This window comes from Methanosphaerula palustris E1-9c, assembly GCF_000021965.1.
Classification (GTDB): Archaea; Halobacteriota; Methanomicrobia; order Methanomicrobiales; family Methanospirillaceae; genus Methanosphaerula; species Methanosphaerula palustris.
Window position 1 is genome coordinate 2,350,344 of record NC_011832.1, and the last position, 115,343, is coordinate 2,465,686.

General features: G+C 55.3%; 107 protein-coding genes, 2 tRNA genes and 5 pseudogenes (2 of these 114 cut by a window edge). 63 read left to right on the forward strand and 51 right to left on the reverse strand.

Annotated elements, in window-relative coordinates:
* Nucleotides 1-619 carry the 5' portion of a DHH family phosphoesterase gene (locus MPAL_RS11030; RefSeq protein ID WP_012618822.1) on the reverse strand. The gene continues 347 nt to the left of window position 1, outside the view, so 619 of the gene's 966 nt are visible here — the first part of the coding sequence; the start codon lies at nt 617-619; the stop codon falls past the left edge of the window.
* Between the two features lie 104 nt (nt 620-723).
* On the opposite strand from MPAL_RS11030, the gene MPAL_RS11035 reads away from it, so the two are divergent.
* Nucleotides 724-797: transfer RNA gene (locus MPAL_RS11035), tRNA-Phe, on the forward strand.
* Nucleotides 798-1,536: 739 nt separating this feature from the next.
* On the opposite strand, the gene clpB is transcribed toward MPAL_RS11035, so the two are convergent.
* From clpB to MPAL_RS16335, 14 genes are all read right to left on the reverse strand, one after another.
* Nucleotides 1,537-4,128 (reverse strand): ATP-dependent chaperone ClpB, encoded by a 2,592-nt coding sequence (gene clpB, locus MPAL_RS11040; RefSeq protein ID WP_012618823.1) that lies wholly within the window; start codon nt 4,126-4,128, stop codon nt 1,537-1,539.
* A gap of 820 nt (nt 4,129-4,948) precedes the next feature.
* On the reverse strand, nt 4,949-7,087 hold the full coding sequence (locus MPAL_RS11045; protein ID WP_148208228.1) for a carbohydrate-binding protein: 2,139 nt from the start codon (nt 7,085-7,087) through the stop codon (nt 4,949-4,951).
* Between the two features lie 116 nt (nt 7,088-7,203).
* The gene (locus MPAL_RS11050; protein WP_012618825.1) at nt 7,204-8,880 is read right to left on the reverse strand and encodes a S41 family peptidase; all 1,677 of its coding nucleotides are present in this window, start codon (nt 8,878-8,880) and stop codon (nt 7,204-7,206) included.
* Nucleotides 8,881-8,904: 24 nt separating this feature from the next.
* Nucleotides 8,905-9,606 carry an epoxyqueuosine reductase gene (locus MPAL_RS11055; protein ID WP_236610377.1) on the reverse strand — a complete coding sequence of 234 codons (702 nt, stop codon included), beginning with the start codon at nt 9,604-9,606 and terminating at the stop codon, nt 8,905-8,907.
* Nucleotides 9,557-9,739, reverse strand: coding sequence for a hypothetical protein (locus MPAL_RS17040; protein WP_236610378.1), 183 nt, complete (start codon nt 9,737-9,739; stop codon nt 9,557-9,559). The genes MPAL_RS11055 and MPAL_RS17040 overlap by 50 nt, the downstream gene beginning before the upstream one ends.
* Nucleotides 9,740-9,946: 207 nt before the next feature.
* Nucleotides 9,947-10,315, reverse strand: a complete 369-nt coding sequence (locus tag MPAL_RS11060) for a response regulator (RefSeq protein WP_012618826.1) — start codon at nt 10,313-10,315, stop codon at nt 9,947-9,949.
* A 58-nt stretch (nt 10,316-10,373) separates the two neighbouring features.
* Nucleotides 10,374-13,583: a PAS domain S-box protein gene (locus tag MPAL_RS14715; RefSeq protein ID WP_012618827.1), complete on the reverse strand. Its 3,210-nt coding sequence runs from the start codon at nt 13,581-13,583 to the stop codon at nt 10,374-10,376.
* A 339-nt stretch (nt 13,584-13,922) separates the two neighbouring features.
* On the reverse strand, nt 13,923-14,189 hold the full coding sequence (locus MPAL_RS11070) for a PAS domain-containing protein (RefSeq protein ID WP_048145352.1): 267 nt from the start codon (nt 14,187-14,189) through the stop codon (nt 13,923-13,925).
* 4 nt (nt 14,190-14,193) lie between these two features.
* Nucleotides 14,194-14,688, reverse strand: coding sequence for a PAS domain-containing protein (locus MPAL_RS11075; RefSeq protein WP_048145353.1), 495 nt, complete (start codon nt 14,686-14,688; stop codon nt 14,194-14,196).
* 10 nt (nt 14,689-14,698) lie between these two features.
* Entirely contained in the window at nt 14,699-16,612 is a 1,914-nt protein-coding gene (locus tag MPAL_RS11080; protein ID WP_012618828.1) for a PAS domain S-box protein, read from the reverse strand.
* 190 nt (nt 16,613-16,802) lie between these two features.
* A complete protein-coding gene (locus MPAL_RS11085; protein WP_012618829.1) occupies nt 16,803-18,179 on the reverse strand; it encodes a sensor histidine kinase in 1,377 nt (458 codons plus the stop codon).
* Entirely contained in the window at nt 18,106-18,357 is a 252-nt protein-coding gene (locus tag MPAL_RS17250; RefSeq protein WP_083767045.1) for a PocR ligand-binding domain-containing protein, read from the reverse strand. The genes MPAL_RS11085 and MPAL_RS17250 overlap by 74 nt, the downstream gene beginning before the upstream one ends.
* Nucleotides 18,329-18,601: a PocR ligand-binding domain-containing protein gene (locus tag MPAL_RS17630; RefSeq protein ID WP_158303675.1), complete on the reverse strand. Its 273-nt coding sequence runs from the start codon at nt 18,599-18,601 to the stop codon at nt 18,329-18,331. The genes MPAL_RS17250 and MPAL_RS17630 overlap by 29 nt, the downstream gene beginning before the upstream one ends.
* Nucleotides 18,586-19,248 (reverse strand): nitrogen regulation protein NR(II), encoded by a 663-nt coding sequence (locus MPAL_RS16335; RefSeq protein ID WP_012618830.1) that lies wholly within the window; start codon nt 19,246-19,248, stop codon nt 18,586-18,588. Before MPAL_RS16335 ends, MPAL_RS17630 begins: the two co-directional genes overlap by 16 nt.
* 290 nt (nt 19,249-19,538) lie before the next feature.
* Between MPAL_RS16335 and MPAL_RS11095 the strand changes: the two genes are divergently transcribed.
* The 3 genes from MPAL_RS11095 to MPAL_RS11105 all read left to right on the forward strand — a co-directional run bounded on the left by MPAL_RS11095 (nt 19,539) and on the right by MPAL_RS11105 (nt 22,173).
* Nucleotides 19,539-20,216, forward strand: a complete 678-nt coding sequence (locus tag MPAL_RS11095; protein WP_012618831.1) for a methyltransferase family protein — start codon at nt 19,539-19,541, stop codon at nt 20,214-20,216.
* A 246-nt stretch (nt 20,217-20,462) separates the two neighbouring features.
* The gene (locus MPAL_RS11100) at nt 20,463-21,419 is read left to right on the forward strand and encodes a daunorubicin resistance protein DrrA family ABC transporter ATP-binding protein (RefSeq protein WP_012618832.1); all 957 of its coding nucleotides are present in this window, start codon (nt 20,463-20,465) and stop codon (nt 21,417-21,419) included.
* Nucleotides 21,412-22,173 (forward strand): ABC transporter permease, encoded by a 762-nt coding sequence (locus MPAL_RS11105; RefSeq protein ID WP_236610379.1) that lies wholly within the window; start codon nt 21,412-21,414, stop codon nt 22,171-22,173. The genes MPAL_RS11100 and MPAL_RS11105 overlap by 8 nt, the downstream gene beginning before the upstream one ends.
* 421 nt (nt 22,174-22,594) lie before the next feature.
* Here the strand turns inward: MPAL_RS11105 and MPAL_RS14720 are convergent, their stop codons facing one another.
* Entirely contained in the window at nt 22,595-24,451 is a 1,857-nt protein-coding gene (locus tag MPAL_RS14720) for a sensor histidine kinase (protein ID WP_052292264.1), read from the reverse strand.
* 179 nt (nt 24,452-24,630) lie between these two features.
* Here MPAL_RS14720 and MPAL_RS11115 point away from each other — a divergent pair, with 179 nt between their 5' ends.
* Nucleotides 24,631-24,951, forward strand: a complete 321-nt coding sequence (locus MPAL_RS11115; RefSeq protein ID WP_012618835.1) for a hypothetical protein — start codon at nt 24,631-24,633, stop codon at nt 24,949-24,951.
* A 57-nt stretch (nt 24,952-25,008) separates the two neighbouring features.
* Nucleotides 25,009-25,491: a ribonuclease III domain-containing protein gene (locus MPAL_RS11120; protein ID WP_012618836.1), complete on the forward strand. Its 483-nt coding sequence runs from the start codon at nt 25,009-25,011 to the stop codon at nt 25,489-25,491.
* Nucleotides 25,492-25,517: 26 nt separating this feature from the next.
* Here the strand turns inward: MPAL_RS11120 and MPAL_RS14725 are convergent, their stop codons facing one another.
* Nucleotides 25,518-26,654, reverse strand: coding sequence for an SGNH/GDSL hydrolase family protein (locus tag MPAL_RS14725; RefSeq protein WP_012618837.1), 1,137 nt, complete (start codon nt 26,652-26,654; stop codon nt 25,518-25,520).
* A 155-nt stretch (nt 26,655-26,809) separates the two neighbouring features.
* On the opposite strand from MPAL_RS14725, the gene MPAL_RS11130 reads away from it, so the two are divergent.
* A complete protein-coding gene (locus tag MPAL_RS11130; RefSeq protein WP_012618838.1) occupies nt 26,810-27,763 on the forward strand; it encodes an EF-Tu/IF-2/RF-3 family GTPase in 954 nt (317 codons plus the stop codon).
* A 30-nt stretch (nt 27,764-27,793) separates the two neighbouring features.
* Here MPAL_RS11130 and pdxT read toward each other — a convergent pair whose 3' ends face one another.
* The 17 genes from pdxT to MPAL_RS11215 form a co-directional block, all read right to left on the reverse strand.
* Nucleotides 27,794-28,381 (reverse strand): pyridoxal 5'-phosphate synthase glutaminase subunit PdxT, encoded by a 588-nt coding sequence (pdxT, locus tag MPAL_RS11135; RefSeq protein ID WP_012618839.1) that lies wholly within the window; start codon nt 28,379-28,381, stop codon nt 27,794-27,796.
* Entirely contained in the window at nt 28,371-29,267 is an 897-nt protein-coding gene (gene pdxS / locus MPAL_RS11140; protein ID WP_012618840.1) for a pyridoxal 5'-phosphate synthase lyase subunit PdxS, read from the reverse strand. The genes pdxT and pdxS overlap by 11 nt, the downstream gene beginning before the upstream one ends.
* 4 nt (nt 29,268-29,271) lie before the next feature.
* Entirely contained in the window at nt 29,272-30,204 is a 933-nt protein-coding gene (gene cbiB, locus MPAL_RS11145; RefSeq protein ID WP_012618841.1) for an adenosylcobinamide-phosphate synthase CbiB, read from the reverse strand.
* Nucleotides 30,180-30,713, reverse strand: coding sequence for a DUF7524 family protein (locus tag MPAL_RS14730; RefSeq protein WP_012618842.1), 534 nt, complete (start codon nt 30,711-30,713; stop codon nt 30,180-30,182). The genes cbiB and MPAL_RS14730 overlap by 25 nt, the downstream gene beginning before the upstream one ends.
* Before the next feature lie 12 nt (nt 30,714-30,725).
* Nucleotides 30,726-30,905, reverse strand: a complete 180-nt coding sequence (locus tag MPAL_RS11155; RefSeq protein ID WP_048146020.1) for a methytransferase partner Trm112 — start codon at nt 30,903-30,905, stop codon at nt 30,726-30,728.
* 39 nt (nt 30,906-30,944) lie between these two features.
* Complete coding sequence (locus MPAL_RS11160; RefSeq protein WP_095206375.1) at nt 30,945-31,955, reverse strand: adenylosuccinate synthetase; 1,011 nt, start codon at nt 31,953-31,955, stop codon at nt 30,945-30,947.
* A 191-nt stretch (nt 31,956-32,146) separates the two neighbouring features.
* Nucleotides 32,147-33,061, reverse strand: a complete 915-nt coding sequence (locus MPAL_RS11165; RefSeq protein ID WP_012618845.1) for a formylmethanofuran dehydrogenase subunit C — start codon at nt 33,059-33,061, stop codon at nt 32,147-32,149.
* Nucleotides 33,062-33,071: 10 nt separating this feature from the next.
* The gene (locus tag MPAL_RS11170) at nt 33,072-34,784 is read right to left on the reverse strand and encodes a formylmethanofuran dehydrogenase subunit A (protein ID WP_012618846.1); all 1,713 of its coding nucleotides are present in this window, start codon (nt 34,782-34,784) and stop codon (nt 33,072-33,074) included.
* 4 nt (nt 34,785-34,788) lie between these two features.
* Nucleotides 34,789-36,102, reverse strand: coding sequence for a formylmethanofuran dehydrogenase subunit B (locus MPAL_RS11175; RefSeq protein ID WP_012618847.1), 1,314 nt, complete (start codon nt 36,100-36,102; stop codon nt 34,789-34,791).
* A complete protein-coding gene (locus MPAL_RS11180) occupies nt 36,099-36,503 on the reverse strand; it encodes a molybdopterin dinucleotide binding domain-containing protein (protein WP_012618848.1) in 405 nt (134 codons plus the stop codon). Before MPAL_RS11180 ends, MPAL_RS11175 begins: the two co-directional genes overlap by 4 nt.
* Before the next feature lie 244 nt (nt 36,504-36,747).
* Nucleotides 36,748-37,152, reverse strand: coding sequence for a molybdopterin dinucleotide binding domain-containing protein (locus tag MPAL_RS11185; RefSeq protein ID WP_012618849.1), 405 nt, complete (start codon nt 37,150-37,152; stop codon nt 36,748-36,750).
* A gap of 30 nt (nt 37,153-37,182) precedes the next feature.
* Nucleotides 37,183-37,611 carry a hydrogenase iron-sulfur subunit gene (locus MPAL_RS11190; RefSeq protein WP_012618850.1) on the reverse strand — a complete coding sequence of 143 codons (429 nt, stop codon included), beginning with the start codon at nt 37,609-37,611 and terminating at the stop codon, nt 37,183-37,185.
* Nucleotides 37,612-39,633: a CoB--CoM heterodisulfide reductase iron-sulfur subunit A family protein gene (locus MPAL_RS11195; RefSeq protein WP_012618851.1), complete on the reverse strand. Its 2,022-nt coding sequence runs from the start codon at nt 39,631-39,633 to the stop codon at nt 37,612-37,614.
* A gap of 14 nt (nt 39,634-39,647) precedes the next feature.
* A complete protein-coding gene (gene hdrB / locus MPAL_RS11200) occupies nt 39,648-40,538 on the reverse strand; it encodes a CoB--CoM heterodisulfide reductase subunit B (RefSeq protein ID WP_012618852.1) in 891 nt (296 codons plus the stop codon).
* A 6-nt stretch (nt 40,539-40,544) separates the two neighbouring features.
* On the reverse strand, nt 40,545-41,129 hold the full coding sequence (gene hdrC, locus MPAL_RS11205) for a CoB--CoM heterodisulfide reductase subunit C (RefSeq protein ID WP_012618853.1): 585 nt from the start codon (nt 41,127-41,129) through the stop codon (nt 40,545-40,547).
* A gap of 10 nt (nt 41,130-41,139) precedes the next feature.
* The gene (locus MPAL_RS11210; RefSeq protein WP_012618854.1) at nt 41,140-42,303 is read right to left on the reverse strand and encodes a 4Fe-4S binding protein; all 1,164 of its coding nucleotides are present in this window, start codon (nt 42,301-42,303) and stop codon (nt 41,140-41,142) included.
* 22 nt (nt 42,304-42,325) lie between these two features.
* Complete coding sequence (locus MPAL_RS11215; RefSeq protein ID WP_012618855.1) at nt 42,326-42,592, reverse strand: 4Fe-4S binding protein; 267 nt, start codon at nt 42,590-42,592, stop codon at nt 42,326-42,328.
* A 252-nt stretch (nt 42,593-42,844) separates the two neighbouring features.
* Between MPAL_RS11215 and fhcD the strand changes: the two genes are divergently transcribed.
* Together fhcD and MPAL_RS11225 are read left to right on the forward strand one after the other, a co-directional pair.
* Entirely contained in the window at nt 42,845-43,732 is an 888-nt protein-coding gene (gene fhcD, locus MPAL_RS11220; RefSeq protein WP_012618856.1) for a formylmethanofuran--tetrahydromethanopterin N-formyltransferase, read from the forward strand.
* Between the two features lie 150 nt (nt 43,733-43,882).
* Nucleotides 43,883-44,056 carry a rubredoxin gene (locus MPAL_RS11225; RefSeq protein ID WP_012618857.1) on the forward strand — a complete coding sequence of 58 codons (174 nt, stop codon included), beginning with the start codon at nt 43,883-43,885 and terminating at the stop codon, nt 44,054-44,056.
* A 237-nt stretch (nt 44,057-44,293) separates the two neighbouring features.
* Here the strand turns inward: MPAL_RS11225 and MPAL_RS11230 are convergent, their stop codons facing one another.
* Nucleotides 44,294-44,578: a DUF1922 domain-containing protein gene (locus MPAL_RS11230; protein WP_012618858.1), complete on the reverse strand. Its 285-nt coding sequence runs from the start codon at nt 44,576-44,578 to the stop codon at nt 44,294-44,296.
* 155 nt (nt 44,579-44,733) lie between these two features.
* Between MPAL_RS11230 and MPAL_RS11235 the strand changes: the two genes are divergently transcribed.
* From MPAL_RS11235 to MPAL_RS14755, 14 genes and pseudogenes are all read left to right on the forward strand, one after another.
* On the forward strand, nt 44,734-45,093 hold the full coding sequence (locus MPAL_RS11235) for a response regulator (RefSeq protein ID WP_012618859.1): 360 nt from the start codon (nt 44,734-44,736) through the stop codon (nt 45,091-45,093).
* Nucleotides 45,090-45,716 carry a chemotaxis protein CheX gene (locus MPAL_RS11240; protein ID WP_012618860.1) on the forward strand — a complete coding sequence of 209 codons (627 nt, stop codon included), beginning with the start codon at nt 45,090-45,092 and terminating at the stop codon, nt 45,714-45,716. Before MPAL_RS11235 ends, MPAL_RS11240 begins: the two co-directional genes overlap by 4 nt.
* Nucleotides 45,716-47,347: an ATP-binding protein gene (locus MPAL_RS14735; protein WP_012618861.1), complete on the forward strand. Its 1,632-nt coding sequence runs from the start codon at nt 45,716-45,718 to the stop codon at nt 47,345-47,347. The genes MPAL_RS11240 and MPAL_RS14735 overlap by 1 nt, the downstream gene beginning before the upstream one ends.
* A 54-nt stretch (nt 47,348-47,401) precedes the next feature.
* Nucleotides 47,402-48,565: an alcohol dehydrogenase-like regulatory protein ErcA gene (ercA, locus tag MPAL_RS11250; RefSeq protein ID WP_012618862.1), complete on the forward strand. Its 1,164-nt coding sequence runs from the start codon at nt 47,402-47,404 to the stop codon at nt 48,563-48,565.
* Nucleotides 48,549-49,604 carry a PAS domain S-box protein gene (locus MPAL_RS14740; protein WP_012618863.1) on the forward strand — a complete coding sequence of 352 codons (1,056 nt, stop codon included), beginning with the start codon at nt 48,549-48,551 and terminating at the stop codon, nt 49,602-49,604. The genes ercA and MPAL_RS14740 overlap by 17 nt, the downstream gene beginning before the upstream one ends.
* A 57-nt stretch (nt 49,605-49,661) precedes the next feature.
* Entirely contained in the window at nt 49,662-50,750 is a 1,089-nt protein-coding gene (locus MPAL_RS11260) for a ribonuclease H-like domain-containing protein (protein WP_012618864.1), read from the forward strand.
* Nucleotides 50,740-53,001 carry a DEAD/DEAH box helicase gene (locus tag MPAL_RS11265; RefSeq protein WP_012618865.1) on the forward strand — a complete coding sequence of 754 codons (2,262 nt, stop codon included), beginning with the start codon at nt 50,740-50,742 and terminating at the stop codon, nt 52,999-53,001. The genes MPAL_RS11260 and MPAL_RS11265 overlap by 11 nt, the downstream gene beginning before the upstream one ends.
* 68 nt (nt 53,002-53,069) lie before the next feature.
* Nucleotides 53,070-56,939 carry a DNA-directed DNA polymerase II large subunit gene (locus tag MPAL_RS11270; protein WP_048146029.1) on the forward strand — a complete coding sequence of 1,290 codons (3,870 nt, stop codon included), beginning with the start codon at nt 53,070-53,072 and terminating at the stop codon, nt 56,937-56,939.
* Nucleotides 56,940-57,024: 85 nt separating this feature from the next.
* A pseudogene (locus MPAL_RS17050) lies at nt 57,025-58,064 on the forward strand (histidine kinase N-terminal 7TM domain-containing protein).
* 19 nt (nt 58,065-58,083) lie between these two features.
* Entirely contained in the window at nt 58,084-58,425 is a 342-nt protein-coding gene (locus tag MPAL_RS17055; protein WP_236610380.1) for a hypothetical protein, read from the forward strand.
* Between the two features lie 676 nt (nt 58,426-59,101).
* Nucleotides 59,102-60,802: a histidine kinase N-terminal 7TM domain-containing protein gene (locus MPAL_RS14745; RefSeq protein WP_012618868.1), complete on the forward strand. Its 1,701-nt coding sequence runs from the start codon at nt 59,102-59,104 to the stop codon at nt 60,800-60,802.
* 102 nt (nt 60,803-60,904) lie between these two features.
* On the forward strand, nt 60,905-62,686 hold the full coding sequence (locus MPAL_RS14750; RefSeq protein ID WP_012618869.1) for a histidine kinase N-terminal 7TM domain-containing protein: 1,782 nt from the start codon (nt 60,905-60,907) through the stop codon (nt 62,684-62,686).
* A gap of 35 nt (nt 62,687-62,721) precedes the next feature.
* Nucleotides 62,722-62,804 (forward strand) — tRNA-Leu (locus MPAL_RS11310).
* Between the two features lie 583 nt (nt 62,805-63,387).
* The gene (locus MPAL_RS14755; RefSeq protein WP_330217447.1) at nt 63,388-64,206 is read left to right on the forward strand and encodes a transposase; all 819 of its coding nucleotides are present in this window, start codon (nt 63,388-63,390) and stop codon (nt 64,204-64,206) included.
* 367 nt (nt 64,207-64,573) lie between these two features.
* On the opposite strand, the gene MPAL_RS11320 is transcribed toward MPAL_RS14755, so the two are convergent.
* Nucleotides 64,574-65,119, reverse strand: coding sequence for a diacylglycerol/polyprenol kinase family protein (locus MPAL_RS11320; protein ID WP_012618870.1), 546 nt, complete (start codon nt 65,117-65,119; stop codon nt 64,574-64,576).
* A gap of 99 nt (nt 65,120-65,218) precedes the next feature.
* Here MPAL_RS11320 and MPAL_RS11325 point away from each other — a divergent pair, with 99 nt between their 5' ends.
* Complete coding sequence (locus MPAL_RS11325) at nt 65,219-66,109, forward strand: phosphatase PAP2 family protein (protein ID WP_012618871.1); 891 nt, start codon at nt 65,219-65,221, stop codon at nt 66,107-66,109.
* Between the two features lie 16 nt (nt 66,110-66,125).
* On the opposite strand, the gene MPAL_RS11330 is transcribed toward MPAL_RS11325, so the two are convergent.
* A complete protein-coding gene (locus MPAL_RS11330; protein ID WP_012618872.1) occupies nt 66,126-66,905 on the reverse strand; it encodes a V4R domain-containing protein in 780 nt (259 codons plus the stop codon).
* Nucleotides 66,906-66,984: 79 nt separating this feature from the next.
* On the opposite strand from MPAL_RS11330, the gene MPAL_RS11335 reads away from it, so the two are divergent.
* The 3 genes from MPAL_RS11335 to MPAL_RS16340 all read left to right on the forward strand — a co-directional run bounded on the left by MPAL_RS11335 (nt 66,985) and on the right by MPAL_RS16340 (nt 71,816).
* On the forward strand, nt 66,985-68,208 hold the full coding sequence (locus MPAL_RS11335; RefSeq protein WP_012618873.1) for an FprA family A-type flavoprotein: 1,224 nt from the start codon (nt 66,985-66,987) through the stop codon (nt 68,206-68,208).
* Between the two features lie 166 nt (nt 68,209-68,374).
* On the forward strand, nt 68,375-71,095 hold the full coding sequence (locus MPAL_RS11340) for a PAS domain S-box protein (RefSeq protein WP_012618874.1): 2,721 nt from the start codon (nt 68,375-68,377) through the stop codon (nt 71,093-71,095).
* A gap of 391 nt (nt 71,096-71,486) precedes the next feature.
* Nucleotides 71,487-71,816, forward strand: a complete 330-nt coding sequence (locus MPAL_RS16340; RefSeq protein WP_012618875.1) for a hypothetical protein — start codon at nt 71,487-71,489, stop codon at nt 71,814-71,816.
* Nucleotides 71,817-71,842: 26 nt separating this feature from the next.
* Here MPAL_RS16340 and MPAL_RS11345 read toward each other — a convergent pair whose 3' ends face one another.
* The 3 genes and pseudogenes from MPAL_RS11345 to MPAL_RS14760 all read right to left on the reverse strand — a co-directional run bounded on the left by MPAL_RS11345 (nt 71,843) and on the right by MPAL_RS14760 (nt 76,485).
* A complete protein-coding gene (locus MPAL_RS11345; RefSeq protein WP_201763845.1) occupies nt 71,843-72,313 on the reverse strand; it encodes a response regulator in 471 nt (156 codons plus the stop codon).
* A gap of 329 nt (nt 72,314-72,642) precedes the next feature.
* Nucleotides 72,643-73,160: pseudogene (locus MPAL_RS17635) on the reverse strand (chemotaxis protein CheW).
* 10 nt (nt 73,161-73,170) lie between these two features.
* Complete coding sequence (locus MPAL_RS14760; RefSeq protein WP_012618879.1) at nt 73,171-76,485, reverse strand: methyl-accepting chemotaxis protein; 3,315 nt, start codon at nt 76,483-76,485, stop codon at nt 73,171-73,173.
* Between the two features lie 148 nt (nt 76,486-76,633).
* Here MPAL_RS14760 and MPAL_RS11360 point away from each other — a divergent pair, with 148 nt between their 5' ends.
* Nucleotides 76,634-79,411: a PAS domain S-box protein gene (locus MPAL_RS11360; protein WP_012618880.1), complete on the forward strand. Its 2,778-nt coding sequence runs from the start codon at nt 76,634-76,636 to the stop codon at nt 79,409-79,411.
* A 272-nt stretch (nt 79,412-79,683) separates the two neighbouring features.
* Here MPAL_RS11360 and MPAL_RS11365 read toward each other — a convergent pair whose 3' ends face one another.
* The gene (locus tag MPAL_RS11365; protein ID WP_012618882.1) at nt 79,684-80,415 is read right to left on the reverse strand and encodes a M48 family metallopeptidase; all 732 of its coding nucleotides are present in this window, start codon (nt 80,413-80,415) and stop codon (nt 79,684-79,686) included.
* 115 nt (nt 80,416-80,530) lie between these two features.
* Here MPAL_RS11365 and MPAL_RS11370 point away from each other — a divergent pair, with 115 nt between their 5' ends.
* From MPAL_RS11370 to MPAL_RS11405, 8 genes and pseudogenes are all read left to right on the forward strand, one after another.
* A complete protein-coding gene (locus tag MPAL_RS11370; RefSeq protein WP_012618883.1) occupies nt 80,531-80,761 on the forward strand; it encodes a hypothetical protein in 231 nt (76 codons plus the stop codon).
* Nucleotides 80,762-80,804: 43 nt separating this feature from the next.
* Entirely contained in the window at nt 80,805-81,302 is a 498-nt protein-coding gene (gene msrA / locus MPAL_RS11375; RefSeq protein WP_012618884.1) for a peptide-methionine (S)-S-oxide reductase MsrA, read from the forward strand.
* Between the two features lie 9 nt (nt 81,303-81,311).
* A complete protein-coding gene (locus MPAL_RS11380; protein WP_148208231.1) occupies nt 81,312-82,484 on the forward strand; it encodes a hypothetical protein in 1,173 nt (390 codons plus the stop codon).
* A 106-nt stretch (nt 82,485-82,590) separates the two neighbouring features.
* On the forward strand, nt 82,591-82,845 hold the full coding sequence (locus MPAL_RS11385) for a hypothetical protein (RefSeq protein WP_048145361.1): 255 nt from the start codon (nt 82,591-82,593) through the stop codon (nt 82,843-82,845).
* Nucleotides 82,846-82,854: 9 nt separating this feature from the next.
* On the forward strand, nt 82,855-83,373 hold the full coding sequence (locus MPAL_RS11390; protein ID WP_048145362.1) for a PAS domain-containing protein: 519 nt from the start codon (nt 82,855-82,857) through the stop codon (nt 83,371-83,373).
* Nucleotides 83,370-83,834, forward strand: coding sequence for a hypothetical protein (locus tag MPAL_RS11395; protein WP_012618886.1), 465 nt, complete (start codon nt 83,370-83,372; stop codon nt 83,832-83,834). The genes MPAL_RS11390 and MPAL_RS11395 overlap by 4 nt, the downstream gene beginning before the upstream one ends.
* 67 nt (nt 83,835-83,901) lie before the next feature.
* Nucleotides 83,902-84,189: pseudogene (locus MPAL_RS11400) on the forward strand (PAS domain-containing protein); the annotation flags it as partial.
* Nucleotides 84,146-85,111, forward strand: a complete 966-nt coding sequence (locus tag MPAL_RS11405) for a sensor histidine kinase (RefSeq protein ID WP_083767050.1) — start codon at nt 84,146-84,148, stop codon at nt 85,109-85,111. The pseudogene MPAL_RS11400 and the gene MPAL_RS11405, both read left to right, overlap by 44 nt.
* A 731-nt stretch (nt 85,112-85,842) precedes the next feature.
* Here the strand turns inward: MPAL_RS11405 and MPAL_RS11415 are convergent.
* Nucleotides 85,843-86,067 (reverse strand): ferredoxin, encoded by a 225-nt coding sequence (locus MPAL_RS11415; protein ID WP_012618888.1) that lies wholly within the window; start codon nt 86,065-86,067, stop codon nt 85,843-85,845.
* An 83-nt stretch (nt 86,068-86,150) separates the two neighbouring features.
* Between MPAL_RS11415 and MPAL_RS11420 the strand changes: the two genes are divergently transcribed.
* Together MPAL_RS11420 and MPAL_RS17255 are read left to right on the forward strand one after the other, a co-directional pair.
* Complete coding sequence (locus MPAL_RS11420; RefSeq protein ID WP_012618889.1) at nt 86,151-87,179, forward strand: ComEC/Rec2 family competence protein; 1,029 nt, start codon at nt 86,151-86,153, stop codon at nt 87,177-87,179.
* 347 nt (nt 87,180-87,526) lie between these two features.
* Nucleotides 87,527-87,733 carry a serine hydrolase gene (locus MPAL_RS17255; RefSeq protein ID WP_269078491.1) on the forward strand — a complete coding sequence of 69 codons (207 nt, stop codon included), beginning with the start codon at nt 87,527-87,529 and terminating at the stop codon, nt 87,731-87,733.
* Between the two features lie 116 nt (nt 87,734-87,849).
* On the opposite strand, the gene MPAL_RS15935 is transcribed toward MPAL_RS17255, so the two are convergent.
* Nucleotides 87,850-88,089, reverse strand: a complete 240-nt coding sequence (locus MPAL_RS15935) for a hypothetical protein (protein WP_148208232.1) — start codon at nt 88,087-88,089, stop codon at nt 87,850-87,852.
* Nucleotides 88,090-88,213: 124 nt separating this feature from the next.
* Between MPAL_RS15935 and MPAL_RS11430 the strand changes: the two genes are divergently transcribed.
* Both MPAL_RS11430 and MPAL_RS11435 read left to right on the forward strand, forming a co-directional pair.
* A complete protein-coding gene (locus tag MPAL_RS11430; RefSeq protein ID WP_012618891.1) occupies nt 88,214-88,864 on the forward strand; it encodes a CRISPR-associated endonuclease Cas6 in 651 nt (216 codons plus the stop codon).
* 390 nt (nt 88,865-89,254) lie between these two features.
* Entirely contained in the window at nt 89,255-89,626 is a 372-nt protein-coding gene (locus MPAL_RS11435) for a carbohydrate-binding protein (RefSeq protein ID WP_048145366.1), read from the forward strand.
* A gap of 95 nt (nt 89,627-89,721) precedes the next feature.
* Here MPAL_RS11435 and MPAL_RS11440 read toward each other — a convergent pair whose 3' ends face one another.
* Nucleotides 89,722-90,099: a MarR family winged helix-turn-helix transcriptional regulator gene (locus MPAL_RS11440; protein WP_201763846.1), complete on the reverse strand. Its 378-nt coding sequence runs from the start codon at nt 90,097-90,099 to the stop codon at nt 89,722-89,724.
* Between the two features lie 360 nt (nt 90,100-90,459).
* Complete coding sequence (locus MPAL_RS11445) at nt 90,460-91,119, reverse strand: YczE/YyaS/YitT family protein (RefSeq protein ID WP_012618895.1); 660 nt, start codon at nt 91,117-91,119, stop codon at nt 90,460-90,462.
* Between the two features lie 228 nt (nt 91,120-91,347).
* Between MPAL_RS11445 and MPAL_RS11450 the strand changes: the two genes are divergently transcribed.
* The 4 genes from MPAL_RS11450 to MPAL_RS17260 all read left to right on the forward strand — a co-directional run bounded on the left by MPAL_RS11450 (nt 91,348) and on the right by MPAL_RS17260 (nt 94,025).
* A complete protein-coding gene (locus MPAL_RS11450) occupies nt 91,348-91,536 on the forward strand; it encodes a hypothetical protein (RefSeq protein WP_012618896.1) in 189 nt (62 codons plus the stop codon).
* Nucleotides 91,537-91,618: 82 nt separating this feature from the next.
* On the forward strand, nt 91,619-91,951 hold the full coding sequence (locus MPAL_RS16610) for a hypothetical protein (RefSeq protein ID WP_012618897.1): 333 nt from the start codon (nt 91,619-91,621) through the stop codon (nt 91,949-91,951).
* A gap of 952 nt (nt 91,952-92,903) precedes the next feature.
* Nucleotides 92,904-93,413: a hypothetical protein gene (locus tag MPAL_RS11460; protein ID WP_012618898.1), complete on the forward strand. Its 510-nt coding sequence runs from the start codon at nt 92,904-92,906 to the stop codon at nt 93,411-93,413.
* 486 nt (nt 93,414-93,899) lie between these two features.
* Nucleotides 93,900-94,025 (forward strand): hypothetical protein, encoded by a 126-nt coding sequence (locus MPAL_RS17260; RefSeq protein ID WP_269078466.1) that lies wholly within the window; start codon nt 93,900-93,902, stop codon nt 94,023-94,025.
* Here the strand turns inward: MPAL_RS17260 and MPAL_RS11465 are convergent.
* Complete coding sequence (locus MPAL_RS11465) at nt 94,022-94,249, reverse strand: hypothetical protein (protein WP_148208233.1); 228 nt, start codon at nt 94,247-94,249, stop codon at nt 94,022-94,024. The two genes, MPAL_RS17260 and MPAL_RS11465, sit on opposite strands and share 4 nt — an antisense overlap.
* 489 nt (nt 94,250-94,738) lie before the next feature.
* Complete coding sequence (locus tag MPAL_RS11470; RefSeq protein ID WP_012618901.1) at nt 94,739-94,954, reverse strand: hypothetical protein; 216 nt, start codon at nt 94,952-94,954, stop codon at nt 94,739-94,741.
* 493 nt (nt 94,955-95,447) lie between these two features.
* On the opposite strand from MPAL_RS11470, the gene MPAL_RS11475 reads away from it, so the two are divergent.
* Nucleotides 95,448-96,029 carry a 3'-5' exonuclease gene (locus MPAL_RS11475; protein ID WP_012618903.1) on the forward strand — a complete coding sequence of 194 codons (582 nt, stop codon included), beginning with the start codon at nt 95,448-95,450 and terminating at the stop codon, nt 96,027-96,029.
* Between the two features lie 35 nt (nt 96,030-96,064).
* Here MPAL_RS11475 and MPAL_RS15945 read toward each other — a convergent pair whose 3' ends face one another.
* Nucleotides 96,065-96,376, reverse strand: coding sequence for a hypothetical protein (locus tag MPAL_RS15945; RefSeq protein WP_148208234.1), 312 nt, complete (start codon nt 96,374-96,376; stop codon nt 96,065-96,067).
* Between the two features lie 550 nt (nt 96,377-96,926).
* On the opposite strand from MPAL_RS15945, the gene MPAL_RS11480 reads away from it, so the two are divergent.
* Complete coding sequence (locus tag MPAL_RS11480; RefSeq protein WP_012618904.1) at nt 96,927-97,883, forward strand: IS5-like element ISMepa1 family transposase; 957 nt, start codon at nt 96,927-96,929, stop codon at nt 97,881-97,883.
* Here the strand turns inward: MPAL_RS11480 and MPAL_RS17640 are convergent.
* The 3 genes and pseudogenes from MPAL_RS17640 to wtpA form a co-directional block, all read right to left on the reverse strand.
* A pseudogene (locus tag MPAL_RS17640) lies at nt 97,852-98,007 on the reverse strand (divalent metal cation transporter); the annotation flags it as partial. The gene MPAL_RS11480 and the pseudogene MPAL_RS17640 overlap by 32 nt on opposite strands.
* 371 nt (nt 98,008-98,378) lie before the next feature.
* Nucleotides 98,379-98,591: pseudogene (locus MPAL_RS15375) on the reverse strand (divalent metal cation transporter); the annotation flags it as partial.
* Between the two features lie 394 nt (nt 98,592-98,985).
* Nucleotides 98,986-100,884, reverse strand: a complete 1,899-nt coding sequence (wtpA, locus tag MPAL_RS14770) for a tungstate ABC transporter substrate-binding protein WtpA (RefSeq protein ID WP_052292271.1) — start codon at nt 100,882-100,884, stop codon at nt 98,986-98,988.
* A gap of 149 nt (nt 100,885-101,033) precedes the next feature.
* On the opposite strand from wtpA, the gene MPAL_RS11495 reads away from it, so the two are divergent.
* The 17 genes from MPAL_RS11495 to carB form a co-directional block, all read left to right on the forward strand.
* Nucleotides 101,034-101,729, forward strand: coding sequence for an ABC transporter permease (locus MPAL_RS11495; RefSeq protein ID WP_012618907.1), 696 nt, complete (start codon nt 101,034-101,036; stop codon nt 101,727-101,729).
* Nucleotides 101,726-102,808 (forward strand): ABC transporter ATP-binding protein, encoded by a 1,083-nt coding sequence (locus tag MPAL_RS11500; protein ID WP_012618908.1) that lies wholly within the window; start codon nt 101,726-101,728, stop codon nt 102,806-102,808. The genes MPAL_RS11495 and MPAL_RS11500 overlap by 4 nt, the downstream gene beginning before the upstream one ends.
* A 378-nt stretch (nt 102,809-103,186) precedes the next feature.
* Nucleotides 103,187-104,500 (forward strand): coenzyme-B sulfoethylthiotransferase subunit beta, encoded by a 1,314-nt coding sequence (mcrB, locus tag MPAL_RS11505; protein ID WP_012618909.1) that lies wholly within the window; start codon nt 103,187-103,189, stop codon nt 104,498-104,500.
* 20 nt (nt 104,501-104,520) lie between these two features.
* Nucleotides 104,521-104,988 (forward strand): methyl-coenzyme M reductase operon protein D, encoded by a 468-nt coding sequence (gene mcrD / locus MPAL_RS11510; protein ID WP_012618910.1) that lies wholly within the window; start codon nt 104,521-104,523, stop codon nt 104,986-104,988.
* Between the two features lie 3 nt (nt 104,989-104,991).
* Nucleotides 104,992-105,627 carry a methyl-coenzyme M reductase I operon protein C gene (gene mcrC, locus MPAL_RS11515; protein ID WP_012618911.1) on the forward strand — a complete coding sequence of 212 codons (636 nt, stop codon included), beginning with the start codon at nt 104,992-104,994 and terminating at the stop codon, nt 105,625-105,627.
* 5 nt (nt 105,628-105,632) lie between these two features.
* Nucleotides 105,633-106,397: a coenzyme-B sulfoethylthiotransferase subunit gamma gene (mcrG, locus tag MPAL_RS11520; protein ID WP_012618912.1), complete on the forward strand. Its 765-nt coding sequence runs from the start codon at nt 105,633-105,635 to the stop codon at nt 106,395-106,397.
* 5 nt (nt 106,398-106,402) lie between these two features.
* Nucleotides 106,403-108,085 (forward strand): coenzyme-B sulfoethylthiotransferase subunit alpha, encoded by a 1,683-nt coding sequence (mcrA, locus tag MPAL_RS11525; RefSeq protein WP_012618913.1) that lies wholly within the window; start codon nt 106,403-106,405, stop codon nt 108,083-108,085.
* Nucleotides 108,086-108,312: 227 nt separating this feature from the next.
* Nucleotides 108,313-109,212 (forward strand): tetrahydromethanopterin S-methyltransferase subunit E, encoded by a 900-nt coding sequence (gene mtrE / locus MPAL_RS11530; RefSeq protein WP_012618914.1) that lies wholly within the window; start codon nt 108,313-108,315, stop codon nt 109,210-109,212.
* Entirely contained in the window at nt 109,209-110,048 is an 840-nt protein-coding gene (gene mtrD, locus MPAL_RS11535; RefSeq protein WP_012618915.1) for a tetrahydromethanopterin S-methyltransferase subunit D, read from the forward strand. Before mtrE ends, mtrD begins: the two co-directional genes overlap by 4 nt.
* Before the next feature lie 9 nt (nt 110,049-110,057).
* Complete coding sequence (gene mtrC / locus MPAL_RS11540; RefSeq protein WP_012618916.1) at nt 110,058-110,909, forward strand: tetrahydromethanopterin S-methyltransferase subunit MtrC; 852 nt, start codon at nt 110,058-110,060, stop codon at nt 110,907-110,909.
* Nucleotides 110,909-111,199, forward strand: a complete 291-nt coding sequence (gene mtrB / locus MPAL_RS11545) for a tetrahydromethanopterin S-methyltransferase subunit MtrB (RefSeq protein WP_012618917.1) — start codon at nt 110,909-110,911, stop codon at nt 111,197-111,199. The genes mtrC and mtrB overlap by 1 nt, the downstream gene beginning before the upstream one ends.
* A 10-nt stretch (nt 111,200-111,209) precedes the next feature.
* Nucleotides 111,210-111,932 carry a tetrahydromethanopterin S-methyltransferase subunit A gene (gene mtrA, locus MPAL_RS11550; protein ID WP_012618918.1) on the forward strand — a complete coding sequence of 241 codons (723 nt, stop codon included), beginning with the start codon at nt 111,210-111,212 and terminating at the stop codon, nt 111,930-111,932.
* A 6-nt stretch (nt 111,933-111,938) separates the two neighbouring features.
* The gene (locus tag MPAL_RS11555; protein ID WP_012618919.1) at nt 111,939-112,145 is read left to right on the forward strand and encodes a tetrahydromethanopterin S-methyltransferase subunit F; all 207 of its coding nucleotides are present in this window, start codon (nt 111,939-111,941) and stop codon (nt 112,143-112,145) included.
* Nucleotides 112,146-112,155: 10 nt separating this feature from the next.
* Nucleotides 112,156-112,893 (forward strand): tetrahydromethanopterin S-methyltransferase subunit A, encoded by a 738-nt coding sequence (gene mtrA, locus MPAL_RS11560; RefSeq protein ID WP_012618920.1) that lies wholly within the window; start codon nt 112,156-112,158, stop codon nt 112,891-112,893.
* Nucleotides 112,894-112,908: 15 nt separating this feature from the next.
* On the forward strand, nt 112,909-113,928 hold the full coding sequence (gene mtrH / locus MPAL_RS11565) for a tetrahydromethanopterin S-methyltransferase subunit H (protein ID WP_012618921.1): 1,020 nt from the start codon (nt 112,909-112,911) through the stop codon (nt 113,926-113,928).
* Between the two features lie 131 nt (nt 113,929-114,059).
* Entirely contained in the window at nt 114,060-115,115 is a 1,056-nt protein-coding gene (gene carA, locus MPAL_RS11570; protein WP_012618922.1) for a glutamine-hydrolyzing carbamoyl-phosphate synthase small subunit, read from the forward strand.
* Nucleotides 115,115-115,343 carry the start of a carbamoyl-phosphate synthase large subunit gene (gene carB / locus MPAL_RS11575; protein ID WP_012618923.1) on the forward strand. The gene runs 2,942 nt beyond the window's last position, so 229 of the gene's 3,171 nt are visible here — the first part of the coding sequence; the start codon lies at nt 115,115-115,117; its stop codon lies beyond the right edge, outside the window. The genes carA and carB overlap by 1 nt, the downstream gene beginning before the upstream one ends.

Sequence of the window (115,343 nt, forward strand, 5' to 3'; positions counted from 1 at the left end):
GTTTGATCGCCTCATAAGCCTCCTCAACCTTCTGGTCGGTCAGAATCCCCCGGGCGAGCAGGTCGCGGACGTACTCCCGGTATTCTGACTTCTGCAGAACCTGACCCAGCACAGCTGACCGCGGGTCCTGGTGCTTCCAGAGGTCATAGTCGCAGACCACCCGGGCCACCTCGAGCGCCGCCGGACTGTCAGGGCAGAGGTCGACCGCAACGATCCCACAGGCGCACCGGTCCGTATCCAGATGGAGCAGGTCCACCCGCTTCTCCACTGCATTCACCTCGTCCTCCTTCCAGCGGTGGTGATCGCGCCATTCGATCTTCCAGCCGCCGGCCTGCGCCTTCGTCAGTGCCTGGACCACGGCCTGATTGAACCCGAGATCACTGATCGAGAGAAGGTCTCCATTGCCAGGCACCCCTGCGATCACCGCGAGCATGAACGGGTACTTGCCAACCGATGAGAAGACGGAGACCACCTCGCCGTAGCGCATCCGGTGGATTGCATCCGCGCCGACCGCGTCGAGGTCGTTGTGGGTCAGGTGGACCACATGGCAGGTCCGCTGCGCCACCCGTTCCTCGAGCTCACGATCCTGCTGCTGATATGTGCGTTGAGCAGGGGCCATTACTAAGGATGGACCTGCTGGTGATAAAAACCAGTGGATCCGGGAGGGGCATCTGACCAGATCCTTTATTAAGAACTATATCCAACATTGTAATCCAGTTAGTTGCCTTAGTAGCTCAGTTTGGGAGAGCGCCAGACTGAAGATCTGGTTGTCCCCGGTTCAAATCCGGGCTGAGGCATCAGCACTATAAATTTAATCCATAAAAATATTTTATATTACTTTTCTGGCCAGTTTACACGACATTTTTCACAGATATTAGTATAAACCTTTTTTTTTATGCATAAAAACTGTCAATTCGCAGCATTCTATCGAAAAATTAGTCAGTGAAATGTCGAATTTCGACCTGATATATTGCATTCATAAAAGAGTATGTAAACGAACGAAAAGTCGTCACTGGAATCAGTCTGCCACGCTCGAATGAGATCACCTTTACACTCGTAACATGGAGAGGCTCCTCCAACATTTTCATGAGATGACGATTATCGACTTCTACGATGGCATAGAGACGATGAATCGCGGTTTACACCATTCAGGCAAAACACACGCTACAACCGGATATAGATTCTCAAACAGTTCTCTCTGTGGTTGATCGGGAATGAATATTCAATCAACCCCACCTGATAAGAAGAACCAACGCATCAAGGTCCTGTCAGCGAACTCTATGACAAAGATCACAAGCCCAACTCCTCACACAGGAAAAGGTCCGCGGGATGCTATCAGTAGGTCAAAGGAGTTATGATCGTACTCTCATCGGCTATTCTATCAAGGTGATCTTTGTATTAGAGAGACCTGGATCATGAGATGGGGCGTATCATCAACAACAAGATAGGGATGGTGATCCACGTCAAATTCGATACTATTCATAGCACTATTTCCCTTAATAAGGGAAGGGATTCATTAGATCCTTCTAGTTCGGATCAGGCATTCATGAACATTAACTTCCCTTCTTTCTCGTCAACCACGATTTCCTTGTCTTTGTTTACGTTTCCTGCCAGGATCATTTTTGATAATTCATTCAGGAGGTTTTTCTGGATCACACGTTTTATAGGTCTAGCACCAAATTGCGGGTCAAAGCCCTGGATAGCGATTAACGTGATGGCGTTCTTTGATACCTTCAACCGGATATCGCTCTTCTCAAGCATCTTCTGGACCAGACCCAGTTGAAGCTCGACAACCGTTTGGATCTCATCTTGCGTGAGCGGTTTGAACATGACGATCTCATCGATCCGGTTAAGGAACTCCGGACGGATGGTCTTCTTGAGCAGATCAAACACCTCTTCTCGGGTCCGGTCGAATACTTCATCCCTGTTTTTATTGGTGGCTTCTTCCAGGTTCTCCTGGATGATGTGCGACCCGATGTTTGATGTCATAATGATAATAGTATTCTTGAAATCCACCGTGCGACCCTTGTTATCCGTCAGACGGCCGTCATCAAGGACCTGCAACAGGATGTTGAAGACATCCGGATGGGCTTTTTCGATTTCATCCAGCAATACCACGGAATAGGGCTTTCTCCGGACAGCTTCTGTCAGTTGCCCGCTTTCTTCATATCCCACATAGCCTGGGGGCGCTCCGATCAGCCTCGAAACGGTATGCCGTTCCTGGTATTCCGACATATCGATCCGCACCATGCTGTTTTCGTTGTTGAAAAGGATTTCAGCCAGGGCTTTTGCCAGTTCGGTCTTTCCCACACCGGTTGTCCCCAGGAAGATGAAAGACCCAATTGGACGTTTCGTATCCTGTAAACCGGCGCGACTCCGGCGGATGGCATCAGAAACTGCCCCAATGGCTTCCTCCTGACCTACAACACGCTTATGTAGTTCTACCTCGAGACTCAGCAGTTTTTGTTTTTCACTCTGCAGCATCCGACTGACGGGAATGCCAGTCCAGCGGGAGACCACTTCGGCGATCTCCTCAGCGTCCACCTCCTCGTTCACCATCGCAGAATCCTTTTGCAACAGGGCCTGTTTTTCTTGAAGCCCTTCCATGGCCTTCTCGATATCAGGGATACGACCATATCGGATCTCCGCCACCTTGCCGAGTTCGCCGGTACGGAGGCAACTTTCGGCTTCAAATTTCAGATCTTCAATCTCGTTTTTTCGGGACTGAATCTGTTCTACAATCTCTTTTTCAGCCTGCCACTTTGCCTTCAACCTGTTTCGTTCCTCGGTAAGGTTTGCGATCTCTTCATTCAGAACCTTCAACTTGCCCTGGTCTTTTTCACGTTTAATGGCTTCCCGTTCAATTTCCAACTGGCGGATCCTGCGTTCTATCGTTTCCAGTTCTTCCGGTACCGAGTTGATCTCAAGACGGAGTTTTGATGCTGCCTCATCAATCAGGTCAATTGCCTTGTCAGGAAGAAATCGGTCGGAGATATAGCGTTGCGAAAGTTCAACGGCTGCGATGATGGCCTCATCCTTGATTCTAACGTGGTGGTGGGTTTCGTATTTCTCCTTGATTCCGCGAAGAATTGAAATGGCATCCAGCGTATCCGGTTCATTTACCATCACCGGCTGAAAACGCCGCTCAAGCGCTTTATCCTTTTCAAAATATTTCTGGAACTCTTTCAAGGTCGTTGCACCGATAACATGTAATTCCCCTCGTGATAGAGCGGGTTTGAGAATATTGGCAGCGTCCATTGCGCCCTCACCACCGCCGGCCCCAACCAGGGTATGGATCTCGTCAATGAAAAGAATTATTTCCCCTTCAGCAGAGATCACCTCCTTGATCACACTTTTCAGCCGTTCTTCAAACTCTCCCTTGAATTTTGCCCCGGCGATCAGGGCACCCATATCGAGGGAATAGATCTGCTTGGATTTCAGGTTTTCCGGTACATCCCCGTCGATGATCCGGTGAGCGAGGCCTTCGGCAATGGCCGTTTTTCCCACGCCGGGCTCCCCGATAAGGATCGGGTTGTTTTTTGTTCTCCGTGAAAGGATCTGCAACACCCTGCGGATCTCTTCGTTACGCCCGATGACCGGATCGAGTTTCCCGGTACGGGCAAGATCATTCAGGTTCCGGGCGAATCTATTCAGGGCATTATAGGTCTCTTCCGCGTCCTGGTTGTTCACCGTTGCACCTTTCCGCAACTGGTTTATGGCCGTCTTGAGATCTTTCTCCGCAACCCCGTTCTCCTTTAGCAGCCGCGAAGTACGGTCGTTCACCGAGAGAATTCCCAGGAGGAGGTGCTCAAGGGAGACAAATTCATCCTTTGATTCCAGGGAAAGTGCGATTGCTTTCTGCAGTGCTTTTGTGGCATCGTTTGAGAGATACTGCTCCCCTCCGCTCACCTGGGGATATGAACTGATGATCTTGTCGAGTTCTGCGGTGAAAGCATCAAGGTTCACATTCAGTTTTTTAAGCAGGTATGGGATGACATTCTCATCAACCAACAGCATCCCCCTCATGAGATGCGAAGTCTCGATGACCTGGTTCTGTTTAGTCGTTGCAAGTTCCGTTGCTTTCGCTACAGTTTCCTGTGATTTTATGGTGAAATTGTTGAAATTCATGATATGGTCTAACCCCCTGTTAGTTGTTCGTAACGTCCTTTTCGCTATCGTAATAGCATATCTTCTTATTCAAATAATTTGCCTGTCCGAACGCTGGAAATAATATTTAAGCCTGAGCCAAATGCCAAGTGTTATCGACAGCAACACTGCGAGATGGACGGCCGGCAGGTGCTGTGGTGACCCTACAGTATGATCTCCCAAAACAGGTACCAGAGCGCGGATCATCCGCGAAGAGTGGGGTTATAATTTTCACACAGAGTTCACCTTCTTTTCTGGGACCCGCCACAGTCCCCTCAACCCGAGTAGAGAGACGGGGGCAATCGATGCGGGCGAGCGACGCTTGGTCCACGCCGAGGAGGCAGACCGTAATGGACCAACCGCAGGGTGAGAGATGCCAGGAGTGGAGGGTATAGGGCAGACAGATCCTCGATAGGGAATAATATAAGAATATAAGGGGATGAGGCCGCGATGTGAATGCGAACATGTCAAAAAACTGATAGAGTTATGGCCCAGCCCTGTGTAGAGGTCACACAGACTGAGGTTCATTCATTGTGACCGTATCGTTCGTGTTGTTTCAAACCAAGCACCGAGAGTTCCGATAAAGATCTGTCCCGATGTTCATGCCGGCGCTGATCTGGACGTCATTGTCCCGCCAGGCGCGAAGACAAAAGCGGGAAAGGTGAATTTATTGCCCTATTCATCGCAGATAATTCATTCCATCATCTACAAAACCAGCCCACCACCCGTTTTCCTGACCGTCATCCACTCGTTCTGGAGGTCAAGGCTGGCCAATCACCTGTGTGCAGGCCGGCGCTCTCGTCTACGTCAGGATAGGTGTCGGAGTCGTATCCGTCGGAGACTGTGTTGGAGTCAGAGTCGTATCTGTCGGAGTAGGGGTAGTGGTCGTGGGCGATGCAATATAGTCCACAACAAACTCCATATAATCGAAGTTGAATGAAGCGGCGTTGTCCATATCAACCTTGATCAGGTTCCGACCGGCGTTCATGCTGACACCCGTCAGGGTGGCTGTCTGCCAGGTGATCCACGAGCCCGTCGCTGGAATTGTCAGAGTCCTGGGGGCGCCATTGACATAGACAATCACGGTCTTGGTCGAGCCGGGGTTCGCGACACAGAAGCCGATATCAAACGTACCCGCTTCGGTCGTGTCGACCGAGTAGGTCAGGAACTCACCTGCGCGGATCCAGCCGACGTCATAGCCACTGGCCCCAGGGAGAGATTCGATATCGACCGAGTCTGTACGATATACCCCACCCTCGTTTGGTGTCGTTGTGTCAGAGTAGCCTATGCCTTCGCCGCCCTGATCGTAGTCCTCAGCCTCAACTCTGCCAGGGACATTGTGTTGAGTGGGGTACGGCTGCTCCGTGGTTATCGTGGACGTACCGGTGACCGTCACGGTATTCTCTGCCGAGGAGATCACCCCGGTTGTTGAGTTCGATGCCTTAAGCTGGACTGTGTAGGTGCCAGCTGTGGAGAACACATAGGTCAGGTTCATACCTGATCTTGTCTCAATTGGCGTTTTACCGAGTTGAATGGTCCAGTTGAGCAGGTCACATTGATCGCTCGAGGTGAACTGGACTGCGAGCGGTGCCGCGCCCATCGTCTTGTTCAAGGTAAACGCGGCGACAGTTGAGGTGGGCGTCGGGGAAACAATCGGGGCGTCGAGATAATTGAAGAGCCAGATGACATCCCCGAAGTCAACTCGCCCGTTGCCGTTGTAGTCGAACGCGGCGACCGGCTCGTTATCTGAGATCCATTCCATCTGGTTGAAGTAGAGAGCGACATCCGCGAAGTTAAAAACCCCGTCGCCGTTTACGTCGTCGTACAGTCCGTCGCCGTCCGTGTCTGCCGGCAGAGCGGTCCCGCCAGGAACTATACACACGCCTGACAGCGGTGTTCCAACCCAGGCATACTTCAGGTCGCCATGTGTAAAATCTAAGTAACTGATGCGGGGGTTGCCGGCGCCGTCAAGAGCAAGAGAGGTGTACAACCCGACTTCCCCGGCCGAGTCCACCGTCTCAGTATGCCAGCCAGCGCTGTCATAGTACGCGTACTTCAGGTCGTCATTCGTATCATCGAAATAACTGATCCGGGGGTTACCGTTACTGTCCAGCGCCAGGGAGGTATACCACCCAACCCACTCCGCTGAATCCACCGTTTCGGTGTGCCAGCCCGAGTCATTATGCCACGCATACTTCAGGTCGTTATTGGTATTATCAAAGTAACTGATCCGGGGGTTGCCGGCGCCGTCCAGCGCAAGGGATGTGCACTTCCCGACATACCCCTCTGAATCCACTGTTTCATTGTGCCAGCCCGAACCATCGTGCCACGCATACTTCAGGTCATCAGTCCCTTCGTATAAGTAACTGATCCGGGGGTTGCCGGCGCTGTCCAGCGCCAGAGAGGTGTACCACCCTACAGTTCCCTTTGAATCCACCGTTTCATTGTGCCAGCCAGAGTCATCGTGCCACGCATACTTCAGGTCGTTATTCGACAGATCGCTATAACTGATCCGGGGGTTGCCGGCGCTATCCAACGCCAGGGACGTATATGCCCCGACATACCCCTCTGAATCCACCGTTTCGGTGTGCCAGCCAGAGTCATCGTGCCATGCATACTTCAGATCGTTATTCGACCAATCGCTGTAACTGATCCGGGGGTTGCCGGCGCTGTCAAGAGCAAGGGATGTGTACCACCCGACCCGCCCCTCAGAATCCACCGTTTCATTGTGCCAGCCCAAACCGTCGTGCCACGCATATTTCAGGTTGCCATCCGTATCATCGAAGTAACTGATCCGGGGGTTGCCGGCGCTATCCAACGCCAGGGATGTAAAAAACCCGACCTGCCCCGCCGAATCCACCGTTTCGTTCTGCCAGGTCTGGGCGGAAACGGGTCCGATGCCAAGCGATACCAACAGCAGTGCCGCTGAAAGAATTGACAAGAAAATATGCCTGTTCACTGTCACAATAACCTTGGGTGAAAATATGGGAGGCCAACATGATAAGAAGGATGGTCGTCGCATCGGCTACTCATGCCGGGGCTTCGACCAAAAAGAGTTCACTTCCGTCCGGCAACCATGACGAGAATGCCCAGCGCACCAAGCGCGGCGGTGAAATCGAGCGACGTCTTTCGCGCCGGGATTGACGATAAAGACGGTTTTGAGGCAGAGGTCTGGTTCCCCTGCCCCTTCAGCCACTGAAGGGCGTATGTGAGCTGGACATCCTCCCCCGCCATCGACCGGGCCACAGTATCCTCGTTGATTGGCACCCTGATTCCTGGCGAGACTCCCCCCGTCAGCCCGGCGTTGCTGTCGTCCTGGATCGTACCATTCAGGTCGAGAGAAGCACCGTCAGGGAAGTAGAGTGACAGGCCCAGCGGTAAAGACGCCTGTACATTGTTCATCCCAAACGCCCCGTTCGTCCCATAGAACGAGATGACCTCACCCCGTCCGGTCCGATTCAGGATCATGGGAACCCCCTCTCCCGAACTGATGGTATCCGGACTCACAAGGACCGCGACCGGCCCGCTGTAGCCGTCTGCTCTCGGTATCGACCACGCCTCCGAGAGGGTGGTAAACCTACCATTGCCGGGGTCGTACTTCGTCGCATACTCGTAGAATGCTGGCTTTTTGACGAACCAACTGGCAAAACAGGCAGCGAGACTATCATCGCCACCACTGTTGAACCTGAGGTCGAACACGATACCCGGAGTGTTGTTCGCGATCGCATTCTGCATGGCCGCCTTGAACGGCTGGTAGACATCGTACTCCTCATTGTAGACCGCGATGTAGGTATAATTACCGGGCAGCGTGCGGACCGTTACGGTCTCGTTGCTGATCTGGGGGAGGATATCCTCCCAGGATCGATCCACACCATAATCGTTGACCGGAATCCCGAGGAACCAGGACGTCTGCTTCAGGTTTGCATACCCGTCGTCATACGCGGTCAGCGTGACAGTACGGGGGAGAGACGCCGTGCTGTTACTGATCGTGATCGTAGCTGTCGACCCGATCGGTCCCCGGGTCAGAAGCCGTTGTTGGTGGAGCCGAATCCCCTCGGCCGTCGAGGGTTTCTTGACCGCCCAGATGTACGACGTCGTGTTGATAGCATCCAAAATCTCCCTTCCGTTCCATGCGGTGACAACATCGCCGAACCGGATCCCTGCCTGCTCGGCCTGGCTCCTATTCGCAACGAAACTCACGATCACGGTCCCGGAATCGAGCCGGGTGACTGCGACCCCGTAATCACCGCCAATGTCTGCGTACTTCGCCCCGAAATCGCCTTCAGCCGGGAGGAGCGACACATGCCCGTCCGGGATGGCATAGATGTACCCCCGCAGGGCCCGGAAGTACGCGGCTTTGTCCTGATCCTTCTCTGCCGCAGCGACAGCTGGCGCATAGGTCTGGTAGAGGGCATCCCAGTCCACCGCCTTCAAGCCGGAGAAGGCGTACCGCTCCTCCATGAGGGAATTGGCGGCGCTAAAGGCCTCACTCCATGACATATTGGTCAGGTTCGCCGGATAGGTCAGGTTCGCCATGATGGGTGCAAATATCTGGAACTGATCTTCGTTGTACGCAGTCTCATTGTTCCATTCGAACGGGGCGGAGGAGATGTTCCAGATCGTCCCATTGTCCGCGTATACGATCGATCCTGTGGGCTGGGGAGCAGGTATCACCTCTGCCAAAGCAGGGACGGCAAGGAGAAGCAGGGCGATAAGCAGTGGGCCATATTTCATTATACACCATCTCTACGACGACATTTAAACTTTTTTTCCGATTCTCCGGGCCGACACCCCACCACAGGGCTCAATCCCCGCCGTAGGATCGGACATGCCCCCAGCCACGGGGAGATCATTATAATTTTCATCTTTATAATCACGGTAGCCGACCGCCTTCCTGGTGAAGAGACGGCGGTCCTCACCGACAGGGCAGACGGCGATGCATTGACCACAGGGGGAGATATGCCGGGCTGCGAGGGCGACGGACTGCTCAGCGCAGACCCGCTTATCGGTCAGCGAACCGGGATAGTCACCAGCTTTGAGTACCCCGGCCGGGCAGAATTTGACACATCGCACGCAATGGGTACAGAGATCCGTCTCGATCACCGGGTCTGACGGGAGCTCAGCGGAAGTGAAGATCGATGCGAAACGGACCCGGGGGCCGTACGCCGGAGTCAGAAGGGCATTGTTCACGCCGAACGTTCCGAGTCCAGCGAGGTACGCTGCATGTCGGTGGGAGAAGAATGCGACCGGCCGCTCGAGCAGGACCCGGACCGAGCCGTAGCCGTCCCGGAGCACCGACACCGGTGCGTGGCCCATCACATTCAGGCAGGATGCGAGGTGATATGCATTCGCATCGAGCAGTTCATTGACCGTCCGGTAGAGTTCGTGGTACCAGATCGACGGTGTGGTTTCAACCGCCGGCAGGAAGACCGGCATCCCGATCACGATCACGGTTCTCATCCCTGGGACGATCGACGCCGGCCGGACCGGCACCGGGCACCCAAGGCTCAAACCGTGGCTCGTCCCAGCTGTCGATCGGCGCAAACCCGACGAGCGGAACCTTGAGACGCCGGTAGTCTTCCTCGATTGCCAATTCGGAGTGCTGCGTTCATGCCCTGATATGAGCAACCGGGCGGTATGAAAGATGGAGGTTCCAGAACGAGAGATCAGCATAGTTGTTATTCATACAAAAATGAATTGAGTCGTATATCCACGGACCTTCAGCATAGAAGAGATTCGATCCTTCACAAATTCCCAGTCGGCAGGGATATCCAGGCATTGTGAGACCACCGGTGTGATCTCACGTCTTCAATGCCAGTTCTATCGCCACCCGGAGATCGATGTCCTCAAATGGTTTTATGATGAAACCGTCCGGTTTCGATTCCTTTGCCCGTTCGAGCGTCGGACCTTCAGAATGTGAGGTGATATAGATGATCGGAATGGTGAACTCTTTCTTGATCATCAGCGCAGTATCGATCCCATCGACATCGCCCCGGATATTGATATCCATGAGGACAAGGTCCGGTTTATGGTCTTTTACCAGGTCTATCGCTTCCACACTGGTCGACGCCCGGCCACAGACCTGGTATCCAAGTTTTTTCAGACGCCAGTCGATAACCCTGGCGATGATATCATCATCCTCGACGATAAGTATGCATCTGTTTGACATCTCTCACTCCTGATTAATCAAAATGGTTCCCAATGCTATCAATATATCCTTAAACCAATTAAAATTCGGTGATAAACCTGAATGTCCCCCGTGAAATATACATCTCAAACCTTGCTCCCTTCCCCGGAATACCATTTTCATGGAACTCAATCTTTGTTATGCCAAGGATCTCCCGGCTGAGGAACAGTCCCATCCCGGTATTTTTACCAACACCACGTTCGAAGATATAGTCCTTCATATCAACAGGTATACCGACACCGTCATCTTCGCAGATGAGTGAGAAACCATCATCAGAATTTACCTGGTAGAACTGTATCGTGGTGATGTTCTCACCATACCGGATCGCATTGTCCACAAGATTGTAGAACACCTTCTCCAATAGCGGGTCCGCATAGATCTCAACATGTTCAAGGTCTATGACGAATCGGAGGCCTGATCCTTCGAAGTTTACCAGTATACCCTGCAGCACCTCCCCGACATCCTGCCATATCGGCAGGTTGACACCGACTTCCTGGTATTCCTTGGTGAATGCAATCTGCCGCTGGATTGTTTTTGAAAGATTTTTAATATCTTGTAGTAACAGGGTGCGTTCATCTTCAGAATCGGTCGCATTTGCCATATCCACACACCCGAGTAAGCCAGTAACGGTATTGAGGATGTCATGCCTGGTGATGTTATTCATCAGGTTCAATTTTTTATTGGCAAGCTCGATCGCATCTTCAGCCCGTCTCCGTTCTGAAACATCCCGTAATACCCCATAACTTCCAATGGGTTCTCCAAATGTGTTGAGTTGCAGAAAACTCTTCTCTTCAAACCAGTGGATATTCTCCCATTTGTCAAGCAACCGGAAGGTGGAGAAGAACCGGGCATTTTTATTCAACTCGATATGAAATTTTTCTGCGATAAGGAGTCGCTCTTCCGGATGAATCAAATTGAAGAGAGGGTGACTAATGATATCCTCCTCAAGGTATCCGTACTGGTTGACCTGGGGAGAGATATACGTGACATTCCCATCCAGATCAGCGGAAAAGAGAAGGTCAGGAGTATTCTCTATAAGGGCACGGTACTTTTCCTCGCTCTCCATCAGTGCGTCCTCAACCTTCTTTCGTTCGGTGATATCCGCAAATGTACCCAGCCAGCCGGTCAACTGGTTCGTGTGATCGATGAGAGGAACTATCTGCCAGATTAACCAGTATTTTGATCCATCGGGGTGGATATAGTGGATCTCAGATTTCAAAATCCGCATTTCCTGACACGCTGTGTCGATAGTGGGGAGCAGAGGACTACAATCCTCAGACTGAAAGATATCTGCCCAGTATCTCCCATTAACCTGGTCAAGGGGGATTCCGGTGATCTTTGAAAACATGTCATTGACAAAGATGATGTTTCCAAGCGCATCCAACTGACACACCCCAACCGGTGAAGCCTGCAGAATCCCTGTGATCAGATCCGTGCTCTGGCGGAGTTCCTCCTCTATCTGTTTCCTTGCAGTGTTGTCTATGAACGTTTCCAGCAGGCAGTTTCTACCCTTCAGCATGATGGGAACGACGGATTTGATGATAGAGAGAACGCGGCCATCCCCGGTACGAAGTGTCCGTTCGACGTTGTCCAGATAATTCCCCTGATCCGTTATCAGACATCTCCCCTCCTCATCCGGGCAGAAACTCTCATGACACGAGGAATTGACGAGTTCTTCCCTTGTCATTTTAATTATATTGAGTGCAGCCGGGTTAGCATCGATGATGATATGAGTATCTGCATCAATGACAATAATTCCCACCTGAATAGACCAGAGGAGCGTCTTAAGGTATTTCTGGCTTTCAGAAAGTGCATCCTCAAGCGCTATCCGATCGGTAATATCGAAAGCACTTCCCCGGAACCCTTGCAAGGTACCATTCAGGATTATCGGTGCAATGGAGATGATGGCTTTGATCCGGGTACCATCTTTTTTAACCAAAGAATATACTTTGCCAGATGATTTTTGGGTATTTGAACCGGATTTAAGGTTTTCTAGCAACTCATCTTGTTCGTCAGGTAGGATAAAAGTTCCACTCCTGGTCAGTGGACCAATATCTTCGGGGGTCATGCCGGTGAGCTCCATCCCGAACTTGTTGAGATAGGTCAGGTTACCAGATATGTCCAGTTCAAAGATAATTTGAGGGATCAAATCGGTGAACTGACGGAATCGTGTTTCACTCACCAGCAACCGTTGCTGGGTTGTGTAGATAGTCTCCAGCATCTGGTTTATCCCACCGGCGAGATGAAAAAATTCATCATCATCACTGAGCTCTACCCGTTTTGAGGCATCGGTCCCCCTACTGATCGTCTGGACCTGCTGGTTCAGGGTACTGAGCCGGGAGAGTACCAACTGGTCGATGATGAGGATAATGGCCACCCCAAAGGCAAGACAGATCGCCAGAATAATCAGGATATATTCGATGGTAGTGGAAATCCCCTGCTGATAAATATCACGGGGTTGGGTGATCTGGAGAACAAGAGCATCGTTGCCGTAAATATCCTTGATCAGGGCGTATCCCGAAACATTAGTCCGACCTGACGTAAGAATCACCGGGGTATCATCGGTACCACGGGCCTCCAGCTCAGACAGGAGGGTAGGGGGAAGGGTAGGGTCCTTCACCCTGACGAACTGGAGCGATGGTTGAGTGAGACTGGCAAGATATGACACTTCAGCAGGGTCAAGATATCGTCCCATGATCACCACACCACTTGGGATACCTGAAAAATCCGTGTGAACGATCGGGCGCGATGCAACAATCATCGGGTTCTCTCCAAGCATCAGCACCCCGGCCGTCACACCATGGGGATCCGACATATTCAGGAGCGGACTCTGTAATGTAATCTGCTGTTTAAAAGATTCCGAGACCGGAACCATCGTATTGTTCCTGGAATCATAGGACCCAGCATAGACAATACCCCCCTGGCTGTCGGTGATGACGATGAGGTTTAATTGGAGGTTTTCATAGATGGTCGACTCGGGCATCAGGTTTTTTTTAAGATACTCAGGTTTGTTCCCGTTGACGAAGGCATAGGTATCATCCCAGGGGGCCCAGTCACTGACAATGGAGGAGAGCGTGGTCATTTCATCGTTGACCCTGCTAACCGCCTGATGGATGTCCTGGGCCACATACTCCTGTTCGAGGGCGCTGTAACTGGAAAAAGAGATCACAGTTATAAAACTGCTGATCACCACAACCACCAACACGAGCAATACAATCAGTATGAGATTTGTCTTCATCTGGAGTTTCATAGATATCGAGTGGTACGTTACCGGTCAACCGTTGATCAGATATAAACGATGCCTGGGAGAACTACATCACAAATCGGGTCATTATGAACCGGGTATCTTTACCAAATTCATCACATCTCCAGCTGTACAAACCTCAACGTGCCAGGAATGGTTGGTTAAAAATTATCATTTGATAGGGAAAGATTTTTTGTAACACATCGAAAAGAACATCCATTCAGGTACTCTGATCCTATCGAAATAACGACAGGATTAAAAAAAAATTATCAGACCATAGAGATCATAAGTCATCGACATCCCCTTGATGGAACCGGATGTCATGGAACTGAGACCTGCCGGGATCTACGTATTCTCTACCGGTTCGAATGCATCTTCCAGACGTTCCCGTTCGGAGATATCGCGCCCGACTCCCAGCACGCCGATGAACATTCCCTGATCATCGTATATCGGCGTCCTGACGATCTCCATCAGGGCACGATGACCGTCGTCTGCGAACGTAATCCTCGTTTCATTGCGGACAGACCTCCCCACCACCACGGCCTTCTGATCCTGCTCACGGAAAGAATCAGCCAGTTCCCGGTCGACATAGTCATAATCAGTCTTCCCCACGATCTCATCTTCGCCTGAACCAAAAAAAACGGCCGACCATGGGATTGCATGAGAGATAGACACCATCCGAATCTTTCAGCCAGATCAGGTCAGGGATGATACACACCAGCGTGTGCAGGAGGGCATCATTCGTGCGCAGCACCTCCTCTGACCGTTTACGGTCCGTGATATCGGATATGACACCGACAATGCCTGTTACCTCACCATCTAAATTTGCTATCGAAGCCTTGTCGATGACCACATCTCTAGTCCGGCCATCCATTGATATAACACGCGACTCATAATGCTTCGTCCCCGGGCACCTGAACAGTTCCTCGTCTGTTCTGAAATAGTCTTCAGCAACTTCCCAGGGGACGACATCAAAGACTCTTTTCCCAATTATTTCATCGTTTGTGTGGCCGAAATAGGTTTCAAAGGCTCTATTACACCCCTCATACACGCCGTCACATTTTTTGAAGAAGACCGGATTGGGGATGGTCTGTATCAGGGTCTGCATCATCCGGTAATTCTCATTGAGCAGCACCTTTACCCGTTTTCGCTCGGGTGATATCCCGGGCGATGCCGACGACGAATCTACGCCCCTGCTCGTCGACGAGAAGGGTTTTCTTGGTGACAATGGTATGATCCTGGCCCCGATGGTCGATGATCTCCTCCTCAGTAACCCGCTCGGTTCCGGATGCGAAGACCAGATCGTCCTCGCTGGTGAGTTTGTCCGCCAGGTCACGAGGATAGAGTTCATGATCGGATTTACCGATCATCTCATCACGGGTGAACCCGATGAACCTGCAGTAGGCATCGTTTCCAAGTACCCTCCGATGCATTTCATCCTTGACAAAAACAGGATCTGCAATGGAATTGAGAATAAGGTCAAGGTAATTCTTTGCGCCGAGAAGCGCCTCTTCAGCCTGTTTGCGGTCGGTGATGTCGATGACAAGTCCAGTCACCTTCAATGGTTTACCATCGGAAGCATACTCGGATACTCCGCCGATATCATGGAACCAAAGTTCCTTTCCATCTTTCGTGCTTACTCGGTAATCGACATCGTACTGGTTTTTTATGCCGGTGAGATGATCACGCATAGCCTGCATTATCTGTTCGAAATCATCAGGATGGACCAGCCGGGTAAAATCTGAAAAATGGGAGAACTGTTCAACCGGATATCCAAGCATATGTGCCTTGCGTTCGTTAAAAATCACTTTTCCAGTCTCGCGGTCCATCTCCCACCAAGCGATCTTACCAACCTCCATGGCAGAATCCAGCCGGGATTGGGTGAGCCGAAGTTCCTCCTCCGCCCGTTTACGATCGGTGATGTCATGGATGAGAGAGAAGATCACTTCCTTTCCATTCCAGAGATGGGAACCCCCGACGATCTCCACCGGAAAGATGGTGCCGTCCTTCTTCCTGTGATACCGCAGGGGAATGAAACTGGTTCCTCGATTGGTAGCCTCCTCTGTCGCAGGGAAGGATCCTTTTTGATCAGCAATAATATCGCGAATGGTCATACCTGAGAGGAGTTCTTCTCGAGTATAACCGTACATTCGAATATAAGCATCATTTACATCAAGCAACTGCAGGGTGTCGAGATCACACAGAGAGATAGCGTAGATCTCATTGTTGAAGATCACCCGATACTTCTCTTCACTCTCCTTGAGTGCCTCCACTGCCCGTTTTCGCTCGGTAATATCATTCAGGAAATTGATCGTGGCAGGACGCCCCTCCCAGTCGATGATAACCGCGCTGGCCTCAATCCAGATGATTCCCCCCTCTCTTCCCATAAGCCGTAACGTATACCATGAAGGAAGCACCTCGCCCTGCATTCGCCTCTGGTATCGCTCCACCACCATGGCTCGATCATCAGGGTGAACGAGCATGGAAAATGGCATGGACAGAAGTTCCTCTTTCGAATATCCGGTTCGTTCGACGGTTCGCTGGTTGATCAGCCGCAGCATCTCGTCCTGTATAACAACGATGGACTCATCAGAGTGCTCAATAAGGTACCGATATTCATCCTCGCTCCTCCGGAGCGAATCCTCAGCCTTCTTCCGGGATGTCGCCTGTTTGATCTTATGTGCGAGTTCGGCAAACTGTGCACGTGGTTCTCCCCCTTTCTGGATATAAAAGTCAGCTCCGCTGTTGATCGCCTGGATGACTACCTCTTCCCTGCCCCTCCCGGTGAACAGGATGAATGGAATCTGTCCAAAGCGACTCCGTACCTCGACAAGGAACTGGATGCCATCCATTTCGGGCATCTGATAGTCAGAGATGATGGCATCATATCGTTCTGTGTTCAACTGTTCCAACGCCACCCTGACAGAAGAGAGCGTGTCGACAGCGAAAAAGCCCCCCATCTCAAGGAACAGTTTGCCGATCTCGAGAAGATCTGGTTCATCATCGACGTAGAGTACCCGGATTGGTGCTGCCATTATACTCCATTGTATCCCTGGCAACACATACATTTTTGCATTGGACGGCCTGAAACCAGATTTTTTCGTTCATTCACTCAGTTCTATTCCAATCCACCCTCATCATCATCGACGGTATCGGCCCTAGATCGATTCTTCTCAATGACAAGACACCAGACAAGGAGAGGTGTGACACAACCTAGATCGGGATCTACACAGCCGGCATGGTAAAGAAGAAGGTCGATCCTCTGTTGGGCATCGACTCGACCCATACCCGACCACCGTGCCGTTCGACAATCTTCTTTACGATTGCTAACCCGATTCCAGTCCCCTCGTATTCATTCTGAGTATGGAGACGACGGAACATCTCGAAGATCAGTTCATAATATTCCGATTCGATCCCGATACCGCTGTCCGCGATAGCGAATTCCCACCAATCCTCGTGGCGACCGGCCGAGACCGTGATCATCAACGGCACCTCTGGGCGGCGATATTTGATCGCGTTCCCGATCAGGTTCGTAAAGACCTGCTCAAGTTGGGCAGCGTCGACCATGACCGTCGGCATCGCCTCAACAACCATAGTACCACCGGCCTCGGCGAGCGGCTCTTTCAGGGATCGGATCGCATCTGCCAGGATCCCCCCCGACATCGGTCGGCACAAGCGGTCGGGCGCCCATCTCGTCCTGGAGACCTGGAGGAGGTCCAGGATCAGCGCCTGCATCCGTCGCCCTGCCCCGGCGATGTACCCGAGGAACTCATCAACATCAGAGTCGAGTTTCCCGCGGTATCGCCGATCGATGAGTTGACTGAAACTGACGATCGACCGGAGCGGTTCGTGCAGGTCGTGAGATGCGACATACGCGAACCTCTGCAGTTTTTCGTTGCTCATTCGGAGCCGTTCCGCATAGTTCTTCAGAGCCGGTTCAGCCTCTTTCCACCAGGTGATATCAGTGGAGACGATCACGACTTGTTCGCCGCCAGACATCCGATTGATCGAGTAACTGCACCATTGCACGCCATAAGGATCGGGATTCATCACCTCGTCGGTGAACGACTCCCCAGTCGCGATCACTCGCCTGATATCAGGCATGAACCGCTCCATCGTCGCCAGGTTAAGGCCGATCTCCTGCCAGGTCTTCCCGACCGGTGCATCACGCAGTCGTTCAATTTCCCGGGCTGCCTGGTTGTTCATCCAGAGGCAGCGACCGTCACCGTCCCAGACACTGACATGGTGAGGCACAGTGGCAAAGATTGTGTCGAGCAGGTCGTACTGGAAGGCAAGGTTTGCATTGAGTTCTGCGAGCTCCTCAGTCTGGGCCCGGAGTTCCTCTTCCTGCACGCCGAGATCTGTATTTCGCCGGTGCAGTTTCATTTCAGCTTCTTTCTGCTCGGTGATTTCATGGGCTATACCGATCGAGCGGACGACCCGACCGGTCGTGTCCTGCTGGTGCTCACACTTCTCATGGATCCAGCGAAGTTCACCGGCCATATGCCACACGATCCGGTGCTCTATCTCATAATTGTCCCTCCCCTCTCGCAGAGATCCCGAGTAGGCCGCATCGACCGCTGCCCGGTCGTCCGGGTGCACGAACTCGAGGAACGCCGTATAGGTCCCTTGGAACGACCTGAATCACGGTGATATACGCCTCTTCGTCAAATCCGTACCGTCGTGCCTGCGCTCGGAAGAGATCGAAGTCCGGCGCCTCGTCCTCGAAGAAGAACTGCCCGGAGATAATGTTACCCACATGCAGGCCACCAACCGTGATCTATATGGCGACGTCCCACATGTTGTTCCGGCACCGGTACAGGCGGGACTCTCCAAAAGGGGATCCCGGAGGAGAGAGTGAGGTCGCTCTCGATACAGAAACGACAGGTCTCGGGGTTGACCCCGTGAAAGTGCATGCAGCACACCTGCCACCCCACCCCGATCAGTATCCGGCCGTGGAGATCGACAATACCCACGAGGATGCCGGTGAGGCGGTGAAATTGCTCGATCAGTTCCTGCAACACCCGGAGATCGAGGATGTCACAGCGAGTTCGAAATTCGGTAACTCCCTCCCAGGAGAGAGTAACCGATCGAGCGTGCGTCGGACCCGCTGCTCGCTCTCCACAAAGGCCTTTTGATTCCGTACCTGTTCTTCGAGGTGCTGGCGGAATTTCTCATCCTGCGCCAGGAGTTCCTCGTTCTGCTGCACCAGAGTCTCGGCTATCGCCTCCTCCCTCTTTACAAACGCTTCAGCCTCGCTCCGACGCCGCTTTTCATCACAGAGGACCCTAGAGAGGGCAGTGACATCCGACCAGCCCGAGAGGATACCCACAACGATGCCATCCTGCAGGAGGGGGAAGGAGGAAGCCCGGATAGCATAGAAGGTCCCGTCAGCTGCCGTGATCACGAGCGGACAGTCGGTGACCATCTGTCTGGCAAGGGCCCGGAGTGCCGGGAGATCGCAAGCGGCAATGGGGGTGCCATCGGGCTGACTGACTCCAAGGGAGGCGATCACCTCCTCCACGGTGCGACCGGTGAGGGAGGTGCTAGCCATACGTTCGACGGCTGAATTCACGACAGCGACGATGCCGTCCGGGGTGTAGAGAAAGGCGGGTTGAGGGAGGGCTGCGATGACGAAGCGGACGTCCGCAGAAAAACCTGCGGCAGTCATAAACCCCCAATTCAACCTGTGAACATTTTTCTGTCATGGATGGTACTGCCTCCCCAATTTTCAATGCACACTTCTAACAGAGAAAAGATAGTTGAGAATCTCACGTCGGCGGGCGGTTCGCAGGAGATTGAAGTGATAAGGCGTCCGTGGCCGGGATCTCTCCACTGTTTTATCGGAAGGCTGGCGGATAAATCTGTTGTTGAGGGCCCCTCTCCTCACCATCAGAGAATACCGGCTCTACACCCAGAGCCAGACTCTTAATATCTCCAACCTCGAATAGAGCAGCAGACATGGAGAAGAAACACGTCCTCACCCTCCTGTACATCCTGATCTTTCCTGCGCTGATCCTCCTCCTCTCTGGAGACATCACCTGGTCTGCAGGCTGGATCTTCTGTATCTGGTTCATTATCCTCTGCTATTCGACGATCCTGTACCTGCTCCGAAAAGACCCAGCCCTGCTTGAAGAGCGGTACAAACAGCCCGGGGCCGGCAACCAGAAGCGCTGGGACCGATTTGTGGTCTATGGACTCCTGGTCGGTTTCATCCTATGGATCGTCGTCATGCCCCTCGATGCAGAACGGTTCGGGTGGTCCCCGCCCCTCCCCCTCCCGCTGACCGTGCTCGGAGGAGTCAGCCTTATCGGATCCTTCTTCCTCTTCTTCCGGTCGTACACCGACAACACGTTCCTCTCTCCCCTAGTCAGGATACAGGGGGACCGAAAACAACAGGTGGTATCAACGGGGGTATACGGGTTTGTCAGACATCCAATGTACCTTGGAGGGATCCTGATGTTTCTCGGGGCACCCCTGTTCCTTGGATCAGTCTTCGGGGTGCTGATAGGCCTTGCGCTGACCGTTCTGCTCATGGGCAGGATCCTGGGTGAGGAAGCGATGTTGACACAGGACCTGGCGGGCTACCGGGAGTACATGCAGATGGTCCGGTACAGGCTTCTTCCTCGTCTCTGGTGACGATACGGGCCTTTTGTTCGCCGCCCTTCTGATCATCCACATGTTCCTGCACAGAAATTGTTGCGGGATATCCAAAAACCTCATACCGAACGCGAAAGAGCCGGATGATCGCATTACATGAATAAATGCGTCCCCCGATTCCCTCTCCTCTCTAAACCCCGGAGAGATATCTTCACATGGAAGCGAGGCGATAGACTGCATTATACAGGATCCCCTCTGAAGAAGGATCCAACGATATGATCTGCCATGTACGCGATTGAAGCTCTCTCACTGTCGAAAAGGTTCGGCGACCTCCAGGCATTATCGGCGATAGATTTCACTGTCGGGGAGGGGGAGACCTTCGGATTTTTGGGCCCGAACGGTGCCGGCAAGACGACCACGATCCGTATCCTGACAGGGATCACGGTACCCACGGATGGGACGGCACGCATCTTCGGCAGCGATATCGTGCAGGATACAATTGCAGCACGCCGGCAGATGGGGATCGTCCACGAGACCTCCAACATCTATACCGATCTCTCTGCATGGCAGAACCTGATGTTCACAGCTGAGCTCTATCATGTCAGTCGGAAGGACCGCGAGAAGCGGGGGATCGATCTGCTCGAGCTCTTCGGCCTCTCCGGGCGGCGGGATGACAGGACAAGAGGGTTCTCCAAGGGCATGAAGCGACGGCTGACGCTCGCCATGGGGCTGATCAATCATCCCCGTCTCCTCTTCCTCGATGAACCGACCTCTGGCCTGGATGTGCAGAGCAACCTGATCATCAGAGACGTGATCCGCGAACTGAACGAACAGGGAGTGACGGTCTTTCTCACGACCCACAACATCGAGGAGGCCAACCTCACCTGCGACCGGGTGGCGATCATCAATCAGGGACGGATTGCTGCCGTCGACACCCCCGAGCGGCTCAAAAAAACGATTCAGAGCGTCCAGTCGATCGAGATCGCCTTCGACCCGACATCCCCGGTCAGATCCGGGAACCTCGAACAGATCGCCCTCGTGAGCGAAGTCAGAAAAGAAGGGGACAAATTCCGGCTGATCACTGAGAACCCCCCCGCTGTGCTGGACGAAGTCATGGAGTATGCACACGAGCATCATCTCCGGGTTATCAGCGTCAACACCCTCGGGCCCACCCTTGAGGATGTCTTCATCCGACTGACCGGACTGGACATCAGGACAAAAGGGGTGAAGACCATTGATTGACCTCCCGGAGCAGTGCGGACAGATCCGTATGGAACTGCACGCAGCCTGGGCAATCGCTAAAAAGGACATCCTCATCTACTATCTGAAGCCAAATATCATCGTCTCCGGTATGCTCTTCCCCCTCTTCATGTTCCTCGCATTCGCCGTCGGGAGAACCGCCGAGCCCACAGTGATGATCCCCGGACTGATCGCCATCACGATACTCTTCTCTGCTTCCTCGATCGAACCGGTCTCCATCCCCATCGAACGGAGAATGAAGACCTTCGACCGGCTCCTGTCAGCCCCGATCTCCCTACATACGGTCGTATTCGGCGAGAGCCTGAGTGGCTTCCTGTACAGCCTCGGCATCGCGTTTGTGCCCCTGATCGCAGGGCTCATCATCTTCCAGACCCCTATAGTCGAGATCGCCCCGCTCGTCGCCGGCCTCCTCCTCACCTCATTCTGTTTTGCAACGATGGGGACGCTCTTTGCTGCCTACCCGACAGAGAGCCCCGGCGATATCATGTCGATGCTGAATCTCGTGCGGTTGCCCCTCATCTTCATCTCGGGCGTCTTCATTCCCCTGGAACAGATCCCTTCTATCGGGAAGTTCATCACGTATCTCTCCCCCCTGACGTATGGGAACGACCTGATTCATGCCGCGTTCTCCAGCGAGACCCACTTTAATCCGATCATCGACATCGTGATGCTGTGCCTCTTCATCCTAATCTTTCAGGTTGTGGCCAACCATCTGTACAAACGATTTAATGAATAAGACGAATAGGGAATCGTCATCACAATAACAGATATATGAGATACATCAGGTACAATCGATCTCACTCTGACCAGGATCGATGAAGGAATCATGCCGTGCCCCTTTATTCAGCAGCCAGCGCCAGATTGGCCAAGGCGGGATCGGTCCATTCATCCCTTCAAAAGACCATATCCCTCTCTGGTGAGCTGTGCATCTCAGTGAACTCGCAGACCAGCTACCTCTCGTGCGGGGATCTGATCGGTCGCCGTGAAATTAATTGCAATGAGCAGGTAGTCCAGGAATGCACGACGACGAAGTCCACCTCACCACCCTGACGTCGCGGATCAAACAGGTGAAGACGATATTCCGCGGGACGATGAAATCTTAAGTTACGTAAAGAGAAATTTTGAACGGAGCGCGTGAACGAGGTGGGGCTCGTCACTCACTCCTCAAAGCAGTGGCGGGGGAGGGTGAACCGGATCGCCGCCCCCAGTTCTGGAGAGCCGGCGACACGGTCATCAGCCCAGATCTGCCCTCCATACCGGGCCACCAGCGAGGCCGCGATGAAGAGACCGAGACCAGACCCCGTTCCATGCCCCTCGCCGCGTGCAAATCTTCCAAAGACCTTGGGCTTGACCAAGTCGGAGATCCCGGGGCCGGAATCCTCAACCGAGATCGTCACATCCTCCTCGTCGACCTCGACAGCCACCCTGACCCTGACATCAGGTCCCCCGAACTTCAGGCTGTTACCAAGGAGGTTCACAAAGACCTCAGAGAGGAACTGGTCTGCGCAGACCTGCAGCGAAGTCTCGGCATATTCGATGGAAGCGTCAGGGTAGTGCCCTATCGCATCCAGAACCTCGTGATCGAGAGAGATCTCACCAAGCGGGATATCGGAATCGTGGACCCTGCTGATCATCGATACCCTGGCGATGATCCCGACCGATTTCTGAATAGCCGTCGTGATCCGGTTGACCTTGATCTTATGCTCGGTCGGATGGCCGGGGGGGAGTATATCGTTGAGCATCTCGGCAGAAGCAAGTGCTACGGTCAGCGTGTTGTTGATATCATGGGTCATGATGTCCAGGTACAGATGCACCTCCTCATTGCTCTGGACCAACTGCCGGGTTCTCATCTCGACCCTGGCCTCAAGCACCTCGTTCTGCTGCGTGATCTGGTTCACCTGTTCTTTGAGCCGGTCGACCATCAGGTGGATGCTCTGCCGGAGGGCATCGAACTCCACCATCCAGACCTTTCCTATCGGGTGGTTGAGGTTCCCGTTCGCGATCGCCTCGACATCTCCGATGATCTGGCGGATCGGGCGGACAACCAGCACCGATACACCGGACGCAAAGAGGGCCCCGAGAACCAGGGCGAGCAGACCGATCAACAGGTGCTCGAGGGTGAGCCGGAAGAGGGCTTCGTCGAGCGGGCGGGTGGTGTAAACGAACTCGATCACCAGACTCGGATCAGATGCATACACCGGGTTCTTCAGGTCCACAAACCGGAACCTGGTCAGGGTGGCATTGGTGGTATCCCTGACCTCAAGGGTCGACCGGTTCGCGATCACCTGGTTGAGCAGTTCATTCAACCCGGGATCTACCTTTGCAGTCCGATCCCCAATCTGCTCTCCATAGATGTTGAAGGTCCGCACCAACACCAGGGAAGGGTTATCTGCCTGAACCTGCTGCGCAGTCTTTACAAACGAGACGTTCCTGCGCGCCATGAACCCTGCGTCATTGAGGCCGAGTTCGAGCAGATAACGGTGATCAGGAGTTGGATAATAGGCGTACTTCCGAAATATACCGGTGTCCTGTTCACGGGTGACACGGTCTGCATAGTATCCGCTCCCGTTTCGCATCTTCGCCAGCGTCTCTGAAAAACCGGTAAACTCGGAGAGGTTCATTCCGAGGTCATGTGTGTAGGTGGTCGCAATCACCATGTCGTGATCATCGATCACATAGAGATCGATGTCCCCACCGAGCTGCTCTTTCAGTGCATTCAGATCGATATTCCGGGGATCCCCGCCAGAGCGGTTGTATGCATCGAGAAATGTAGGAAAACTGTTCTTCAGGCTGTCTGAGAAGAAGTCGTCGAAGAGGGTGAGATCCCGATCCATCAGCGTGTAGGATCCGATCAGACCAGCCTCTGCATAATTTCGGGTCTCCAGGTCATGCGTCACAAGCACGGACCTGGCCTCATTATAGGTAAAACCAGAGAGGATCCCGATCGATAAGACTACCCCGACCAGGATCAGCATGGAGATGATGATCGTGATTGGGGGAGATCGAGATGTCATTGAATAATGGTTCTATTTCAGTTCATATAATAAAAACACGTCGGATGATATTATTATTGCGTATACCAGACGAAAGAAACGTTTATTACTATTTTTAATGATAACCTGGATTTCAGGGACAGGGCAGAGAAGGTGCCTGGACATGCAGCCTTATTGCGATAAAGGGTGAGTACTGCTGGATGAGATTGATCATCTGGATCCTGATCCTTGCAGTCTGCATACTGGGCCTGGCAAGTACCGTGAGTGCTGAAGAGACGGACATCGACCAGATCAATGACACACTCCAGAACCTGACCGCCACCAGTTCACACCTCCAGGCGGGGATTCAGCAGATCTCCGGGGATGTCAACATCTCCAACGCCACAACAACCCTTGAGGATGCCCGAACTGCGGTGGATGAGTTTATCCAGGCGTTCAATGATCTGATCCTTGTCGTGAACAGGATCCTCGGACTGGTGAAAGAGATTCAGCCCGCACTCGGAAATCTATCAGGGCCCTGAGTGACTCCCGACCCCCAGGCCAGACCTTTTTTACCCATCAGGGGAAGTCAATAATCAGTGACACTAGAGTGGCAGATAGAGGAACTTGAGCGGCGGATCAAATACAGATTTATTGACCAGGCACACCCCCAGAGGGCGCTGACCCGGCTGGCATTCGCCGGGGAACAGCACTTCGAAGACGACAGGGATATGGATGCCCTGGCTACGCTCGGGGATGCGGTGATCGATCTCCTGGTGATCGACGACCTGCTGCGGACCGGGGTGACCAGAAAAGGAGAGATTACGGTCTTGAAGGTGCGAAGGGTAAACATGAGCGTCCTCCGTTCCATCGCCGAATCGCTCGATCTAGCCCCGCTGGTCTTCTGGGGAAAGGGAGAGGAGACCCAGCAGGTCTGGCTGTCGGGCAGAGTGCTCGCAGAGTGCTGCGAAGCGGTGATCGGGGCGGTCTTTCTCGACGGCGGGCTCAGGGCTGTTCGGCAGGTGCTGGTGACACTAGAACTTATCAGCGAGAGAGAGGTTGAGCGTCGATCTGGAATATAATCTTAAAAAAGGTCTATTTAAAAAAATTAAACCCTGCCGGCAGGGAAATTGGATGGATACCATCTGACAAACATCTGATTTGGCGGGGTCAAACTCGTTGAACTGGCAGTTCCTGTGAAGCCACTGGATACTGTACTGAATGAACCCCAACTGCTGCTGCTCCAACTGCTCCCTGAACTCTGAGTCACACCGGCCGGGGCAGCGAAACTTGTGTCACCGAGGACAAAGTTCTTACCGAGTCCAAAACTCGATCCAAACGCGGACGAGGCGATGACACTCTGGGTCGTGGCGGTGGCTGCAACCGTCTGCACAGCTGTCGGCTGTACAGTTACAGCGGTCTGAACTGCAGCAGTCTGTATTGCTACTGTCTGGACCGGCACGGCAGTCGTGACAGGAACCGTTGTCTGCACAGTAGTCGTTGTCGTGACCGCTGAACCACCGAGGACCTGTTTGAGAGCATTAAACCAGTTGGTTGCCAGTTTGATCTCCCCGCTCTTATCTGGGTGAACTCCGCTCGACGCCACGTTGTCATTGACCCCGTCGTAGCCTGTATACTGGTCGACGAAGTAGACCGGGGACTGGGCCGTGCTCTTCTGGGATGCAAGCGCAGGAATGCGTGCATTCAGGGCATTCAGGTTGTCCCTTGAGATTGAGGTCGGCGGGATGGAGGCGAGCAGGAACTTTGCATTCGGGTTCCGTGCCCGAACCGTGTCAATGATCGCACCGATGTTACTGACAGACGTGTCAGTCGGAACCTGGTGGAGGACATCGTTGGTCCCGATCATCAGCAGGACGACGTCGGCATGGTAACCAGTGAGCCACTGAGAGAGCTTACCCTGGGCAGGGTCATCAGAAGCACCGTTCAGGATCCCGTCGGTGGTATATCCCCCGTGTCCTTCGTTGTGCTGGTCGAAAGAGAAGGCAAAGTTCGGTTCCGTCCAGCTCCCAACAAAGTCAAAGTCATACCCGGCTGACTTCAGGTCATTATACAGCCAGTACCGGTACGATGGGAGGTTCGCATCCTCAGGGGTGTCTGTCATCCCTTTTGTCAACGAGTCCCCCAGCGGGAGGATGTGAACCGTCGCAGATACGGCGGTCGTCCCCACCCCGAGAAAGAGGAGAGACCCAAGAAGAATCATAATTCCAATAGATGTGCGTTTCATATGTTGCCTCGAACGATATCCTGTATCCTATAAAATTTAGCATTGTACTACATAGCGCTTGTGATGATCCTTTATACAAGGACGATGGAATCGGGCAGATCCACGACCAGGCGAAGAGTAGATGTACCTTGGGCGCCCTCATATTAAGGATCACGATGGCAAACCTGACAATTGCAGTGCTCGGTGAGAACGGGTATGCAAAGAACCTGGGCAAAGCTGGTACCGCCAGCGACATCACCTTCTATAATCTAAAAAAAGGGGAGACAACGGTCACGTTCATCGAACCGACCAGGTACCCCGAACGGATCGTCTCGCTCTTCTATGCAGTCTCAACAGCGGCCGGCGCCCTCGTGGTGGTGGACGCCATCACAGCGCAGTTCGGGGAGTGTGTACTGATGCTCGACTCAGCCGGGATCAAGCAGGGCTGGCTGGTACTGAAGAACTATCTGACCCGCGAGGAGTTGGCCCCGCTCATCAAGGGAACAGTCGTCGAGCACTACGCAGTTATCGAGGACGACCCCGTCGCTGAACGGGAGTTCTTCCTCTCCCATGCCCTAGGGCAACCTGCCCCGGAAACTGAAACAGGAACCGTTCCAGTGGACCATGCATTCCCGGTGAAGGGGATCGGGACTGTAGTCCTCGGGGATGTAGCCTTCGGGACCATCCACAAACACGACACCCTGACCGTCCTCCCTGGAGGAAAGAGCGTCCAGGTCCGTTCTATCCAGAAGCATGACGACGATGCCGATACGGCAGTGCAGGGGGACCGGGTCGGTGTCGCGCTTAAGAACATCGAAGCCGATGAGTTGACTCGCGGGGACGTGCTGACCGGCGATCCAAATCTGCTGGTCAGAGATGAGATCACCGGAGAGGCCAGGATCGTGAAGTACTGGCCTGCTGCCCTGAAGGAAGGAATGGTGCTGTACCTCGGTCACTGGATGCAGTTCATCCCCTGCCGGGTCACCGCTGTCACCGACCAGGGGGACTGGCACACCCCAACGATCACGCTGTCACTGGACAAACCGGTGATCGCCCGCTCAGGGGACCGTAGTGTGCTCTGCTACCTGGAAGGCGGAAAACTTCGGATCACCGGCACGATTCCACTCTGATCAGCGGCATTTTAAATTTTTAAAAAGAGTTCAGACGATCCCGAGCCCTGTAAGGAAGAGCCGGTGAAGCCTGAGATCCCCAGCGAGTTCCGGGTGGAATGAGAGGGCCATGTGCTTCCCCTGCAATACCGCAACGATTCCCTGATCGATCGTAGCAAGGACCGTAGCCTCCGCACCGACCGACCTGACCACAGGCGCTCGGATGAAGACAGCATGGAACGGGGCGTCCAGCCCCTGAACTGGGATATCAGCCTCGAAGGACTCACGCTGTCGCCCGAAGGCGTTCCGGTCCACCTCCATGTCGATCAGACCGAGCGGGCAGATCCTTGGATCCTCAACACTCTTCGCCATCAGCACCATCCCGGCGCAGGTCGCAAATATCCCGCCCTGAAATCCGGTCAACACCTCGTGCATCCGGTTTTTCTCGATCAGCCGCGAGATCGTCGTCGACTCCCCGCCAGGGATCGCAATCGCATCGAGGGACGGGATCTGTGCCGCCTCCCGCACCTCAACGACCGATCCCACGACCGAAGGGATTGTATCGAGGACCTGCTGGAAGGCCGTGATATGCTCGGCGACATCCCCCTGGAGTGCCAGTACCCCTATCTTAACGTCCACGGAACTGGAGCACCTCGTCGTCCTTGAGAGTATGAACATCGATCCCCTTCATCGCCTCGCCAAGCCCGCGGGAGACCTCAGCGATCACAGCCGGCTCCTGGTAGTGGTTGACCGCCTCGACGACAGCCTTGGCCGTTCGGGCCGGGTTGCTGGAGAGGAAAATTCCTGAACCGACAAATACACCGTCTGCACCGAGGTGCATCATCAGGGCCGCATCCGAGGGGGTCGCTATCCCACCAGCCGAGAAGTTCACGACCGGAAGTCTTCCCCGCTCAGCACACTCGATGACGAGGGCTGTCGGCGCCTCGATCGACCGGGCCCGGTCGATCAGCTCCTGTCGGTCGAGCCCTTTGAGCTGCCGGATCTCGCCCATGATCGCATGCATGTGCCTGACGGCCTCGACGACGTTGCCGGTGCCAGCCTCGCCCTTGGTCCGGATCATGGCTGCGCCTTCATCGATCCGACGGAGAGCCTCGCCGAGATTCCGCGCACCGCAGACGAATGGAACATCAAATTCAGTCTTCCGAATATGATATTCTTCATCAGCAGGTGTCAGTACCTCGCTCTCATCAATCATATCGACCCCAAGCGATTCGAGCACCCGGGCCTCGATAAAGTGACCGATCCTGACCTTACCCATCACCGGGATGCTGACCGCATCGATGATTCCGGTCACACGATCTGGGTCCGCCATCCTGGCCACCCCACCGGCTTTTCTGATCTCTGCCGGTACCCGCTCAAGGGCCATCACAGCGACAGCCCCCGCTTCCTCAGCGATCCGCGCCTGATCTGCGTTGACCACATCCATGATCACACCACCCTTCTGCATGGACGCGAATCCGCGCTTCAGCAGCTCGGTGCCGAACCTCAGTTCCTCGAGCTTCATGTTCCTATCTATAGGAGAGACCACGCAATAAAAAGAGTGTGCACCCGGCAAGGATTACCAGCAGGAGCGTAGCCTCCCTGACCGTCAAGATGACCAGTACTCCCCGTTTTGAGAGCGATCCTTCGGCCTCCCCGATCCGGTAAACCCCGGGTTTCTCAAAAAGCACCCCCGTTCCGCCGGCGATCAGGGACATCGGGATCCCCCCGTTGAACCCGGGCCGCTTCTTCCGATCCCGAATAAACACCTGCCAGGCCGCCCATCCCCGCCCCTGGAGAGTAAAGATCAAGAGCAGGAGCAGACCGGTGACTCTGGCCGGGATATAACTGAGCAGGTCGTCGAGCCTGGCCGGCGCCCAGCCGAGCCGTTCGCGTTCGTCTCGGTACCCGAGCATCGCATCCATCGTATTGACCGCCCGGTAGACCGCCGCACCGGTCAGTCCAAAGACCAGAAAGAAGAGAAGGGGGGCAATGATGCTGTCAACCAGATTCTCAGCCACCGATTCGTAGGCCGCCGAGAGAATATGCTCCCCGTCCAATGCTGCTGTGTTCCGGGAGACCAGCCGTTGCACCTCGTGCCGACCTGAACCAAGGTCAGACTCCACGGCCGTCACCACCGCGGCCGCATGCTCCTCCAGCGAGCGCCAGGCAAAACAGGACTTGAGCAGAAACGGACCCGCCACCAGGTAGAGCACAAGCGGAGCATAGTTCGAGAAGAGCCAGAACGGCAGGGCGAAGAGCGTGGCCGTCAACAGGGTGAGGAGGAGCCCGATACTTCGCTGTGCACGAACTGGCCAGCGTTCAGGCCGACTCCAGAGCCCGATGAACATGCCGAGGAGGGCGACAGGATGAAATCGGGAATGGGGATCCCCGATGACCCGGTCCACCAGCAGGGACCCTACCAGCACCAGAAGGGTTACCCCTGCCGGTGAGAGTACCATTGGACCAAAATCCCGGCAAAGATGAGGGCAAAAGCCGTGAAATTCAGCAGGTCTACCCGCACGTACCACCAGAACAGGTACATAAAGAGCCCGAGAATCGCAAAGATCTGCACCACGGGAGGGGTCGAGGTCTCAGGCGCCACGTAGACCGGATACTGGGTCCGCTGCCGCTCCGCCACCTCCTTCACCACCTTCGGCCGGATCACCTGCACCTCGATCGTGTCCCTAACCGTGCCATACCCGGTGACCACGTTGATCGAGAAGGTACCCGGATAGGCGTCCTCACGGATCGGGAGATCGAAGATCATCTCGTCGCGGACGAAGATGTTCTGGTGCGTGAACTCGGTGAACTGCCCGGCGTCCATGGCAGAAAACGAGAGATGAACCGGGGCGCCGTAGTTGATCAACCGGAAGGTGAGCGGTCGGCCCACTCCGATCTGGAGCGGATCGCGAGGGACCTCTAGCGAGTTGATCCTCTTCCGATTCAAGTAGATCTCATTGGCCTCCATCAAACTCACCCCTTATTCGGTCTTCTGCGGGAGCAGGTCCGGGATTCCGTCATGGATCGGATATCCAGCCCTGCAGGCTGCACAGAAGAGCGTACCCTCCCGAACCTCAGATTCATCCTCTTCGACCGCCTGCAGGGTAAGGTCACCCTTACAGATAGGGCAACAGAGGATCTCCATCATACTTCTTCTCATCTCGATCACTAGTCCTCTCTACCTTGTTCAACACCACCTTCAGAACTCATCGCGCAGATCGATGATCTGTGAGAGCTCGGGACCTGTCGAGATCAGCGTGATCGGCCGGTTGATATCATCTTCAGCCGCACGGAGAAAATCCAGGGCCTTAGGAGTCAGTTTCTCATAATCGGTCACACCGAAGCAAGCCTTGTCCACCTTGTCAATCCCTGTTATCGCGACCTGCGTACACCCATTGATCATCGCCGAGTACCGGGCCATCTTCCCATCCCAGCACCCAATCCGCCGTTCGCGGTGAGTGACCGTTCCAAACTCCTGGATCCCGAGTTCTCCTGATTGTTCGTGGGACATCTCGGTGGAGAAGGGTCCTTCTCCGACTCTGGTCGGGTATGCCTTGAAGACCACGACCACATCATCGATCCCAGTCGGCCCGACCCCGATATCTGCCGCGATCTGCGAGGCCGAAGTATCCTTGCTGGTCACATAGGGATAACTCCCATAATAGAGGGAGATCCCAAATCCCTGCGTTCCTTCGAGGAGAACAACCTCATCATTATCGATCGCCGTGTTTACCTCGACCGGAACATCGATCAGGTACTCCTTCAGTTCGGGCAGATCCTGTGCCAGCCTACCGACCCTCATCACTCGGTCAGCATTGGCCGGGCCGCAGCCTGTACCGGTGGACCCGATCTTCTGGGAGAGGTGGACGCTGGCCTTATCTGCTGCGATATGCTTCTCTTCGATGATTCCGCATCGCCGGTCGACGAAGATCCTTCCTTTCACACCCAGAACATCGACCTCCCGCGCCAGCACACGCGGGTCGACGAGCACCCCTGCGCCGATACAGAGGCGGGCATCGGGATAGACGAACCCTGAAGGGACCATCCGGACGCCGTACTCCTTCTCACCCACCTGAACAGTGTGGCCTGCATTTGGACCTACACCGCCCCGTGCGATGATTGTGGGCTCATCTGCATGGGCGATATGTGCGACAATCTTCCCCTTTCCTTCGTCTCCAAAGAATCCACCAACTATTACGGTACAGGTCATTATTCTATCATATACTGTGGGGTGATTCACCCTGATAAACATTTATTCTGATAAAACCTGGATCTAGCTCGAACCGAGGGGGAGCATTGATGGAAAAAAGGGGTGTGATCCATATCGGACCTGCTGGTGTGTTACTGTCAACAGCAGATCTGCAGGAGCAGATCTGCTGGTTCTGAATAAATGTTGAGCGGTTACTCTTCAGATGAAGCGGACTCAGCCTCTGCGGCCGCCCTCCTCTTTGCCTTCTTCTGTTCGCGCATTGCCTGCAATCGTGCCGTTCTGATCGCATCGTCATCGGCAGCCGCGGACTTCTTCACATAGAGAGTGCCATAGACGACTTGCCCCTTCTTCGTCCGGTGCCGCTCGCCGAGATCGCCCTGATAGAGCGAGAAGATCGCCTTCTGACCGTCGACCTCCCGCTCCACGTCCTCGACGTATTTAAAACCGGGCATCATCACATCGACGGTGCCGAAGACCGTGATCTCGCCTTCGACCATCTGGCCGCCGAGCCTGCTCTTCGCATTGCCCTTGACGATGATCGTGCCGCCCTCTGCATGGGTACCGACATGGATGTCCACATCGCCGCCGATGATGATCGTACCGCCATTCATGAATGTCCCGATATCGCTGCCTGCGTTGCCGCCTACGCGGATCAGACCGCCCTGCATCCCGCGCCAGTCGCCCCGGTATGCTGACCCGAGGTAATTGCCTGCGTTCCCTTCGATCAGCAGCTCGCCACCCTTCATTCCGGTGGCTGCGAAGGCGTCAACATTGCCCTTGACGGTCAATTTTCCACCCGCCATCCAGGCGCCGACATACATATCGGCATTCCCTTCAATCACCATCTCACCGGCTGACATCTTCATCCCCAGGTACTTGACCCTGGAGAAGTCACCCTTCAGCACGACCTTTGTCTCAGCCGCGGTGGGGCCGGCGTTGCCGGTGATCTCGAAGTACTTGCCGATGGTGAACTGCTCGGTCCCTTCATAGACATGAAGGGCTGCGATCTCAGCGGCACTCTTGCCTGCGAAACCGTCGGGAGTGATATGTTCAGCCTCGACGAAGAGTTTCGGCTGATCCTTGATTGTGACTGTAACTGTCTCCATACCACTCACCTCACTCTGTCGCATCGACCTCGAGCACATACGGGTTCGGGAGATAGTGGTGCCCGCTGACTTCGTAGTTGTTCTGGTTGACACTGTAGTATTTCAGGAATTTCTCCTCAACATCATGCATGACCTGCGGGTTGTCCCTGACTTTGGCGTTGACCCAGAGAGTCCGTTTGTTGCCATTAGAGATGACCTCGCCATTCTTGACCACATGGACACCGCACTTGAAGACATCATCCGCACAGGTGAACGCGGTCTCGATCTGGTCCGGCGTGAAGGGTGCTTCAGGGTTGAAGTTGTAGACGACAACGTCCGCGTCCATCCCTGGCTTTAACCCGCCGCACATCTCGGTCAGACCGAGTGCTTTCGCCGGCCCTGCCCGGGTCATCTGCGACAGTTCATAGAGCGTGATCTCACGGTCGATCTCTGCGAGGTTTGTGGCGTCGATTACCTTCTGGCTCCACTTGAACGTATCAAGCCGCTCCTGCCGGGCTTCCTGGCTCATCAACCACTTAAATATGCGGGGATACCGGGTGAACGGCCCTGCATTCGGGTGGTCAGTGGTGATAAAGGTCCGCATCGGGTCCTTGGCGAAGAGTGCCAGTTCAAGTCCGATGGCCCACTGGATACCGCAGACCTTGACATTCGGACTGTAAATGTACGGTACAATCCCTGCTGCAGTTTCAAGTTCGACGTCGACGTTCGCCCACTTCAGATGGTTCAATTCGGTCAGGTGGTGCTCGAACGGTCCGTCGGCGGTCATCGTCGTTGTCTCATCGAGGGTCACACACCCGAGGTCGATCGTCAGGTTCTTCTGAGCGTTCACGTAGTCCATCATCTCTTTGGCCTTGGACTCGAAATTCAGCCAGCTATCGCCACCATACGAGTGGAACTGGAGATGCGTGTGGTGCATCACCTGTTCACGGCCGAACTTGTTGTGGGTCTTATACCCCTCAGCGATCTTCAACGTGTCGAGCGTGGTCGTATAGTTTCCGGGGTTCCCGAGGTTGTTGGAGTGGACATGGATCGAGTGCGGGAGACCGAGGTACTCGTTCGCTTCGAGCAGCCCCTTCACGATCTGCGCTGGGGTAATGTCAAAGTATGGAACCGGATCATTGACAGAGAGACAGTTCAGTCCCCATGCCCATGCTTCAGTGCCACCCGGGTTCACAACCTTGACCGCGTACCCCTTGGCTGCACGGAGCAGCCAGGCAATGTACGCAGCCGCATTCTCGATCTCATTGTTCTTGAGGTACTCGAGCATGAACCAGTTGTTTCCAAAGACCGGAAAGGCACCCTGGTCAATGATCGGCGTGTCGCATATCTCCTCGTGCACATGACGTGCGTACAACGGGGGCATCGCAGCCTCCATCACCGTCGTATAGCCCATCTTTGCATAGGTATAGCCAGTCTTAAACGTGGTTGGAATCGAGAAACCACCACCCATCCGAGAGGTCGCAGTCTTGGGAGTACAGCCAAAGAGTTTATCTTCTGGACGGTAGTTTCTTCCTTCGTTCACCTTTGGTCCAGCCACGTGGGCATGAATCTCAACCGCACCGGCCATGACCGTCTTGCCGTTTGCGTCGATCTGCTCCGCCTTCGATGAGAGCTCGGACGTCTCGACGATCCTGCCGTCCTTTATTGCGATGTCAGCCTTGTCTCCTTTGACACCGCTCACTGCGTCAAAGACAAAGCCGTTCTTGATCAGGTATTCTGTCATGTATTTACGCACCCTTGATCTGGTTTACTCGGTCACGAACCCTTGTCAGAAATTCTGTGTCGGTCAACATCCCCTCCGGGGGCTCGACAACCTTGCGGGACTCGATCGGAACATTATCCATACGATAGCAGCACCCGCCAACCTCGACCCCAACAAAGGCCACCGGGACATGCAGTTTGCAGACATCAGTGGTCGGTGTGATGTGGGGATCGACCGCCACTGAGGGGAGTCTTGAAATCTTCTTCACCGAACTGATCGGGAAGTGTGCCCCGGGATCGCTGCCGATCACAAAGACCGCATCGACCTCATCCCTGCGGAGCAAGTCATTGGAGGTGGTCTCGCCGGGGTTGTACCGGGCGAATCCTCGTGAGAGGTCGGTGGCGAATGGAAATCCAAACTGCCAACCCATCACAGCGCCTGAACCGGTCACATTGTAGTGGCCACGCATGGCGATGATGCTGAACTTGGTGTACTCGTTCATGTCCTTGGTCAGCATGATAGCCATGTCGATGTTGTGGTTCTTGCCAATGGACTGAGTGACACCCATCCCGAAGAAGATGATCCCGAACCGGGCATCCTTCATCATGTTGGCTGCTTCAAGGATCTTCTCCCTGGAGATCCCTGCAACGACATCTGGAAGAGATTCTCCTCGGATGGCAACACGGAGTGCTGAGAGGAGTTCATAGTCTCTCCCCTGCTCGAGCTGGAGATGAACATCAGCCATCTTGGCGGTGTCGGTGTTCCTCGGGTCGACGACGATCATCTTTCTGGACTTCTGCCCCTTGCCCATGAACATCCCGCGCGGGAAGATCGAGTACCGCGACATGTGCCGTGGATGGGCGTGCGAGGGGTTGCATCCCCAGAAGATAACCGTATCGGCACGGTTCTTCACCTCACCAAGCGTGCAGCTCGGGATGCCGACATCCTGAATAGCCATCAGAGACGAGCCATGGCAGACGGTAGCCGTGTTGTCGAGGATGGCACCAACATTCTCGGCGACCTCATATCCCATCGACTGCGCCTCGCAACTTGTCGAAGACCAACCATACATCAGCGGCTTCTTAGCGCCGGCCAGCATCTGGGCCGTATACTCAACGGCTTCATCATAGGAGACCTCCTTATAGGTCCCATCCGCCTGCTGCATTCGCGGCCTGGTCACCCGGTCCTTGGACTGGGAGTGGAGGAACTTCTCTGCTCCGATGGCACAGGCATTGTAGACATCGATAATCTGCTTGCCGTCATCAGAGACTGATACCTCCAAGTCATCACAGAGTGTCCCACAGAACGGGCATATGACATCAGTTACTACTTTTGTCATACACATTCACCTCTACAAAGCCTCTGTACCAGTTCAATCGAGCCAAAAACCTGATCGTTCATCGCCACCTCGACGGTGACCGGGACACCCTTGAAGGTCGGCATGCCTGTCGAGTAGGTGTTGGGATCGATGATGGCGTTGGCCCATGGCCCCATCGGAATCCAGCCGAGCCCGGGGTGGGGACCCTGGGTGGCTTCGATCGCCTTCACCACAACAGTACCATAGGGGCTGGTCACACGTACGTTCGTGTTCCGCCATGCCCCAAGTTTCTTAAAATCTGATGGATCCATCTCGATGATACCGCAGGCGTCCCGGTAGGCTGACTTCTCCTTGCCGGCCTCCATTGAGACACCCTGCTGGATCGTTCGTCCGGATATCAGGTTTAGGTTGATCTTTGTCACTGAATCATCCCTCCTAGAATTATATTTTTTTGCTTGCTTTACTTCCGTGGTCTGCGGTCCGTGTTCAGCAAACCAGAGTTCGTGTTCATGAGTGGTATTGCCCTGAACCCATCAGGCATCTTCTGATGCAGAGGTACCCGTCACTCAGACCGATATCTACTTCAACCGACTCTTGACCATGAACATCCGTTTTACGATGATATATATCCACAGATTGGACATATGAATTCAGTAACCACTTCAGTCATACATCCTCACCTCTGCAGAGTTTCTGCACCAGTTCAATCGAGCCGAGAACCGGTTCTTTCATGGCGACTTCAACGGTGATGGGGACACCCTTGAAGGTCGGCATGCCTGTCGAGTAGGTGTTGGGATCGATGATGGCGTTGGCCCATGGCCCCATCGGGATCCAGCCGAGCCCAGGGTGGGGGCCCTGGGTAGCTTCGACCGCTTTCACTACAACGCTACCATACGGACTGGTTACACGTACATTCGTGTTTCGCCATGCTCCCAGTCTCTTAAAATCAGAAGGATCCATCTCAATGATACCACACGCGTCCCGGTAGGCCGGCTTATCCTTGCCGGCCTCCATTGAGACACCCTGCTGGATCGTTCGTCCAGTTATCAGGTTAAGGGTGATCTTTGTCATTGAGTCCTCCCTTCTCTATTTATGCTCAAGTTATGCTTGCTTTACGTCCGGGTTCAGCGGACTTGGTCCGAGCTCGTGGGTGGTGTTGACCACATCGGTGATGACCTGCGCCCACTTGGCACCTTCAGATGCTGATACAAACGTCATCCGGAGACGCCTGTCATCCAGACCGATGTTCTTGAGTAGGCTCTTGACCATGAACATCCGCTTTGCTGCCTTGTAGTTTCCTTCGAGGTAATGGCAGTCACCGAAGTGGCAGCCGGATACCAGAACACTATCTGCTCCGTCGCTGAACGCCTTCAGGATGAAGAGCATATCGACACGGCCGGTGCACATGATACGGATCGTCCTGACATCAGGCGGGTACTGAATACGAGCACCGCCGGCCAGGTCTGCTCCTGCATATGAACACCAGTTGCAGATAATACCAAGGATCTTCGGTTTCCATTCTTCAGCCATTTATTGCTCACCTCCAACAAGGAACGAATCGATCTGCGAAAGGATCTGCGGAGAGGTGAAATGGTTCATCCAGATTGCTCCACCAGGGCAGAATCCACCACAGGTCCCGCATCCCTTGCACTTGGCTTCTGTGACCTGCATGACAGTCCGACCGTCCTTCTCGACGAGCGCGAGGGCCGAGTAGGGGCAGAGGTTCACACACATACCGCAACCTGCGCACTTCTCTTCGATGCACATGGCGAAGTAGGGCTCGAGCTCGACCTGCCCCATGTGGATCGGAATCGATGCCGCAGAGGCAGCGCCTTCTGCAGATGCTACAGTGTCAGGAATATCCTTCGGTCCCTGGCAGACCCCTGCAAGGAAGACCCCTGCCGTGGTGGTCCCGCACGGGTTCAATTTCGGATGTGCTTCAAGGAGCCATCCGTCCTGCGAACAGGAGACCCCAAAGAGTCTCCTGGTCTTTTCGGTCATATCGGTCGGCTGAACAGCCGAGGCGAGCACGACCAGGTCGACCTCCATATCCATCGGTTCACCGAGGAGAGTATCCTCAGCAAAGACATGCAGGTTCTTGGTCAGTGGATCCTCCTGGATGTTGGCGACACGCCCTCTGATGAACTTGGCACCCTCGTTCTGGATACGGTAGTAGAACTCCTCATACATCTTCCCAAAGGATCGAATATCCATGTAGAATATGTAAGGAATTGCACCCGGGATCTTCTCGGTAATCTGGTGGGCATGCTTGAGCGAATACATGCAGCAGAATCTGGAGCAGTATGGCTTGCCGACGCCGGTGTTGTCTCGTGACCCCGCACAGAGAACGAATCCAACCTTCATCGGAGTCTTGCCGTCGCTCGGACGGATCAGATGACCGCCAGTCGGACCTGAGGCACAGATCAGCCGCTCGAACTCAAGACCGGTGATGACGTTGTCGTAACGCCTGTATCCCCACTCTTCCTTCTTCTCGATCGGGAAGAGTTCATACCCGAGTGCGAGAATGACGGTTCCGACCTTCACCTTGACCAGTTCGTCCTGCATCTCAAGGTCGACGGCCTGCTTGGTGCCACATGCCTCTACGCAGAGGCCGCACTTCACACACGAATCGAAGTCGATCTTATAGATCAGTGGAACCACCTGGGGGTGGTTGATATAGATCGCTTTCCGTGGAGCCATCCCCATCTCAAAGACGTTCGGCTTCACGACTGGGCAAACCGAGGTGCAGTCACCGCAACCGGTGCAGCCACCGCCGACGATCCCCTTTGCCTCTGCCTCCTTGGGTGTGAGCACACCACGGGCCTTCCGGCGGATCGTCACGTCGAAGTTACCTATGTAACCTTCGACTTCCTCGATCTCTGCACAGGTATACAGATCGATGTTCTCGGCTCTCCCAACATCCACCATCTTTGGGGAGAGGATACACTGCGAGCAGTCCAGGGTTGGGAAGGTCTTGTCGAGCTGGGACATACGTCCACCAATCGACGGTTCCTTCTCGACCAGGTAGGTCTTGATCCCTGCTGCGGCGAGGTCGAGTGCGGCCTGCATTCCTGCAACCCCTCCACCAACGACCATCGCAGCCTTCTCCACCGGTACCGACTTTGGATAGAGATCCTCAAGGAGCGCTGCCTTGGCGACCGCGATCCGGACCTGGTCCTTGGCCTTCTCGGTGGCTCCCTCATGGTCGTGCATGTGCACCCATGAGTTCTGATCCCGAATGTTCGCCATCTCGAATCTAAACGGGTTCAGTCCACCCTCCTTAGTGGCAATCCGGAACGTCGGCTCATGGAGACGTGGTGTACAGGCTGCGACCACAATTCCGGTCAGATTGTATTCCTTGATCGCATCTTTGATCTTGGACTGCCCCGGGGTCGAGCACATATACTGATAGTTATCTACGTGGGCTACGTGGGGGAGGGTCTGTGCATATGCCTGCACATCATCAATAGAGAGCGAACCTGCAATATTTGTACCACAGTGACACAGGAACACCCCAATTCTGGGTTCTTGATTTTTCTTGTCTTCTACCATGTTTCGCATCTCCATTAGAGGACCTTTTTCAAGTACGGTTCACAGCTGATCGCATGCAGGTCGAGCGCCAGTTCCTGGGGGCTCATTCCCTGGGCAAGCCCGAGCAGTTCTGAGTAGTGGAAGACCGGAATATTATAAGACTTCCCGAACTTCTCCTGGATCTCGATCTGTCCACGGTCGAACTGGAGCTGGCAGAATGGACAGAGATCGGTGACAGCGTCGGCACCCACTTCCGCCATGTTTGTCAATTTCTCGTTGGTGATATCAAGCGCATGAACAAGGTCGTACCCACGGACACCGCCGCCGGCACCACAGCACTGCATCTTATTTCTGTACTGGACCCCTTCGGCACCGAGTGCTTCGATCAGTTCCTCGACCCACATGGGGTTCTCAGTTGACCCGAGATGACGTTCCTTCTTCGGCTTGATCAGGTGGCATCCGTAGTGAGCAGCGACCTTTGTACCGGTCAGCGGAATCTTGACCGAGTCGCGGATCTTATCGACACCGCAGATCTTTGGATCATAGAGCAGTTCGCCAAGGTGATAGACATCAATCGTCCCCTTGAACTCCATATCCACCTCTGCGAGCACTTCGTTGACCGCATCACGCATCACTGTGTCGTGCTTCAGCTTCTCGTTCACCTCATAGATGGACTTGTAGCAGCCATTGCAGATCAGGGCAATGTCCATCTTCATCTGCTCGGCGAGCACGATGTTCCGTGCTGCCATGGCGTACCATACATTGATATCGATAGATCCAAATGCACCCGGTGCTGGGCAACAGCTCGCACCCTTGAGCGGAACAAGGTCGATACCAAGATTCTTGCTCGTACGAATTGCAGCCGCTTCACTACCGGGGTACCTGTTCGGCGCGATACATCCGAGATAAAAAGCATATGTATGCATCTTGTATCATCCCTCGTTTTCTGCGATAATCCTGTCAGCATTCTCTTTAAGTTCGTAGTGATCCAGTATCTTCTGGATACCCTTGATATATTCAGGGTACATGTGCGTGGTCGGCGGATCCCTAGTTAGACCGAGTTTTTCGCGGGCAGCCCTGTTCACATCGTTGTTGGGAACGCCATGACCGGTCTTGTAGATAGCCAGAACGGTCTTCAAGAAGTTGATTGGAATGATATCCCGCTTGAATGCGAGGTTCCTCATCGCCATGATCACATCGGTCGGGGCAATATCTCGCGGGCATCGGTCTGTGCAGGAGTAACAGGTTGTGCAGAGCCAGAGATCCGGATCGGTCAGCGCTTCATCGTCGAGACCGAGCACTCCCTTCCGCATAAATTCACGGATCCGGTAGGTGCTCCGTGGCGCAGACGGGCAGCTGCCGGTGCAGGTTCCACACTGGAAGCACATGTGTGCCGTGGTCTTAGAAATATCCCTGATATCCTGGGTAAACTGAGGGTTTGTGTCAGATCCACGCATATAGCGGTCTCTCAGTTTCTCGTTTAATTTTGCGTCCGGGTAACCTTTTGATTGTGCCATTCTGACTACCTCATGCATTCCCGAGCATCTTCAGCCCAACTTCGCCCGGCTTCTCCTCTTTCACTACGGACGTCCGCCTGGTGAAGAGTTTGTCACGGACACGCTTGAAGAGGTCGGTCTCCTTGCCCTTCATCTTCAGTCCAGTCCTCTGCAGCACGATGATGTCCTCACCAGGGCACGCGTTCACACAGGCCCCACACTTGATGCAGAGGTCCTTGTTGACTGCAATCGTCCCCTCGACGGCTCCGACCATCTCACTTGCAGGCTTGGCCTCAGGCAGATAGATCGCATTTGCCGGACAGGTCTCGATACAGGTCGAACAGCCGCCAGGGCACTTTTCAGAGTGGAACTCGATCTCACCCTCGATCAGTTTCTCGATGGTGATCGCTTCGGTCGGGCAGTTGGTCGAGCACCAAGTGCAGGTGCAACAGTCTTCGTTAACGATCTGAACTTCTCCCTTCATCTTGTTCGAAGAGACCGTCCGCTCAACAGTGATCGCTTCGGCCGGGCACATGTCCGCACAGACCTTGCATCCGTCGCACTTGGTCTCGTCCCAGAGGACTTCACCTTCGACCTTGCCGGATCCAGCAGAGAATGCCTTGTGCTTGACCTCGATGGCCGTACAGAGTTCGCCACAGATACCACAGAGCGTGCACTTCTCATCGTCGACCTTGAAGGTGGTCGTGGATGCAAGGGCGCTCTGTCTCTTCGCTCCGTCCTCTTCTGTCCCTTCATATGCCGGGACATTCCGATCGATTGCATCCCGTGGGCAGACATCGTCACAGATCGTGCATCGGACACACTTCTCTGGATCGATCTTCATGGTCCGGTCATACTGCGGGAACCCTTCCTTCTCAACGATCGGGAGCCGTTCCTCACCGTCAACCTTCAGGGTCAGGGCATTGAACGGGCACATGCAGACGCAGACACCACAATACGAGCACTTGACCTCGTCGACATCGATCGGCGCTGCGTAGTCGATGGCGCCTCTCCGTGCTGCACCGACGAGTCCTAGGACGATCGCTTCCTCCGGGCACGCTTCGACACAGATACCACACCCAGTACAGGTCTCTGCATTGAGGATCAGGTTGTTAACGCTCTGAAGGAGTTTCTGCTCCATCACAACGTTATCCCCTTCCCTCTTTTTGGAGAATTTTGGAAACATTGTTGTCATACGATAAACCTCATTTCATCTCTTACTGTACCTTCGCCGCAGACCGGGGCCCCCAGGGGCCTACCAGTCTGATCACGTCGTGCGGGCATGCTTCAACGCAGACCCCACATCCGGCACAGAGCTCACTCTTGATGTCAATCACGATCGATTTACCGTTCTTGACCAGGTAGATCTTCTCATTGGTGACAGGATCGACCGTATGAAGCTCTAGTGCACCGACAGGGCACGCAACCACACAATTGTTGCAGCCGGTACAATGCTCTAAATTTATGTGCACTGCAAATGCCATTTTTTTCACACACCAGCTAATTATCGATGTCTAATCGATTATGACAAGATTGGGAAAATAATCTAGATAAACCTTCTGCGTTCATTCCAGCAATTCCTGCCTGTTTCTTGGACAAAATCAAATGTATTTTATTGATATTTATAATAATTAAATACATCCAATGTTGAAAAACAAAAATCGTTATGCGCCATAAATCAAAATTAGAAACATTATTCTGCCACCATTGTGAAATTCCCTACAGAGGAATTTGTAATGGAATTTAATGGAGTACCAATCGATGACACCTATGCCGAGGCTTTCCCAATCTGGATCTCGCGGGTGCTCATCACTGCTGCGACGATGGACCTCGCCTACACCGCTGCTGTTGAGGCAAGCGGGTTCGCAACATCATGTATAGGATGTACTGCTGAGTGCGGTGTCGACACCTTCGTCCCCGCCGAGGAGACACCTGATGGAAGACCTGGTTACTCGATGCTGATCTGCAACCCATCCAAGAAGAAACTGAAAGAACAGTTGATCGAGCGAATCGGCGAGTGCATCCTGACCGCTCCGACCACAGCAGCCTTTAACGGTCTGCCGGGCGCTGAGGAGAAGATCCCAGTGAAGCTCCACTTCTTCGGAGATGGCTATGAATACCAGCAGAAGGTCGGAGACCGGGACTGCTGGGCCATCCCGCTGATGGGTGGCGAGTTCATCATCGAGGAGGAGTACGGTGCAGTCAAGGGAGTCGCAGGCGGTAACTTCTTTGTGATGGGCGAGAACCAGATGGCTGCACTGGTCGGGGCCCAGGCCGCCAGCGATGCGATCAGCGGCGTCGAGGGTGCCATCACGTCATTCCCAGGTGGTATCGTTGCGAGTGGCTCGAAGGTCGGCTCGAAGAAGTACAAGTTCATGAATGCCTCGACCAACGAGGCCTACTGCCCGTCCCTGAAGGGAAAGGTCGAGGACTCTAAGATCCCTGACGGCGTGAACTCGGTCTTTGAGATCGTCATAGATGGTGTCGACGCCGAGACCGTCGCCGATGCAATGGGGGCGGGGATCAGAGCGGCATGCATGATCCCTGGCGTGAAGTTCATCAGCGCAGGGAACTACGGCGGCAGCCTCGGCCCGCACCAGTTCCAGTTAAAGGACCTCTTCTGAGTCCTATCGAAGATGTTCATGCATCTTCTCACCTTTTTTTATAGAAAGGTGCTAGATCCAATCATTTGATAAATCTGCAGTTCCTACCAGTGAAACGCACTGATCGATGCGATCAGACCCAGATCATAAGGAGTTGATGATTGATTGTCGATGGACCGATATATCTGTCTTGAATGTCACTATATCTACGATCCGGTCAAAGGGGATCCAAAGGGTGGGATCGAGCCCGGAACACCGTTTGAGAAACTGCCCAAGACCTGGCGATGCCCCGAATGCGGGATCTATATCACCAAGAAAGGGGTCTTCAAGAAACTCGATAATTGATACGGCTTACCCAAATCACAGGGCACCGTTCATCTTTTTTAGATCATGTAGAATGCAACATTTTGACCGATCGAAGATGAAAAAAAATGTCTGATATCGGTTAATTCAGAAAATATGCACTGGTATTATCATTCTAAGAATTCAGGGGATTCTTCTCGAAACCGCTACCCCCTACACGTGAACCACAGGATCTGTACCATCAGGTAGATCTTCGATGATTAACGAGGATCCATGATATCAGAGCGATGAGTCATCACCGTTCTGGAGACGCAGCCACTGGGTATACTCCCGCCGAAGGGTCTCAAGTTCCTCGCGTGAGAGATCATCCCTGCCGGCAGCATGGAGAAACTCCTCAAGTTGAACGACCACGTCCTCAGCATCCCGATAGTCCCTAACATCCAGATAAACCGGAGCCCGTTTGGCATTGATCACCTCACCACAGACATGGCAGAGTTTCCAGCGTTCGAACCGGTCCACGTAGGTGAAGGTGGAGCAACCGGGACAACGCAGAACGTGAAACATGGACAACGCAAGATGCGATTTCAGATGTAAAAAACTCTTCGGGATTGTTCAGTGAGGAGCACCGGTTTATTTTCGAAGATCCCCACACCCGAGAAGAGGGGAGGTGAAGAATTATCCACGCGGGTGTTCTATAGGATCACAGGAGACGTATCCGCATGGCCAGGATCCTGATCATCGATGACTCATCATTCCAGCGTGGAATTATCCGAAAAACACTGCAACAGGTTAATTACGAAACGATAGAGGCAAAAAACGGCAGGGAGGGACTGGAACGTGTCCTTGATGACGCACCTGATCTGATCCTGCTCGACCTGGTCATGCCGGAGATGGACGGGTTCACCGTGCTCTCAGAACTGCAGAAACTGAAAAATACGGTTCCGGTGCTGGTGTTAACCGCCGATATCCAGGAGATAACCAGGGATCAATGCCTTGAACTCGGTGCCGCCGGGTTCTTGAACAAGCCAGTGAAGATGGAGGATCTGACCAGCGCAGTACTGGGTGGGCTTGGCGCATGAACCAAATGCCACAGGTGCTGACCGGCGAGAAGCGGGACGCCCTGACAGAACTGATCAACATCGGTGTCGGAAAAGCAGCCGGGATGCTGAACCAGATGACCTCGCACCAGATCTCGCTGCGGGTCCCATCGATCGACCTGGTGACTCTCGATGACCTCAATGAAGTGGTGTATGGGCGGGTTGACGATCGACAGGCAGCCGTGAAGATGGACTTCTCCGGCTCGTTCTCCGGCACAGCGGCCCTGATTTTTCCGACTGCCAGTGCGGCCCAGTTGGTCTCGTGCCTGACCGACGAGGAACAGGGAACCCCCGACCTCGACGCACTCAGGGCAGTGACCCTGATCGAGGTGGGGAATATTGTCGTGAACTGTGTGATGGGTTCGATCACGAATATGCTCAATGAGCATGTCAGGTACAGCCTTCCCATCTACTTGGAGGGATCGATCGCGGCACTTGTACATTCTGATGCAGCAGCCCTCAACGAGTGGATGCTGTTCATAAAGACCCGATTCAGTATCGAACACCTCCATATTGAGGGGGATATTCTGCTGATCCTGGAGACCAGATCGCTGGACGCCCTCTTCGCGGGGATCGACAAATTGAGTGCAGGACCTGCTGAATAATGATACCAATCAAAGAGGCCTGGGACCGGGATATGCTGCTGAACGCAGTGCCAGTTGGGATCCTAGTGCTGCGCAGCGATATGACCGTCCTCTTCTGGAACAATACCCTTGCCGGCTGGACTGGAATCAGCAGTGAGACGATCGCCGGAAGGCAGATTGGAGAGTTCTTCCCCGATTTGGTATCCCCAAAGATCACGATGCGGCTCTGCGCGGTCTTTGAGCAGGGGGTACCGGCCATCTTCTCGTCCCAACTCCACCAGTACATGATCCCGGTGCCACTTGGAAACGGACGGATGCAGAACCAGAAGACGACGGTAACGGCACTACCGTCAGGGGAAGGCCATTATCATGCCCTCTTCTCGATAGAGGATGTGACTGATCTAGTGAACCAGGTCAAGGCCTACCGGGGGATGCGCGATCAGGTGCTCGAGGAGATGACCTGTAGACTGCAGGGAGAGGAGGAGATCAGGCAGAAGAACAATGAACTCTCCATCCTTCACCAGATCACACAGGTCGCCACCTCATCCGCATCGGTCGACGAACTGGTAACCCTCGTCCTCGGAAAGGTCATCTCCCTGCTGGGTTTTGAAGGGGGAGGGGTCTGCCTGATCCGACAGGACCAGCAGAATACTGCAGATCTGATCGCATCCCAGGGGCTCCCGCCTGAGTTCGTCGAAGTAGTCAGAACAATCACGATCACCAGTCCCCAGGTCAGGCAGGTGCTGATCGAGGGATCCTCCCTGTTCTTCAAGGACCAGCACCAGTTGAGTCCGATCTTCCAGGCTCTCGGATTTAAAGTGGCCGCTTCGATCCCTCTGATCGCCGACGATCGAGTCGTTGGCGGGATGAATGTCGTCAGTTCACAGGTCCACCAGTTCGACGATGATGAGCGGGGTATTCTCGAGTCGATCGGTAGGGAGATCGGGGCTGCGGTCGTGAAGACAGAACTGCAGCAGCAGGTACAGTCTACCTGTACCCGGGCGAACCTGTACCTTGATATCGTCACCCATGATGTGAACAATGCGATCACGGCGACGATGATGTATGCCACCCTGCTGACCGAGACCCTGGATGGAGAGGACCAGGATATCGCAGAACGCCTGTTGGTCGGAGTCGAGAAGAGCGGGGAGATCATCAGGAACGTCTCCACGATCCGGCGGATCCACGAGAACCATACACCCCTACAAAATACAGACCTGGTCAGGGTGATCAGATCTGAGGCAGAGCACTTCGATGAGACCAGGATCGCTGTTCCTTCGGGGGAAGTGATGGTGATGGTCGACGATCTGGTCGCCGAGATCTTCACCAACCTGATCGGGAACAGTCTGAAGTATGGGGGGCCGTCGGTGAGAGTACAGGTCCGGATCAGGGATCTCAGGGAGATGGTCGAGATCTCCGTCGAGGACGACGGCCCCGGTATCCCGGATTCTCAGAAGGAGATGGTCTTCAACCGGTTTTCACGGGGAGATCAGGACTGTTCCGGGAAGGGGCTCGGCCTCTTCATCACCAGATCCCTGGTCGAGCGTTACGGTGGCACAATCCAGGTTGAGGACCGGATACCAGGCGACCCCGGAAAGGGGGCGGCCATCAGGTTCACCCTTATGAAAGGATCTCCGACAAAGGGGAACTGACAAGGTATTTACCAGTACAGGCTTAAGATATCTTATCCAGAATCCGGTGACCTGATGATACCGACAAACACATCAAGACTCAGGAAATTTGTATCTCCAGAGTTTGTCTACGGTAGCGGTGCTCGTATGCTCGCCGGGCAGTATGCTCGGAACTTCGGGGCCAGAAAGGTGTTGCTGGTTACCGATCCCGGGGTGGTCAGAACCGGATATGTAGATGAGGTGGTACAGACGCTGACCGAGGTCGGTGTCAGTGTTCATCTCTTTGATCAGGTCTCTTCTAATCCCCGGGTGGAAGAGGTGATGGAAGGAGCACTGCTGTATCAGGCTGGCGGATGCAATGGAATCGTCGCAGTGGGAGGTGGATCGGCCATCGACTGTGCAAAGGGGATCGGGATCGTCTCAGCACACCACGAGCATATTATCTCTTTTGAAGGGGTTGACCAGGTGAAGAGGCCTGGTCCACCCCTTGTCTGTGTTCCAACCACCGCCGGCTCTTCAGCAGATCTCTCACAGTTTGCGATCATCTATGACCAGACCAGGCGTCGGAAGTTCGCGATCATCAGCAAGGCAATCGTCCCCGATGTCTCGCTGATCGACCCGGATACCCTGATCACCCTCCCGTCGCACCTGATCGCAGTGACCGGGTTCGACGCCCTGGCCCATGCCATCGAGGCCTTTGTCTCCAACGCCAGTTCCCCGATCACCGATCTCCAGGCCCTGGCGGCGATCCGGCTGCTGGCCACTACCCTTCCACAGGTAACTGAAAGCACCACAAATGGACAGCGGGAGAGCCTGATGCTTGCGAGCCTAGAGGCAGGACTGGCCTTCTCGAATGCGAGCCTCGGGGCCTCCCATGCAATGGCTCATGCCCTCGGCGGTCTTCTGGACATCCCACACGGGGTCTGCAATGCCATCCTCCTCGAAAAGGTCGTCGCATTCAACTTCTCTGCGGTACCGGAACGATACACCCGTATCGGAGAGATATTTGGGCTGGATCTCAAGGATAAATCTGACCAGGAAGTGAAGGAGTCGGTCTGCGCCGGGATCAGGGGACTGGCCGCAGGCATTAAGGATATGCCGGATCTCAAAATGCTTGGGGTAACCAGGGACGTGATCTCGTTAATGGCTGCCGATGCTATGGAGGACCCCTGCATGGTCACCAACCCAAAGAAGCCGACGGTGGAAGAGATCGAGGCGATCTATGAAGAACTCCTCTGATGATCACTGGGATCACCTGCGTGAGCAGATTATCGGACTTGGTGAACATTCCACCCGTAAGAACTATTACCCGGAACTGCAAGCACAACTTACAGATCTGGAACGGTTCAGGGCCCTCCTCGACCAGTCCAATGATGCTATCCTGCTGATCCAACTGCCTGTAGGGAGAATAACAGACCTGAACTGGTCCGCCTGCGAACAGCTTGGGTACCGGCGGGACGAGTTGCTCAATCTCCAGATCAGCGATCTGACACCCCCCGGTACCCCCGATCCCTCCAGACTGGTAACTGCAGACCTGCACCCAACGCAGACCCTGACCACCTGCCTGCTCAGGCAGGATGGAAGCAAGATCTGCGTGGAGATGACTATTCGGTTCACCAGTTTTGGCGGAAATGACTATCTGGTGGCCGTGGCCAGGGACATCTCCGAAAGGAATCGGATTCTGGAGGCACTGACCGAGTCGGAGAACCGGTACAGGAGGGTCGTTCAGCAGGTCTCCGATGGGCTGATGATCGTGGACCCGGAGAACGAGGGGATTGTGGAGACGAATATGGCACTCCAGCAGTTGCTTGGATATACAGCTGGGGAACTGGTCCACCTCTCACCTGTCGATCTGGTGGCTGACGGGTCGACAACTCTGACCGCAGATCCGTCCGCCACAGTCCCGGTCGAGGGGGAACTGATCCGCAAGGATAGAAGCCGGGTTCCGGTGGAGGTCCGGAAGAACCCGATCACCTATCCAGAAGGAAAGGTGGTCTTCTGCTGGATGATCCGGGACATCCGGGGACGCCGGGAACTCGATCGGATCAAGCGGGAGGCCCTACAGCAGATCGAGCAGAACATCGTGCAGTTTGCAACCCTCGGCGACCATATCAGAAACCCGCTGGCGGTGATCGTCGGGCTCGCAGACCTGGAGGAGGGGATATATACCAAACAGATTCTCAGGCAGGCAGAGGAGATCGACAGGATCATCGACCGTCTCGACCGAGGGTGGTTCGAATCAGAGAAGGTCAGATCCTTCATCAAGAAGTACTATTGATCGTTCACGATCACTTTCACCCTGCAGCCTTCAACCCTTTTATCCAGCCGACACCAGATGCTGATCATCCCTATGTCTACCCCGATCGACCAGATCTGCAGCAACCTCGCCGCCAGGATCGACGTTTCCCGTGACTATACGGTAATCACACACGACAACATCTATCGGGCAGGATTCAGCGATTCATACCTCTTTTCATCCACCTATCAGCGGGGGCTGTCCATAAAGCAGGAACTGCTCGAAGCCTACCTGAATGTTTCGTTCGATGATGCACTGAACGGGGAAGTGATCGAAATGCCGGACGGCCGGAGCTGTTACCAAGTCACCGATTCTGTTGACTGCAGGCTGGACCGGCCTGACCCCGACCTGCTGCGGACCCTGCTCTGGGAGGATCTGACGTTGATTCCGGGAATCGGGGCCAGGACGGCGGCGAGCCTGCAACGACGGGGATATCGAACGATTAACGACCTCATCTGGAATCGGCGGTTCAGGGAGGAAGCGAGCAGGGTGCAGCGACGGATCGAAATGACTGACCGAAACGACCTGCTCGACCTGGTTCTATCGCGCCATTCTCGTTCCCACCGGCTCGCCTTCCTGGCAGGGTCACCCCTGCAGAAGAGCGACCTCCTCTTCTTCGACATCGAGACGCTTGGGTTCTTCTCCCGTCCGATCATCCTCTTCGGGCTAGCCAGGCTCAGGGAGAACCAGTTGATCACCACCCAGTTCCTGCTGAAGGGGGTCCGGGACGAGCAGGCGGCCCTGATGGCCACGCTCAAACTGTTCTCGCCGGGGACCGTACTGATCACCTTTAATGGTCGGTCCTTCGACCTGCCGTATCTGCAGGAGCGATGCGCCTACTACCGGCTGCCGGAGCCGAGGCTGCCTCAGATCGATCTCCTCCACCACAGCCGATCGCTCTGGAAGAACCAATTCCAGGACTGCAAACTCGGTACTTTGGAGGCAAAACTCTGCGGGACGGTCAGAGAGGACGATCTCCCGTCGGCGATGGTCCCTGAGTTCTACGCTGCCTATCAGCAGACAGGTAACCCCGGGCCGCTGGTGCCGATCGTCGAGCACAACCGGCAGGATCTGGTCACCACGGCACACCTCTACGGGCTGATCCAGGAGATCTATCATGACCGCTGAAGCCCTGCTGGCAGCCCTGAAGGGTTCGGAACGCCACAGCAGGCGAATTGCTGCAGTTAGGTCTATCGAGGGGCGGGAGGCTGCGTATGGCTCCCTGGAACGTCCGCTCTCCTTGCGCCTCGAAAGGATGCTCGACGAGCGGGATATCCGCCTGTACACCCACCAGTGCGCGGCTATCGAGGAATGCAGACTGGGGGGAAGTCTGATCCTCACCACCCCTACGGCCAGCGGCAAGACCCTTGGGTTTTCGCTGCCGGTGCTTGAGCGACTCGAAACAGAGCCGGCTGCCACCGCTCTCTTCCTCTACCCGACCAAGGCGTTGGCCAGGGACCAGATGCGAGTGCTCCTCGATCTGGAGGCTGCCAGTGGTATCCGGATAGGACCGGCGGTCTACGACGGGGACACGCCCCAGGGAATGCGGCCGCAGATCCGCAACCAGTCCAGGATTGTAATCATGAATCCGTATGAACTGCACCAGGTCCTTCCCTGGCATTATAAGTGGTCCCGGTTCCTGGCAGGACTGCAGTTCATCGTTATCGATGAGGCGCACCGGTATCGAGGGGTCTTCGGCTCCTCGATCGCCCTGCTGCTTCGGCGGCTGGAACGGATCTGCCGGGGGTACCGGCGGACCCCGCAGTACCTGCTCTCGACCGCAACATTGGCGAACCCGGAGGAGTTCGGGAAGATGCTGACCGGCCATCCCTGTCGATTGATCGAGAGGAACGGCGCGCCGCAACAGAAACGGCACGTAATCCTGTACAACCCATATATACCCGGGGAGACAGGGTCGACGATCACGGCCGCCGCCGAGGTGATGCTCACCTCGGTCAGACATGACCTGCAGACCCTCTGCTTTGCCCAGTCCAGGAAGACCGCAGAGGTGATCACCACAGTAGCGAAGGAGTACCTGCAGCAGGCCGGGGAGGTGGACCGATACGAACTGGCGGCCTACCGGGCCGGGTACCTGCCGTCCGAGCGGCGGGACCTCGAGAACCGGCTCCAGCAAGGTCAACTCCATGGGCTGACCACCACCTCCGCCCTAGAGGTCGGGATCGATATCGGCTCGCTCGATGCGGTGGTGCTCTGCGGGTATCCCGGCACGATGATCGCGACCTGGCAGCAGATTGGCAGGGCCGGCCGACGGGAGGTGCCGTCGGTCGCAACCGTCATCGCCCAGCAGGGACCGCTGGATCAGTATTACATGCATCACCCCGAGGCGTTCTTCGCCGCCCCGCACGAGCAGGCTATCATAGACCTGGGAAACCCGGCGATCGTCTCAGGACAGCTCCTCTGCGCTGCTGCAGAACTGCCGCTGACTGACGGCGACCAGGATCTCTTCGGTCCGCTCTTCTCGCCGCTGACGACTGCACTCGTCAGAGAACGGCTGCTGGCAGAGACCGAGTCTGGCCTTGTCTATGCCGGAAGACAGCGGGCTACCGAGGCCGTCAAACTCGACGGGTTGAGCGGTGACATCTTCCGGGTGGTCGCTGGCGGCAGGGTGCTGGAGACCCTTGACCGACACCAGGCCTACCGGGAGGCCTTCGCCGGAGCCATCCTCCTCCACCAGGGGGAGACTTTCGCAGTGACGGCGATGGAACCGGAGAACCTGGATATTACCGCCGAACCGGTCGACGTCGAATACACCACAAAGCCGCTCCATGCCACCGAGATCACCGCCGGCACCGTCGCAACCACCACTGTCCGCCCAGGACTTACCATCGAGACCGGGGAGGTGACCGTGCAGGAGACCTTCACCGGTTACCAGATCAGACAGTACGGCGAGGTGCTCGCGACCCATCACCTCGGCCTGCCACCCCTTACCTTTCAGACCCGAGGGGTCTCGCTGAAGTTCTCTGCGACGCTGCTCCAAGACCTGACTGTAGCCGGCCTCGACCCGGCCGGTGCGCTTCATGGGGCAGAACACGCCCTGATCGCAGTGATGCCGGTCCACCTGCTCTGCGATCGGCAGGACATCGGCGGAGTCTCGATGGTGATGGCACCGGAGACCGGCGGGCCGCTGATCTGTATCTATGACGGCTGCCCGGGCGGGGCAGGATTGACAGCGAGGGTGCCGTCCCTGCTCGGGAAGTTGGCGGCAATGGCCGGGGACCTGGTCACCTCCTGCCCCTGTACCGACGGCTGCCCGGCCTGCATCCACTCCCCTAAATGCGGAAACGACAACTGTCCGCTCGACAAGCAGGGGACGATCATGGTCCTTGCGAAGATCCAGGCGGCACTCTCAACACCCTGAATCCAAGTCCAATAACCAGAGGTCTCACACCCTCGCTCTTATATCAGGTGTGCGACCATCTGATCCTGATGTTGCAGGTCTCCCCGATGATGGCAGCCTATCATAAGAGGCTCCAGGATGGCCTCTACGAGGCGATCAGTGTTGCAGAGCAAGCGAGGGCTCTGGGGATCGACCCCAAGACCAGGGTCGAGATCCCGATAGCCAATGACTTGGCCGACCGGGTCGAAGCGTTGCTCGGAATCACAGGCGTCGCGGCACGGATTCGGGAACTCGAACAGACGATGTCCCGAGAGGAGGCTTCCCTCCGGATCGGCGACGACTTCGTCGCCAAGCGCTTTGGAGAGACGACTCGGGAGGAGATCCTCGATCATGCGATCAGGACCGGGATGGCCCTGCTGACCGAAGGGGTGGTGGCGGCCCCCACCGAGGGAATCGGGAATATCTGTCTTGGCAGGAACGATGACGGAACCGATTACCTAAAGATCTATTATGCCGGCCCGATCCGGAGCGCCGGCGGAACAGCACAGGCGCTCTCGGTGCTGGTCGGCGACTATGTCAGGCAGCAACTTGGGATCGGGAGGTTCATCCCGCGCCCCGAGGAGGTCGAACGGTACATCGAGGAGATCAAGCAGTATAACTCGATCATGTCGCTCCAGTACCTGCCGAGCGAGAAGGAGATCAGAACGATCGTCTCCAACTGTCCGGTCTGCATCGATGGTGAGGCAACCGAGCAGGAGGAGGTCTCAGGGTACCGGAACTTGGAACGGGTCGAGACGAACGTTGTCCGGGGCGGGATGGCGCTGGTCGTCGCCGAAGGGATGGCCCTCAAGGCCCCGAAGATCCAGAAGAACGTCCGGAAGATGAAGATGGAGGGCTGGGAATGGCTCGACGAACTGATCAGCGGGACGGTGAAGACTGGTGACGACGACGATGAGATCGGGGTTAAACCCAAGGACAAATACATCCGCGACCTGATCGGCGGTCGGCCGGTCTTCTCATATCCTATGCGTAAAGGGGGTTTCCGGTTGCGGTATGGCAGGGCACGGAACACCGGGTTCGCGGCGGCCGGCCTCCACCCGGCGACGATGCACCTACTCGGCGATTTTCTGGCGGTCGGTACCCAGATGAAGGTCGAACGACCAGGCAAGGCCGCGGGGATCGTGCCGGTGGATACCATCGAGGGGCCGACGGTCAGGCTGGTGAACGGGGACGTCCTCCGGGTCGATGATCTGGCGCTCGCCCACCAGATCTCCGGGTCGGTGGAGCGGATCCTCGATGTCGGTGAGATGCTTGTCTCGTACGGTGAGTTTCTGGAGAACAACCATCTGCTGGTACCCTGCGGATACTGCGATGAGTGGTGGCAGTTGGAGAGCAACGGAGCAAGCCGCCCGACGGACGAGACCGAGGCGATCCTGCTGGCCCTCGACGGGGGATACCTCCATCCAGAGTATACACAGATGTGGGACGACATCACGCCAGAACAACTGATTACTCTCTCAGACTGGGTCAGCCGGACCGGGGCGGTCACCAGAGCCGGGCTCGTCCTTCCCTGCGAAGCGGAAGGGAAAGCGATCCTCGAGGAGTTGCTGGTTCCACACACAGTCAGGGACGACCGGATCATCATCTCCCGTCATCTGGTGCTGATAGCAGCCCTCGGGCTCGACCTGCACCTGCAGAGGCGAGGAGTCTGGGCGGATGCGCCGACCGACGGCCATAATGCATTGTCGCTCGCCTGCCACCTCGCCGGGTTTGCGATGCGGCAGAAGGGAGGGACGCGGATCGGGGGTCGGATGGGCAGGCCCGGCAAGTCCAAGGCGCGGGAGATGAAGCCTCCGCCCCACGCACTCTTCCCGGTCGGCGAGGCCGGCGGCGCCCGTCGTTCATTCCAGGAGGCCTCGACCTACGCTCCGGAACGAAACCGGGACGGTGGAGTGATCACTGCAGAGGTTGGGGAGCGGCGGTGCCCCGCATGCAAGACGATCACCTACAAGAACCGATGCACCTGCGGGGCTCACACTGAACCTGTCTTCCGGTGCCCGAAGTGCAACATAGAGATCAACGCGGACAGGTGCCCCCGGTGCGATGGCGGGACGGTCTGCACCCAGACGGTCTCGATCAATGTTAAGAACGACTATGCTACGGTCCTTGAGGAACTCGGCCTCAGGACTGGGATGGTCCCGCTCGTCAAGGGGGTAAAGGGACTGATCTCACGGGAGCGGGTCGTCGAAGACCTGGCCAAGGGGGTCCTCCGGGCCCGGCACAGCCTCTATGTCTTCAAGGACGGGACGGTCAGGTACGATATGATCGATCTTCCCCTGACCCATATCCGGACCGACGAGTGCGGAGTGACCCCCGAACAACTGGTCGCCCTCGGGTACACCCAGGATGTCTACGGGGTGCCGCTGACCGACCCGACGCAGGTGGTGGAACTCCGGCCTCAGGACATCCTGGTCTCAGAGAAGTGTGCCGTCTGGCTGCTGGAGGTGACGGCTTTCATCGACGATCTGCTGGAGAAGGTCTACCACCTCCCCCGATTCTACAATGTCACGTCCCGGGCCGACCTGATCGGCCACCTGGTAATAGGACTTGCACCGCACACCAGTGCCGGAGTACTGGCCAGGCTGGTCGGGTTCACAAAAGCGAATGTCGGCTATGCCCACCCGTTCTTCCATGCTGCGAAGAGGCGGAACTGTTTCTATGGAGATACGGTCATCGAGGTCTATGATTATCGCTCCTGGACGAAGGTGCCGATCCGGCAGTTCGTCCTCGAGAACTTTGACCTTTCAAATCCAGGGCTCGACCATTTCGGCACATTCTACTCTGATCCAAAGAGGTCGTTTCTGACCCGATCGGTAGATACGCAGGGAACGATGCATCTCAAGAAGATCACCTCGGTTTCGGTGCACCGGGCCCCGCCCGCCCTGATCCGGTTCGGGACCTCCCGGGGAAAGGTAGTCTCGGTCACCCCCGAGCATGCGATGCTGATCTGGGACGTGGACTACCTCAAAAAGATCCGGGCCGACGAAGTTAAGATCGGAGACGCTGTCCCGGTCTACGAAGGCGGGCAGGTGCTCGCCGACCGGATCACCGAACTGGACATCGTTCCCTGCCCCGACGATAGGGTCTTCTGCCTGACGGTGGCCGATGACCACACCCTGGTCGCGGACGGAATCTTCACCGGCCAGTGCGACGGGGATGAGGACTGTGTGATGATGCTCCTCGACGGGCTGATCAACTTCTCCCGTTCGTTTCTGCCAGAGACTAGGGGCGGATCGATGGATGCTCCGCTGGTGCTCACCTCCAGGCTCGACCCGGCCGAGATCGACAAAGAGTCGCTGAACGTCGATGTCGGGTCCAGTTATCCACTGGAATTCTACCTGGCCGCCCAGCAGTACACCCACCCAAAAGACCTCGATGCCCTGATCGATCGGGTGGAGCGGCGGCTCGGCACCCCAGCCCAGCTGGAGGGGTTCATGTTCACCCATGATACTTCCAATATCTCGGAAGGGCCGCTCGAGTCCACCTATACGATCCTCGAGTCGATGGTCGACAAGCTCGGCGCCGAACTCGACCTGGCCGAGAAGATCCGGGCCGTCGACGCCGACGATGTGGCAGAGCGAGTGCTCAAGACCCACTTCATGCCCGACCTGATGGGAAACCTATCCGCCTTCTCCAAGCAGAAGTTCAGGTGCACCCGGTGCGGCTCCAAGTACCGTCGGATGCCGCTCGCCGGACGGTGCATCAAGTGCGGGAATACGATCATCCCGACTGTGCATGAGGGGTCAGTGAAGAAATACCTGGAGATCTCCAAGGGGATCTGTAACAAGTATGCGGTCTCGGAGTACACCCGCCAGCGGGTCGAGGTGCTGGACATGGCGATCCAGTCCACCTTCGGGGCGGCGAAGGAGCAGCAGCTCGGCCTCGCGGACTTTATGTGAGAGGCACGGGGGACTGGAAGCGTTCCTCCTGCGAATGTACCGGATCGATTATACGATCAGACGGTGATCTTCTCATCAATATGGTATGATCACTGGGTACTCTCTCTTTCTGCTCGCTGCAGCCATTATCACCGCTCTCCTCGCCACTTACACCAGATGGCACCGCCGGCAGGTGGCCAGCAGTGCTACCGGCATAACCCTCCTGCTGATCGCCATCACGCTCTACGTCGGCGGATACGGGATGGAACTGATCAACACCGACCTGCCCGGCATGCTCTTCTGGAGAATGATTGAGTACGTCGGGATCGCACCAATACCACCCCTGTTGCTGATCATGGTGCTCGGACACATCGACCTGACCCGGCAATCTCTCCGGCAGTCCTCGCTCTCCTCTCCATCATTCCGGCGATCACCCTCATACTGGTTCTGACGCAGAACCTCTTCAACTACCAGACGATTGGCACCGATACATCGGCGCCCTTTCCTCAACTGGTCTTCACCCCAGGATCCAGGTATTGTATCAATTCGGGGTACCTGTTCATTTCACAGGCTCTAGGGACCGCGTTGCTCGTGGGAGCGTACCGCAGAAGCACACAGATTTTGTTTAGAAGACAACGCCTGATCATGGGGCTCGGGCTGATAGCCCCATTCATTGCCTTCATCCTCTATCTCACCGGCCTCTCCCTGATCCCGCCCGATCCCGCATATGAACCCGACCCCGATCGCCCATTCGGTCATCCTCCAGAAGACTCGGTCGTGGTGAGGGTCCTCGACGACCTGGAACTGGTCACCAAGGTGAACCCCACCGCTGAAGCGGCGTTCGGCCTCGCTCCTGGCGAGGGGATCGGCCTACTGGCCGCACAGTTGACAGACCTGTTTTTGGACCTGCCCGCGATCCTCAAGCATGCCCATCCCAGGTGGAGGAGGAAGTCAGGCATGGCAACCAGCACTTCACCTACGAGGTGGTCGACCTCAGAGACGAAAGGGATCGACTGGCGGGATCGGTGCTGCTCATCCGGGATATCAGCCCCTGGCAACAGGCTGAGGATGCGCTCCTCAGATGGACCGTCGAACTCGAGGTGGCCAACCAGCAACTGGCCCAGATCTCGGCGATCACCGGCATGACATTAGCAACCAGTTAGTGGTGATCGGTGGGAACCTGGACCTGCTGCTTGAGGATGGGATGCAGGCTGAGCAGACACGAACGGTGGAGCAGGTCCTGGAAGTCACCGGCCGGGTCAGAGAGATGATCGCCTTCATGCGTGACTACCCGGCGATCGGCACCTCGACTCCGGTCTGGACCGACCTCAGGCATTTGACAGAGCAGGCTGCAGCAGAGGTGGCACTTGGGAACGTGCAGATCGAAAACCTGCTCCTCATTATTGAGATGTTGGTCGACCTGTTGGTCGAGAAGGTGATCGCCACCCTCTTTGAGAGGGCGATCCGGCACGGGAAGACGGCCTCCAAGATCAAATTCTCTACCTAGACCGATCCTGCCGGCCTCACAATCGTCTGCGAGGACGACGGGGGGTGGCAGATGATAGAAAAAAATGATATTTGAACACGGATACGGCGAAAACACAGGTCTCAGCCTCTTCCTCGCCCGCGAGATCCTTGCGATCACCGGAATGACGATTGCAGAGACCTGTCCTTATGGGCAGGGGCCAGATTCGAGATCTGGGTACCCCGCGGGGAGATACAGAACCGGATCTCACACAATAGGAGATCAGAGTGAAGGAAATGTATCATTGACAAAACCCATCACCAGATCAGAGGGTGCTGATACCCCGGGCTGAAGACTAAACAGAGACGACCGATATAAGGACGGACACGGAAGAATCAGGAGACCATAGGTGGACGCCGCAAGAGCGTCTCCTGCAGAAGGTCAAAGATTGGAATTCCTTTTCCTGTGTCGAAACAGAGACCGATCTTCCCTGAATTTCCTGTATTTCATAGGGACTCAGATCGAAAACACCCTCAATATCCACCCGTCACTTTAACTTCGCAGTGAGAGAAACCACAGACGAGATCATCGATGAACACCACCACCCCCTCGCTGGACTTCATCCAAAGCCGACAAGGAAGGGACCGGCAGCGTTCGTCCGCTGTGAACGTACCGGATCGATTAAATGATCTGTCGATGATCTTTCTTCTAGTTCGATATGATCACCGGGTATTCGATCTTCCTCATCACTGCGGCCGTCGTCACCGCTCTCCTCGCCGTTTACACAGGGTGGCAACGTCGCCAGGCCATCAGAAGTACCACCGGGATTGTCCTGCTCCTCATCGCCATCGCCCTGTACCTCAGCGGATACGGGATGGAACTGGCCAGCACCGACCTGGCCGGCATGCTCTTCTGGAGCAGGATCCAGTACTTCGGAATCGCATCGATCCCGCCCCTGCTGCTGATCGTGGTGCTCGGATATACCAACCAGACCCGGCACCTCTCCCCAGCGGTTCTCGCCGTTCTCTCGATCATCCCGGTGATCACCCTCGTGCTGGTCCTGACCCAGAACCCTCTCCACTACCAGACCGTCAGCGTCGATACCTCCCTCCCATTTCCACGGCTGGCCTTCACCCCGGGGGTCTGGTATTTTGTCAATACATGGTACCTGTTCACATCGCAGGCTGTTGGGGTAGCACTGCTCGTGCGGGCGTTCTACAAAAATACCCAACCACTGTATAAGAAACAGATCCTGATCATGGCTATCGGTGTGATCGCTCCGTTCATCGCTTTCATCCTCTACCTTGCCGGCCTCTCCCCGGTCCCTCACCTGGACCTGGTCCCGTTCGCACTCGTCATCACTGCAACAGCGTCCTTCATCGGGATCCTCTCATTCCGGCTCTTCGACCTAGTCCCGATCACCCACTCAGTCATCCTCCAGAGGATCCCAGTCGGGGTGATGGTCGTCGACGATCTGGAACGGGTCACCAAGGTGAACCCAGCAGCTGAAGCGGCATTCGGCCTTGCTCCAGGGGAGGGGATCGGCCAGCTGGCCGCGCTGCTGACCGAGCAGTTTCCAGAGTTGCCCGCGATCCTCAGGCACGCCCGTCCGGGCATCGAGACGGAGATCAGATATGGCAACAAGCACTTCACCTTCGAGGTGGTCCACCTCGGAGATGAGGATGACCGGCCGGTGGGAGGGGTGCTGCTCATCCGGGATATCAGCCTCTGGAGACAGACCGAGGAGGTGCTCCTCAGACGAACCGACGAACTTGAGGTGGCCAACCGGCAGCTCGCGCTCATCTCGGCGATCACCAGACACGATATCAGCAACCATCTGGTGGTGATCAGCGGGTACCTGGATCTACTCCTTGAGGACCAGTTGACACCTGCACAGGCCGGGGTGGTTGAACTGGTTCAAGATGCTGCCAGTCGGGTCGGCCAGATGGTCACCTTCATGCGCGACTACCAGGCGATCGGCACCTCGGCTCCAGTCTGGACCGACCTCCGGTGTATAACAGAGCAGGCTACAGCAGAGGTGGCACTTGGGAACGTGCAGATCGAAAACCTGCTCCCTGCCATCGAGGTGCTGGCCGACCCGCTGATCAAGAAGGTAATCACCACTCTCTTTGAGAATGCGATCCGGCACGGAAAAACGGTTACCAGGATCCTCCTCTCTGCCAAGACCGATCCGGCCGGCTTCACGATCGTCTGCGAGGACGACGGGGGTGGGGTGGAGGCTGACAAAAAGGAGCGAATCTTTGAACGTGGATATGGTAGCAACACCGGCCTCGGCCTCTTCCTGGCCCGCGAGATCCTCGCGATCACCGGGATGACGATCGCGGAGACTGGGATCCCCGGCGTCGGGGCACGGTTCGAGATCCAAGTGCCTCCCGAGCGGTACAGAACCCAGTCCTAAAGATCTCCAACAAACCAACAGAAGAAGGGCAGGTTATGCTCCTCTGTCTGATCTCACCGGATCGATTATACGATCTGGCGATGATCATCTTATCAGTCTGATATGATCACCGGCTACTCAGTCTTCCTCTTCGCGGCAGCCACCGTCACGGGCCTTCTCGCCGCCTATACTGGATGGTACCGCCGTCGGGAGATCAGCAGTGCCACCGGGATCCTCTTGCTCCTCATCGCAATTACCCTGTACATCGGGGGAGCCGGAATGGAACTAGCCAGTAGTGATCTAGCCGAGATCCTCTTCTGGGTTAAGGTTGAGTATCTAGGGATCGCATCGATCCCGTCCCTGCTGTTGATCGGGATGTTCGGATACGTCAACCGGACCCGGCACCTCTCCCTTCCACTCCTCGCCCTCCTCTCGGTCATCCCGGTGATCACCTGCGCCCTGGTATTGACCCAGAGCCCCCTCTTCTACCAGACGGTCGGCATCGATACCTCAGCACCGTTTCCACGGCTGGTCTTCACCCCGGGACCGGGGTATTATCTCAACGCATGTTATCAGATTATTGCGCTGTTTACTGGAACGATACTGCTCGTGCGGGCTTACCGCAGAAGCACCCAACCACTGTACAGAAAGCAGATTCAGATCCTAGGGATCGGCATAACCGCTCCATTCATCGCCTCCATCCTGTACATCTCAGGGCTCTCCCCGATCCCGCACCTGGACCTAGCCCCATTCGCCCTCGTCATCACTGCAACGGCGTTCACCATCGGGATCTTCTCATACCAGCTCTTCGACCTGGTCCCAATCGCCCACTCGGTCATCCTCCAGAAGATTCCGGTCGGGGTGATGGTCGTCGACGACCTGGAACGAGTCACCGAGGTGAACCCGGCCGCTGAAGCGGCGCTCGGCCTCGGAACTGGGGAAGGGATTGGTCAGCCAGTTGCATTGCTGACCGAGCGGTTCCCGGAGTTGGCCGGGATCATCAGGGACGCCCGTCCCGGGATTAAGAAGGAGGTCCGGTATGGGGATCGGCATTACACCTTCGAGGTGGTCCGCCTCGGAGAAGAGGGGGATCGGCCCGCGGGATCGGTGCTGCTCATCCGGGATATCAGTCCCTGGCGACTAGCCGAAGAGGAACTCCTTCGACGGACCGACGAACTTAAGGTGGCCAACCAGCAACTGGCGCTCATATCAGCGATCACCAGGCACGACATCAGTAACCAGCTGGTAGTGATCGACGGGTACTTGGACCTGCTCCTCGAGGACGGGATGCCGGCAGACCAGGCCAAGACAGTGGAACAGGTCCTGGACGCCACCGATCGGGTCAGAGAGATGGTCACCTTCATGCGCGACTACCAGGCGATCGGCACTTCAGCCCCGGTCTGGACTGATCTTCGGAACCTCCCCGAGAGAGCGGCGACAGAGGTGGCTCTCAGGGGGGTGCAGATCAACAATCTCCTCCCTGCCATCGAGGTGCTCGCCGACCCGCTGATCGAGAAGGTGCTCGCCACCCTCTTTGAGAATGCGATCCGGCATGGGAAGACGGTGACGCAGATCCTCCTCTCCGCCAGGACCGATCAGGCCGGCCTCACGATCGTCTGCGAGGACGACGGGGCTGGGGTGAATGAAGACAAAAAGGAGCGAATCTTTGAACGTGGATACGGCAGCAACACCGGCCTCGGCCTCTTCCTGGCCCGCGAGATCCTCGCGATCACCGGGATGACGATCACAGAGACTGGGATCCCCGGCGTCGGGGCACGGTTCGAGATCCAGGTCCCCCCCGGACGGTACAGAACCCTGGATCAAGCAAAAAAAGACCATAAAGAGGAGCAAGAGCAAATGCTGCCCTCCGGCGCCGGGTCAGATGGTCCAGACACCCCTGCCTGAAGATTTAACAGAGATCACCGGTAATAAGTACAGACGCGGGGATAACCAAGAGGCCAAAGGTGGGCGCCTCAAGAGCGTCTCTCGCAGGAGTTCAAGGGTTCGAATCCCTTTCCCCGCATCTGCGATCACACCGGTGATACCAGCACGTTCTTTTTTATCTTTTTCAAGCGAGTGAAAACCGGGTTTATCGAGGCTGGATTAATAGCCTGATCCGACTCCCAATAATCTCATAATGCTACTTCCCAGACTAGAGAAAACCATACATAGTAGTTCGCTAATTTTGTGAAACGTCTAAATATGCAGTTGATCATAAATTTATCAATAGAATAGAAAGGTCTATATCCTTTGCAGGCTGTCCCTTATGGTCTCACAAACCGGGAGCAGACCCTGCACAGATGTTTCTTGCGTTCGTCCGAAAGAATGTTGTGATCTGGCTGTAGCCGCTCTGAACTGTCATGTGAATATTCCTTTTCAGGGATCCCTGACCCAAACTACTATCTTTAGTACACTCGTTGAGATGGCCGTTGAGCAACAGTCTATCCATTCGATCAGCTCGCTTCTGGAGAAGAGTCCATGTGAAACTTCACTTCGGTATCATCTTGCCAAACTCCACATAGATGACCTCGAAGCTACAAACTTGGCGATTCTAACTCATTCGATCACATCGGTCCTGATACCTGGAAAGGCATACAACGTTCGCCATTGATTACACCAATGACCCGTATTATGGGACGGTTTCATCAGAAAACGAGGGATATGTCATTCAAAGTCGGCTCAAGAAATCAACAAACGAGTTCTATTCCTACGTTACGATTTATGCGATCACCCAGGACCGCCAGGTAACCCTGGCGGTCTACCCTGTGACACAGGGTACATCCAAGGTCGCGTATATCATCCGCTGTCTGGATGCAATCACGACAGCGGGTCTGAGGATCCAAGCACTCTATCTTGATCGGGAATTCTATGCACGAAAGGTAATCGACTTCCTGACAACCGTTCAGATCCCATTTATCATCCCGGTCCGAAAACACAGTCGAGCGATGAAACAACCCCTGAACAGAACAAGATCACGGTTTGGGGAGTATATTATGCGTGGAAAACCCTCGCTTCGTCTGAAGATTGCGATAAATGTGAAGTATGCAAACGGAAAAAGAGTGAAACATGGGGTCAAGAACTTTGAATATGTGGTACATGGCATATCCTGGGATCCCCAGCGGATTCATAAGACCTACCGATCTAGGTTTGCGATCGAGTCGTCATACCGGATGCGGAACCTTGTCAAACCCAGAACCTCAACCCGCAATCCGGTGATCCAATATCTCTTTGCTATTATCTCGTTTCTGATAAAAAATCCCTGGATAGCAGTGCTTTGGACACGATTCTCACCTGTGAAACAAGGTCCAGGAACCATTGAGATAGGCACGTTCAGATTTGATCAGTTCAAGTTGTTTGTCTGGGAGGCAGTAAGAGTAAACCTAAAGGTCGTGATAAAAATTCCTGCCCTCAGAAATCCAGTATAACTGAAGAAGATTTGGAACGCTGATGAAAGAAAAAGACACGAAGGATAATTAGCTAAGTACTGATACAACAAACTCAAGCGGGCGCTCCGGACTGAAGTCGACGAGGGTGCATGGTCGGCGCTCGACCGAGCCGAGAACTGGCCATTCTCCCGGCCAAAGCAGGGATTGATCGCCATCATGGTGATCAACCACTATAGGGACGAGGTGCTGAAAGTGTGTGGGTGCGAAATGAGATCCCACCAGGTGAAATCAGACTATCTGGGTCGATAATGGGTTCCCAAATGTCCCGAACAGACTGTCAAGGAGTATTGAGGCTCTCACCCGATCAATCGTCCCCTTCCAATGTTAGCCCCGCCGGACTCGACGATCAGAGTACCGATATAAGCAGACAGACCCCGACCGGGATGAGCAGGTTATCGTCGACCGGGGCATAGAGTTCGACCAACCCTGCGACGACGGAGATCAGAACGGCCAGAGGAGGGGGGAGAAGGAAGATGAGGATTCCGACCGTCACCACGATGCCGGCCCCGGTCCCTTCAGCCGTCTTCTTCAGGTAGACCCGATGCCGGCCGAAGTTCATCCCGACCAGGGCCGTCACGCTGTCCAGCACTGCCAGCACCAGTACCCCGGTCGCCGCTGTCGTACTCCCGAAGAGGACCAGACAGGTGAGCGCACTCATCACAAAGAAGAAGGTGCCCTGCCCGGGGACCGTCCCTTCTCGCTCGGCATGGGCCAGGATCCAGGAGATCAGGGGGAGATGGAAGCCCCGGCTGACCGCATCGGCAACCACCATTCCCCCGAGCAGCCCCACCACCAGCAGCGGAGTCGTCACGGCGGGATCGAAGAAGCGGATCAGTGCGGCGATCAGCAGGCCGATCAAAAGATGCAGCACCTGGCGGAGGTCCTCGCGCATACAACCATCTTCAACCTTCGAGATTATAAGGAAACCCAGGATCCACCATCAAAGAACCTATCTCCCGGTAGGGGCAAATGCTGAAACGAGGAGAAAACTGTGACAAGTATCGCCGTACTGGCCGGAGAGATCCTATCGAACCTGCTGTACCTGGTGCTGCTCCTGCTCCCTGCACTCTACTGGTGTGTCGATCCCGCCCTCGGGCTTCGGGTGATGCTTTTGACGATGGTGAGCGGCGGCTTGAACATCGGGCTGAAGATCCTCTTCCAGGTGCCCCGCCTCTCGTGGGGTTCCTCGCTAGCAGGGGGCGGACCTGGAGAACAGTCGTACGCCTTCCCCTCCACCCATGCCGAGCAGACCGCCACTGCTGTCGGCTGGCTTGCCTGCACGACCAGAACCCTGCCTGCGTTCGCTGTTGCCGTCGTCCTGATTGTGATCGTCGGGGTGGCCAGGGTGCTGGCGGGTGCACACACGCCTGTCCAGGTGGTCGGTGGGACGCTGGTCGGCCTAGCACTGGTGGCCGTGATGCTGGTCCTCGACCATCCGCTGGCCGGATGGCTCGGAAACCTGACGATGGGCGGACAGATCCTGGCGGCAGTTGGGGGATCGGTCCTCCTGCTTGTGCTCTACCCGGCCTGCCTGGCTGCCGGTGGACTCTGGCCTGTCCCGGGATCGCTCCTTTCGTCGTTGGCCGGGCCGCTCGATCCCTCGGCCCACCTGATCTGGACAGGGCTCTTCTTCGGCATCGCTACCGGGGCGGTCCTGACGGCGCACCACCAGGGATTCCCGCCGGCCCCGACAATGAGGAGAATGGTGATCAGGTACACCTGGGGGATCACCGGGGTCCTCCTGATCGGGCTCACCTTCCAGGCACTGGCAGGGCATGCTATCCCACCCCTCTCCTGGATGCTCGTCTCGCTGGGAGCCGTGGTCTGCGGGTGGTGGATCACTGCCGTGGTACCGGCCATCTGCCGACACGGCGGAAGGTGAAGACCCTGGCGCAGGGTCAGGTGATCTCCGGAACCGGGACCACAAAGCAGCAGTGATCGTCGCCCATCGCATAACAGGCCGTCTCCTGCGCAGTGATGGTCTGGTGATAATAATCAGAGAAGACGGCGCTGAGCAGCCCGGCATCGAAGGCGCAGGCCGGTCTACCAATATTTGGAAGATCTCCACACTCAAAGCAGTCGTACACATACAGGGTTATCGGATCGAGCGAGATCACCTCGACCCGGCCGAGCCGATGCTTCTCCCAGAAATGGGCCAGGTTCCCGAGCAGGGTCGCAAGGTCCGGGCCGGCGACCGTCGGGGCGATCGCCTCGCCGACGTGCAGTCCAGAAGAGAAGAGGAGGGGATCGATGTTGATCCCGTCAGCGAGGAGGGTGACCCTGAGGGTCTGAAAGAGCAGGCGAAAGAAATCGGGAGGGGGAGCATCAGCGCCGGCGTAGCCCATCAGGTAGGTGCTCAGGTCCGACCGGTGCAGATCTCCTGAGGAGAGATCCCCGAGATGGCGGGAGGCGAGCGAGAAGATCTTCTTCCGGCGGTCGACAGGATCAGTCCTGACCGTGAGAACCCCTCCTTCAACCAGCCCCTTCAGATGGACCGAGACCGTGGACTTCGCTCGCCCTGAACGGGAGACGATCTGATCGAAACTCAGGTCCTCCTCCTTCAGCATCGCAAGGATCCGCATCTGGATCATACCGCCGACCGTCCGAACCCCCTCCTCCGTCGAAAAGAGGGCGACGGCGAGTGTATGACCTTCCTCTCCTTGCTTCTTCACTGACATACCGTAATCTACATATAGTATTGTTCGTATATAATGGAATGTTCGTATAATATAGAACTAATTACCGGAGAAGAATCAGATGAAAGCCACAGCAACAGAACTGGCCCCCGGCGTCTACTGGGTCGGGGCAATCGACTGGAACCTCAGGGAATACCATGGATACACGCTGCCCGGCACCACCTACAACGCCTACCTGGTCGTCGGTACCGAGAAGGTTGCCCTGATCGACAACACCTATCCCGGGTTTGAGAAGCAGCTGCTCGCCCGGGTTAGCGAGATCATCGACCCGGCAAAGATCGATCTGATCGTAGCGAACCATGTGGAGATCGATCACTCCGGCGGACTGCCTGGCATGGCGAAACTGATCCCTGGCGTACCGATCTACTGCACCGAAGCTGCGGTGACCGGGTTCGGACGCCACTACGACACCACGAACTGGAACTTCGTCCAGACCAAGAGCGGGGACTCGGTGAATCTGGGCGGAAAGACGCTCGTCTTCCTCGAGGCGCCGATGCTCCACTGGCCCGATTCGATGTTCACCTACCTCGCCGAGGAGAAGATCCTCTTCTCAAATGATGCCTTCGGACAGCACATCGCATCAGCGGCCAGGTTCGACGACGAGATCGGGAAGGACGAGGCACTCCTCCATGCCAAGAAATTCTTTGCAAACCTGCTCACCCCACTCGCCAAGAAGGTGCTCAAAAAGCTCGACGAGGTAGGAACCCTCGGGATCGAGATAAAAATGATCGCCCCAAGCCACGGAGTGATTTGGCGGTCCTACGTCGCCGATCTCCTCGGGGCGTACGTGAACTGGTCGAAGGGTGTCTCCAAGGACAAGGTCACAATCGTCTTCGACACCATGCACCACTCCACCGACATGATGGCCCAGGCCCTGGCCGAGGGTGTCATGGCCGAAGGGGTCGACGTGAAGGTCTGCATCCTCAAGGACGGCAAGGTCGAGGGGACGCACAGATCCAATATCGCCTCTGAGATCTTGGACTCCAAGGCGGTGCTGGTCGGCTCCCCTACCCTGCAGGACGAGGTCTACCCAACCGTCGCCGACTTCCTCAGTTATCTGCGCGGACTGCGGCCTGGAAAACTTGAGCATAAGAAGATCGGGTTCGCCTTCGGTTCGCACGGCGGCAAGGGCGGGGCGATTCACTACATCACCGATTCATTGCGGACGGCAGGGATAGAAGTGATCAATGAAGGCTTCGAAGTGCACTATCGCCCCGATGGTTCTGAACTCGACCGTTGCTTTGAGATGGGCCAGGACATCGCACGTAGGGTCAAAACCCTCTAATATTCCCATTTTTGTATTTTTTTGTATATCACTTACTTCTGCCCACACCATCAGATGCATAACCAAGGCGGTTGTTTACCCTCCCATCATCCCCCGGATCAGGCCGGACCTACAGCAAGTACATGAGAAACTATTTTGTAGTGAACCCCGCATTAGAGAATACCAGATGGAGGGTAAAACGTTGATCACGGTGCTCCTCGTCGACGACGAGCAGGACCTGCTGGATATCGGAAAGAGGTCGCTTGAAAAGACCGGAGACTACAGTGTTCAGAGCGCGACCTCGGCAGAGGAAGCCCTGGAGCAGATTGGGATCGATCCCCCAGATGTGGTGGTCGCCGATTACATGATGCAGGGGGCTGACGGGATCGAACTCCTGCACGAGGTTCGGAGAGCATACCCCGGGCTGCCCTTCATCATCTTCACCGGCAGGGGAACAGAGGAGATCGTCGCAGAGGCCTATGAAGCCGGGGCCGACTTCTATATCCAGAAGAAAGACATGGCCAGGGTGCAGTTTGCAGAACTGGCAGAGAAGATCACTAGGGCCCTGCAGCAACGGCGCGGGGAGGAGCGAATGACCCGATTGGGTCGGCTCAATACCGTACTCCAATCGACCAACCACGCCCTGATCAGGATCCACGATCAGGTACAGCTCCTCTCTGCATCCTGTAGAATCGCAGTCGAGGATGGAGGGTTTATCCAGGCCTGGGCAGGGATCACCGATCCGGTAACCGGGATGGTGGTTCCGGTGGCCTCGGCCGGCCATGTCGCAGGCTACCTGGACAGGATAGCCATCTCCGTGGATGATATCCCCGCCGGTCGGGGGCCGACCGGAACAGCGATACGCGAGAGGCGGCCGGTGCTGATCAATGACATCGCATCCGATCTCAGAATGGAACCATGGCGGGAAGAGGCACTTGCCCGAGGATACCAATCCTCGGCGTCCTTTCCCCTGATAGCCGAAGATGGGATGATAGGGGCACTTATCTTTTATGCGGCGGTCCCGGACTTCTTCGATGGGCAGGAGGTGCGGCTCCTCTCCGAACTGACCGCAGACATCTCCTTCGGCCTCTCGACGATCAAGAGTGAGCTGGAGCGGAGCAAGGCCGAAACACTGCTGCGAGAAAGCGAGGCACGGTACCGGGCGCTTGCCACACACTTCCCGAACGGAGGGGTCTTCCTCTTTGACCATGACCTCCGATTTATGCTCGCAGACGGAAAGGACCTTCCCGCCACCGGGCTCTCGACCGAGGAGATGATCGGAAGGACAGTCGATGAGGTCTTCTCCGGGGAAACGCTCGAAAATATCCGTCCTTATTACCTCGAAGCGCTGAATGGAAGAGAGAGCACCTTCGAGATGGAGTATATGGGAGAGGTCCTTGAGGTACATACGCTCCCGGTGCGGGACGACAAGGGGGTGGCCACCGGGGGGATGGCGATGGCCCAGGTGATCACCGGCAGAAAGCAGGCCGAAGAACATCTTCTGGGATTAAACCAGCGCCTTACGCAGATCATCGAGTTTCTGCCCGACGCCACCTTTGTAATCGACACCGATCAGCAGGTGATCGCCTGGAACAGGGCAATGACCGAGCTGACCGGGGTCGACGAGTCACAGATCCTTGGAAACAGGGACCATGTCTATGCCAGTCCCTTTTATGGCGAGGACCGGTTGATGCTGATTGATCTGGTCGCTGGCGGGCGGAAAGGAGAACGACCACCCTTCACCCGGTTTGAAGAGCAGGGAGACCGCCTGATAGGCGAAGCGGTGGCCCCGGCGATCCGGCAGGGCCGGGGCGGCTTCCTCTGGGGGATCGCCTCGCCCCTCTATGATCGCACCGGCAGGGTGGTCGGGGCGATCGAATCGATCCGGGATATCACCGATCGGAAAGAGCAGGAACGGGCCCTTCGCGAGAACGAGGAACGGTACCGGTCGCTCTTCGACAATAACCCTGCGGCGATGATGTTGATAAAACCCACAACCCTGGAAATCGTCGACGCCAACCCGGCCGCCCTGAAGTTCTATGGTTACACTCACGAGAGGATGACGCACCTGCATACAACCGATATAACCGATATGATCCCCTTACCCGAACAGGATCCGCGAACCACGATCGAACGGGCAGAAGTACGGACCCATTATGCCCGCCATCGCCTCGCTGACGGTATGGTCAGGGAAGTTGAACTCTATTCAGGCCCGCTGATCATCCACGGAGAGCAGTTGCTGTACACGATCGTCCACGACATCACCGACCGGATCCAGGCCGAGAAAGCTCTGGCCGAGAGCGAGGAGAAGTTCCGGACCCTCTTCAACAGTACCAGCGACCTGATCTTCCTGATTCAGGCAGACCCGGTGGAGCACCCGATGATGACCGAGGTGAACCGGGCGACCTGTGCCCGGCTCGGGTATTCCCGGGAGGAACTGCTCGCCATACCCTTTGAAGAGGTGCTGGCCTCAAATTCAGAGCAGATCAGAACCCTGCAGACCGAACTTAGGTACTATGGGTACATCTCGCTCGAGTCGACGCTGGTCGGACGGACCGGGTCAAGGGTGCCGGTGGAGATCAATGTGGTACTGATCGAACTGCAGGGCACGCAGGTCGGACTCGCCGTGGCCAGAGACATCACAGAACGGCGTGAGTTGCAACAGCTCGAGAGGGCTGCACTCGAGCAGATCCAGGAAAATCTGGCACAGATGGCAGCGTTGAACGATGAGATCCGGAACCCCCTGGCGGTGATCGTCGGACTAGCCGACCTCGAAGAACCGGCATTTGCCCAGAAGATCCTCGTCCAGGTGAAATCGATCAATGATCTCGTCACCCGGCTCGATCAGGGGTGGGTCGCCTCAGAGAAGGTCCGCGGGTTTCTCAGGAAACATTACCAGATCTCATAGCCTTCCGGGACAATGCCACCACCCCCTCAAAAGCCGACCAATGAGAGGGGATCTGATACAGGGATACGCTCGACAGGGAGGATTGATACCACTTTCACCCTGTGCAACGGCCAGCCAATTAAACATCTTCTTGCTGAAGAAGATCTATGACGCATACGATTCAGATCACAATTTACGCCAGAAATAGAGGTTGGATCCCCAGAGAAGAACTCTGGGTTTGCAGCAGAACGAGGGGCGGAGAGAAGATGGGATCCGGCTCTCCTCTGGGGGAAAACCGTGACTCCAACCCCCAACACGGTACACCCAGCCATGACGATTGTCGATCTTCCCCGGCCACCAGAGCAGGTCGGCGAACATATATAATGGGAATAATGGGACATGCCAGGCGGGGATGATATGCAAGGGAACAGCGTGGAGTGCCGGTCACCAGGTCCGGACACAGGGGGTATACGCCGTCGACTCATGGTTCCGACAGCAGGGGTACCTGATGGTCAGAACCCGTCAGGGTACCAGACCCCTCGACCTGCTGGCCGGGTTAGCCGAGGAACTGGTGCTGATGAAAGGTCAGTCGAACGAGAAAGGTGCCACCATCACTTCATGTGATCGCGGACTCCTACAGAGAAGAGAGCCTGACTCTCCGCAACCTCCCGGATCCGGAAGGATCCCGCTGTTCGTACCAGTTCTGGCTCTCGATCTCCTGCCACGGCTGGCAGGTCTTTGAGGTGATGAAGGGCGGGATCCAGGAGATCACCAGGGATCTCTGATCCTTTCGGCCGGACGGACCACCATCCAGTACCAGAACGACTGGATCGAGAGGATCACCTCGATGAAACGCTCCAGATCCATCGGTTTATGAACATAACAGTTGGCATGCAGATGATAGGAGGTCAAAATGTCCTCATCAGCGGTCGAGGTGGTCAACACCACGACAGGGATCGTCCTGAGTTCCGGGTCACCCTTCACATCGGCGAGCACCTCCCGCCCGTTCTTCTTTGGCAAGTTCAGATCGAGAATGATCAGATCTGGACGGGGATGATCTGGAGAACTGCCCGAGGTACGCAGGAACTGCAGGGCTGAAACCCCATTCATCACCACATTCAGGTTCACCTTCTGATCAGCCTCTTTTAGCGCCTCCTTCGTCAACCTGATATCAGCCGGGTTATCCTCGACCAGAAGGATCTCCATCACCCTCGCTCTCTCTCCCAGTCCCATGGTCATCTCAATGGCACCGGAAAACCATATATAGTTTTTTATCCGGGATTTTCATCAGGGGTGGGATTTCAAAGGAACCGAGACCTTCTCCTGCCGCAGATCCACTCCCACCCCATGCCGTCCGATACCACGCTCAATCTGATGGATCAGAATGGCATACTACGTCCGGGAGCCTCCCAGACCGAATCGGCCGTCATCACCTGGAATCTACCCCCCACTTCAGGTAGATCGTCCGATATCGAAAATGATGAGTTCATCATCGATAGGCAGCAGGCGGATCAGTTTTGATCCAGAACAGGGGGTGGATCCCGTTCATTCTCTCCCACAATTTCAATCTACCGGTCCTGAACCAAGTGCCGGATATCGATCCAGATCAGCAGGTCAGTCTTCCCCTGCTCCCCATGGGCCACCGGCCTCTTGATAATCCCCAGGATATGAGTCACATTCTGGCTGGAAAGGATCATTGTCCGGTCGATCTGCGCCCGGTTGAAGGTCGAAACCGCCTGCACCTCATCGACCAGGATCCCAACCATATAGGAGAGGATCGTCTCATCGAGGACGATGATCCGCTGTTCTTCCAGCGGAATCTCACAATTATTACAGTCTAGGGAGAGTGTCGTTGAGAGATCGATGATCGTCGTGATCTCCCCCGGAGATCGATGATCCCCAGGATAGAAGAGTCCATCCTGGGGAGCGGGGTGATCGGCGTGTACTCGACCACCTCCCGGACATCGAAGAGATCGAGCGCAAACTGCTCCCTGCCGAGGGCGAATTCAAGCACCTGAACCTCTTCTTCCTCTGGTGAAACTGGCGCAATCGGCGACGTCAGTACTCCCTGCAGGATCGCTTCCATCGAACCATCGTCACACCCGAAAGATGGCAATCTCACCACGGATCCGTTCTGAAGAGTTCTTCGCCTCGCCGATCATCCGGCTGATCTCCTCGATCGACGCTGTCGACTCCTCGGTGGCGCTGGCTACATCGGTCGAGTCCCTGCTCGTCTCCTCGATCTGTGAGGTCACCTCATGGATGCTGGCCGTGATCTCCTGGACCGCCGCAGCCTGTTCCTCAGTGGCGCTGGCCACCTCCTCGGTGTTCTGTGAGATCTTCTGGACCGACTCTACGATCTTGTTGAATGATTGAAGTGTCTCGTCGAGAACCAGGTCTCCCTGCTCGATCAGGGTACTCGTCTCGTTCATTGCGATCAACGCCTCCTCTGATCGGGATCGGAGACCAGTGATCAGTTCCTCGATGTGCTCTGCAGAGCCCCTCGACTCCTGGGCCAGAGATTTAACCTCTGCGGCGACCACCGCAAACCCGCGACCGTGTTCTCCTGCCCGGGCGGCCTCGATGGCTGCGTTCAGGGCGAGCAGGTTGGTCTGACTGGCCAGTTCCCTGATGATCTTGACGATCTTGCCGATGTCGTTCATCTGCATTCCGATCTCGTTGACGATCCGACCGGCCTCATTCCCGGCATTCCCGATCGCATCCATACTCGCCTCCGCTTTCCCGGCCAGGACAACACCGTCCTTAGAGAGGAATTCAGTCTGCTTGGCGAGGACGGCAACCGATTCCATCGAAGCGGTCACCTCCTCGACGGCCGCGGATATATCCTCCATCGCATGCAGCACCTGCTGTGTCCCGAGCATCGCCTTTTCGGTGTTCGCACTGACATCGATCGTCGAGACGGCGACCTGCTGGGCACCCCTGCTGATCTCCTCGACCTGTGCCCCGACCCCCGTCAGGTCCTCGTTCAGATCATGGATCTGGTCCCTGGTGACCCTGAATGCCTCAGACACCTCGACACCAATGCTGTTCAGTGCCTTGCCCATCGTCACGAAGTCGCCGGCCAGGTGGACGGCCGGATCGACCCTGCTCGTGAAATCGCAGCCTGCGTAGGCAGAAGAGACCTGGGAGATGGCACCAATGGCAGCACTTACCCGAACCCCTATGTTGTCGAGCGCCTCCCGGAACTCGAGGAAATCGCCGGCCATCGGAATGGACCGATCCATCCGGGTGGAGAACGATCCCTCGGCATAGTCCCGCGAGACCCGCCTCGCCTCGTTCAGCGGGGCTATCACAGCATCGAGAGTCTGGTTGACGCCGTCGACGATCTTCCGGTAATTTCCCTCGTGCTTTGAAGCATCCGCCCGGGTTTCTAGCCTGCCTTCGACGGACGCTCTGGCGAGCATCCCTGCATCATCGGTCAGCCCCTGCAGATGATCGAGGGTCCGTGTGAGCCCCGGAACCAACCTATCCTGCTCTGAACGCTTTCCAATAGTGCGGTACTCCTGATACTCACTAAGGTCGCCATTGCCGATCTTCTCGATCGAGCCGGCGATATGGTTGAACCGGTCCCGAACCGTGTTGACATGAACCTTGACCTCCCCAAAGAGACCCGGGTAGTTCCCTTTCACCTCTGTACTGTGGTCGTTCACCGCCATCCGTTTGAGGACAGCGTTCACCTCAACCAGCCCACTGAGACCGTCGATGCAGGCATTCAGGTTGTTTTTGAGGTCATCGAACTCGCCCGACATCCCGGCGGTGATCCGTTCAGGGATCACGCCCCTCCCGATCAGACTGACCGAATCGGATGCAATATGCAACCCACGGATCAGTTCATCGAGCGTTCCGTTGACCCCTTCGATGATATGTCTGAAGTCTCCCTGGTGCCGGGTTGCATCCGCCCGGGTGGCGAGCCTGCCTTCAACAGCGGCCACCGAGAGCATCGTCGCATCGGCGACGAGTGCATTGAGGTTGCCGACGGTCTGGGAGATGGCATGGTTGATCTCATCAAAGTCCTGGGCAATGACCTGTGTGTCCTCATCTGCAGGGGCGATCGCAGACGGGATTACCAGATCACCGCCAGCAATCTTTCCGAGCACCTCCACAACCTTCTTCACCTCCCTATCCTGATAAAGGGCCTGCTTCTCTGCAGTCCTAGTTGCAGTCTTCTCGGCGGTCATGTCCCTGATGAACTCCATCGATCCGACGACCTGACCGTGCCGGTCTAGGATCGGGATCCCGGTGACATCGATCTCAAAGGTCAGTCCCCGCGGTCGTGCCACCGTCTCAGCCTTCACATTATGATGCTGCAATAAGCACTGCTGGGCGACACATCCACTGGTTCCACATGCATCAGCATGGACGACCTCAGCACATGGCATCCCGATAGCTTGCTGTGGGGAGACCCCTCCAATTGCAGCTGCATGCCTGTTGATGTACTGGATCCTACACTCATTATCGATGGTAAAGATCGAGGTCGGCATCTGATCGAAATACCTGACCAGCGCATCGAGGGTGGTGTTCACGCCCCCGATCGCCGAGCGGTAGACTCCCAGATGGTCCTGATCCCCGGCCCGGACGCCAAAACGGCCGTGAACAATGGCCGTCTCCAGTTCATCAATTTCGCTCACCAGATGGGTGAGCGAGGCAGCTACCCGGGCGATCTCCCGATTGATCCCAATGAACTGCTCCCCTGCCCGGGCCGTGGTCGAATCGGTCGGCCCGATCGATAAATCCAGATCCAACGACCCATCTGCCAGGTGACAGATGCTAGTATTGACCTTCGCAACCTCATCTGCAAAAAATCTGGAGAGATCTGCCTGCGCGGTTATATTTTGCACCTGCCCGGCCAGCAGGTTCACGATCCCATTGATCGCGTCGATGGCATCGGCTTGGATGGTGTCGGGCTTTCCCGGGGCCATGCGTGCATCGAGGTCCCCGGCAGCGAGACGCCCAGCAAGGTCCCAGATCTGTGAGAGGAGTTCCTTCTCCTCGGAGAGATCGCGGATAAGATAGTTGATAGTTCCGCTCACCTCCCCCCTGGCATCGAAGAGTGGCGTGGCCTGGAATCGGATCGGGATCTCCCTCCCCCCCGGAGAGATCACCGTATCGGCGACCTGGGACTCTGCCATCGTCATCGCACGCTGAATCGTCCCCCTTCCACGGGTCGACCCGTTCAGGTTGAAGAGCGTGTCGCAGGTCTGGCCTATACAATCCTCGGGCTTAAAACCGATGAACACCGAGGCCGCACGGTTCAATCCCAGTACATGTTGGTCGCAGTCGGTCCGGATGATCGGCACTTCGATTGCGTCGAAGACCTTTTGCAGTTCCTGCTGATGCTGAAAGGAAGATTCTTCGAGTCCCACCCCGCTAAATTGTTCTATTTTGGCCATCGTATATCACCCATAAGGAATGAATGCCAGTTAATCTATATAACAATATCAGTAATGTATAATCATTAATTCGTATCGACAGTTTTAATCGACTTTCCCTTACCAGAAGAGGAGATATAAGTGACCGTCTGACCAACGGATAGTGAAGATGATTCAAAACAATCAGCGTCTGGACCTGATTCGGGAACTGCTCAGTGCGCACCCCCAGGGACTCAGCGTCACCGAGATCGCAGCGGCTCTTGGCGTCAATAAGAACTCTACGGGCAGGTCTCTGGACACCCTCTATGCCGCTGGGGAGATCAGGATGCGCCGGTTCGGCATGGCAAAACTCTACACTAGCGCCGCACGTATGCCACTCTCTGCCATGATGTCCCTCCTCTCGAACCCGATTCTCATCGCCGATGCCGACCAGACAATCACCTTCATCAATGACCCTTTCCTCTCCCTGCTCAACCTGACCAGAGAGCAGGTGATCAACAGGCACATCACCACCGTCAGAGGGGTAGCACCCGACATCGAAGGGCTGGAGGCCGCCTTCGACGCCGCCACCGAGCAGGGAGAGGTGAAGGAGATGATCCGGTTCAGCGGAGAGGAGGAGAGGATCTTCCTGCGGCGGTGTGTTCCGGTCACCCTGGAGACCGACGCAGCCGGAACCGCCGTGATTATGAAGGAACTCACCGCCCAGATCAGGGCTGAGCAGGCGCTGCATGAGCAGGAGAACCAGTTCACAGAGGTCATCGAGAACCTTCAGGACATCTACTACCAGACAGATCAGGACGAGATCCTGACGTATGCAAACCGGCAGATCCTCCCATTCCTTGGCTACGACTCGATGGATCAGGTGCTTGGACACACTGCATCCTCATTCTGGGCAGAGCCGGAGAAACGAAAGAAGTTTCTCAACCTTGTGCGGAAGCGAGGGGCTATCAATGATTTTGAGACCTCCCTGTTGAGGGCAGATGGATCCCAGGTTCCGATCTCGACCAGCAGCCACCTCCGCTTCGCCCGTAACGGAGAGGTTCTGGGGCTGGGCGGTACTATAAGGGATATCTCCTGGAGAAAGAAGAATGAGGAGAAAATTCAGGTCCTGAGTGCACATAATCGGGCGATGATCGAGGCGAACTTGGACCCGATCGTATCGGTCGACCGCGACGGGCTCATCACTGATGTGAACGAGGCCACCGTAGCCATCACCGGATATCCACGTGAACAACTGATCGGATCGCGATTCAACCAGTACTTTGCTGACCAGATCCAGGCCGAGCAGCTCTTCGGAGAGGTCGTCCATTCCGGGCAGATCCGGAACAGACTTGCCAGCATGCTGCATGCAGACGGGCACAGGACACCGGCCCTCTGCAATGCCGCACTCTGCCGTAACGAGGATGGGACGATCAGCGGGATCTTTGTTTCGCTTCGGGACATCACGGATCAGGAGAAGATGGATCGCGATCTGACCCGAAATGAGAGGATGCTCCAGATGACGGAAGCGGTCTTCACCCTCTCAGAACAGCCGATCGTAATCGGGTTCCCAGATGGAGGGGTTGCCTATGCGAACCCAGCCCTCTGCAGGATGCTCGGGTTCACCGAGAAGGAACTGAAAGCGCTGGACTGGAGGACCGACCTTACATCACAGGAGTGGCAGGAGACGGATTCCAGCGTTCTGGAGAAGCAGGCGCTGACCGGGGAGCCACAGAAGTATAGGAAGGAATTGCTGCACAAGGACGGATATCCGGTGCCAGTGGAGATCGTCATGCACCTCATCCGCGTGACCAGAGATCAAAACCCCTGCTTCTGCTGCTACCTCACCGATATCAGTAGGGACCTGCAAGCGGCGAAGCAGCGGGCTGCAGGCGAACTGCGGTTCCAACACTTCTTAAACGCTGCACCGATCGGCGTGCTGACCGCTGACAGTGGAGGGAGGATCGTGACGGTCAACAGGAGGATGGCCCGGCTGTTCGGGCACTCTTCCAATGATCTGGAGGGGCGGTTGACCATCGAGGTGCTTGAACAGGCTGATCTCGGAGAGAAGCACCGTTTTAGAGAGATACTCATCAACGGAGCAGAGAACATCCCGGTAGATATCAGGCAGAAGGATGGAAGACCTGTCGAGATGCTGCTGACCGTGGCTCCGGTCACGGATCAACAGAACCAGTATCAGGGAATGGTCGGGTTCCTGATCGATCAGACCAAGACGAAGAAACAGGAACGGATACTGATCGAAGCCGGCCGGCGAATCTCCGCAATGATCGATCAGGTCCCCCTGATAGCGCTGAAATTCGATCGGACCGGAGAACTCATCTCATGCAACGATGCTCTGATCGCAACGACCGGCTGGACCAGAAACCAGGTGCTGGGCAGGGACTGGCACCGGCACCTGGTCCCGCCCGGAGAGACAGGGGACCGCGACCTGACCATGCAGGATCTGGTCAAGGGAGACCAGAAGGACTGGACCGGACCAGTGCTGACCGCCGACGGACGGAAACTGCAGATCCGATGGACCTGCCTGATGCTTCTGGACGACCAGCAACAGTTTGAAGGGACCATCTGCCTCGGCGAGGAGGTCACCGAGCAGCGTCAACTGGCCGTGCTTCTCTCCAGAACCGAGGAGGAGTATCAGGACCTCATAGAGATAAATCCGTATCCGACAGTGCTGATCGATGCCGACTGGACGATCACCCGGGTCAACCGGGAGTTCACCACCGCCCTGCATTACACGGTCCCAGAGAGACCGAAGAAACTGACGTTCCTCTCGATCGTCAGCCCGGAGAACAGACCGGCTGTGACTATGCTGCTGAATGAAGAGGTCAGCCACGCAACCTGCACGCTGGTCCAGGAGGACGGGAGACCGATCATCGCCACGATTCGGCCCGGCCCCTGCAGAGGAGACCGACCCCGGATGCTGGTGTTGATGATCGATCAAGTATAGTCAGGACTGCACCCACGGAGATCTGAAAAACTGGAGGATATAACAAGATGAGCAGGGAAGATGGCACTGATGGCCACAGTGCCTGACCTGGCGAACATCCCGGACGCCCCACCAGTGTTAAGATCCGTCCCTTCCCTGCCCCCAGAGATAATTGAAGGTGTTATTGCATTGAGGTTGTTGATGACTCTGTTCTAGGTGGTGTTTGATCATCCCCCAGACCCAGGGGATGATCCTCACATATACACTGATATTATAAATATTTTTCTTGAGATTCAGAGCAGGTACTCCCACTCCTGCTCCTTAAGGTGCTGCCGCTCCTGCAGGTATCCTGGAAGAACCGTTCCCACCCTCTTCCAGAACCGGGGGGAATGATCCATGCAGCCGATATGGCAGAGTTCATGGACGACGACATACTCGACCTGCGAGAGCGGAGCCATCACCAGCCTGATGTTGAAGTTCAGGTTCTTCTTCGACGAGCAGGAACCCCACCGTTTCTGGAGCAGTTTGAACCTGACCCCCTGCACCCCACCACCGGTCACGACTGCATATCGGTCGACCAGGGGAGGGATGATGGCCTCGGCCTGCTGCCGATACCACGCGATGACTGCAGACCTGACCTGAGACCGGTCGACCGGATCGCCGATCGCAACCAGGAGTCGCCCGTCCGCAGCCGTGACCCGGAGAGTATCCCCACCCCTGCTGATCGAGAGACGATAGCGTTCACCGAGCAGCAGGAACGTCTCCCCCTCACGATAGGTTCGGGAGAAGGTGCGCTCAGGGGATGACTCCAACCGGGCGAGGGTTGTTGCGATCCAGTCCGCCTTCTCGCTGAGGAGACGATCTATCGCGGCCCCCCCGGTTTTCTCCGGCACCAGCACTTCGACCCTGAGGTCGGTATGGACAGCCACCGCGAGATGTTTGCGCCGCGGGCGGTATTGGATGGTGTAGGGAACGGCCCGGCCTCTGCAGAAACAGGTCCCCCCGGCTCTTTCACGTGTGTTCATCTGCCAGATCAGAGGTTGTCGGTTTGCCGGTTTATAGGTGTGTGAGGAATGGAGGGCCCGGACCGGGCATCTAGATAATCCAAGAGGGCAAACAGTATTAACAGAGAGCGTGTAGATGGAGACCGATAGGCTACTAGAACGGATCGCACAGAAGTATGGGCGCGAGATAACCACAGAGATCGAACGGTACGAGCGCTGCGACAGGGCGATTAAATACTACTTCAATACCCATAAAGAGAGCGAAATGGACTACGATACGCTGGCCGATCTGTACTTCCAGCGGAACAGAACCGAATGCGCCAAAATGATCGTCTCGATCGCACGCGGAGAGGAGGAACGGCGCTGACCCACCAGTGAGTTTATCTCACATCCCGTAGATCTGCTCTCATATGGTGAGCAGAGCAGAAGAGGACAGGATTGAAACAGCGACGTTCGGAGGTGGTTGCTTCTGGGGAGTTGAGGAGGCGTTCCGAACGATCAGAGGGGTGACAAAGACCACCGCCGGGTACATGGGCGGCACTACCCCTGACCCCACCTATGAGATGGTCTGCACCGGCAGGACCGGACATGCCGAGGTGGTGCAGGTTGAGTTCGATCCGAATCTGATCGAGTACCAGGCTCTGCTGGCGATCTTCTTCTCACATCATGACCCGACCAGCCTCAACCGACAGGGGCCTGATGTCGGCGAGCAGTACAGGTCGGTGATCTTCTTTCATACACCGGTACAGGAAGAGGAGGCACGACGGATGATCCAGGACCTAGATCAGTCCGAACGGTTCAGGGGTCCAATCCAGACAGCCGTGGTTCATGCCTCCCGATTCTATCCTGCAGAGAAGTATCACCAGCAATATCTGGTCAAACACGGCAGATCCGGCTGCCACCTCTGAAGTAAGGCGATGATGATCCGCCTGACTGTTCTCAACGGGCTGCTGGCCGGGTTGCTGTTGATCGCCACTGCAACGGCCGCACCGGTTATAGAAGGGTGCCCGATCTTCCCGCCGGATAATGTCTGGAACACCCGAATCGATACACTCCCGACCGACGCCTACTCGGCAGCTTACATCTCGACGATCGGCTCGTCCAGGCCGGTCCACCCGGACTTCGGGTCAGGGACCTGGGAAGGCGGTCCGATCGGGATCCCGTACGTGGTGGTCAACGGGTCCCAGCCGGCAGTCCCGGTCTCGTTCTACTATCCGGACGAGAGCGACCCCGGGCCGTACCCGGTCCCATCGACAGCGCCGGTGGAAGGGGGTTCGGAGGCCACCGGGGACCGGCATGTGCTGGTGATCGACCGGGACAACCACCAACTCTATGAACTCTACGACGCGCACCTGCAGTCCGACCGCTCCTGGGATTGCGGGTCAGGGGCGGTCTTCGACCTGAACTGCTCCGCCCTCCGCCCGGTCGGCTGGACCTCAGCCGATGCCGCAGGGTTGCCGATCCTCCCCGGGCTGGTCAGGTACGACGAGGTGGCCGACGGGGCGATCACCCATGCGATCCGGTTCACAGCCCCCCAGACGAGGGGAGCGTACATCTGGCCGGCACGTCACGAGGCCTCCTCGCTGACCGGCAGCCAGTATCCTCCACTCGGGCAGCGTTTCCGGCTGAAGGCCGACTATGACATCAGTGGGTTTTCGCCGGAGGTGCAGGTAATTCTGACCGCACTAAAGGAGTACGGGATGATTCTGGCAGACAATGGATCATCATGGTACCTCTCCGGAGCCCCAGATGAGCGATGGAATAACGATCTCCTCCACGAATTGCAGCAGGTGAAGGGGTCTGCCTTCGAGGCCGTCGACGAGTCCTCCCTGATGATCAGTCCGGATTCGGCAGCGGCCCGGCAGCGGCCGTTGTTGATTCCAGGCGGGAAGATGATCCCGTCCGATCCGGACCTGGACGGGCGGTACGAGGACCTGGACGGCAGTGGGGTGGCCGACTTCTCTGATGTGGTCCTCTTCTTCAACCAGATGGACTGGATCGGCGAAGACGAGCCTGCCGGCCTCTTCGACTTCAATGGAGATGGTCGGGTCGACTTCGATGATGTCATCAGGGTCTTTGGGATGCTCTGAATAGCGTTCAACCCATATAACGTCATGCGTTTCAGTAATCTCTGAAAGCAGGGATCCAGCTGGGCCAGGGGGTGTTGATGTCATCGACCAGAATCTGGGTGTCGGCATGACAGGCGGTCCGTTCTGCCGGCAGATCGACCAGATGTGGAAGTATCTGAATACGCTCCAGGCCTCTTTTTTGGACCAGCAAGCCGGTACCACCCAGGGGACTGTTCAGTCATGCATCAGACTTATGCACCTGCTGGACAGACTGGAGATGGAGAGCAGGGAGATCCTGAAGACAATCACAGAACGACTTCGACGCGGCGATGTTATCCATGCTGCCGAGGTACACCTGCAGCCAAGGAACAGGGCTTCATGACTGATCGCCGTGAAGGCGAGACCCTCCGGTACAGGACTGGTCAAAGGGATCCTCTGGCAGGTCAGAGTGGTTCCGGAACGGCGGAATATCCACCACTCGCTGCGTACTGCAGAGGAACGGTTTCTGATAGTCGCGAAGATTACCCAAGACCTGATCGACGAGCATGACGTCGCCACCAACCTGATCTGCGGGTTTGGGAAGGGTGAGGAGGAGCATCTGTACCCAATGACCCGCAATGGGTGGCAGGAGGGGATCCACCCGGATGATCGCGAACAGGTGAAACAGGCCACGATCATGCATCTCCAGACTGGTGCCCCATTTGCAGGAGGAGTGCGGGCTCAGACTGTGGGATGGTCGGGAAGTCGTGATCGCAGACATGACCACGGCCATCAGGGACAGGGCCGGAAGAGACAAGGGGGAACCAGGCCCTCCCCAAGGAATTGGAGTACTGGATCCGCCGAAAGGACGGCACGTGCCGCTGTATTCAGAACCGGTTCACTGCCATTAAAAACGGGCGGTATTCGGTGATCACGACCGACACTAGGCGGGGGGAGGTCGACGAAGAGAACGCCCGGCATGCTAAGGACCTGAAACTGAAGAACGAGGAACTGGATGCAGCGGCCGACCACCTCCGTATGTTGACCGCCGATCTCGATGATCAGAAGGAACGGTTGCGTGCGGTGCTGACCATGTCTCCTGAGGAGATCCTGATTTTCAGCAGAGATCTTCGAATCTCGTACCTGAACCCCCCAGCAGCCGCAGCACTTCATATGAAAAAAGCAGATGAGGCGATCGATGCGACACTCGGGGAGCCTGGGATCCGGGTCGAACAGGTACTGCCATCCCTTGAAGAGGTGATCTGGGTCTTCACCGAGGGGACTGTCGTCAGAGGACAGTACTCGCGAAGAGAGAATGATACCATCCAGCATCTGGCGTACATCATGAGCCCGACTACGACCGGACCGGGGGATTCGAGGCAGCCCTCGTAGCCTCACACGATATCACTTCCAAGATGGTGGCCGAGGAGGCGTTGGCTGATAGCGAAGGCGGTACCGCTCCCTGGTGGACCTAACTCCTGATGCGATTGTACTCCATCAGGATGGTAGATTTGTTTACCTGAACCCTGTCGGGGCCAGACTCCTGGGGACCGAGTCCGCCGATAAACTGATCAGTACAGGGATGACCGCACTGCTCCATCCGGATGATCGGGGAGAGAGCAGTCGACGGATCAGGGATATCGAGTCCGGGGCGATGAAAACCTCACCGCTGACCGAGGTGCGAGTGCACCGAGCGGGACGGGATGCAGGTGATGGTCGAGATCACCTCGGCGGCAATCCCGTATAATGCCGGCCAGGCGATCCACTCGGTTCTGCCGGATATCACCGCACGAAAGAGGGCGGAGATGGATCTGCAGAAGGCGATCCACACTCTTCGGAAGTCCAACCAGGACCTGGAGCAGTTTGCATATGTAGCCTCCCATGACCTGAACGAGTCGCTCAGGACGGTACTCAGTTATATTTATCTCCTCGAAAAGTGGTATAAAGCGGAGCTCGGTCCAGATGCCGCAGAGATGATCGGATTCATCATCGACAGAGGAGAGCGAATGAAGGAACTGATCGCCGACCTGCTTGATTACTCGCGGCTCACCCGGAAGGGATCGGCATTTCACACAGTGGACTGCGAGGACCTGCTCATAACAACCCTCGCCCAACTCGGGCATCTGATCGAAGAGGAGCAGGCTCAGGTCACGCACGATCAGCTCCCCTGTGTATGCGGGGATGCCGGCCAGTTGTTACAGGTCTTTTTGAATCTGATTACTAATGTGATCAAGTCCCATGGTCCGGACCGCCCCGAGGTTCAGATCAGTGCAGCCCGGAGTGGGGAGACCTGGACCTTTGCATTCAGGGACAACGGAATCGGGATCCCGGCAGATGCCCACGAACGGATCTTAATTATGATATTTCAGCGGCTACACACCCAGGCAGAGTGCCCTGGCACCGGGATCGGGCTCGCGATCTGCAGAAAGGTGATCGAACGACACGGGGGCGAACTCTGGGTGGAGAACTGCGAGGGGCGGGGGTCCGCGTTCTTCTTCACCCTTCCGACGCTGGGCCTACCCTGCGACGGTCAGGTTCCCGGACTCCCGGGCCAGATCCGAGGCAAGAAGGGACTGTTCATGCAGTTCGGCAGTCGTGGCCGTACCGGCGGCGATCGCGGCGGTGACAGTCTGATATCGGGTGAGTCGGGCCAGCGATTCCTGCGCTGACGTTGGGGAGGTATAGTCCCAGCCGCGGTAATAGAGTGGGTGGTCGATCATCTCCATGATCTGTCCGGTCACCGGATCGCCGGCGATCCAATGGCCCGGTTCGACCTCAGCCATCACCCAGGCTCGGTCAGTGGCCGTCAGGTTCTGTACCATCCCCACCAGGGACCCAAACCGAATCCGGACCGGAACCCCGGTCTTGTTGAGGGAGGACCAGGCCGTCACCGCGGCGGCTTCACTCCCGGTCAGATTCTCACCAGGGGCCGGGATGGTGCCAGATACCTCCTTGAGCACCCCCTCCAGTTCCATCCTCGTCTGTCCAGGACCCAGGTGAATATAGACCTGCCAGAGGAGGAAAGAGGCGATCACCACGACAATCAAAAGGTAGACGGCCAGGAATGGGTTGGACCGGATCGGGTGACGCTCGCGCTCTGCGATCGGATCCTTCGCCGTGGCCAGGAGGACTGCCATCGGGTTATCGGGGATCCGCCTGGTCGGGATGATCGCGTTGCAGAATCGGCAGGTCCGGTCCCCCTGCCGGATCGGCGTCCCGCAGTGGACACAGCGTTTGGTCGCTTCAACTGCATTAAAACAGTAGGGACAGATCGTGACATCCGGCTGGATCTCCATGTTGCAGTGGGTGCATCTCCTCATGTGCCCTCCCCGGGGCGAACCTCAGCCCGGTTATTCAGATCTCTGAACCAGAGGTGATGAACGTATTGGTGGTATCGGGATCAACGGATGGTGATCACATGGACCGGGCAGGCGTCTGCCGCCTCAGCAGCATATACATCCTGGTTCGAAGGGACTGTCCCCTCTGCCAGCAGGCCGTCGATCTGGCAGGAGGGCTGGATGGAACTCTTCATATCCCCTTTCTCCTCTGTGAAGATCCCCGGGCAGAGAAGCCAGCAGGCCGCACACGAGATGCACGCGTCACGGTTGATCGAGACGATTTTCATCGAACCGTTTTGGTTGTTGAGGCATAAATACACTTCAGATCGATTCAGGTTTCCTTATATGCGTTCTGCACCAACCGGTACGCATGGATATGAAGTTGAACCTGCTGATCGTGGCCTGCTTTGCCGTGGTTCTCTTCGCCCTTTTTGGCGGGTTCAGTTACTTCTTTCCCAAGGTGAACCCAATCACGATCCCGCCGATCTCGGTCCAGCCGCACGAGGTGATGCCGAACACCAGCCCCCGGATAGTGACCCAAGAAGTTCCGACGCCTGAGCCGGCCGAGACGACGGAGATCGCCCCCTCGGTGCCGGAAGAGGGACTCTTGATCGTCCACTTCATCGATGTCGGGGAGGGGGACGCCGCTCTGATTATCTCGCCGTACGGGCATACGATGCTGATCGATGCCGGCCCGAAGGAGACCTCGGAGACGGTAGTAAACTATCTGAAAGCACAGAAGGTGACTTCCCTGGATATGCTGGTAGCGACCAACGGTCAGGCCGATCATACGGGTGGGATGGAGACGGTAATCCGAACGCTCCAACCCAAACAGTTCCTCGACAACGGCGGACCGAACGGCCACCCGCTCGATTACCAGCGGATTTTGGACCTTTTACAGGCACAGCAGGTCCCGGTCTCCCATCTGGCAGCCGGGGATACGATCGATCTCGATCCGTCACTCTCGATCACGGTGCTGAACCCCGGGGCGGCAAGGACCGGAAACCAGCAGGAGGACTCACTGGTCTTCAAACTGGTCTACAAGGAGACGTCGTTCCTCTGCTGCGGGGACATGGGAACAGCGACCGAGCAGCGATTACTTGCATCCGGGACCGACCTGAAGAGTTCGGTGCTGAAGGTGGCCGGGCATGGCGACGGGAAGATGACGAGCGGGGATTTCCTGGCCAGAGTCTCCCCAGATATCGGGGTGATCAGTGTTGGGGAGAACATCTATGGGTTCCCAAGTTCGCGGATCACCGGGACGTTGACGATGCGGAACGCGAAGGTTGGGAGGACGGACTGGGATGGAAACGTGATCGTCACCTCGGATGGGAAGACCTGTTCGCTCTGGCAGGAATACACCAGCGGAGACCCCCTGTACCGATCGAGTGACGAGTAACGTCGCAACATGAAGCGGATCTCCCTAAATATGCCAATCTCTAACATTTTTTCAACGATTGATCAGGGATGGTGCTCTTTAAGCACAATTAGTGGTTCCATTCGTCCTCTGTCAACACGTAGTATACAAATACAACAACGAAAAACTTGAAGACGATACAGACCCGAATACGAGATTTTTGAAGCGATCCCCTTCTATTTTCATCTTCCTCGCACTGCTAGTTGTCTGGATATGCGTTGCCAGAGGCACGACAAACCCATCTGCTGAAACAGGTACATCGGTGTCTCCGTCATATATGACAGCACCCCATTCTCCAACTGCAGAGGTACGCAACACCACAATCAACCATTTATAAGTACGCAGAAAACGCGCGGCAGGCCAGGAACGTCCAGGGCAAGGCTGTCGCCAATATCAAAACTAGTACGATCGTCTTTGCAAAGGGCTTCGGCGTGAAGACAGCCGGCGGTTCCGATCCCGTCACCACGGATACCGTCTTCCAGATCGGTTCTACCTCTAAAGCATTCACGGCCGCCTTCGCGGCCATGGAGGCCTAAGATGGCAGGATGAACTGGAGCGATCCGGTCATCCAGTATGTACCGGGCTACAAGATGAACGATCCATAGGTCACGAAGGAGTCCACCTGCACTGATTCGCTCACACAGAGGAGCGATTACGTTGCCTTCTTGTCGAACCTGACCACGTGTCCCTCCACACGATCGACGTCCGGCCCAACAACACGACGGGGGCGATCCCCATCGATCCCGACTGGCAGTTCAATGATATGTGTTTTATGTGATGGGGCCGGCCGGGGGTATCGATTCAGAGTATGCGGGCAGGGGTCGTGCTCAATACAGGACCGGATGGCTCGGTTCAGCGGATGACAATGACACTCTGGATTGATAATCCTCATAATGCAACCTATACCTGGGCCATGTAACGAGATGGAAAAAAATTAATCCCCGGTTTTTTCATATCCTTGCCGGCAGGCAAAGCTCTCTTTGCTGATGAGGTCGATGTTTCACCACTGATCTCCCATGATTCTTCAGATCTTCACCCTCACGCTCACTTCTCCAGGGATGAGTACGGACGCCGCCCGCGACCTCCTCCGGCTCTTTTCGATGGCGGTGAGCGAATATACAATCCTCCATCCGGCCGGGGCGATTCACCAGTATCCAGTCGTGCAGTACAAGGACGTCGACGGGGTGCCGACACTGGTCGGGATCAACGAGGGGGCGGCAGTTCTTGCAGCGGTCGGCGACCGAATTCCCATGGGGGCAGAGACCTACGAGGTCCAGAGCCGGGATGCATCCGTCAGGGAGGAGGCGTTCGGGATCGCACCGGAGTTGATTGGATACGAGTTCATCACCCCCTGGCTCGCGCTGAACCAGGAGCAAGCCCGGACGTTCTACACGCTGAAGAGGAAGGACCGGCGGGCCGGATTTTTGCAGAAGATCCTGGTCAAGCAGATCGGGACGCTCGCCCGGGCGGTCGGGTATACGATCCCCGACCCGGTCAGCGTTGCGTCAAATCTGCACTTTCAGAAGAGCCGACTCAACGGGGCCGGCGTCATCCTCTTCACCGGGACATTCTCGGTGAATTTTGTCATTCCAGACCTGCTCGGCTTCGGGAGATCGGTGCCGACAGGGTTCGGGGCGGTGAGGAGAAGAGTAGTGAAGGAAGAGTGAAGGGGGTCTGGCCGGACATGACAGCGACCAGGAGCCGCGGTCAAACACTTGTCAGCAAGCAGTTTATATCGTGTTTCAAATGCGACCATGAAAAACTGGTAAATCAGCCCGTCTGGGGAAACGGATGATATACCTTGCGTACTGAGAGAAGGATAGTTCTACACAGCTGATATGAAGAGCACCCACCCTCACATGAGGGGAGGGCGTGTGTCACTGCATGTGTTCCGGAAAAAAACTGCGACCAAAGATCAAATCTCAGTATCCAACCCCGATTCAGAAATCAGACTGGCAAACACCTCATATAGTCTGCAGCGAAAACTGCAAAGATGCTGCTAACGCCGCCTGGCAGACATCGAACCGACACGACCTGCGCCGGTAAACACCACGACGGTGCCCACGATACTGGTTCCAGCGATCACGACGGTTGCACCGAGGGTGGTAGCCGGCACCCCATACAACAGTCCGCATACCATCTCCGGCCAATCATTACAGGCAGAGGACATCGACACTGGTGGTGAAGAAGTAGCCTCCCATGATACCACTCACGGGAAAAAGGGCGGAATCTATCATCAGAGTGATGTCGACCTCGAACATCTCGACATCGAAGGGTCGCCGAACGTCGGCTGGATCCAGGCCAGCAACTGGCTCGCGTTCACCGTAAACATCGGCACAGCCCACACCTACGATGTCGGGTTCCAGGTTGCCACATCCCCACAGGATCCTCGGTCCAGATCTATCCAGACGACGAGACGACTCAGGTAGCGAGGGTCAACATGCTGAACACCGGCGACCCTGTCGGCCCATCCAGCCTCTCGAATGCGGGTCAGAACTCCACACGTGTTAGTCATGGAAACGTGTCAGTCCTTGCAGTGTTCGATAGCGTTTTCCATCACATTTTCCAGAAGTTTTTCAAAAACATCACGTTCGAGATCACTGAAGTTTTCCGTCATCTTCCGATGCCACGCATCTCGTATCTCCAGTATTTCAGGATAGACGGCAAGAGCTTTATTCGTCGGATATATCTTTAATTCACGCCGATCCTCAGGATTGACTACTTTCGTGATGAACCCATTCGTCTCGAGTTGGGGTAGAACCTTTGCCACGGTGCCCTTGTCGATGATCAGTCGTTGAGACAGTTCATCCTGTGTTTGAGCAACGTTCTCACAGATACAGACGATGAACATATACTGTCCGCTACTTAGTTCCAATTTTTTGAGATGTTCCGTGTAAAACATCTGTGCACGACGATGAGCCACAGAGATATACTTTGATAAATTTTTCATGGAACCCCCTCACTTTAGTTTCATATGCAACTTTTACACTCTAATAGATTTGTACGCTGATCATTACTTGTCGATAAATTACCAACGGGATCAAGAAAAGCCAGCACTCGTCCTTCTGCATCGATGACCTCCACAGGCAGCTCCAGAGCATCAACCCGTCCATCGGTTTCCGGTTCTACATCACCATCACACCGGTTAATATAAACCCGGGGATCGTGAAAAAATCGCCTTTTGCCGTACAATTCGAAGGCGGTCTCCCAGAAGAGTTACGCCGGTATCGCTACAAGAGAGTATAGTTACAACAGAAAAAGATCAGTGATCAGAATGCAACAACTCCTTTTTGCTATTGAACTGAAAAAAGATGGTGCTGATTCCGGTTATGATATACCCGACTAGTAAAGCAGATATGACAGTTCCCTCCCCCAGGCCTTTAATTGTCCCGAATACAGAGAGTGAAATAAGTCCTGCAACGCAACACAACGTGGAATCAAACATAATTTTTGTGGTTCCAAATTTCTTTCCCGATTTCTGAGCAATTACCTTCACAATGGCATCGGCAGGATACAGGAATGAATTGGCCGATATTTCCAGATAAACTCCCAGAGCAAGAACAATGCAGCCGAGGAGTAACGTGACGATCTTTGCAGCATAAAATTCCGGATTTACAAAGGCGGAGAGGTACATTCCTACATCGATGAAAACACCCAGAAGTACGCCGATAAAAAGTTGAAGAAGTTGTTTTTTTGGGAAATCCTTACCCAGTATAAGGATCTCCATGACTAAAAAGAGAAGACCCAGCAAGAAGGCAAATCCTCCAAAGGTGATAGGAAATATCAGACAGAGCACATAGGGAACACTCGAAATGGGAGATGTCCCCAGGTACGATCGTGTGATCAGACTAATTCCCAGACCCATGAAAAATAAACCAATCAGTAATAATATCCCTCTTTTGAGAGTATGAGAGGTTAACAAGTTTGAAGGTCCCCTCTTGTAATTTGATCTTTCAGGGATTTAAATAGTGGCACATGCAACTAAACACATGGACTCGGGTGGTGTACAGGTACGCATCAACCCTGCGACGTTCCCCGGCGGGAGAGCATGTCGCACAGGAGGGAACCAGCCCTCGACCTCATTCCGCTCGGAAATCTCCCGGTTTTGCGCTACAGTATTCGGATATAAGGAGACAGCCATTGAACACATATGCACTTCTCTGCACTGCCTCTGTTACTTCTGCTGCCCGTCGCTACGCCGGCGGCCGCGATCAATTCCAACACCGGCCTTCCCCACTATATTGTCAGGGACATCCTCGGCACTGCGACCGCGCCGGAGACCGGGATGGTGGTCGCGAACGTGTCGACCAAGACCAGGGCTATCTACCTCGCGGACTAGATGGTGAAGAACGGCACCGGTTGGGAGATCCTGAAGTACTTGGCACAGGGACTTCAATTCCCCTGATAAGGTGTTTTTCGGCATGGGTATGCATCGATTCACCCACGTGGACCCGCAGACCATAGTCGTGACGGACACGACGATCACCAGCCTCTCGTTCGGTGAGATCCTGGAAGGCATGCTGCCGGAGCGGCCAGCACCAGTACCCCCTGGAACAAACACTCCCGGGGACCTTAACCATGAAGGCCTCTACGAAGACATCAACAGCAACAGTCTCCTCGACTTCAGCGACGTCGTGGTCTTCTTCAACCAGATGGACTGGATCACAGAGAACGACCCGGTCAGTGCCTTCGACTTCAACAAAAAAAGCCGGATCGACTTCAATGATATCGTCATCCTCTACAACGAACAGTAGGGATTGATGAGGTGGATCACTCCCCCGGTAATACCAGATGGTGATTCCAGGGGAGATCAACCGCCCTGTCGGCCAGCCCTCCTTCCCGTTTTTCAGATCTCCCGGCTGGTTGACTGGTATCAAACGACTGAATCAAGCAGCCTTCGACATGAGAAGAGAAGAGGGACCGGAAAACGGTGCCTTAACTCAATTATATTGAGCGAGGTATTATATATATATATGAGCAGATAATACGAGGCTGGTGACCTATATTGAATGCGCACGACCCGCACACCTCTCAGAAGATGCTCTTCTGGAGGTACATTGACTTGAGGAGAAGATTGGGGCAACCCTCGTCGGCTATGAAAAAATCCCCCCTACAAGAAACACTCTCCCCAGGAACTGTCCAGCATCCAGTCCCTTGAGAATGAGACTGGATCGATCCTCGTCGCCTACGAGGGTTGAAACCTAAAATTCCCCTCTTTTTTCCCTGCGTACCGGGCAGAACACAGTTCAACTATCCAAGATTCACCTTGAAGATAAGGGATCTTCCCTGTCGACGAGCCTAGTCACCTGCCTCCACCATCGGAGATCTCGGGAGATCTCGCCCCCGATCCGGTGATCGTCGACAGTGATAGAGGTAATTCTAGATCCCCAGCATGCGAACATTCCCCCCGGAGAGGCCTGCGGAAGAGATCAAGGGCATCACTCCAAACGGGTTGGGCGAGTGGCCACCCGATCATCAACACCAGAGTATAGGAGCCCTGATAATAGTCAGAAGATTCCACGGAATCGGGTCAGGTCGACTGCAGGGTAGGAGGCTGAATATCGAGGGAATACCAAAACCTCTATGTTTATTAACTATTCTCTCAAAATTTCTTATATTGGTGACAGAATGAAACCACTCACATTAGTCATCTCCTTTTTACCCTAGATCCTTTTTGGGATTCTGGCCGGCCACAGCCTCATCAGTTTGGAAGAAGCCCTCATCATCTGTCTGGTAGCAACGGTTCTGGTCGGATATAAAGATCTAGCCAACAAGATCATCAGTCAATGGGTGACGGTCTTCTTCTTTGCCCTGAACAGCCTCCTGATCATCGTCCTCCATCAATATCAGGTCATCCCTTACATCAGCATCTCCTCATCGGCAGTGCTCACTCTGGTCGCCTTCGGTACCCTCGCAATTGGAATGCCATTCACTCTGCAGTACGCCAAGCTGGATGTCCCCCGGGAGACCTGGGAGAACCCGATATTCATCCAGATCAACAAAGAGATGACCTTTGGATGGGGACTACTCTTCGCTGTGGGCCTGATCAAGAGTGTGATTGAATTCTTTTACAATGACCTCTTTGGCGTCCTCGGCGATGCCACGATGTATATCACGATCATCATCGGCATGATCTTCACGATGAAGTACCCTGTCTTTGCTAAAAGCAGGAAATTGAAGAAACAGACAGAGCAGCAGGGGTCTGCAGTTAATTAATACCACTACATATCTCTTTTATCTCATATCGATTCACTTTTTCGATTATCCTTGAATTTCAATCCTTCATGAACCGATTTCTGCCAGACTCACTCAGTAAGGTGGAGAGAATACAATGCCAGGTGAGAGAGCGGTTCAGAACTGGAGCAACCTCTGTTCTGTTGACCATTCTGATCAGAGGTCTGAATTCGGCAGAACCCTGTTAAAGACCCTCGATCCTGCCAAAAACCTGATGGCAAAATAAGGAACTATCCCAACCAGGATAGTGGTAACCAGAAGATACAATTATCGAAGACTGGAAAAAGTCAATACTCTCAGATATGCCCCTAAATCCTCAATCAGCCCGTCTGACCGGATCCTAGATCGTAATCTCTCATTGGCCTAGTTCAGCGAGACCGATCTCCCGACCGGGTGGCTGTCGATTGAGGGTGCGGATGGAATTGGTGTTGAGGTTCCGGCTCCCGAGTCACTCGGATCGTCACCCTGGTGGGGTCGACAGCCGAGATCGAGGGCGGGTGCACCTCGACGAGGTCAGTTGTTTGGATCATGCACTCGACATTCAGCACGAAGATCCCAGAGAGCGGCCTCGCGATCCTCCGGTACCAGGCCTAGTCAGTCAGATGAACTGGGACGTCGATGAACTCCAGACGCTTGGTGACCCCAAGGAGGACCAGTTTCCCATGACCAGCGAAATCGGCAATCCCAACCTCGAGGTCTGCATTGGTCGCGGGGACCTGGAGGGCCCGGCGGGTCGCACCGGAGGAAGTGAACCTCCTGGCGACGAACCTGGTCCCACTATACTCGATCACCAGCCGGTGCCCCACTCCCTTCGTCACGACACCCGCCCATAACCACACTCCCAGCGGCCTCATTTTTGAAGAAGAAACCGACCTTCAGGTTCCCCTTCGCCCTACACCGGCGGAGGGTCACGTGGTCCTGCAGGTAGTAACCGTTCTGATACAGTTCGGCCGGGGTGGTCCCTGAACAGACGCCGTTCCCCTCGCTCTCACAGTCCTCAAAGAGGAGGTCGGCGGTCTGCTACTCATGCCCCTCCCTGGAGCAGTCGGTGTGGAACCCGGACTTGAATGAGCCGACCGCCCGACACCGACGGACTATAAGTCCGAGCAGGTGACTGGTGTCGATCAGATCGAACCCGCAGGATCAGTCCTCGAGCCCTGCCTCCCTCTGCCCGCTCCCACACGAGACCCCCTAGCAGTCCTCAAAGGTCACGCTCTGAAAGGTAGCCGTCCCCAGGCTGGCTGTGTTACAGGAGAAGCCATGATGGTAGGCCATTCTGGCGAAACACCAACAGAAGACCAAGTCCATCAATCGCTGCCCGTCCCTCCCCCAGTCATGAATGCAACCGGACACCCACTGTGCTTGCCGAACGGGAGGCATGAACGGCCATCGAGCGAGTGGCAGATCTCGACCTCTTCGCAGATGAACCTGCTCGCATAGTTCTCGATGACAAGGTATCCCTGCCCGGAGAACCCCTGAAGGCTCACACCATCCAGAGTACTATCACCAACCAGATCCTGCATCACCGTTCATTCTTCAAATTCCCGAAATAACCGATCGGCCGCTGCTGCGAGGGCCTCGGCCTGGTAGTAGATGGCAGCCTCCTCAGCAAAGCTTTCAATCACCATGCTGATGGCGACAAGCCTCTTCGATACGATATACGACCCCGAGAGGAACTGCAGAGTGCCACCCCAAGCGCAATGATCGTCTCATCGCAAGTCTGCAACGCCACAGTTCAACCTCCGTGCAGGGTCAGTACGAAAGAACCCAGCAAAAAGCAACGGATTCCTTGGTAATAATATTATCTTCTCCTCCTCAAATATTCCAATCAGGCCTCCTCCCCCATTCCCCACCCCTATCGTTCTCAATCCCTGGACCTTATCCCCTTCGGGACCTGAATTTTCAGGGGCTGAAATAATACATCGATCCACGTTTATGACTAGGGACCTGTCCAGAACCTAACCGGGAACGGGATGTTCAATACTATAAATACCCTGCCCGCACATTTGATCCAGCGTGTACCTCTTCTTTGACACCGAAACTACCGGCCTCCCGAAAAAAAAACATGCCTCGATGCACAGGGTCGCCAACTGGCCGAGGATCGTCGAGCTCGGTTGGGTACTGACCGACACGAAGGGAACGGTGATCGAGGAGGCAGGGCTGTTGGTCCGGCCCGACGGGTTTTCGGTGCCGGCTGAAAGCACGGCCATTCATGGGATCACCACCGAGCAGGCTACCGAGCAGGGGTCTGCAATTTCTGAGGTGCTGGCCCGGTTCCTGCTGGCCCTGGAGCAGAGCGAATTGATCTGTGGCCATCAGGTCAGTTTCGATCACCGGGTGGTCGGGGCCGAACTGATCCGGGCAGGTATGCCGGTGGACCAGCTCGATAAGCCCCGGTTCTGCACGATGGAGGCATCGAAGACGCTCAACAGGTCGGCCACCGGCCACAGCCCTCACCCGCTCTCCCTCTCGGCACTGTATCTGCACCTCTTTGATGAACCGTTCGCCGGGGCGCACCGAGCCCTTGCCGATGCGAAGGCCTGTGCCGCCTGCTTCTTTGTAATCAGAGATTTGCAGAACAGCGAGGAGGATATATAAAAAAGAAGAGTTTGTTCACCTGTTCCCGGGCAGGATCACGTACCAGGAGACTGTTTCCTGGACCTGGCTGCCCGCCTGTCCCGATCGAGTGGCCCCAGATCCGGTCCACTCGGTATGGGCCTCATCGATGAAACTCGCTCTGCAGAACCGGTGGGTTGCCCACCATGAGAGGCCACCCCACCCATCCGTGCAACCCTCTCACGTGTCTCCGGAGAGGCGGCCTGTAACCCTCGTTCGCGATGGGGGGCATACCCCCCCATCCGAGCCACCCGTGCCCGGGTCTCCGGATCAGCAGAGGCCAGGCCCCTGTTGGATTCACTTCCCAGATCTCTATCTCTGTCTGACATAATTCTCCCCAACGATCGGCATACCGCTCAGACTGTGGTCAGATGCATACTGAGCGGCCTGATTATACTGAGTAAACTATTTATATCTATTGCAATTTCAAGCAGGCATCAGGGTTATTTAGCCGAAAAAAGTCTGATTCTCATTATGGATAGATCACCCGAACCTGCATACAGTACGTCAGGATCTTGGAAAACCAGGACGATAGACCGGTCGTACCTGCCGGACAGTTTAGGAGAGATCCCAATTCCAGACAAGACTGGAGAAGCTGCCCTAGTATGGTGCCGCATCACAGACAGGTCAGGATCTGTTGGTTTGAATAGGTGCGATTGGAAGATTACGGCAATAATATCGAGTAACACTAGAACGATTAAAACGTTTTCTCCCAGAAAACAGACTCCGGTATGCCCCTCTCAGAGGTGGGAGTAATAAAATGGAAAAATTAGCTCTGTTGAAATCCTCTAGTACTATGATCCCACGATAAGGCAAATATCTAATAAGAATCGTTGCTCCTTGAGTCAATGGCAAAACCAACAACAAGGAGCAGAGATAATGTCAACGAACTGGTATATCAAACTTATCAGATACATCTGTTCAGTACTACGATCCTCCCATTTCCCTCTTTATTCCTGTAAATATTCTCGGAGAACGTATACTCAGCATCAGCTCATGGCGATCCTTCTCTTTCGTGAAGCCCTTGGTACTGACTATCGTGATGTAGTCGAACTCATCAATCTGATGGGCAGGATCAAAGACATCCTCAATTTGGACCAGGTTCCCCACTACTCGACCATCCATAAGTTCATGGCTCGAACTCCTTCTGCAGTACTCTCGATATTCCTGAATAAAACCCTCAAACTGTTTTATTCCTGGGGTGAAATTGTTCCAACAACTGCCATTGATTCTACGGGATTCACAAGTTCGTACGCCAGTCATTATTACTCCTGGCGTACAGGAAAGACCCGAAAAAACTTCCTGAAAACGTCGATTGCAGTAGATACATGTAAGCAGGTGATCTTCTTTTCCAAGATCTCGCTAAAACCAGTTCACGACACTAAACATGCTGAACCACTCCTCAGGCAGTGCCAGAGGACCAGAAAAACCGGGTGTTATGTGATGGATAAAGGGTACGATTCCGAGAAACTTCATCGACAGATCAGGGAAGAAATGGGTGCTGATTCGGTGATACCTGTCAGAACCTGGAAAGGAAAGATCTATTCGGGGAAATACAGACAAGAGATGTATAACAACTTCGATTCGAAACGCTATTACGAGAGAAACAAAGTTGAAACCGCATTTTCAGTCATTAAAAGAAGATTCGGAGAGGACCTCAAGGCACGAAAATATTGGTACCAGGTCAAGGAGATCAAGGTCAAAATGATCCTCCATAACCTCACGAAGGTGGTTCAATCAGTCGTGATTGTTATCATAGTTGAAGCATTTCAACAGAGCCGAAAAATTTATAGAAAAATCGATCTCAAAGACCGCAGCACGGGATCTCGCATGTAAGGTCACCCGCAAATGGTCTCAAAGCCTCTGCTGCCTGCGATGCTGTTTCAAAAGTGCTTATTCCGTTGGCATGGAGCGTAGCGGCGGTGATTATAATGATAAAAAACATGATGACTTGAGAAAAAAAACATCCCCAACGATGGTATCCCTATCCATACCAGTAACATTTTGCTGTGTCACCACAGGTATTCCAACGCCTATATCCGAAACATTCCTATTAACGATCTCCTCTTCAACCTCCTCTGAAACCTGCCAAAAGAACAGATATAGGAGATCGTAGTGCCTAAGATTGACACAACAGTGAGCAGATAGTCTGCTGAAAACTGAATTTGATGGAGCACCGTGTTTTAACAATGATTCCCCAATCCAATTTAACAAAGAAGGTTTTCAGGATGTATGCAATCAATATCAGGGCCAGATACTTCAGAATTTTAGAATATGTTTTATAGGTTACAAAACCTCCAGGATAATAATGAATCCTGTCATGAGCCATAGTCAGAAATGAAACAGCAATCTCAGCAGCATCTGCGCCGAAGTGGTCATCGCCGCCAGGTCTGCACCAATATTGATGGTATTGATAATCACCAGCAGAGAAACTGCTAAATATAACACTGGTTTTGAGTAATGATCGAGAATGACGCCGGCCAACCCTTTTCCAGTCACCATTTCGATACGGCCACACATCTGCGGGATAACAATTATAAATGGAAATGAAAATAATCACGCCCATAACTGACTGAACCAGAGCACTGCACCGATCTGGGAGTAGGTTCCAATGCCGGAAGGATCGTCATCAGCCGCACTGGTAATAAAATCAGACCCCTATTTTTTTAATCAATGTTTTCAGGTATTTCAACATCAGGACAAACCATTTTTCCTCATCATCAATCTGCCAATCTCATCTCTTCTGGTGAGGGTTCATGGTGCCGGTCGTGATGTCATTGAATTGGATCAAGCAGAAGTACAGGGGGAAACGGCGTCATGTTCACTCCAGATATTCCGACCTGTCAGTTCTCACGTCGATCTTCGAGGGAACCACAGAATTGAATAGGAGGTTCGGAATCACTCAGAATAGGTACAAATGATTAAAAAAAATAGTGGGTCAGGTGGTGCTGACCAGCGACTTCAGTGAGTCCGGCACCGTGCCGGTCGCCGTCATCGGGGTCATGGGGGCCAACCCACTCTTGTTCAGAGCTGCTGCGCCCTGGTCAGAAGCGAGCGCCTTGATGAACGCGACACCCAGGTCTGGATGCGCAGCCCGGGTCGGGATCGTCAGTCCATAGACGATCGGGGTGGCAGGGATCAGTCCTGATGGGGTCTTCGCCTGCACCAAAGCGTAATCTTTGCTCATGCTCAGGTTTGCCAGCGAGATCTCATCTGGCAGCTCGATATACGGGAGCCCGGCGTCGACAGCGCTCGACCGGTAGACCAGGGCATAGTCGGCCTTACCGCTCGTAAGGAGGTCCAGGTAGGTCGGGCCGGTGGCGTTCGGAATCAACAGACCCTTGTTGTCCTGCTTCGGGTTCGTCAGGTCGATGGTGGTGTTGGCTCCGGTCTTGTTCACTGTGATCGCACTGTGATCACTGACGACCTTCTTGAAGAGGTCGGGGACCTTGTAATATGACTCGGCCAGGACCAGTGTCATGTAGGCACGGTAACCCCCTGGGTCAGAGGTCGGGTCACTGGTGACGAGTTTGACATTATCCTGACCCAGCACCGAGTACCAGTTGTCCTTTGTGATGGTGGACGCACTGGTGCTGTTGTTGGTGTAGACGAGCACCATTGCGTTCCGCGCGAAGTTCAGGGTGAACGAGGCGTTGTCAGGGACCATCAAACGGGAGATCTGGTCGGCGTCAGCACTGGCGACGATGTCAGCCTTCTCGCCCATCTTGGTCACCTTCTCGATCATCGTGATCGAGGAGCCACTGAAGAGTTCTACCTCAGCCCCAGTGGTGTCCTTCTCAAAGATCGACTTGACGGCCTTGAACGGGGTCGCCAGAGAGCCAGCTTGGAAGACTATCGCTGGGGTGGTCGCATTCAGCGGGGCCGAGTTGTCGACCTTGAACGTCTTTGCCATCGTTGCATTCATCGGGGAGAAGAGCCCCTTGCCATACTTGTCCTTCCCATAGTCGGCGATCAATTGCTGGGTGGTGTTGTCGGTCAGGAACGTCGCGAGGGTGTTGGCGGCAGTAATGCTAGCCGTCGCATTGTTCTTCGGCACCACTGACATCACACTGTAGATGTTGAGTAGGCTATCCCCTTTGATGATCACCGGTATGAGAGTCAGGTTCCCCTTGTATGCGAGGAACGTCCCCTCATCGGTCAGGGTGTAGGCCTGCTTCTGGTCGGCCATCTGGAGGGTCTCACCCATTCCTTTGCCTGCCTCGACATACCAGTCCCCGGATTTCTCGATCTGGGTGGCATAGTCGAAGCCGGCGTTCTTCCAGATCTTCTTCTCTGCAGACTGGGTTCCGGACCCGTCACCGCGGGAGACGAAGGCGACATTGGCGGTGTTGTTTGCGCCGTCCGCTTTGAGCTTCTTAAATGCGTCCTCAGGCGAGAGCCCCTTGATCTGTGCCGGGTCGCTGGCAGGACCAACGATCTCGAAGTAGTTGTACGCAAACGAGCGCCGGTTGACACCGTTCCCGTTCTCCATGAAGGTCACCTCATCTGAAGGTGAATGGACCAGCAGCACATCAGCATCCCCACGCTGGGCTAGATCTATTGCCTTTCCAGTCCCCTGTGATGTGATCTTCAGGTGGGTATTGTACTGTTTTTCGTAGATCGGTGCAAGATAATCGAGGAGCCCGGTATCGTACAGGCTTGTCGTCGTCGCGACCAGCAGTTCCTTCACCGGAGTTGAGGCATTGGATGCACTGGTCACATTGGCTGCCGTACCATTGGCAGACGGTTGCTGGGTTGTCATGCATCCTGAAATGCAGAGACTGATCAGCAGCAGCACAACCAGAGCGATGCAACATGTGATGGTTCGTTCAGACATAGATATTACCATCAATTACCTCAACCGGCATGTATTTATAGGTTATACCAAAATTCAAAAAAATTAATTACATTCAATTGATAGACATCCTGAACTGACCTAAAGAGCATCATCATTTATCTGGACAGCAGGCAAGAACAGTTGAGAATATGCAGGAGATCATAGACGGCATCGTCCAGGCAGGGGGGCTGATCCTCACCCTGAACCCAGACGTGATGGAGATAACCGGGCTGACCATCTCCATCTCGATCGTGGCCACGTTGATCGGGGCGGTGATCGCCGTTCCGCTTGGTGGCGTGATCGCCACGAACACCTTTTTTGGAAAGCGGGCCTTGATGCAGGTGATCCAGACACTGTACGCCGTACCGACCGTTACCATCGGGCTCCTCCTCTTCCTGCTCATCTCCCGGGCCGGCCCCCTGGGTCAGTTCAGGCTTCTCTTCACCCCTACCGGCATGGTGGTCGGGGACGTGCTGCTGATCCTCCCGATCGTCACCGGGATGACACTCTCAGCCCTCGCCAACGTGGACCGCGGAGTCCATGAGACCCTCGTCTCCCTCGGCGCGACCAGGCAACAACTCCTCTGGATGGTGATGAAGGAGGCACGATTTGCCATCATGGCCGCCATCGCCCTCGGGTTCGGGCGAGCTATCTCCGAGGTTGGATGTGCCATCATGATCGGTGGCAACATCAGAGGATCAACCAGGGTGCTGACGACTGCGATCAGCCTGGAGACCTCAATGGGGAACATCGGATTCTCGATCGCCCTGGGTGTGATCCTGCTGTTGATAGCGCTTGCCGTCAACCTCTTTGTCTCATATCTGCAGGGGGAGGGAAGCCTATGATCACCGGTACCTCCCTCTCCAAAACCTACGGTGACCGGACAGCATTGGATGAAATCTCGCTCTCGGTCCAAAAAGGAGAGATCGTCGGGATCATCGGACCGAGTGGGTCGGGCAAGTCCACGCTCCTTCGGCTCCTCGACCTGATCGAAACCCCGACCACCGGAACGATCGCCCTCGACGGGGTGCCAGTGCCGACCGGGAGACACGGGCGTCTGCAGGTGATCAGGCAGATGGGGATGGTCTTTCAGCGGCCGGCGGTCTTCTCCGGGACCGTCAGCGAGAACATCAGCGCCGGACTCCGGTTCCGGGGCGAAGAGAAGGAAGTGATCGACAAGGAGGTCAAGCGGATGCTCGGGTTGATCAGACTCGAAGGATACGGAGACCGGATCGCCTCGACCCTCTCGGGCGGGGAACTGCAGCGTGTCGCGATCGCCCGTGCTGCGGTGACCAGGCCTGTGGTTCTCTTCATGGACGAGCCGACCGCCAACCTTGACCCGCATTCTACAGCCGTCATCGAGGACATGATCCACCACCTGGCTACAGAAGAGGAGACCACCATCCTGCTGGCCACCCATGATATGGTGCAGGGGCAGCGGCTCTGCGATAGGATCGGAGTGATGATCGACGGCAGACTGGTCCAGACCGGAACCCCGGACGAGATCTTCTCCTCTCCTGCCACCCCCGCCGTCGCGACCTTCACCGGCATCGATAACCTGCTGAACGGATATATAGAAGCGGTCACCGATGGGATCGCCGACTTTGTGGTGGCCGGTCATCACCTGCAGGCCATCATCGTTTCCGACAGGTACCGAGGGCCGGCCATCCTCAGCATCCGGCCTGAAGAGGTGACGCTGACCTTCGATCAGGGATCGGATGGAAGCGCACGCAACCAGATGAGCGGGACCATCAGCAGGATCCTTCCCCTCGGCCCGCTGGTCAGGGTCACCGTCGACTGTGATGCAGTACAGGTCACCGCCCTGATCACCAGGGCTTCCAATGAAGAGATGCACCTGACTGTGGGGAGGGTCGTCACGGCCAGGTTCAAGGCCAGTGCCGCGCACATCATTTTAGAACTATAGATCAGTGCGCTTCCAGATTTCCGCCCTGCCGAGCGGACCTTTCCGAAGCGCACAGTTTATTCGAAATATTTAAGATATAAAAATCCACTAAGTAATACTCTTATAAGAGTATTTCACACGCGGCATTTCTCTGAAACCTACAAATGTACCTATATTTGAATAGAACAGTTCGAATATTTATTATTTTAATATTAATATAATAGATGGACCTAGAGACAAAACGACATCCTTATATGAAGGGAATTAGAATAAATCCATGTTCCCATGAGGGGACGTGCAATTAGTGACAATCATTCACACTCAGTGGACCTGTAGAGTGCCTTCCATTATTCAGTTACAGGAAAGAATTGAATCAGAACTTTGAAAGGGAGGAATATTATGGCAAAATACCAGGAAACAATTGACCTCTATGATGATGAGGGCAAACTGTTAAAGAGCGGGGTCAACCTCGAAAAGATCAGCCCCCTGGTCAACCCGGGGATCAAGAAGATCATCGACCTGACCAAGCGCACGATCGCTGTCAACCTGAATGGTATTCAGGAAGGACTGAAATCCGGAAAACTCGGCGGTAAGGCCAACCAGATCCTCGGACGCTCATTGAACTATGACATTGTCAAGGACCATGAAGCGATCACAGAGAGGATCAAGAAGATGATCGAGGTCGAAGAGGGCGATGACACCACGATCAGAACCATCGGCAACGGCAAGATGCTGATGATAGAGGTCCCAAGCGCACGGCTGGCCTCTGCATCGACCTATGACGCGGCGATCACCTCCGTGGCATCAGCGACCACCCTCGCACTGCTCGACCAGTACAACATCGGGATGTTCGACGCCTCGGTCGTCAAGGCAGCAGTCTGGGGAACCTATCCACAGACGATGGACATGCAGGGTGCAAATGTCGTCTCAATTCTATCCATCCCACAGAACAACGAAGGTCTCGGTTTCTCGCTTCGTAATGTTGCAGCAAACCAGTCTGTGATGATGACCCACCGGAACGCATTCCAGGGCGCAGCACTCGCATCCACCTTCGAACAAGCGGGAGAGTTCGAGATGGGTATGGCAATCGGCCCATTCGAGCGTGCACAGCTGCTGGGATTCGCATACCAGGGGCTCAACGCAAACAATATCGTCTACGACCTGGTCAAGAAGAACGGTGCAACAGGCACTGTTGGTACCGTCGTACAGTCGCTTGTCGAGCGGGCCCTTGAAGATAAGGTCATCACCCCAGGCAAGAAGGGCAAGAGTGGGTACATCTTCTATGACACCAAGGACCCGATGCTCTGGAACGCCTATACCGCAGCAGGTACACTTGCAGCAACCATGGTCAACTGTGGTGCAGGACGGTTCGCACAGGCAGTATCTTCGACACTGCTGTACTTCAACGACCTGCTTGAGCATGAGACCGGTCTCCCAGGATGCGACTACGGTCGTGTAATGGGTGTAGCCGTCGGTTTCTCATTCTTCAGCCACTCGATCTACGGTGGTGGCGGTCCAGGTATCTTCAACGGGAACCACGTCGTGACCAGACACGCAGCCGGATTCGGTATGCCCTGTATCGTCTCTGCATGTGCACTTGATGCGGGAACTCAGATGTTCACCCCAGAAGGCACCGCAAAGATCTTCGAGGACACCTATGGGCAGCTGCCTGAGTTCAAGACCCCGATGCAGACCATTGCAAAGAGCATCTGAGTCTTTTCGCGTGGAAACCAATGACAGATGCCATATATCCTCAATGTAGGATCGTCCCGGAACGTCTCCTCAACCCCAGTACAGTTGAACGGCTCCTGAACCTGCTGGTCACCATAGAATCCATCAGAAAGATCCTGATCAAAGGATCCTCAATTCCGCCGGCAGTACCCTACGGTCCTGCCCGAGGGGCATTAAACCCCCATTCAATGCGGCGTACTATCATGGTCGGGGAGCAGCCTGTGGAGCTCACAGTTCATGTTGGGATCATCGACATGGAACTGGAAGACCGGGACGCATTGCCGCAGATCAAGGCGGCATGCGAAGAGGTCTTTACACAGTTCACGTACAGTATCAAGGAAGGCAGGTTTATGAAGACCCAGGCCTCGACCTCCGACTACGCAAAGTACGGTCCTGATGCGGACGAGTTATTGCTTGGACTTGCTGACCCAAAGAGTCGGAAAGGACCGGTCATAGTACAGGGAACCTAAATCATGCCGATGGGACGTGTGACCCAGGTCGTGGACTGCCGTGAGGCGATGGGGATGGGAAAAGGTGGAGGAATGGCCCAGCGTGGGACCATCTCCGAGTGCCGGTTCCCAGACGTCATCGTCGTCGGCATGTCCCCTGGACGAAGACATGTCACCAAACCAGTCTGTGATATCACCTCTGCGCTTCGGCAGCAGGGTGTCGAGTACAGCATCAGCACTTTGATCTTAAATGCAGGCAGTGGAGTACCGCCAGATGCACCGAGCATCGCAGGCGGGGTGCTCGGTGCCTACTTCGGCCTGACTGAGAAAGAGATCAGGCAGATAGAACGACACAAGGTCGCAATTCTGCATCACGGGAACGTACGGTCCCATGTGGTGCAGAAGGTCAGATATATTCTGCAGTACTGCAACATCCCTGCAGTGGTGGTCTCACAGGCTCCCATCGACTTTGAAGATCTGGCTAAAGAAGGCGTGAAGACCGCACTGGTGATGCCCCCTCCTGACAAGATCAGGACGCAGGGAACAGTCATGGCGATCGTATCAGGCGTCACCAGAGGACAGACACCTACACGTGAGAAGATGGCAGACGTCGTCAGAGAAGTAATGAGATTGATGAAAAACCCAAACAAATCGGAGTAATCAACATGGCATACAAACCACAGTATGGACCAGGAACATCGGTTGTCGCTGAAAACCGGCGCAAGTACATGGACCCTGGACACAAGCTGGAAAAGGTCCGTGACATCACGGATGAGGACATTGTACTGATTATGGGGCACCGTGCACCAGGTTCGGCATACCCAACTGCACACCCCCCACTGGCAGAGCAGCAGGAACCAAACTGCCCAGTCAGAAAACTGGTCACCCCAACCGAGGGTGCAAAGGCCGGCGACCGTGTCCGATATATCCAGTTCGCAGACTCGATGTTCAACGCACCAAGCCAGCCCTATGAACGAACCTACCTCGAGATGTACCGCTTCCGTGCAATCGACCCAGGTACGCTCTCTGGCCGCCAGATCGTCGAGTGCCGCGAGCGCGACCTCGAAAAGTACGCAAAGGAACTGCTCAACACCGAACTCTTCGACCCGGCCCGAGTCGGCGTTAGGGGTGCCACAGTCCACGGTCACTCGCTTCGTCTCGATGAAGACGGCATGATGTTCGATATGCTCCAGCGCTGTGTCTTCGACAAGAAGGACGGCATTGTCAAGTACGTCAAGAACCAGATCGGTGAACCACTCGACCGTGCAGTCCCAGTCGGGAAGCCAATGGATGAGAAGTGGCTCAAGGCACACAGCACGATCTTCCACTCACTCGACGGTGTCGCATTCCGTGACGACCCAGAGTACGTTGAGTACATTCAGCGGATCCACTCGCTGAGGACCAAGTATGGCTTCATGCCAAAGGAGTGATTAAGATGGCAAAAATTGAGAGATCACAGAAGCTCTTCCTGAAGGCACTCAAAGAGAAGTTTGCAGGAGAGGACCCCGCAGGAGAACACACTCACTTTGCACGTGCAGGACTTGAGCAGTCCGAGCGGAAGAGAGAGTTCATGAAGGAAGGTAAGAAGGTAGAGATGGAGCGTGGGATCAGCCAGTACGACCCCAAGCGCTGTCATCTCGGCGGTATCCCTCTCGGTCAGCGCCAGCTGATGACCTACGAGATCAGCGGCACCGGCACCTTCGTCGAGGGCGACGACCTGCACTTCGTCAACAACGCTGCGATGCAGCAGATGTGGGACGACATCCGCCGGACGATCATCGTTGGTATGGACCTGGCCCACAACACGCTCCAGAAGCGTCTCGGCAAGGAAGTCACTCCTGAGACGATCAACGAATACCTCCACATCCTCAACCATGCAATGCCAGGGGCAGCCGTGGTTCAGGAACACATGGTCGAGACCCACCCATCACTCGTATCGGACTGCTATGTCAAGGTCTTCACCGGTGACGACGAAGTCGCCGACCAGATCGAGCCACAGTACCTCCTCAACATCGAGAAACTCTTCCCGGCAAAGTCTGCAGAGAAACTGAAAGCAGCAGTCGGTAAGTCGATGTTCCAGGCAATCCACATCCCAACGACTGTCTCAAGAACCTGTGATGGTGGGACCACCTCCAGATGGTCTGCGATGCAGATCGGTATGTCCTTCATCGCGGCCTACAGAATGTGCGCCGGTGAGGCAGCAGTCGCTGACCTTTCCTACGCAGCCAAGCACGCCGGCGTCATCCAGATGGCCGACATCCTGCCAGCACGCCGTGCACGTGGCCCGAACGAACCAGGTGGTATCAAATTCGGTAACTTCTGTGATATGATCCAGGCAGACCGCAAGTATCCAAACGACCCCGCAAAGGCATCCCTTGAGGTTGTCGGTGCAGGAACGATGCTCTTCGATCAGATCTGGCTCGGATCCTACATGTCCGGTGGTGTCGGGTTCACCCAGTATGCAACCGCAGCATACACCGACAACATCCTCGACGAGTTCGTCTACTATGGTATGGACTACCTCAAGTCGAAGTACGGCGGCTACTCGCAAGCACCGGCAACCCAGGAGGTCGTCAACGACCTCGCAACTGAGGTCACACTGAACGCCATGGAGCAGTACGAGCAGTTCCCAACCATGATGGAGGACCACTTCGGCGGTTCTCAGCGTGCCAGTGTCATTGCAGCAGCATCAGGTCTAACCACCTCAATCGGTACCGGGAACTCCAATGCAGGTCTGAACGGTTGGTATCTCTCGATGCTCATGCACAAGGAAGGATGGTCACGTCTCGGTTTCTTCGGCTACGACCTGCAGGACCAGTGTGGTTCAGCAAACTCAATGTCGATCAGACCGGATGAAGGTCTGCTCGGTGAACTCCGTGGACCAAACTATCCGAACTATGCGATGAACGTCGGTCACCAGGGTGAGTACGCTGCTATCTCCGGCGGTGCCCACTTCGGCCGTGGCGATCCATGGGTTCTAAACCCACTGATCAAGATCACGTTCGCAGACCCCTCGCTGGTGTTTGACTTCTCTGAGCCACGCCGTGAATTCGCCAAGGGAGCAATCCGCGAGTTCATGCCAGCGGGCGAGCGCTCACTGATCATCCCAGCGCGGTAATCTCAACACAATTTTTTTTTCCTTAACAAAATTTAATCATAATTAAACAGATATTCTGCTTGTTTTTTCATAATAACGCATAAAAATGTAATTTTCCCGCCAAGTTTCGAAACCTTTAACTAAACACTCAACAACTGTTTATTGAACCACAAAGGGTTTGTACTCAACGTAAGTGGCTAGCAATTCGAATACTCTCATGCATCTTACTAAGCACGGGAGGAGGCTAAATGGTAGACAACATAGTATTTGGCATTGGAATCACTGCATTGGCAGGAGCTCTTGCTGCCGTAGCCGGTGCTGCGGAAGATGTTGAATCTGATATCGGCTCACAAGGAGACCCGAATTCACAGGTTCAACTCGCGCCGCAGATGGGATTCATTCACCGCATCTTCAACAAAGCAGTGGCAGGTGAACCCCCCGCATACGGTCTATGGTGCGCTCTCGGCGCAGGTATAGCATGGGCTTTTATGGCAATGCAGTTCAATCCAGTTCTTGCAATCATCCTCGGTTGCGCTCTGGCGACATTCGTTCAGGGCGTCTACGCGACGACTGCCTACTTGGGCAGGACTGCAAGTTTAGCAAAGTTTGGACAGCCGGTGTATATCGATATCTTAAAGTCGATGACATCGGTCACGATGGCACACGCATTTGTGGCGGTCTTCACCACAGTGTCGCTCTGCTATCTGATGAACGCAGCACTTGGGCATCCATTCCCGCTTCCGCTCCTCGGCCTTGTCTGGGGTATCGCACTCGGTGCAGCAGGATCTGCAACTGGCAACCCATTCTATGGGAAGGAGCGCCAGTACCAGAACCAGAAGTTCGGAGCCGGTGTCCCAATATCAGCATCAGGAAACATCGTCCGGTATGCTGAAGCAGGACAGCGGAACTCACTCGACAACGGCTGGTTCTCCTCGAAGCTTGGCGGCCCCGCATCAGGGATCTGCTTCGGCCTGATCGTCTTCCTCGAACTCTGGAGAACGGTCATTTTCGAGAAGGTCGGCGGAGGATGGGGTTCCATCATCGTCGGTGTCATCATGATCCTGATCTTCGCAATCGTTGACCGGTACATCGAGACCTGGGCACGGAAGAACTACGGACCATACACCACAGAGGAGACGTCCGCATGACCGCAATTGCAGCAAAAGGCGGTCCAGCAAGCATGGACATGCCCTCAACACTGATCGGGCTCGTCCTCTTCATTATCCTGCTCGGTCTGATGTTTGTTCTCGGACCTATCAGCGCGTTCTACGCACTGATCGGAATCGTGGTCGGCGGTGTGCTGATCGGTTTTGGTGTTCACTTTGTACCTGTCGGTGGAGCACCGGCAGCCATGGGCCAAGCCCCAGGTATTGCAACAGGTGTTGCGATGTTAGCGGCTGGTGCAGGGCTCGCAGGGCTCTTCGGTGGTGCATGGGCAGCAGAACAGGGAACAACCATCGCCGTTATCACTGGTGGAGTCGGTGGTGCCCTGATGATGGCCATCACCTGTCTGATGGTGAACGCAATCTATGTGTACGGAATGGGTATCCCGGCAGCATCCGGAAAGGTGGCAAAAGACCCGCTGACCGGCGATACACAGGCAGCCTACAAATCCCAGGGAACTGAAGGACATGGTCTGCCGTTCATCTCGTATGTCGGCGGTGTCATCGGTGGTTTCTTTGGCGGTGCAGGCGGCACGCTGATCTACCTTGAACTCTTAGGCGTGTACGAGCAGGCTCTTCCTACACTCTTCAACGCAAAGCTCGAGCAGATCATGCCACTCGCAGTCTCTCTTGCAGGGATCTTCGCAGTCGGTATGTTCCTTGTGAACTCTGTGCTTGCAGCATACAACATCACTGGTACCATCGAAGGACCGCATGACCCCAAGTTCAAGCGGTTCCCACGTGCAATCGTAGCATCGATGATCGCATCAGCCCTTTGTGGCCTGGTGGCAATCCTGCTCGTGGTGATGGGGAAGTTTTGAGGTGTTCTCATGACAGCACAAATTACAGTAACTGAGGGAGGAATTCCTCACAACAAGGTCATGATCATGGGGCTTGTCGGCTCGCTGATTGCGATCTACCTCACCTATCTGAACACCCTGATGGGTACGCAGGCTTTCTCCTTCTTTGGAGGATTCGGTGCCATCGCCGCCCTGATCTGGGGAAGCAGCACCATCAAGCGACTCTGCAGTTATGGTATCGGGACTGGTGTCCCATCCGCAGGGATGCTCGCGTTTGGTTCAGGTGTGATCGGTATGCTGATGGCAACCAAGTTCGGTATGCTGACTCCAGTCCTCGCACTGATCATCGCCGCAATCGTCGGCGCCATCCTTGGATTCATCTCAAACAACATCTTAAACATGCGCATCCCTGTGATGATTCAGTCCCTCACTGAACTCGCAGCCGTCGGTGCACTGGTCCTGCTCGGATTCAGCGCTATGGCAACTGGTGGATTCTCGATGGCTACCCTGACCACCGCCACAACGACGGTGCTCGGCACACAGGTTGCATCATACACTGCATCACTGATCGGGGGAAGCATCCTCGCAGTACTCTTCATGCTCGGTGCAATCGCACTCCAGCACGGATTCAATGCTTGCCTAGGGCCAAACGAGAAGCAGGATCGGACCCTGATGCTGACCGCAGAGTGCGGGTTCCTCAGCATGATCATGGTCGCCGTCATCTCATTCGCCTTTATCGGCATCGGCGCTGCAGTTCTCTCTTTACTGATCTCGCTGGTTGGCTGGTATTACACCTACACGCAGTTCTTCGCACTTTCAAAGCGCGATGCAGCATCATGGCTCGATGCAAAGCCGATCCTCGAAGTGGAGAGTGAGGCATAATGTACGTCCAGGTTCTGCCTGAATACGGCCTTGTCCTCGACCCAATGGTCGGGATCGTCACCACCGCAGGGGAATCCTTTGCACCGGTGCTCGAACAGATCGCCATCCTCGAATCGGCATCAGATGATCTGGTGAACATGCTCTCTGGTGAGGGGATCCTTGCATCCTCGTTCCCAGGAAGAGAACAGACTCTGAAGATCGCAGGAGGAATAAGCGCCTTCTGGTATGGTATCGCAGTCGGACTATTCATCGCAGGTATCATCGCCTTCGAACTGGTCAAGGTGAAGTGAGGTATCGAGAATGGCAGATAAGAAATCACCAGCCAGTGGATGGCCAATTGTCCAGGGCGACTTCCATTCAGGGGATGCAAACAGCCCGGTGGCAGTCATTACCATGGGCTCACACCTCGACGAACAGGGAATCTGCGATGCAGGCGCAGCCATATGCGGCTCCTGTAAGACAGAGAACCTCGGGCTTGAGAAGGTCGTTGCAAACGTCATCTCGAACCCGAACATCCGCTTCGTCCTGCTCTGTGGGACTGAAGTGAAAGGGCACCTTTCAGGACAGTCACTCCGCCAGCTCCACTCATCAGGTGTTGACAAGGGGAAGATCGTCGGTTCCGAAGGTGCTATCCCGTTCATCGAGAACCTCGATGACGCGGCGATCAAGCGCTTCCAGGAACAGATCGAGATCGTCAACATCATGGAGAGCGAAGATCTCGGCACCATTAAGGCAAAGATCAACGAACTGAAGGGCAAAGACCCTGGTGCGTTCGCTGGCGATGCCATGGTCGTCGAGGTCAAGGAAGCAGGCGGCGCGGCAGAAGAGTCGACCGGCGAAGTACAGCCGCTATCAGGCGAAGTTGTGCTGGTCCACGCAAGGATGAAAGTGATCGAAAAGATGATCACTGACATCGGGTACTGGGACCGATATGCAGCAGGCGTCTACTCAGGCAAGGTCGAAGGGCTGATGATCGGCCTGATCGTCTCATTCGCACTGATTGGATTCTTGTTGATGGGGTGATCTGATATGGCAGAAGAAGGCTCAAAGGCTGCTGGACCCATCAGAATGGTCGCCATAAACAATATGGTCGAAAACATGCGCTACAAGTCGCAGATCCTTGCAAGAACCAACAAACTTGAGTCCGGTATTATGGACTCAGGTCTTGTCGGGTTTGCAGCAGGGATGCTTGTAGCACTGGTCCTGATTGTGGTACCAGCATTAGTACTGATGTGAGGTATCGAGAATGGCAGATAAGAAATCACCAGCCAGTGGATGGCCAATTGTCCAGGGCGACTTCCATTCGGGGGATGCAAACAGCCCGGTGGCAGTCATTACCATGGGCTCACACCTCGACGAACAGGGAATCTGCGATGCAGGCGCAGCCATATGCGGCTCCTGTAAGACAGAGAACCTCGGGCTTGAGAAGGTCGTTGCAAACGTCATCTCGAACCCGAACATCCGCTTCGTCCTGCTCTGTGGGACTGAAGTGAAAGGGCACCTTTCAGGACAGTCACTCCGCCAGCTCCACTCATCAGGTGTTGACAAGGGGAAGATCGTCGGTTCCGAAGGTGCTATCCCGTTCATCGAGAACCTCGATGACGCGGCGATCAAGCGCTTCCAGGAACAGATCGAGATCGTCAACATCATGGAGAGCGAAGATCTCGGCACCATTAAGGCAAAGATCAACGAACTGAAGGGCAAAGACCCTGGTGCGTTCGCTGCTGATGCCATGGTCGTCGAGGTCAAGGAAGCAGGCGGCTCAACAGAGGTTGCAGCAGCCGGGGCTAATCCCCAGTTCCTTGAGATGGAGAAGAGGCTCGATGCAATCGAGAAGAAGATCGAGTTCGTGGACGCAGAGATCGCCCAGCGTGCAGGCCGCAAGGTTGGGAGAGATATTGGTATTTTATACGGACTGGTAGCTGGATTGACAGTATTTATCATACTGCTCGTTCTGCTCTCCAAATTGAATGCGATAGTGTAAGAGAGGAGTAATACTATGTTCAGATTTGAAAAAGAACAACAAGTCTGGGATTTCAATGGTACCAAGATCGGTGGGCAGCCTGGAGAACACCCCACCGTTCTCGGTGCATCGATCTTCTATAACAAGCACGAGATTGTGCTCGACGACCACAAGGGTACGATCGACAAGCCGAAGGCTGAAGCACTCTGGAACCGCTGTCAGGAACTGACCGACGAGACGGGTGTACACTTCTTCATCCAGATCATCGGTGAATTTGGCGAGGCGCTCGAGTCCTACTTTGACTGGTTCGCATCGATCGACGACAAGACCGCCTTCCTGATGGACTCCTCGGCACCTGCAGCACGTATGCAGGCAGCCAAGTACGTCACCGAGGTCGGACTCGCCAACCGTGCGATCTACAACTCGATCAACGGTTCGATCAGCCAGGAAGAGATCGATGTCCTCGCAAAGAGTGACGTCGACGCAGCCATTGTGCTCGCATTCAACCCGGCTGACCCATCCGTCGCTGGGCGCCAGAAGGTGCTCGGCGAGGGTGGTGTCGCAGGACAGTCCAAGGGTATGATTCAGATCGCAGAGGAGGCAGGTATCACCAGGCCAATCCTCGACACTGCAGCCACACCACTCGGTCTCGGTTCAGGCGGATCGTACCGTGAGATCCTTGCATGCAAGGGGATCTATGGTCTTCCAACCGGTGGTGCATACCACAACATGACCGTCTCATGGACCTGGCTCCGCAGATGGAAGAAAAACCTCGGCACCGTCTATGACGGAAAACCAGCCCTCAAAGACCAGATGCTCAAGCACTATGCAAAGGACATCGAGGCCCTCAAGCAGGCAGTCTGGTCAGCACCAGATATCGGCTGCAACCTGATCGCAAGCACCCTCGGTGCTGACTTGATCATGTTCGGTCCGATCGAGAACATGGAGCCGATGCTGACGACCCAGGCATATGCAGATATCACGATCCTCGAGGCAGCTCGCGATCTCGGTATCGACACCCAGGATCCGAATCATCCAATCTTCAAACTCATCTAAACCCTTTTTTATTAAGTACGGTAGGCCTTTCCGATTCTTTCCGGACCTTTCACATCAGGTTAAAAAAAGACCACTCCCAGTCACCTGCAGTACCGTTAATAAGGTCTGCGCCTCATGTATTATGGAAATCCATGAAGGCGGTTCTGGGGCTTGAAGACGGGACATATGTGGTAGGAGAAGGCTTCGGAGCAGAGGGCACCTGCGCCGGCGAACTGGTTTTCTCCACCCAGATGACCGGGTATATGGAGGCGCTGACGGATGCCAGTTATGCCGGCCAGATCCTGATGTTCACGTTCCCACAGATCGGGAACTACGGGGTCGATGAGAAGAACTTCCAGAGTCCGGCAGTGCAGACGCTCGGCTGTGTAACGCAGGAGATCTGCGACAAGCCGGCAACAGGACAGTCTCTGAAGCGATACTACGAAGAGCACGGTCTTTTCGGGATTGAAGGAGTTGACACCAGGGCGCTGACGATTATAACCAGACAGCACGGAACACTCAGGGCTGCACTGATCGTCGGAAGTGGAGACCATGAACATGCGATCGCTCTGGCACGGGCCGTACCTCCAATCTCAAACCAGGCTCTGATCCCACGGGTCTCCTGCAAAGAGGCATACAGGGTTCCTGGTCCAGGAAGGAAGATTGCGGTGATCGATCTCGGGATCAAACGGCATATGGTCATCAGCCTGAATAAACGGGGTGCTGATCTCGGGATATTCCCATACAACACAACTGCTGAGGAGATCGAGGCCTTTGAACCCGATGCACTGCTCATCTCCAACGGACCAGGGGATCCAATGCAGGCCAGGGATGCGATCAAGACCGTCTCATACCTGATCGGGACCATGCCAGTCTTTGGGATCTGCATGGGAAATCAGGTGACCGCGCTGGCGCTGGGAGCTGAGACCCATAAACTGAAGTTCGGTCATCGTGGCACCAATCAGCCGGTAAGGTACCTGGATGGGAGGATTTTTATCACCACCCAGAACCACGGCTTCGTCGTAGACCAGGAGTCCCTCCCTGAGGGGTGTACCTGTAGTTATACCAATTTAAACGACGGAACCCTAGAAGGGTTTGAATCCTCAGACCTAGAAATCTCCTGCGTTCAATTCCATCCCGAGGCCCATGGCGGTCCCCGGGATACAGAGAGTCACTTTTTTGATATGATTATGCGGAGGATAGCCTGATGCCGAGGCGTACTGATATCAAGAAGGTTCTCTTGATCGGTTCCGGACCAATCCAGATCGGACAGGCCGCTGAGTTCGACTTCTCAGGTTCACAAGCCTGCAAGTCCCTCCGCGAAGAAGGGATTGAGGTGGTACTGGTCAACTCCAACCCGGCGACGATCCAAACCGATCCCGAAACGGCTGACACGATCTATATCGAACCCCTGAGGGCCTCGATCATCGCAAAGA

What these genes read in the sequence shown, in the direction of transcription:
- MPAL_RS14735 (WP_012618861.1), top strand. Translation starts at nt 45,716, where the DNA reads ATGATACCAATCAAAGAGGCCTGGGACCGGGATATGCTGCTGAACGCA.
- fhcD (WP_012618856.1), top strand. Translation starts at nt 42,845, where the DNA reads ATGGAATTTAATGGAGTACCAATCGATGACACCTATGCCGAGGCTTTC.
- wtpA (WP_052292271.1), bottom strand. Translation starts at nt 100,884, where the DNA reads ATGTCTGAACGAACCATCACATGTTGCATCGCTCTGGTTGTGCTGCTG.
- MPAL_RS11370 (WP_012618883.1), top strand. Translation starts at nt 80,531, where the DNA reads ATGGAGACCGATAGGCTACTAGAACGGATCGCACAGAAGTATGGGCGC.
- MPAL_RS11380 (WP_148208231.1), top strand. Translation starts at nt 81,312, where the DNA reads ATGATGATCCGCCTGACTGTTCTCAACGGGCTGCTGGCCGGGTTGCTG.
- ercA (WP_012618862.1), top strand. Translation starts at nt 47,402, where the DNA reads ATGATACCGACAAACACATCAAGACTCAGGAAATTTGTATCTCCAGAG.
- MPAL_RS11345 (WP_201763845.1), bottom strand. Translation starts at nt 72,313, where the DNA reads ATGACCATGGGACTGGGAGAGAGAGCGAGGGTGATGGAGATCCTTCTG.
- MPAL_RS16335 (WP_012618830.1), bottom strand. Translation starts at nt 19,248, where the DNA reads ATGACTGCCGCAGGTTTTTCTGCGGACGTCCGCTTCGTCATCGCAGCC.
- MPAL_RS11080 (WP_012618828.1), bottom strand. Translation starts at nt 16,612, where the DNA reads ATGGCAGCACCAATCCGGGTACTCTACGTCGATGATGAACCAGATCTT.
- MPAL_RS11270 (WP_048146029.1), top strand. Translation starts at nt 53,070, where the DNA reads ATGTTGCAGGTCTCCCCGATGATGGCAGCCTATCATAAGAGGCTCCAG.
- MPAL_RS11415 (WP_012618888.1), bottom strand. Translation starts at nt 86,067, where the DNA reads ATGAAAATCGTCTCGATCAACCGTGACGCGTGCATCTCGTGTGCGGCC.
- mtrH (WP_012618921.1), top strand. Translation starts at nt 112,909, where the DNA reads ATGTTCAGATTTGAAAAAGAACAACAAGTCTGGGATTTCAATGGTACC.
- MPAL_RS11265 (WP_012618865.1), top strand. Translation starts at nt 50,740, where the DNA reads ATGACCGCTGAAGCCCTGCTGGCAGCCCTGAAGGGTTCGGAACGCCAC.
- MPAL_RS11075 (WP_048145353.1), bottom strand. Translation starts at nt 14,688, where the DNA reads ATGATGCAGACCCTGATACAGACCATCCCCAATCCGGTCTTCTTCAAA.
- mcrD (WP_012618910.1), top strand. Translation starts at nt 104,521, where the DNA reads ATGACAGATGCCATATATCCTCAATGTAGGATCGTCCCGGAACGTCTC.
- MPAL_RS11060 (WP_012618826.1), bottom strand. Translation starts at nt 10,315, where the DNA reads ATGTCAAACAGATGCATACTTATCGTCGAGGATGATGATATCATCGCC.
- MPAL_RS16610 (WP_012618897.1), top strand. Translation starts at nt 91,619, where the DNA reads ATGGGTATGCATCGATTCACCCACGTGGACCCGCAGACCATAGTCGTG.
- MPAL_RS11555 (WP_012618919.1), top strand. Translation starts at nt 111,939, where the DNA reads ATGGCAGAAGAAGGCTCAAAGGCTGCTGGACCCATCAGAATGGTCGCC.
- MPAL_RS11130 (WP_012618838.1), top strand. Translation starts at nt 26,810, where the DNA reads ATGGCAAACCTGACAATTGCAGTGCTCGGTGAGAACGGGTATGCAAAG.
- MPAL_RS16340 (WP_012618875.1), top strand. Translation starts at nt 71,487, where the DNA reads ATGATATGCAAGGGAACAGCGTGGAGTGCCGGTCACCAGGTCCGGACA.
- MPAL_RS11235 (WP_012618859.1), top strand. Translation starts at nt 44,734, where the DNA reads ATGGCCAGGATCCTGATCATCGATGACTCATCATTCCAGCGTGGAATT.
- MPAL_RS11405 (WP_083767050.1), top strand. Translation starts at nt 84,146, where the DNA reads ATGCAGGTGATGGTCGAGATCACCTCGGCGGCAATCCCGTATAATGCC.
- MPAL_RS14725 (WP_012618837.1), bottom strand. Translation starts at nt 26,654, where the DNA reads ATGAAACGCACATCTATTGGAATTATGATTCTTCTTGGGTCTCTCCTC.
- MPAL_RS11260 (WP_012618864.1), top strand. Translation starts at nt 49,662, where the DNA reads ATGCTGATCATCCCTATGTCTACCCCGATCGACCAGATCTGCAGCAAC.
- MPAL_RS14750 (WP_012618869.1), top strand. Translation starts at nt 60,905, where the DNA reads ATGATCACCGGCTACTCAGTCTTCCTCTTCGCGGCAGCCACCGTCACG.
- MPAL_RS11335 (WP_012618873.1), top strand. Translation starts at nt 66,985, where the DNA reads ATGAAAGCCACAGCAACAGAACTGGCCCCCGGCGTCTACTGGGTCGGG.
- MPAL_RS11365 (WP_012618882.1), bottom strand. Translation starts at nt 80,415, where the DNA reads ATGAACACACGTGAAAGAGCCGGGGGGACCTGTTTCTGCAGAGGCCGG.
- mcrG (WP_012618912.1), top strand. Translation starts at nt 105,633, where the DNA reads ATGGCATACAAACCACAGTATGGACCAGGAACATCGGTTGTCGCTGAA.
- MPAL_RS11360 (WP_012618880.1), top strand. Translation starts at nt 76,634, where the DNA reads ATGATTCAAAACAATCAGCGTCTGGACCTGATTCGGGAACTGCTCAGT.
- carA (WP_012618922.1), top strand. Translation starts at nt 114,060, where the DNA reads ATGAAGGCGGTTCTGGGGCTTGAAGACGGGACATATGTGGTAGGAGAA.
- MPAL_RS11160 (WP_095206375.1), bottom strand. Translation starts at nt 31,955, where the DNA reads ATGACCTGTACCGTAATAGTTGGTGGATTCTTTGGAGACGAAGGAAAG.
- MPAL_RS15935 (WP_148208232.1), bottom strand. Translation starts at nt 88,089, where the DNA reads ATGAGGATTATCAATCCAGAGTGTCATTGTCATCCGCTGAACCGAGCC.
- mtrB (WP_012618917.1), top strand. Translation starts at nt 110,909, where the DNA reads ATGTACGTCCAGGTTCTGCCTGAATACGGCCTTGTCCTCGACCCAATG.
- mtrD (WP_012618915.1), top strand. Translation starts at nt 109,209, where the DNA reads ATGACCGCAATTGCAGCAAAAGGCGGTCCAGCAAGCATGGACATGCCC.
- MPAL_RS14740 (WP_012618863.1), top strand. Translation starts at nt 48,549, where the DNA reads ATGAAGAACTCCTCTGATGATCACTGGGATCACCTGCGTGAGCAGATT.
- MPAL_RS11330 (WP_012618872.1), bottom strand. Translation starts at nt 66,905, where the DNA reads ATGTCAGTGAAGAAGCAAGGAGAGGAAGGTCATACACTCGCCGTCGCC.
- MPAL_RS11210 (WP_012618854.1), bottom strand. Translation starts at nt 42,303, where the DNA reads ATGACAACAATGTTTCCAAAATTCTCCAAAAAGAGGGAAGGGGATAAC.
- MPAL_RS11100 (WP_012618832.1), top strand. Translation starts at nt 20,463, where the DNA reads ATGTACGCGATTGAAGCTCTCTCACTGTCGAAAAGGTTCGGCGACCTC.
- MPAL_RS11450 (WP_012618896.1), top strand. Translation starts at nt 91,348, where the DNA reads ATGCACTTCTCTGCACTGCCTCTGTTACTTCTGCTGCCCGTCGCTACG.
- MPAL_RS11385 (WP_048145361.1), top strand. Translation starts at nt 82,591, where the DNA reads ATGACAGGCGGTCCGTTCTGCCGGCAGATCGACCAGATGTGGAAGTAT.
- MPAL_RS11155 (WP_048146020.1), bottom strand. Translation starts at nt 30,905, where the DNA reads ATGAGAAGAAGTATGATGGAGATCCTCTGTTGCCCTATCTGTAAGGGT.
- MPAL_RS11430 (WP_012618891.1), top strand. Translation starts at nt 88,214, where the DNA reads ATGATTCTTCAGATCTTCACCCTCACGCTCACTTCTCCAGGGATGAGT.
- MPAL_RS11170 (WP_012618846.1), bottom strand. Translation starts at nt 34,784, where the DNA reads ATGACAGAATACCTGATCAAGAACGGCTTTGTCTTTGACGCAGTGAGC.
- MPAL_RS11440 (WP_201763846.1), bottom strand. Translation starts at nt 90,099, where the DNA reads ATGTTTTACACGGAACATCTCAAAAAATTGGAACTAAGTAGCGGACAG.
- MPAL_RS11340 (WP_012618874.1), top strand. Translation starts at nt 68,375, where the DNA reads ATGGAGGGTAAAACGTTGATCACGGTGCTCCTCGTCGACGACGAGCAG.
- MPAL_RS11225 (WP_012618857.1), top strand. Translation starts at nt 43,883, where the DNA reads ATGGACCGATATATCTGTCTTGAATGTCACTATATCTACGATCCGGTC.
- MPAL_RS11190 (WP_012618850.1), bottom strand. Translation starts at nt 37,611, where the DNA reads ATGGCTGAAGAATGGAAACCGAAGATCCTTGGTATTATCTGCAACTGG.
- mcrB (WP_012618909.1), top strand. Translation starts at nt 103,187, where the DNA reads ATGGCAAAATACCAGGAAACAATTGACCTCTATGATGATGAGGGCAAA.
- MPAL_RS14715 (WP_012618827.1), bottom strand. Translation starts at nt 13,583, where the DNA reads ATGAAACTCCAGATGAAGACAAATCTCATACTGATTGTATTGCTCGTG.
- MPAL_RS11055 (WP_236610377.1), bottom strand. Translation starts at nt 9,606, where the DNA reads ATGAGAACCGTGATCGTGATCGGGATGCCGGTCTTCCTGCCGGCGGTT.
- MPAL_RS11480 (WP_012618904.1), top strand. Translation starts at nt 96,927, where the DNA reads ATGTCAACGAACTGGTATATCAAACTTATCAGATACATCTGTTCAGTA.
- MPAL_RS11050 (WP_012618825.1), bottom strand. Translation starts at nt 8,880, where the DNA reads ATGAAATATGGCCCACTGCTTATCGCCCTGCTTCTCCTTGCCGTCCCT.
- mtrA (WP_012618918.1), top strand. Translation starts at nt 111,210, where the DNA reads ATGGCAGATAAGAAATCACCAGCCAGTGGATGGCCAATTGTCCAGGGC.
- MPAL_RS11240 (WP_012618860.1), top strand. Translation starts at nt 45,090, where the DNA reads ATGAACCAAATGCCACAGGTGCTGACCGGCGAGAAGCGGGACGCCCTG.
- pdxS (WP_012618840.1), bottom strand. Translation starts at nt 29,267, where the DNA reads ATGAAGCTCGAGGAACTGAGGTTCGGCACCGAGCTGCTGAAGCGCGGA.
- mcrC (WP_012618911.1), top strand. Translation starts at nt 104,992, where the DNA reads ATGCCGATGGGACGTGTGACCCAGGTCGTGGACTGCCGTGAGGCGATG.
- MPAL_RS11195 (WP_012618851.1), bottom strand. Translation starts at nt 39,633, where the DNA reads ATGGTAGAAGACAAGAAAAATCAAGAACCCAGAATTGGGGTGTTCCTG.
- MPAL_RS11165 (WP_012618845.1), bottom strand. Translation starts at nt 33,061, where the DNA reads ATGGAGACAGTTACAGTCACAATCAAGGATCAGCCGAAACTCTTCGTC.
- MPAL_RS11230 (WP_012618858.1), bottom strand. Translation starts at nt 44,578, where the DNA reads ATGTTTCACGTTCTGCGTTGTCCCGGTTGCTCCACCTTCACCTACGTG.
- MPAL_RS11420 (WP_012618889.1), top strand. Translation starts at nt 86,151, where the DNA reads ATGGATATGAAGTTGAACCTGCTGATCGTGGCCTGCTTTGCCGTGGTT.
- MPAL_RS11470 (WP_012618901.1), bottom strand. Translation starts at nt 94,954, where the DNA reads ATGCAGGATCTGGTTGGTGATAGTACTCTGGATGGTGTGAGCCTTCAG.
- MPAL_RS14720 (WP_052292264.1), bottom strand. Translation starts at nt 24,451, where the DNA reads ATGACATCTCGATCTCCCCCAATCACGATCATCATCTCCATGCTGATC.
- cbiB (WP_012618841.1), bottom strand. Translation starts at nt 30,204, where the DNA reads ATGGTACTCTCACCGGCAGGGGTAACCCTTCTGGTGCTGGTAGGGTCC.
- MPAL_RS14745 (WP_012618868.1), top strand. Translation starts at nt 59,102, where the DNA reads ATGATCACCGGGTATTCGATCTTCCTCATCACTGCGGCCGTCGTCACC.
- MPAL_RS14760 (WP_012618879.1), bottom strand. Translation starts at nt 76,485, where the DNA reads ATGGCCAAAATAGAACAATTTAGCGGGGTGGGACTCGAAGAATCTTCC.
- MPAL_RS11495 (WP_012618907.1), top strand. Translation starts at nt 101,034, where the DNA reads ATGCAGGAGATCATAGACGGCATCGTCCAGGCAGGGGGGCTGATCCTC.
- MPAL_RS11095 (WP_012618831.1), top strand. Translation starts at nt 19,539, where the DNA reads ATGGAGAAGAAACACGTCCTCACCCTCCTGTACATCCTGATCTTTCCT.
- MPAL_RS11500 (WP_012618908.1), top strand. Translation starts at nt 101,726, where the DNA reads ATGATCACCGGTACCTCCCTCTCCAAAACCTACGGTGACCGGACAGCA.
- MPAL_RS11185 (WP_012618849.1), bottom strand. Translation starts at nt 37,152, where the DNA reads ATGACAAAGATCACCCTTAACCTGATAACTGGACGAACGATCCAGCAG.
- msrA (WP_012618884.1), top strand. Translation starts at nt 80,805, where the DNA reads ATGGTGAGCAGAGCAGAAGAGGACAGGATTGAAACAGCGACGTTCGGA.
- MPAL_RS11215 (WP_012618855.1), bottom strand. Translation starts at nt 42,592, where the DNA reads ATGGCATTTGCAGTGCACATAAATTTAGAGCATTGTACCGGCTGCAAC.
- MPAL_RS14730 (WP_012618842.1), bottom strand. Translation starts at nt 30,713, where the DNA reads ATGGAGGCCAATGAGATCTACTTGAATCGGAAGAGGATCAACTCGCTA.
- clpB (WP_012618823.1), bottom strand. Translation starts at nt 4,128, where the DNA reads ATGAATTTCAACAATTTCACCATAAAATCACAGGAAACTGTAGCGAAA.
- hdrC (WP_012618853.1), bottom strand. Translation starts at nt 41,129, where the DNA reads ATGGCACAATCAAAAGGTTACCCGGACGCAAAATTAAACGAGAAACTG.
- mcrA (WP_012618913.1), top strand. Translation starts at nt 106,403, where the DNA reads ATGGCAAAAATTGAGAGATCACAGAAGCTCTTCCTGAAGGCACTCAAA.
- mtrC (WP_012618916.1), top strand. Translation starts at nt 110,058, where the DNA reads ATGACAGCACAAATTACAGTAACTGAGGGAGGAATTCCTCACAACAAG.
- mtrA (WP_012618920.1), top strand. Translation starts at nt 112,156, where the DNA reads ATGGCAGATAAGAAATCACCAGCCAGTGGATGGCCAATTGTCCAGGGC.
- mtrE (WP_012618914.1), top strand. Translation starts at nt 108,313, where the DNA reads ATGGTAGACAACATAGTATTTGGCATTGGAATCACTGCATTGGCAGGA.
- MPAL_RS15945 (WP_148208234.1), bottom strand. Translation starts at nt 96,376, where the DNA reads ATGTCAGACAGAGATAGAGATCTGGGAAGTGAATCCAACAGGGGCCTG.
- MPAL_RS11320 (WP_012618870.1), bottom strand. Translation starts at nt 65,119, where the DNA reads ATGCGCGAGGACCTCCGCCAGGTGCTGCATCTTTTGATCGGCCTGCTG.
- hdrB (WP_012618852.1), bottom strand. Translation starts at nt 40,538, where the DNA reads ATGCATACATATGCTTTTTATCTCGGATGTATCGCGCCGAACAGGTAC.
- MPAL_RS11175 (WP_012618847.1), bottom strand. Translation starts at nt 36,102, where the DNA reads ATGACAAAAGTAGTAACTGATGTCATATGCCCGTTCTGTGGGACACTC.
- MPAL_RS11115 (WP_012618835.1), top strand. Translation starts at nt 24,631, where the DNA reads ATGAGATTGATCATCTGGATCCTGATCCTTGCAGTCTGCATACTGGGC.